This is a genomic window from Brevundimonas sp. SPF441, assembly GCF_009661015.1.
Lineage (GTDB): Bacteria > Pseudomonadota > Alphaproteobacteria > Caulobacterales > Caulobacteraceae > Brevundimonas > Brevundimonas vesicularis.
The window spans coordinates 1-110,487 of record NZ_WJWX01000008.1 but is presented as its reverse complement, the minus strand read 5'-3'; the positions used below and the strand labels follow the sequence as shown (position 1 = coordinate 110,487).

Below are 110,487 nucleotides of genomic sequence, written 5' to 3'. Positions count from 1 at the left end.
CGGGGGAGGCGGCGCGGGCCTGACCTTCGGCGGCCAAGGCGGTTCGGGCGCTTCGGGCGCGGTTCTGATCACGGTCGTCGGATGAGCCGGCGTGGACATCCGGCCGAGCCGGTCGAGGTGCTGGAGGCCGAGGCGTGGGAAGCGCCCGACAGCCTCAGCGACGGGGAATGGCGCGCCCAGTCCGGATGGGACGGCCGTTGCGCCGTCGAAACCTATGACGAGGAGGACGAACGATGATCCGACACAAACAGGGGGGGGGTCCCGTTGGCGGAGGGGCGGTGGCTGTTTCGTCGCCTCTATGCCTTTGCTGTCAGCGCGGGGCTGTGGGTGCTGTTGATGCGCACGGTCGGGCGGATGCCGGCTGAGATGCTGCCCAGGATCACGGACGGGCTGATGGGCCTGCTGGCCTTGATCCTGGTGCTCTATCTGGTGGCGCCGACCGCTCAACAGTTGATTACCCTGATCGCCACAGCCCGGCTGCGGATCAGCGGAGGTCGACCATGAGCTTTCGTCTGTCCAGCCGGTCGCGGGCACGGCTCGTCGGAGTGCATCCGGCCCTGATTGCGGTGGTCGAGGCGGCCATCACCCGCACGCCCGTGGATTTCATGATCACCGAGGGGCTACGCACGGCCGAACGTCAGGCCGCCCTGGTCAAGGCGGGCGCCAGCCGCACCGCGCGCTCGCGCCATCTGACGGGCCATGCCGTCGATGTCGCCGCACTGGTCGAAGGGCAGGCGCGATGGGACTGGCCGCTGTATGGCCGGATCGCCGAGGCGTTCAAGGCGGCGGCGCGGGATCTCAAGACGCCGCTGATCTGGGGCGGCGACTGGAAGACGTTGCGGGACGGTCCGCATTTCGAGCTGGATCGAAAGGCCTTTCCATGAGCGCGGGATCGATACTGCGGGCGCTGACGCCGCTCGGCTGGCTGGTGGTGGGTGCGACAGCGTTGGCGCTGGGGTTCGTCTTGCTGGGCGGGCTCGGCTTCCGCTGGGATCCGCTGAACCTGCAGCACAAGCGTCTGGAGGCCGCGCGCAATCAGGCGCGGGATGCGACTGCCGTGGCGGCGGCGCAGGCTAACGCCCGACGCATCGAAACCGAAGGCGCCGCGGCTCAGGCCCAGCGCGTCGATCACTATCACCACATGACGGGGGCGGCGGACCGGGCGACCACGGCCGCCGTCGCCCAGAGCAGGAGCGCCGACGATGCCGACCATCCCTTGGAGAACCGCCGCGCTGATCGCCTTCGCGACCATGACCGCGAACTGTGCCGCGTCGCCCCCGATCTCGACGGTTGCGCCGGCGCGACTGGTCTTGCCGGAGGTGGCGACACGGCCGTGCGCGCTGGCGACCCTGCCGGCTGAACCGACGGCCGGCGATCTGGACGCGGCCTATCTGCTGCGCGGCGCCCAGATCGTGACCTGCGACGGGGCGCGGCGGCTGGCGGTCGAGACCCTGTTGGCCGAACGCGCGATGCAGGACGCGCAGGTGCGACGCCGCGACTGACGCCCTGCAAAAACGACTCGGCAACTTCTGCCGCCTGGTGTGCAGGCTTGCCGGGTCGTTTCGCAAACCGCCGAGATAAGTTCAATGAAATCAGTGTCGGAGTCTGGCCGGCGTCGCATTTTGGACTGGCCCCGCCCTTGCTCTCCTGAAGACCGAGCAAAACGCTCCTGACGCTAAAATGGCGTCGGACATCACACGAAGTGAACAGGAAAGCCAAAATGGCTACGAGCATCAATACGAACTACGGCGCCGCTGTCGCGCTGCAAAACCTCAATGCGACCAACGCTATGTTGGAGCGCACGCAAAACCGTGTCTCGACGGGCCTGAAGGTGGGCTCGGCCAAGGACAACGGCGCGATCTACGCCATCGCGACGACCCAACGCGCCAACATGGGCGCCATGGATGCGGTTCGGAATTCACTTCAGCGCGGACAGTCGATCGTCGATGTGGCCCTGGCCGCCGGCGACACCATCACCGCCGCCCTGGAAGAGATGAAATCGCTGGCCGTCAGCATTCAATCGTCGGTCGCCGGCTCAGCTGCCGAAACCTCATATCTGGCCGATTTCAACGCCTTGGGTAAGGAAATCGACGCGGCGTTGAAGGGCGCGACCTTTGACGGCGTCAACCTGTGGAACACCACAACGGCCACCAACATCACCACCAACGTCAGCGGCGGAACCTATCAGATCGGTTTCGGAACGACCGACAAGGCGGCCGCCGCCCCGATCACGGCCGTCTCCGCCGGCACTGCTGCCCGCGCCGGCGCGACGACCGCCATCGTCGATGCGGCAATCACCGAGATCACCGCTGACCTGGCCACGATCGGCACGCAGTCCAAATCGGTCGGGCGTCAACTGACCTTCGTCAACAAGCTGCAGGACTCGACCGAGGCCGGCATCGGCAACCTGGTGGACGCAGACCTGGCCAAGGAAAGCGCCAAGCTGACCGCTCTGCAAACCAAGCAACAGCTGGGCGTGCAGGCGCTGTCGATCGCCAATCAGGGCAGCTCGATACTGCTGAGCCTCTTCCGGAACTAAGCCCTTGGGGCTGAATGCTTCGCCTTTCGCCGTGGGGTGACCCCACGCAGGCGCAGACCAACTCGACGCCCACTCGGCAAATCTTGCCTGGTGCGCGGACCACCCCGGCAAGAGCTGCCGGGTCGGAAGGAGGGTAAATCAAAGGTAAACCAGTAAAATCAGTTAGTTGTAGGCTTTTGTGCGGATCAGAAATGGCCCGGCAATTGCTTCTTACTCACCGAGCAAAAAGCTCCCGGCGGCAAAACGACGCTGGAAATCACTGAAGTGACAAGGAGGGCCAGAAATGCCCAGCATCAATACGAACTACGGCGCCGCAGTCGCCCTGCAGAGCCTGAACAAGACCAACGCCCAGCTGGAAACCACCCAAAACCGGATCAGCACCGGCATGAAGGTGTCTTCGGCCAAGGACAATGGCGCGATCTTCGCCATCGCCACCCAGCAGCGCGCCAACGCCGCTTCGCAAGACGCGACGCGCAACTCGCTGCAACGCAGCCAATCGATCACCGACGTGGCCCTGGCCGCCGGCGACACGATCACCTCCGCCCTGGAAGAGATGAAGTCGCTCGCTGTCAGCATCCAGTCTTCGGTCGCCGGTTCGGATGCTGAGACGGCCTATCTGAAAGACTTCAACGCCCTGGGCGCAGAAATCGCCACCGCGATCTCCGGCGCTTCGTTCGACGGCGCCAACAGCCTGACGACGCCTCTGGGCGTCGCCTCGGTGACGGGCCTGACGGGCGGCTCCGTCGCTCGTGCGGGCGCCACGACGGCTGCGGTCGACGCCGGCATCGCGACGGTCACGTCGTCGCTGGCGACGCTGGGCACCCAGTCCAAGTCGCTGGGCCGCCAGATCACCTTCGTCAACAAGCTGCAAGATGCGATGGAAGCCGGTGTCGGCAACCTGGTCGATGCAGACCTGGCCAAGGAAAGCGCCAAGCTGACCGCCCTGCAAACCAAGCAGCAGCTGGGCGTGCAGGCGCTGTCGATCGCCAACCAGGGCAGCTCGATCCTGCTGAGCCTGTTCCGCTAAGGCCCACGGCCCGATCGCTGAGGCGGTCGGGCCAAGGCCGCATCTGATCGGTCGTCGGTTCCCGGCGCCCGGACCTGAGCAAAATGCTCACCCCGGCAAAACGCCAGGGGATCTCACGAAGTGAACTAGGAGGGCCAGAAATGCCCAGCATCAATACGAACTACGGCGCCGCAGTCGCCCTGCAGAGCCTGAACAAGACCAGCGCCCAGCTGGAGACGACTCAGAACCGGATCAGCACCGGCCTGAAAGTCTCCTCGGCCAAGGACAATGGCGCGATCTTCGCCATCGCCACGCAACAGCGCGCCAACGCCGCCTCTCAAGACGCGGTTCGCAACTCGCTGCAACGCGGTCAGTCCATCGTCGACGTGGCCCTGGCGGCCGGCGACACCATCACCTCCGCCCTGGAAGAGATGAAGTCGCTTGCGGTCAACATCGCCTCGTCCACGGGTTCGGCGAAGACGGCATACGAGGCCGACTTCACTGCCCTGGGCAAGGAAATCAACGACGCGATCGCCGGCGCCAGCTTCGACGGGGTCAACCTGTTGAACACGGCTGCAGGCACGACCACCGACGTCCAGACGGGTTCGGGCACCTATCGCCTGGGCACCGCCACGGCGGTCAGCGCGAACACCCAACTGGCGATGTTCACCGCGGCGACGCCGACCGTCGCCAACTACACCACCGCGAACGTCGATCTGGCGATCGCGGGCGTGACCAGCACCCTGGCCACCCTGGGCACACAGTCCAAGTCGGTCGGGCGTCAGATCACCTTCGTCAACAAGCTTCAGGACGCGATGGAAGCTGGCGTGGGCAATCTGGTGGACGCCGATCTGGCCAAGGAAAGCGCACGACTGACCGCCCTGCAAACCAAGCAACAGCTGGGCGTGCAGGCGCTGTCGATCGCCAACCAGGGCAGCTCGATCCTGCTGAGCCTCTTCCGCTAAGGCCCGGAGACCTCGCCGTCCCGACGGCGGGGTCGTGGCCTTGAACCCCGAGCAAAACGCTCACCCCGGCAAAACGCCGGGGCTCTCACGAAGTGAAAAGGAGGGCTAGAAATGCCCAGCATCAATACGAACTACGGCGCCGCAGTCGCTCTGCAGAGCCTGAACAAGACCAGCCAACAGCTGGACACGACCCAAAACCGGATCAGCACCGGGATGAAGGTGTCGTCGGCGAAGGACAACGGTGCGATCTTCGCGATCGCCACGTCGCAACGCGCCAACGCCGCCTCGCAGGACGCCGTTCGCGCCGGCCTGCAACGCACCCAGTCGATCACCGACGTGGCTCTGGCCGCCGGCGATTCCGTCACTTCCGCTCTGGAAGAAATGAAGTCGCTCGCCGTCAACATCGCCTCGTCGACCGGCTCGGCGCAGACGGCCTATCTGGCCGACTACAACGCCTTGGGTCTGGAAGTCGCCTCGGCGATCTCCGGCGCGACCTTCGATGGTGTGAACAGCCTGACGGCTCTGGGTTCGAACGCGGCGATCACCGCGGTGAACACCGGCAGCGTCACGGCCGCCAACGCCACCGCGGCGAACGTCGACGCCGCTATCTCGGCGACGACGAGCGCCCTGGCCACCCTAGGCACCCAGTCCAAGTCGCTGGGCCGTCAGATCACCTTCGTCAACAAGCTTCAGGACGCTCTTGAAGCCGGCGTGGGCAATCTGGTGGACGCCGATCTGGCCAAGGAAAGCGCCAAGCTGACCGCCCTGCAAACCAAGCAACAGCTGGGCGTGCAGGCGTTGTCGATCGCCAACCAGGGCAGCTCGATCCTGCTGGGCCTGTTCCGCTAAGACGCGCGGCCGGAGCGGTTTCGCGACCGCTCCGGCTGATCGTTTGTTTCTCTAGAGGGCGTGGGACGACCTGCGCGTGGAGCCATGACAGACAATGTCGCGAGATCAGTAAGCGTACCTCAGATCCCTCCCGTCAGTCCGGTCGCCATCCAGCCTGCGACGCCGGCCCCGGCAGCCAGGAACGACAACCACGACGCCAGCCGCTTTCGACTGACCATCGAGGCCGTGGGCGACAACCGCTTCGTCTATAAGGTCTTGGACCGGGTGACGGGGGAGGTGATCCGCCAGTTGCCGCGCGAGGATGTCGAAAAGCTGAACAGCGACCCGACCTACCGCGGAGGTCGTCTGGTCGATACCGCCGTCTGACGACAGGCGAGGGCTCAAACTCTTTAACGCCGCCGGCTCGCCGGACGGCGCAATCATGGTTTCCGGCGCGTTAACCATGTGATTACGACTCGTGGTTAATCCTGTAGCCCACAGAACGTCCGGGGGCTTGAAGCCATGACCACCAGCATCCACACCAACACCTCGGCGATGATCGCCCTGCAGAATCTGAACCGCACCAACGACCAGTTGGCGGCGACGCAGAGCCGGGTGAACACGGGGCTCAAGGTTCAAGGTGCGCGCGACAACGCCGCGGTCTGGGCGGTGGCGCAAGGTCAACGCGCCGACCGGGGATCGCTTGAAGCCGTCACCACCAGCCTGAACCGCGCGACATCCATCGCCGACGTGTCGCTGGCGGCAGGCGAACAGATCTCGGACATCCTGCTTGAGCTGAAGCAGAAGGCGACCGCGGCGGCGGACCCGAGCGCCAGCGCCGCCACCCGCACGTCCTACAATGATGAATTCCAGGCGCTGCTGAGCTCGATCGACTCGTTCGCCAACAACGCCATCTTTGACGGCGCCAACATTCTGGACGGTTCGGCGACGACGACGCTGAACTTCCTGGCCAGCGCCGACGGCGCCGAGGTTATCGCGCTGGATCGCCAGAACCTGACGGTCGCCGGCTTGTCGCTGACCGGCACGACCCTGACCAGCCAGGCCAACGCCACGACCGCCCTGGCCGCCGTCAACGCCGCCATCACCACCAGCAGCGCACGTCTGGCCGAACTGGGCGCCCAGTCCAAGCAGATCGAGCGCCACACCACCTACGTCGGCAAGCTGTCGGACGCGCTGGAAGCCGGCATCGGCAATCTGGTGGATGCGGATCTGGCCAAGGAAAGCGCCCGCCTTCAGGCCCTGCAGGTCCAGCAGCAACTCGGCGTTCAGGCCCTGTCGATCGCCAACCAGGCGCCGCAGGTCATCCTGTCGCTGTTCAAGGGCTGATCGGACAGCTTAACGGTTCCTTATCGACGCCCGCCGCACGATAGGGTCGGAGCCGTCTGAATGATCAACAACAGCTATCTGCTGGGTCTTTTCGGAACGACGACGGGGACGTCGTCGTCAGGCGCCGCCACGACCGCCAGCCCGGCCGTCAAAACCAAGAAGACCCAACCGACGGCCCCCTGGTCGTCCACGGCGACACCGGCGAAGGCCAGCGACCTGGTCCGTGCGGCCCTGGGCGGCCGTCGCCTGATCGACGAGGGCAATGTCAGCCTGGATCTGGCCGGCGCTTCCACCGACTACCGCAAGATGTTCGCCCTGTATCAGGGCCTGAACACGCTGGGCGCCCTGGCCGACCGTGCTGGCGTCAAGGGGCTGAGCGCGTCGGAAGCCGCCCTGGTGTCCAAGCGTTTCGGCGAAGGCCTGGCCGAACTGTCGACCTATCTGAGCACCGCCAGTTTCGAAGATATGCGGCTGGTGCAGGGCGTGGCCCAGACCTCGGTCAAGAGCACCTATGCGCTGGAACGGGCGCCGACCAGTTTCGTTACCGCCCCCATCCACGACGGCGACCCCACCGCCACGGTCAAGGCGTTCGAGGGCGACGTGAAGTTCTCCGTGACCGTCAAGACGGCGGCCGGAGAGCAGGCGATCGCCATGGACCTGTCCGAGATAGGTGCGACCGATCGGTCGTTGGCCAATATCACCGCCTATATGAACGGCAAGCTGGAGGACGCGGGCGTCGCGACGCGCATCAGCGCTCAGTTGATCCCCGCCGAGCCGAAGACCGTCAAAAGCGGAACCAAGACCATCACCCTGCCGGCCGGACCGGATCAGTGGGCGTTGAAGGTCAATGGCGGGACCGGCGAAGCCATCAGCTTCCAGGCCGTCGACACCTCCGACGCCGTCTATGTGACGCAAGGGGTCGGAAAGACCGGCACGGCGGGCCAACTGCTGAAGTTCCAGGCCGACGGCGGCGCGGCGCCGGCCGCCCAGCAGGGCGTCGACGATCCGTTCTGGGTCGAGGGCAGGGTGGGGCACGCCAACCTGCCCGACGGGGTCGCCGCGGTTAAGGCCAGCGCCGTGGCCCCGGACGGTTCCGTCTGGGTCGTCGCCGAACTGACGGCAGGCGACGCCAGTCAACCGATCAAGGGTGCGCGCGATGTCGCCCTGATGAAATATGATTCCGCCGGCAATCTGATGCAGACCAAGCTGCTCGGCGCCGCCTCCAACGCCAACGGCTTCTCCATCGCCATCGACGATGACGGCCGGGTCGCCCTGGCCGGATCGGTGACCGGGGCGCTGGAACCCGGCAAGAGCGGCGACAACGCGGCCGTGGCCGACAGTTTCGTCTCGGTGTTCGACAGTTCGGGCCAGGAGTTGTGGACACAGCGGCGCGGCGCCAAGGCGGCCGATGAGGCGACCGAGGTCCGCTTCGGCGCCGACGGCATGGTCTATGTCGCCGGCCGGTCGAAATCGGCCATGCCGGGCAATGCGGCCCTGGGCGGCTGGGATTCCTATCTTCAGGCCTTCCAGGAAAAGCCGATCAAGATCAACGGCCCGGACGTGGGCGTGAACGTCGCGACCGTGCAGTTCGGCACCAGCGGCGACGATTCCGTTCAGGCCATGACGGTGTCAGGAAACGACCTCTATACGGCCGGCGTCGAGAACGGGAAGGCGGTCGTGCGCCGCTTCACCCTGGACGCCGACGGCGTGCCGAGCCTGGCTTCGACGCGTGACCTTGGCTACGCCAGCGGCGCGATCGCCGGCATATCGGTCGAGAACGGCAAGGTGGTCGTGACCGGCCATACCGAAAACACCGCCCTCGATATCGCCACGGTGACCAACGCGCATGCCGGCGGCAGCGATGTCTTCATCGCCACCTTGTCGACAGACCTTCAGGCCTCGGCCAGTGACCAACTGACCTATTTCGGCGGGGCGGGCGCGGACACCGCCGCCGACGTCGCCATCAAGGACGGCAAGGTCTGGATCACCGGCACGAACCGGGCGGAAGGCGCCGGCAAGGACGACCCCACATCCGGCTATCTCGCGCAGATCGATCTGGCCACGGGGCAGGTTCAATCGAACCGAGCCTGGCGTGCGGACGGTGATCAGGCCAAGCCAACCAGCCTGAGCATCGCAGCGGGCGGGGCCAGCGTGCTCGACCGCCTCGGCCTGCCTCAAGGCCAGATCATGCAGGCGGATTCCAAGCTGCTGACCGTCGCCACCTCGGCCCGCGTCGGCGATCAGTTTTCGATCAGCCCCGCAGCCGGCGGCCGCGCCGTCACAGTGACCATCGACGCCAAGGACACGCTGGAAAGCCTGGCCAAGAAGATCAACGCCGCCTCTGGCCGCCAGTTGGAAGCCAAGGTCATCACCGATCTGAAGGCCAAACCCATCGTCCAGCGCCTGGAAATCAAAACGGCGGCCAACAAGGACGGCGCCGTCATCTCCGCCGGGGCGATCGGCAAGGACGCCCTGGGCGCGCTGGGTCTGACGCCCGGTTTCGTCGGTCCGGTGAAACCGGACAAGGACGCGATCAAGACCTATGGGCTGAACCTGTCGAACAAGCTGAACCTGAACGATCCCGCCTCGATCAAGGCGGCCATCGAATCGCTGGCTCAGGCGATGACGGCGGTCCGGTCCTCCTATCGCGCCCTCGCGCCATCGACCGGCGGCATAACCAACACCCAGACCGGCAACGGCTCCTCGACCGCCTATCAGCAAACGCAGCTGGCCAACTATCAGGCTGCGCTGAGCCGCCTGACGGCCTGATGGCGGTCGGGACCGGTCAAGGCGGTTGACGCCCGAGGCCGGGTCGGGGTTATTGACCTCCTCATCCGCGAAAGCCCGTTCATGGCCCTTCCGAAAGACAACCGCGTCATCCTGTTGGTCGGCGCCGGCGTGGCGATCGTCATCGCCGTCGTGCTCGCCCTGATCTTTGCGGGCGGCGGCGACAAGACGACGGAAGCACCGCCGGCGTCCAAGGGCGGCTTGGTCGTCAATCTGGCCGAGGCGCCCACGCTTGAGCCGACGCGGGAACTGCGCTGCTTCGTCGATGGTCAGTTCGTCGGCATGGCGACCCTGGCGGTCTGCGCCCAGCGCAATGGTCTGGCGACGGATGCTCTGGACGTCGGGCTGGACGCGACGGGCGCCTTGGCCGCCGCGCCGACCGCCGCCTTCGCCCCGCCGCCCGAACTGCCTGCGGTCGAGATGGCCCAGACCCCGCCGCCGGCCTCCATCGAACAGACGCCTGCGCCGCGCCCCACACCCGTGGCCAGCGGCAGCCCCTGCCTGCGCCACACCGGCTCCGACTGGCGCACCCTGTCGCCGAACATGAGCCTGAACGCCTGCGTTCAAGCGCTTTACGCCGGAACCTGCGTCGGGCCGGGCGACGCCCAATACGGCCGCTGGGGCGATACGACCCTGCGTCTGGTGCCGCGCCGGGTGGAACAGTCGAATGACAACAACCGTTTCAGGACCCTGGCCGAGCAGGATCGCAACTGCCAATTCACGGGAATGAACTGATGCGTTTCGTCGCCCTCGCCGCCATCGCCGGGATCGCTCTGCTGGGCGCCTGCTCCAACGAACCCAAATATGAGTTCGCCGAGGGCGCCTGCTACTTCGTGGCGACGCCGGACAATGCGCCGCCGCGCCTGCAGAAAATTGCCGACAACCAGCCCCAGCTCGAACAATGCGCCGCGCGGCTGGAGGAGATGCGTCTTCGCTTCCTGCGCATGGGCGGTTCGAACCAGGAAATCGCCGGCGCCTACCAAGGGCGGTTCATCTTCGTGGACCGCGAGGGGGTCAAGATCGGCAAGAGCCTGAACGGCAGCCGCTTCTTCGCCATGGCCCGCACGGGCGACGGCCGTCTGGCCATCCCCGGCGCCATCCAGCGCGACGAGACGGGTCGTCCCATCGCCATCGCCGCCGACCCTGCCGCCAAGTAGGGCTTGCGCAGAAAGAACAAAGGTGGAACATTTTGTTAATGATCCACCGTTTTGGCGGGTCGGATGTCAAAAGCGGCTGGCGGTGGCGTGCTGCTACGGTCAGACATCGGACTGAATTGACGGGGCGGGCGAAGTCGTCGCCGCCTCACACGAGAAGGAAGTTTCCATGGCGGGCAGCGTCAACAAGGTCATTCTGGTCGGCAATCTGGGTCGCGATCCCGAAATCCGCTCCATGCCCAACGGCGACCGCATCGCCAACCTGTCCATCGCCACCTCGGAAACCTGGCGCGACAAGTCCTCGGGCGAGCGCAAGGAAAAGACCGAGTGGCACCGGGTCGTCATCTTCAACGACAACATCGTCAAGGTGGTCGAGAACTATGTGAAGAAGGGCTCGACCGTCTACATCGAGGGCGCGCTCCAGACCCGCAAATGGACCGACCAGCAGGGCGTCGAAAAGTATTCGACCGAGATCGTTGTCAGCCGCTTCAAGGGTGAACTGACCATGCTGGGCGGCCGTTCGGAAGGCGGCTCATCAGGCGGTGGTTACGGCGGCGGCGGTCGCGGCGATGACGACTATTCCTCGGGCTTCTCTACCGGCGGCGCCAACAAGCCGAGCGGCCCCAAGGAAAGCTACGATCTGAACGACGACATCCCGTTCTAAGACTGAGTGCCTGACTTGGCGATCGTTGCCAGCGGTCGCCAAGCCGGATTTCTGAGCGGAAACCTGAGGTCATCCAAAGTGAGCCGACGCGCCGGGCGCACCGTGCCATAGGGCGGTCATGACCGAAGTCCGTTCCGAAGTTGCGCCTGCGCCCGCGCGCCTGCCCAAGAGGCCTCACGCTCTCACCGGGCTGGAGATCGCCGCCATCGTGGCGATCATCGTGGTGTGGGGCGTCAACAACGCCGGGGCCAAGCTGGCGACGCAGGAGTTGTCGCCGCTGTTGGTCGGCGCCATCCGGTTCGGCATCGCCACGGCCTGTCTGATCGCTTTCGTGCGGCCGCCGTTTCCGGACTGGAAGAGCCTGATGCTGATAGTGATCATCGGCGGGCCGATCCAGTACGGCTTGGCCTACACGGCCTACTGGCTGGCGACGGACGTCAGCCCCGTGACCGTGGCCAACCAGTTGTGGATCCCCTTCACCACCCTGTTCGCCTTTCTGATCCTGGGCGAGCGGCTGTCCAAGGCGGCCTTGGTCGGCATGGGCGTGGCCTTCGTCGGTGTGGCGTGGATGACGCTGGACGCCCATGCGCTGCAGGACTGGAAGGCCATTCTGGTCGCCATCGCGGCCGGCGCCGCCTGGGGCGTGACCACGGTGGTCGCGCGTCGCACCACCTCCATCCCGCCGCTGAAGATGCAGGGTCTGCTGGCGCTGGGCGCCTTTCCCGTCATGGCCTTCGGCTCGGCGGTGTTCGAGCATGGCCAGTGGGAGGCGGTGAAGAGCGCCACGCCCATGGTCTGGGCCTCGTTGCTGTGGGCGGGCGTCGTGTCGTCCGTGCTGGCGACCACCCTGCTGTTCTGGCTGGTGCAGCGGCGCGAGGCGGGGCGGGTGACGCCCTATCTGCTGGTCACGCCCGTGGTGTCGATGTTCATCGGCTGGAGCTTCATGGGCGATATCCTGACGCCGCAGATTTTGACGGGATCGGCCATCACCATGGGCGGGGTGGCCCTTGTGGCCCTGGCCGAACGGGGCTTGCGTGCGGGGGCCGCCAAGGCTTGATCTGTTGCTGATCGTTTCAGGAGCCCGTCATGCATCACGCCCCCCTCGACGCCGACCACGTCTCCCGCCGCTGGCTGGGCAAGGCGAAGCACGATCTTCCGGCGAACGAAGCCGTCGTCGTTCAGAGCACCGCCGATCGTCGCCCCGTTTCCGAAGACATCAACGAGACCTTCGACGACCGCCAAACCTTCGGCGAGCGGCTGGCCGATCGGGTGGCGGCGTTCGGCGGTTCATGGCCCTTCATCATCGCGTTTGGCGTCTTCCTGGCGATCTGGACCGGGCTGAACCTGCTGCTGCGCAAGGAAGCCTTTGACCCCTATCCCTTCATCTTCCTGAACCTGGTCCTGTCGATGCTGGCGGCGATCCAGGCGCCGGTCATCATGATGAGCCAGAACCGCCAGGCGTCAAAGGATCGGCTGGATGCCGGCAATGACTATCAGGTCAATCTGAAGGCCGAGATCGAGATCATGGCCCTGCTGGAAAAGGTCGAACACCTGACCGCCCGACAGGAGGAGCAGACCGAAATGATCCGCCGTCTTCTCGCACAAAAAGAGACCCGCTGAACCCTGTCCAGCGGGCCATCTTCTGTACCGGAGAAAGGCTCAGCTTGCGCTGAGCGCCGCGCAGGCCACCCGGTCGCCGGCGCCGCCGATGGGCTGGGTCGAATGGTCGTCGGGGTTGGCGTGGATGATGATGGCCGAGCCGTCGGCGTCCCACAGCCATTGGCCGGGCCCTTCGGACGAAATCCGCGCGCGGGTCGTGAACAGTTCGGCGTTCACCTTGCCGTCCGCACCGGCCCAGACGTTGGGCAGGTCGCCGTCGTCCGGCCCGGCGGCGTTCAACAGACCGTGCGGGGCCTTGGGCTCGCCGTGGTTGATGTGGGCCCCGGACGAGGTGAAGGGCGCGGCGCATTCGCCGGTCGCATGGATGTGAATGCCGTGCCAGCCGGGCGTCAGGCCCGAAGCCTCGATCTTCATCAGAAGGCCGGTCGGCCCCTGACGCAGGTCGACGCGGCCGATATTGGCGCCGGAGGCGTTGATCAGAACGGCCTGTCCCGTCGCGCCGACGGGCGCGCGTTCGACGGCCGCCTGGGGCGCGTTTCCGGTCGCGGCGCAGGCGGTTGTCAGGGCCAAGGGGGAGGCGAGGAGAAGGGCGGCGGCGAGGCGGGTGGCGCGCATGTCGAAAGTCCTTTCAGAGACGGGCTTTCACGGCGACGTCGCTTTGCCACCGAGGCCCTGGAATGCTAGAAATCGTCACAGCGGATCACGTTCCGATTCCGGCCGCATAAAGCCACGCTTCATTGACCGACGACAGCTACGAAAACGCCGCATCTCCGATCGTTCCGGGAGGCGGCGGCTCCGACATTTCCACGATCACGATCGAGGACGAACTGAAGCGTTCGTACCTCGACTACGCCATGAGCGTGATCGTCTCGCGCGCGCTTCCTGACGCCCGTGACGGGCTGAAGCCGGTTCACCGTCGCATCCTGTATTCGATGCACGATCTGAACATGACGCCTGAGCGCAGCTATTCGAAATGCGCTCGTGTGGTCGGTGACGTGCTGGGCCGGTTCCACCCCCATGGCGACGCCTCGGTCTATATGGCCCTGGTGCGGATGGCGCAGCCGTTCTCGATGGGGCTGATGCTGGTCGACGGCCAGGGCAACTTCGGTTCGGTCGACGGCGATATGCCCGCCTCGATGCGTTACACCGAAGCCCGGATGGCCCCGGCCGCCGTCGCCCTGATGGCCGACATCGACAAGGACACGGTCGATTTCCAGCCGAACTACGACGAGAAGGAGCTGGAGCCGGTCGTTCTGCCGAGCCGGATTCCCAATCTGCTGGTCAACGGGGCGGGCGGCATCGCCGTCGGCATGGCAACCAACATCCCGCCGCACAATCTGGGCGAAGTCGTGGATGCGGCCCTGGCCCTGCTGGACGATCCCAACGTCACCGACGACGCCCTGCTGGACATCGTGCCCGGCCCGGACTTCCCGACCGGCGGCGAGATCATGGGCCGTACCGCGCCGCGCAACGCCCTGCGCGACGGTCGCGGCTCGGTCGTCGTGCGCGGCCGCGCCTCGGTGGAGGAGATCCGCAAGGACCGCGAGGCCATCGTCGTCACAGAACTGCCCTATCAGGTCAACAAACAGACCCTGATCGAGCGCATCGCCGAAATGGTGCGCGAGAAGCGGCTGGAAGGTATTTCCGACGTTCGCGACGAATCCGACCGCCAAGGGATGCGGATCGTGATCGAGCTGAAGCGCGACGCGTCCGGCGACGTGATTCTGAACCAGCTGTGGCGCTATACCGCCATGCAGAGCTCGTTCGGCGTCAACATGCTGGCGCTGAACCACGGCCGGCCCGAGCAGATGGGTCTGCGCCAGCTGCTGCAGATCTTCCTCGACTTCCGCGAGGAAGTCGTCGTTCGCCGCGTCAAGTTCGAGCTGAACAAGGCCCGCGACCGCGGTCACGTCCTGGTCGGTCTGGCCGTCGCCGTCGCCAATATCGACGAGGTGATCCACATCATCCGCTCGTCGGCCGATCCGACCGAGGCGCGCGAGCGTCTGCAGGCCAAGGCCTGGCCTGTCGGCGACATGATGGCCTTGGTCGAGCTGATCGCCGATCCGCGCACCGTCATCGTCGAGGGCGACAAGATCCGCCTGACCGACGAACAGGCCCGCGCCATCCTGGCCCTGACCCTGTCGCGTCTGACCGGCCTGGGCCGCGACGACATCTTCGGCGAGGCGCATGGCCTGGCCGACACCATCCAGGGCCACCTGACCATCCTGTCGGACCGCAAGAACGTCCTGGCCATCATCCGCGACGACCTGATCGACGTGAAGGACCGGTTCGCCGTTCCGCGTCGCACCCTGATCGGGGAAGGCGACGGCGAGATGGAGGACGAGGACCTGATCCCGCGCGAGGACATGGTCGTCACCGTCACCCATGGCGGCTACGTCAAGCGCGTGGCCCTGAACGCCTATCGGACCCAGCATCGCGGCGGCAAGGGCCGCAGCGGCATGTCGATGAAGGACGAGGACGCCATCACCGGCGTGTTCAGCGCCTCGACCCATACCCCGGTCCTGTTCTTCGCCACCAACGGCAAGGCCTACAAGCTGAAGACCTGGCGTCTGCCGCTGGGCAATCCGCAGTCGCGCGGCAAGGCCTTCGTCAATCTGCTGCCTATCGAGCCGGGCGACAGCATCATGAACGTCCTGCCTCTGCCCGAGGACGAGACGACCTGGGGCGACTACGACATCATGTTCGCCACCTCGAGCGGCGACGTGCGGCGCAACAAGCTGTCGGACTTCGCCACCGTCAACCGTGCCGGCAAGATCGCCATGAAGCTGGAAGGCTCTGACCGCATGGTCGGCGTCGGCCTGTGCACGGCGGACGACGACGTGCTGCTGACGACGGCGCTGGGCCGCGCGATCCGGTTCAAGGCCGACGACGTGCGCGTCTTCAAGGGCCGGGATTCGACCGGCGTCCGGGGCGTGCGCCTGCAGGACGGCGACGAGGTCATCTCCATGGCCATCCTGGGCCGTGTGGACGCGACTCCGGAAGAACGCGCCGCCTACGTCAAACACGCCAACGCGATGCGCAAGGCCCTGGCCGGTGCGGATGTGGAAGAGGATGCCGCGGCTCCGGTCGAGGCTGAAGACGAGGTCGCGGATGCGGCTCTGACGGTCGAGCGGATCGCCGAACTAGGCGCCGCCGAACAGTTCATCCTGACGGTCACCGAGACCGGCTTCGGCAAGCGATCCTCGGCCTACGAGTATCGTCGTACGGGGCGCGGCGGCCAAGGTTTGACGGCCCACGGCTTGGGCGGTCGCGCCGGCACGCGTCTTGCGGCGGCCTTCCCGGTTGAGGAGACGGACGACCTGCTGCTGGTCACCTCGGGCGGTCAGATGATCCGCACTCGCATCGACCAGGTCCGCATCGTCGGCCGCTCCAGCCAAGGCGTCACCATCTTCCGCACCGGCAAGGATGAAAAGGTCGTCTCGGTTGAACGTCTGCCGGAAAGCGGCGGCGCGGATGATGCCGATGTCGGCGGAGAAGACGGCGGCGAGGCCTGATCCGCCTCCGCCCAGCGGGCAAAGGGAGCGTCGTTTGAGCGCGACGATTCTGATCGACGGCCTTCCCGCCACGCCTGACGACCTGGCGCGCCAGACGTTGGTCAACTACGGCGCCTATACCTCCTTCAGCGTCGAGGATGGCGCCGCGCGCGGCCTCGACCTCCACCTCGCGCGTCTGGAGCAGGCCGCCGTCGAACTGTTCGGTGAAAGCCCCGGCGAGGCGGAGTTCCGGCGTCTGATGGCGCTGGCCGTCGCCGGCCGAGACGCCTGCTGGCTGCGCGTCAGCCTGTTCTCGCCGGAGATCGGCCATCGCAACCCGACCTATGTCGGCCGACCGAAGGTGATGACCAATGTCTCCCCTGCGCCTCCGCCGCTGGCGAACCGGGTGCGGATTACCGCCATGCCCTACGCGCGCGAGGCGCCGCATCTGAAGCATCTCGCCACCTTCGGCCTGATTCGCGCGCGCCGCGCCGCGCGCGCCGCCGGGTTTGACGACGCCCTGTTTGTGGATGGTGAAGGGCAAGTGTCAGAGGGCACGCTGTGGAACATCGGCTTCGTCCAAGGCGGCCGGATCGTCTGGCCCCAGGCCCTGATGCTGGCGGGCGTGACCCAGGCCTTGATCACGCGCGGGCTGCCCCAGATCGGGCTGACCAGTGAAACGCGGCCGATCCGTCTCGACGAGATCGGCGCCTTCGACGGCGCTTTCCTGTGCAACAGCGCCACGCCCGTCTGTCCGATCACCGCCATCGACGATGTCGCCTTCGCCAATGATACGGTCCTGCTCGCCAAGGTCGAATCGGCCTGGAGCGCCCAGGCGCCCCAGCCCATCGCGGATCGTGACGATGACGATGGCGTCAGCCGGCTAGGCCGCTGATTTCGCACCTGCTAAACGACGCTGACGCCACGCGACAGGCCGGGGAGACACGCATGCGCATCGGACTTTATCCGGGCACCTTCGACCCGGTGACGAACGGGCATACCGACATCATCAAGCGCGCGCTGAAGCTGGTGGACCGGCTGGTCATCGGCGTGGCCCAGAACGACGACAAGGGCCCTCTGTTCTCCACCGCCGAGCGGGTCGAGATGCTGAAGGCCGAGATGGCGCCCCTCGGCGGCGACATCGTGGTCCAGCCGTTCTCGACCCTGCTGATGCATTTCGCCGAAGAGCTGGACGCTAGCGTCATCATCCGGGGTCTGCGCGCCGTCGCCGACTTTGAATACGAGTTCCAGATGACGGCCATGAACCAGCGCCTCAATCAGGACATCGAGACCGTATTCCTGATGGCCGATCCGCGCCATCAGGCCATCGCCTCGCGGCTCGTCAAGGAGATCGCCCGGCTGGACGGCGCGATCGACAGTTTCGTCAGCCCCGCCATCGCCGAGCGCGTGCGGGCCAAGGTCAAGAACGGTTAGGGTAACAAGACCATGCGTAAGGCCATCATCGCAGCGACCGTCGCCGCCCTTCTCGCGGCTGGCGCGGCCCAAGCCCAGACACAGGCCCCCGCTGTGGCGCAAACGGCGCCGGCGGCGTCCGACTGGCGGACCATTACGCCGGAAAACCTGCTGGTTATCGATACGTCGAAGGGGCGGGTGCTGGTCGAACTGATCCCCGTCGCCGCGCCCAACCATGCGGAACGCATCCGCACCCTGGCCAACCAGGGCTTCTATGATGGTCTGAAGTTCCATCGCGTCATCCCTGATTTCATGGCGCAAACCGGCGATCCGAAGGGGACGGGCGAGGGGGGCAGCGAGCTGCCGGACCTGAAGGCCGAATTCAGCTTCCGTCGCGGTCGCGATGCGGGCTTCGTCGCGGTGCCCAGCGTGGGAGCGGGCGTGCGCGGCCTGGTCGGCGATCTGCCGGTCCAGACCCAGCCCGACGCCCAGATGATGGTCACCGCCGACTTCAAGGTCGACGCCCACGGCCTGTTCTGTCCCGGCGTGCTGGGCATGGCCCGCTCGGGTTCGCCCGACAGCGCCAACAGCCAGTTCTTCCTGATGATGGGCGCGCGCGAACAACTGGACGGCATCTACACCGCCTTCGGTCGCGTGGTGTCCGGCCTGGACGTGGTCGGCAAGCTGAAGAAGGGTTCGGACGCCGAGGACGGCAAGGTGACCGATCCCGACACCATGACCCGCGTCCGCATGGCCTCGGCCCTGCCCGAGGCCGAGCGTCCAACCGTGCGTGTCCTCAACGCCGGCAGCGCCGCCTTCGCAGAACGGATCGCTACGGCGCGCGCCGCGCGCGGCGCGGCCTACAGCGTCTGCGACATCCAGCCGGTCGCCGAAGTGACAGGCGGCTGAGGCTTTCGCAAACGGGGGAGGGGACGATGACGATACGAACGATGGCGATGGCGGCGGCCGTGCTGGCTGCGACGGCGGGCGCCGCCCTGGCGCAAGACGCGACCGCCGTTCCCGCGCCTCCGCCGCCGCCTGGTGAATGGAGGACCATCGCGCCCGAGAACCTGCTGGTCATCGACACCAACAAGGGGCGAGTTCTGGTCGAACTGGCGCCCCAGATCGCGCCCGCCCATGTCGAACGCATCAAGCTGCTGGCGTCGCGCGGCTTTTTCGACAACCTGGTCTGGCACCGGGTGATCGATTGGTTCATGGCCCAGACCGGCGATCCGCTGGGCACGGGCGAGGGGCAGAGCTGGTATCCCGACCTGAAGGCCGAGTTCACCTTCCGCCGTGGCGCGGACATGGCCTTCACCCCGGTGGCGGCCCCGGTCGGCGCCCTGGTCGGCTTTGTCGATTCCATCCCGGTCCAGACCCAGCCCGACGCCCTGATGTCCGGCACCAGCGACAAGAAGGTGCACGGTTGGGCCCTGTATTGCCCGGGCGTCGCGGGCATGGCGCGAGACGAGGGCAACGACACCGCCAACAGCCAGTTCTTCCTGATGCGTCAGGCCTATCCGGCCCTGGACAAGCGCTACACCGTCTGGGGTCGGGTCGTGTCCGGCCTGGACGTCGTGCGATCGCTGAAGGCCAGCGACACGCCGGATGGTTTGGTCCAGGGACCGGATCAGATGACCCGCGTCCGCGTGGCGTCAGATCTGCCCGAAGCCGAACGTCCGACGGCGGCCGTCCTGAACACCAACTCCGCCACCTTCCAGACCCTGGCGCAGCAGGCGCGTCAGGCGCGCGGCGCGGATTTCTCGGTCTGCGACATCGAACTGCCGGTGCGCGTCACGCCCGCCGCCTGATCAGGCGGCGGAGGCCGGCCGCCCCCGTCCGCGCCGACGACGCCGTCCCCTCGGCGGCTTCTTGTCTTCGCGCATTCGTTGCAGCAGCAAGCCTTCGCGCAGGCCCCGATCCGCGACCCGCACCCGTTCCGACGGCCAGGCGCGCTGCACCGCCTCCAGGATGGCGGCGCCCGCCAAAACGAGGTCCGCCCGATCGGGACCGATGCAGGCCTCGCGCGCCCGGCCGTCCGGACCCAGCGCCTTCAGCCGATCCGCCGCCGCCTCGCAGTCGGCGCGCGTCATCCACAAGCCATCGACCCGGTCGCGATTGTAGCGCGGCAGATTCAGGTGAATGCCCGCCAGGCTGGTGATCGCGCCCGAGGTGCCGACCAGATGCGCCCGGTTCTGCCGGAACAGCTCCAGCATCGGGTCGTCGATGATCCCGCCCGCTGCAATGGCCGCGCCCATGTCGGCGACCATCGCCTCGTACCAGGCCTCGCCGGAGTTCGGGGGCTCGGGATGCCGCTCGGCCAGGGTCACGACCCCCACCGGCGCCGACATCCAGGCGGTGGTCGTCCAGTCGGTCCCGCTGCGCTTCAGCCACGACATCTCGGTCGAGCCGCCGCCGACATCGATGACCAGCACGGCCTCGGCCTTGGGATCGATCAGGTTCAGGCATCCCTCGACCGCCAGCCGCGCCTCTTCGGCGGGATCGATGATCCGCAAACGCAGGCCCGTGCCCCTGCGAACACGGTCGATGAAGTCGGCGCCGTTCTCGGCCGCGCGGCAGGCCTGGGTGGCGACGGCGCTCAGTCGCGCGGAATCGACGCCCTTGCGCACGATCCGCTCGGCGCACAGGGCCAGGGCGTCGTAGGCCCGGTCCATGGCGCGCGGGTCCAGAAGGCCCGTCCGCGACAGCCCTTCGCCCAGCCGCACGATGCGGCTGAAGCTGTCGACCACGCGAAAGCCTTCGCGTGACGGCCGCGCGATCAGCAGCCGGCAATTGTTGGTCCCCAGATCGAGCGCGCCATACAGCGGCGCATCTCGACCCGACGCATCCCGCGAACGGGAAGGCTGGGACCGCTCGTCGCGCCGTCGAGGCGCGCCGTGGGTCTCCGGCATGGGCCGTCATCCGTTGTGGGCGGTCCAAAGCGGCGCCCGTCCTGGTCAGCCTAACCCGCCAGGATCGTCCGCGCCAAGCCATTCTGTCAGGAAGATGAACAGACCGGCAGGCATTGGGGTCATGCGCTGATTTGTATGAAGTGCGATGACCCGCATTCAGACCGCACGTTTCGCCATTGGCCAGATCGTCCGCCACCGCGACGACGCCTTTCGTGGCGTCGTGATGGATGTGGATCACGCCTATGAGGGACCGGCCGGTGAAAGCGGCCTGGTCAGACCGGACCAGCCCTTCTACCGCGTCTTCGCTTTGGGAGAGGATGGCGGCTTTGTCGCCTATGCGGCCGAAGGTGCACTTGAAGACGGCGATTCCGTGCTGCTGCCCGACGACGCCGAGCGGTGGTTCACCACCGACGGCATGGGCCACCACGCACCGCTGGACGAACGTCTGCACTGACGGTTGGAAGCCGTGGCGGCTCCGGGCTAGGATGGCGGCAAAAGAGGAATACGCCATGTCCGACTTCGAACACGTCTTCGAAAAGCCGCCCGAGGGCGCGGCCGCCGACTGGACCATTCCCCAGAACTGGGCCGCCTATACCGAGGTCGAGCACCAGACCTGGGACACGCTTTACGCCCGGCAGATGAAGATCCTGCCCGGTCGCGCCTGCGACGCCTTCATGCGGGGACTGGACGCGCTGGATTTGAACGCGGGCGGCATTCCCGACTTCGACGTGATCAATCCCAAGCTTCAGGCCCTGACCGGCTGGACGGTTGTCTGCGTGCCGGGCCTGGTGCCGGACGAGGTCTTTTTCGACCATCTGGCCAATCGCCGCTTCGTCTCGGGCCAGTTTATCCGCAAGCCGGACCAGCTGGATTATCTCCAAGAGCCCGACATCTTCCACGACGTCTTCGGCCACGTGCCGATGCTGACCGACCCCGATTTCGCCGCCTACATGGAGGCCTATGGCAAGGGCGGTCAGCGGGCGGCGGGCCTTGGGATGCTGCCGAACCTGGCGCGCCTGTACTGGTACACGGTCGAGTTTGGTCTGATGAAGGAGGCGGACGGCCTTCGCATCTACGGCGCCGGCATCGTCTCCTCGGCGACCGAGAGCGTCTTTGCTCTGGACGATCCGTCGCCCAACCGCCTGGGTTTCGACCTGGAGCGGGTGATGCGGACCCTGTACCGGATCGACGACTTCCAGCAGGTCTATTTCGTCATCGACAGCCTGGAAGCTCTGAAGGACGAGACTCTCAAGGACTTCGGCCCGGTCTATGCGGCGCTGAAAGGCAAGGACGACCTCGCCATCGAAACCGTCCTGCCGACCGACCACGTCTCCACCCGCGGCACCCAGGCCTACGCCCAGCGCGGCGGGCGGTTCGCGGCCTGATCGGCGTTAGGTGTGCGTGATCAGACTGTTGTGCTTGGTGTCGCGCATGCGGATGAAGGTCAGCAGCGACAGCCCGATCATCCCGGTCACGTACCAGAAGAAGACGCTCTCGACGCCCGCGCCCTTCAGCCATAGCGCCACATATTCCGCCGTGCCTCCGAACACCGCATTGGCGATGGCGTAAGGCAGAGCGACGCCGAGGGCGCGGATGTGGGCGGGAAACAGCTCGGCCTTCACCACCGCATTGATCGCGGTGTAGCCCGACACGATCACCAGACCGACCAGCGCCAAGAGGAAGGCGACGAAAGGGCTTTCGACCGTCGATAGGGTCGTCATGATGGGTACGGTGCACAACACCCCCAGCACGCCGAAAGCGATCATCACGGGGCGCCGTCCCACCCTGTCCGAAAGCGCGCCGACCCCCGGTTGAAGCAGCATGAAGACGAACAGGGCCGCCGCGCTGATTTCGGTCGCCGTGTTCTTGGAGAACCCGCTCGTATTGACCAGGAACTTCTGGAGGTAGGTCGTGTAGGTGTAGAAGGCCAAGGTGCCGCCGGCCGTCAGGCCCAGCACCATCAAGGCCTCTTTCGGGTGTTTCAGGATCAGCTGCACGGCGCTGGATTTCGGGGCGTCCTTGGCCTCGGTCGCCTTATGCGTCTCGTCCAGACGGCGACGCAGCCAGAAGACGACGACCGCCAGGCCCGCGCCGACGAAGAAGGGAATGCGCCAGCCCCACGAGGCCAGCGCCGTCTCGCTCAGCGTGTTCTGCAGCACGATCAACAGCAGCAGGGCGATCAATTGACCCGAGATCAGGGTGACGTACTGGAAGCTGGACCAGAAGCCTCGGCGATGCGGCTCGGCCATTTCGGACAGATAGGTGGCGCTGGATCCGTATTCTCCGCCGACGCTCAGCCCCTGTAACAGCCGCGCGAACAGCAGCAGCGCCGGCGCCGCCAGGCCGATCGTGGCATAGCCGGGCGTCACGCCGATGATCAGCGAACCGGTGCACATCAGGGTCACCGAAAGGGTCAACCCCGCCTTGCGACCTTTGCGGTCGGCATAGACCCCCATGATCCATGCCCCGATAGGCCGCATCAAGAAGCCCACCGCAAAGACGGCGGCGGCGCTCAGCAGTTGCGCCGTCGGGTCTTCGCTGGGGAAGAAGACGGGCGCGAAATACAGGGTGAAGGCCGCATAGGCGTACCAGTCGAACCACTCCACCAGATTGCCGGCCGATCCGCCGACGATATTTCTCAATCGGCGGGCGGGGCTCATGGGCGCTGTGGTCGTCATGGCCGTATCAGCCTCTCTGGAAGGGGTAGAAGTCGGTTCCTAGGTTCAGGATCGTCGTCAGTTCGTCCAGCGCGCCCCGGCTCTCGGTGAGCAGGTCGGGGTCGGCCAGATCGGGGGGGCGCAGTTCGTCGCGGTACCAGCGCCCGGCCCAGTCCGACAGACGCGCATGCAGTTCGTCGGTCAGGCGCATGGCCGGGTTCGTCGCCGCAAGCTCGGCCTCAGTCAGCACGACACGCAGGCGCAGGCAGGCCGGTCCGCCGCCGTTGCGCATCGACTGGCGCACGTCGACATATTGCACCCGACCGATCGGACCGTTGGAGGCGGCCAGCGCTTGCGCCACCGCATGGCTGCGTGGGTTGTCGCGGGTCTCGGTCGGGCAGATCAGGGTCAGGCGATCCTCGCCCGGGACTTGGATCAGCATGGAGTTGAACAGATAGCTCGAGATCGCGTCGGCCAGCGGCAGGTCGGCGGACGACACCTCGACGAAGATCGGCTCAAACAGGCCATCGGCCGCACGGCGAATGGCAGCCTGGGTTGCGGCCGTGTCCTCGAACGCCAACTCGTGGAAGAACAGGGTATCCAGCGCCCCGACGCAGACCACGTCGTTGTGAAAGGTGCCGCCGGCGATGGCGGCGCGGGACTGCTGGGCCAGGACCGGCCGTCCGGCCTCGTGGCGGCGCACGATGGCTTCCGACGCTTCGCGCGTCTGACGGGCGGGGAAGGGGCCGTCCCAAGGCTCGAACGCCTCGCGACCCCAGACCAGCAGATTGACGCCGCGACCGCCATGCTCGGCGCACAGGCGAACGTGGTTTGCGGCGCCTTCGTCGGCCAGATGGGCGACCGCGGGCAGGGCGTCGTGGACGGCGAACCGGCTGGCGTCGGGAAACAGAGCGTCCAGGGCGCGCTTGGTTTGCCGGTGCTCCAGGCTGCGGTGCAGATTGGTGTGCAGATTGGCCGGCGTGAAATGCACCCGGCTGTCAGCGGCGTCGGCGCTGGGCGTCACGGTCGCGGCGTTGGCGGCCCACATGGGCGAGGCCGAACAGGCGGCGGCGGCGAACGAGGGCGCGCTCCGCCAAGCCCGCTCCAGGACCTGGGCGACCGAGCCGGTGAAACCCAGGGTCCGCAGGAAGGGGATATTCGGTCGCTCATGCGGCGGCAGGACGAACTGGGGCAGGCCCAGGTCGGCCAGGGTCTTCATCTTGTCGAGGCCCTGAAGCACGGCCGCGCGGGGATTGGACGCCTCACCCTTGTTCAGGCTGGAGGCCAGATTGCCGGGCGACAGACCAGCGTAGGAATGGGTCGGCCCGATCAGACCGTCGGCGTTGGCCTCCACAGCGCTGATCATCGCAATCCCTTGATCTCGCCTTCGATGTTGGCGACGGCGTCGGCCTCGAAACTGGCGACCGGATAGGCGCAATAGTCAGCAGCGTAATAGGCGCTGGGCCGGTGGTTGCCGCTGGCCCCCAAGCCGCCGAACGGCATGTCGCCGGCGGCGCCGGTGGTCGGGCGGTTGAAGTTGACCACGCCGGCGCGGATGCGGCGGATGAAGTGGTCCCAGTTCTTCGGATCATCGCTGACCAGACCGGCGGACAGGCCGTAGCGGGTTGCGTTCGCCGCCTGGATCGCCGCCTCGAACGACCCGACGCGCGTCACTGAAAGGAAGGGAGCGAACATCTCTTCGTCCGGCACGTCGATCCCGGTCACGTCGATAATGGCCGGCTTGACGAAAGCGCCAGGCAGGTTGGCGACCGGCCCCGACGCGCGGATGACCTTGGTCCCCATGTCGATCCGGTCCTGCAACGCCTTCAGCGCCGCCTCGGCGGCACGCGCCGAGATCAGCGGGCCGGCGTACGGTTCGGGATCGCTGTCCCAGGGGCCGAAGATCAGCCGGTCGGACAGGGCGGCGATGGCTTCGATGATCGCATCGCCTTGCGGTCCTTCCGGCACGATCAGGCGACGCGCGCACGAGCAACGCTGGCCGGTGGTGATGAAGGCGGATTGAACCGCAATGCCCGCGACGGCCTCGGCATCCGCTGCGTCCCACACGACCAGTGGGTTATTGCCGCCCAGTTCCAGCGCCAGGATGACATGCGGATCGTCGGCGAACTTTCTGCGGAAATGCGCGCCCGCCGCGCCCGAGCCGGTGAACATCAGGGCGTCGATGCCGGCGTCCAGCAGGGCCGCGCCCGTCTCGCGCCCCCCCTGGACCACATTGACCACGCCGGTGGGCAGATCGGCGGCGGCGAAGGCTTCGGCCATCACCTGACCGACCAGGGGCGTTTCTTCCGACGGCTTGAAGACGACCGTGTCGCCCGCCAGCAGGGCGGGGACGATATGGCCGTTCGGCAGATGGCCGGGGAAGTTGAACGGGCCAAGCACCGCCGCCACACCGTGCGGACGGTGCCGCAGGGTCGCGCGGCCGAACGCCGTGTCGCTGGTCCGTTCGCCGGTGCGCTCGTCATAGGCGCGGATCGAGATGTCCACCTTGCCGATCATGGCGGCGGCCTCGGTCTTGGTCTCCCACAGCGGCTTGCCGGTCTCGCGCGCAATGGCCTCTGCGATCTGGGGCGCGCGGTCTTTCAGGACGGCCTGATAGCGTTTGACGCCCTCGATACGGTCGGCGCGCGGCGCATCGGCCCAGGCGGGGAAGGCGGTGCGGGCGGCGTCGACGGCGGCCTCAACCTGAGCCGGGCTGGCGGCCTCGCCCTCCCAGTTGGTCGCTTCGGTGGCGGGATCGGTGGAGGTGAAACAGGTCATGATTTTACTCGCACAGTGTCTCCGCTGCGCACCTTGAGCGCGGCGGCGGTTTCGGCGGTCAGGCGAACGGCGTCGCCATCGATGTCGGCCTTGGCGCGAACGGCGCGGAAGGCGGCGACGCTGTCGGTTGAGATCAGGGCCGGCAACTCTGCCTCGACGCCCTCGACGATCTGAACCGTCAGGCGCCGGGCGTCGCGCACGGTCCGAATATTGTCGCGGCCGCAGGCGACGGTCGGACCGGCGTCGAAGATGTCGACCAGACCATTGGGCCGGAAGCCCTCGCTTTCCAGCAGCGCCATGGCCGGCACGCCTTGCGGATGGACCTTGCCGATCACCGCGCGGGCCGGTTCGGGCAGCAACTCGGTATAGATCGGGTGGCGCGGCGCCAGGTCCAGGATGAACTGCTTATCCGTCGAGCCGGTCATCCGGTCGGCGTGGTCGAACTCCATCGGGAAGAACTTGTGCGCCACATGGTCCCAGAACGGGCAGGCGCCGTCGGGCGTGAAGACGCCGCGCAACTCCGCCAACACGTTGTCGGCGAACAGCTCGGGCTGGGCGCCGATCAGCATATATCGCGACTGGCTGAGCAGACGGCCCGCGCCGCCCTTTCTCCGATCCGCCTTCAGGAACAGGGACCCGACCTCGGTCCAACCCGTGCATTCATTGACCAGAACCAGCGTCTGATGATCCAGCTTCACCCCCAAGGAGGGCGACTGGACGGTGTTGTTGACAACGCGGAACGAGAAGAAGGGTCGCTTCAGCCCCACCGTCGCCTTGACCGAGCCGACGCCGTCGATGTCGCCCGTGTCGCCGTCCTCCAGCATCAGCGTGTACCAGGCCTCTTGCCAGGGCACGCGACCCTCGAAGCTCGCCTGGCTCAGCTCCAGCCGATCAGCCAGGGCGTCGGGGTCCTCAGGCAGGCTGGTGAAGCCGGGGCCGGACAGGATGGCCAGTTCCAGCAGATGATCGAGATCGGCGGGGCCGGCGGGACGGACGACGAGCATTCTAAAGGGTTTCCATCCGCAGGGATTTCAGTTTGGCCGCATCGATTTCTCCCGACGCGATCTTGCACAGGATCAGAGCGCTGAGTTGGGCGCGCTCGACGAAGCTGTCGGGCCAGGCGAACTCCTGATCTGAATGGATGTCGCCGCCGCGGACGCCCAGGGTGTCGATATTGGGCAGGCCGGCGGCGTGCAGATTGTTGCCCTCGCACACCCCGCCCGACGGTTTCCAGGCGATGGGCTGGCCCAACAGGGCGCCCGCCTCTTTCACCGCTTCGAACAGGGCGGTCTGGGCGGCGTCCATCGGTTTGGGCGCGCGGGTGAAGCCGCCGTGCAGATCCAGTGTCAGGCCGTCGAACGGCGGTGTCGCGGCGATGGCCCGTACGGATGCGTCGATCCAGTCGGCGGCGGCCTTGTCCGGCACCCGGACGTTGAACCGCACCACGGCGTTGTCGGCGACGACGTTCAACGCGCCCCCGCCCGAAATCTTGGCGACGTTGACGGTGACGCCCTCGTGCTGACCGTTCAGGCCGTGAATGGCGGCGGCGATGATGGCGGCGCCGGCCACCGCGTTGCGGCCTTCGTCGAAGGCGCGGCCGGCGTGGGCGGCGCGACCCGTCACGATCAGATGATAGTTGCCGCTGCCCTTGCGCGCCCCCGCCAGTGTGCCATCCGCCAGTGCCGGTTCATAGGTGAGGCCGACATGGCCACGCGCGCCTAGTTCGGCCAGCAGCGGAGCAGACGCCGGCGAGCCGATTTCTTCGTCGGGGCTCAGCAGCACGGTCCAGCCGACGCCGTGTTTGTCTGGATGGGTCTCGAACGCCTCCAGCGCGGACAGAAGCACACTGATGCCGCCCTTCATGTCGGCGACGCCCGGCCCGTTCAGGGCGCCGTCGGCGCGCGTGGTGACGGTCTGAAACCGGCTGTCGGCAGGGAAGACGGTGTCATAGTGGCCGGTCAGCACGACCTGGATCGCGGCCTCCGACCGGGCGGTGATTTTCAGCGCGTCGGCATGGGCTTCGGTCCGCACCGACCCGTCGTCGGCGACGGTGGTCGAACCCTGCGTCGGGAGGCGTTCGACACGGGCGGGAAGGGCGCCGGCCGCCGCTTCTAGAACATCCAGCACAGCATTCAGCCCGGCGGCGTTGCGGCTGCCGGAGTTGATGTTCGCCCAGTCGATGGTGCGGCCGATGATCGTCTCGCGTCGCGCGGCGACGTGGTCGAGGACGGCCTGGTCCGAGGTCAGAATCCGCATCGGCCGGACCCTAGACGCCTCGACCTCAAAGGTGAAGGTCGGGGCCTGTAAGTCGTCGCCGATCACCGCTAGGTTCCGCTCGAAACGAGGGCCCCATGACACGCAATAAGATCGACCTCTGGCTCCGCGCCATGAACCCGCTGAAGCTGCCGCGCGGCATGGCCGAGGCCCAGCGTTCGGCACGCTCGATGGTGATCGGCCTGGTCATCGCCCTGATCGTCGGCCTGATCCCGACCTGGTGGATGTTCACCTCGGGCTGGTTCGAGACGGCGATGAGCGCGGAGTACGCCAGGATGGGTCTGTCGGCGGATCAGTTGGCCATGCAGCAGGAGATGATGACGGTCATCTGGCCGTTCGCCATCGCCTCGGGCGCGATCTTCTCCGTCCTGTTCTATGGGGTCGTGGCGGTGGTTCAGTGGCGCATGATGACGCGCGCCATACCGATCATCATGCTGGCGCTGATCGCCTATAGCGTGGTGGCCAATCTCGGGATGCGGCTGCTGGGGACCTTGCCATCGCCGGACCTGCCGCTGTGGATCAACCTGACGACCTGGCCGGCCATGATCGTGTCGGGCGTGATCTATGTCGCGTCGCTGCAGGGCGCCATGCTGCTGCATCGTCTGAAGCAGGAGGCCTGATGTCGGTCGTCCTCTACCACAACCCGAAATGCAGCACGTCGCGCAACGCCCTCGCCCTGCTGCGCGAACAGGGCGTCGAGCCGACGGTCGTCGAATATCTGAAGACCGGATGGGACCGCGAGACGCTGCAGCGATTGGCGTCCAAAACAGACCTCGAACTGTCCGGCCTGCTGCGTAAAAAGGAGGCTGACGCCAAGGCGCTGCTGGACGCCGGCGCAGATGACGAAGCCATCCTGGCCGCAGCGATCGCTCAGCCGATTTTGATTGAACGTCCGATCGTCGAAACCGACAAAGGCGCCGTCATCGGCCGACCCGTGGAGCGGGTGCTGGAGGTCCTCTAGCGACAGATCCGACGCAGCGGCCTAGCGGTTGCGACCACCCCGGTTCGGACGACGGTCGCCCGCCTCGCGGCTTTCGTGACGCCAGCGGATCGACAGGCTGGTCTGGCCCTGGCCGCCGAACTGCGAGGCGATGGCGACGTTGCGCCGAGGCTGCCATTCGACCTTGACCGCCGCACCGTTCTGACCGCCGCCGATGACCTCCAGATAGACGTCGTCGGTGATGTAGCGACCGCCTGCAACCGTGACCGCTGACGCGTCGCCGCCGAAGGACAGCCGATCCAGACCCGCCAGTTCGCGCAGGTTGCCGATCACGTCGAACCCGCCGCCGCCCGCCAGGGCCGCGACCCCGGCCGCCAGCTGGGCCGCCTCGAAGGCCGACAGCTGCGACGCCGAACGTCCGAACAGCACCTGCGACAGGATTTCGTCCTGGGGCAGGGATGGGGTCGAGGTCAGGGCGATCTTGGGCTCGGCGGCCGTTCCGGTGACGTTGATCGAAGCGGTCAGGGCCGCATCTTCACGCGTCGCCGCCAGGTTCAGACGGATCTGCTTGGGATCGGTCGACAGGGTGACGCGCCCGGTGTCGTCGAATACAAACCGCTTGCCCGCGAACTCATAATCGCCGCGCACCACATTGGCCGTGCCGGTCAGTTGCGGCTGGGCGATCGTGCCGCGCACCCGGGCGTTCACGTCCAGGATCACGTTCAGGCCGCGACCGTTGACCCGCACCTTGCCGCCGCTGGAACGCAGGACGATGTCCATGCCGATCTGCGGACCGCGCGCCTTCTGCTCGGTCTCCTCTGGATCGCCGCCGGGACGATTGATCTCGACCACATCCATCGAGACGATGCCGGTGGCGCCGGGCAGTTCCGGTTCGATCTTGGCCTCGTCGATGTCGATGCGGCCGCCCAGCTGAATATTGCCGTCGGCGCCGCGAACGATGGTGATCGGGCCCGAGGCGCGCGCCTCGGCGATATCGTTGTCGATGACCCGGAACCGGTTCAGCATCAGTTGCGCGTTCGATCCGGAGCCTTGGCGCAGGCCAATGCGGCCCTGGCCGGACACCGTGCCGCCCTTGCCGTCGTTGGCCGTGAAGGTCTCGATCTGGGCGGCGGTGTCGTCGAACCGGGTCCGCAGCGTCAGGTCGCTGAGCACCAGGCCGACCGCGTTTTCGCGATAGGAGCCCTGGCTCAGATCGAACCGGCCGTTCAGACGCGGTGCGTTCAGCGTCCCGCCGATCGTCGCCTGACCCGCCACCTGACCCGCCAGGCTGCGGTCGCCGCCCAGGAACAGGTCCCAGATCGGCTGGATCTGTCCGTTGATCGACACCCGGCCCGACATTTCGCGCGTCCGGGCGATGGCCAGGCGCAGCGGCGCGGCCGAGGCCTCGACCGGCAGGACGACATCGGCGGACGCCTGAACCGCGCCTTCGTCGACCGCCGTCGCCTTGATGCTCAGCCGGTCGCCCGCCAGTGTTGCGTCAACGCGTCCGTCGACGGCCAGGCCGCGCGGCGCATCAATGCTGCGCACGTTCTGGAGCGCGATATTGGCCGTGCCCGACAGATCGCTGCCGGCGCCGCGCAGCGCGACCTGACCGGTTACGCTGCCGCGCAGTTCGGGCGAGATGGAGCCCAGATCGACCCGCGTCAGGTCGGCCTGGATCGCGGCGCCGCGCGCATCTTGACGCAGGTCGGCCAGCAGCACGCCGCCGCCCACGCCCAGATCCAGATGCGCCGTGCGCGTAGCCCCATTCAGGGTGATCGAGGCCGGGCTGCGGGTCGTGAAGGCCACCTCGCGCACCCGGCCGCCGCCGCGCAGCGTCAGACGGTGCGTCGTGTTCTGACGCGAATAGACGCCCGTGCCGTTGAACTGGGCCGGGTTAGGGCCGCCCACGTCCAGCGCCAGGGTGAAGGGCAGGTTGTTCAGCGTGCCGCGCCCGTCCAGATCCAGATTACGAATGATCCAGCTCTGACCGGCCAGCCGGACGTTGCGACCGCTGACGTCCAGAATGGCGCTGTCCGATCCGCCGCCGTCGGTCAGCCGCACCCGTCCGTTAGCTTCGCCCGAAGCCAGGAAGGCCCCTGCGCGCGCCGAGAAGGTCAGGTCCGCGCTGGAGGGAATGCTGTCGGACAGGGCGATGGCGCCCCGGGCCGTCACGCCGCCGGCGTCCACGTCCAGATCGCTGAGCCGAATGCGCTTGCCGCCCAGGAAGAAGTTGCCCGAGGCGCGCGCCGGACCATAGTTCGAGCCGCTGACCACCGAAATCCGGCCGTCCGACGCATCTGCGCCCTTGCGGAAGCTCAGCGTCAGATCGGCGTTGTTCAGCGTCAGCGCGCCGGCCGTGACCTGCTGGAAGCCGGCGGTCAGATCGACGCGCGGCTGGGCCAGAGTGCCGGTCAGGGCGCCGCGTCCGTTCATGTCGCCGCCGATCTCGACCGGCCCGGCCGCGAACGGGCCACGCGCGTTCCAGTCCAGCGCCAGCCTCAGCTTGCCGGCGGTTTCGATAATGCCCTTGGCCCCCGCGCGACCGGCCGCGCCGGTCAGTTCACCGCGCTCGACCTCGATGCGTCCGCCGTTCAGCTTGCCGGCCAGTTGCAGGCGCGGCGTCTTGCCGAGCAGGCGATCCAGTTCGTCCAGACCCACCGTCAGATTGCGGCCCCGTCCGTCGAAGTTCAGCACCCACGGCGCGCCGGCCCGCGCCGACGAAGCCCGGATCGGACCGCCGAAGGCGCCGCGCGCATCGGGCAGCACGCGCCTGGCGTCGGTCAGTTGCGCCTCGCCGCGGAAGTTCATCCCGCCCAGCAGATTGCGCGAGCCCGAGCCGTTCAGCGTCAGGCCCTGGCCCTGCAGATCGACCTTGGTCAGCAGGATGGCGCCATCCTTCATCCGCGCCGCCTTCATCTGCACGCGTGGGGCGGGACCCAAGAGGCCGCCGATGATGCCTTCGCCCGATCCGCCGTTCGCGCGAATGTCGCCGTCGAGATCAATCCGGCCGTTCTTGACCGCGACGTTCAACGGTCCGGCGATGCGCGTGGCGCGATAGCTGGCGACATTGGCGTTCAGCAGGGTGACCTGGCCATCGAGCGTCCAGGTCTGGGCGTCACCCTTGAACAGGCCGGAATAGGCCGCTGGGCCCGCCACATCGGACCCGACCAGCCGGCTCAGCGAGGCCGTCTGAATATTCAGACTGATTCCATCGGGCGAACTGCGATCGGAGTTGCGGATCAGGCCGCGCGCCTCGGACTGGACGTTGTCGGAAATCAGCTTCCACGCCACGCCCTGGCTGGCCTTGTCCGGCGTAGGAACCATGGCGAAGCCGAACCGCGCGGTGCGGCCGATCTTGGTGACGAAGGGCGCCAGCAGGTCCGAGTTGCTGAAGTCGGCGAAGCCCGCGACGCGAGAGCCCTTGTCGCCGAAATGGCCTTGGACGATCAGGGGGACGAACTGTCCCGTCTGAACCCGCGCATTGACGACATCCGCGTTCAGAACCGCGACCGCCGAGAACGGCTGATCCGGCGAATAGCCCAAGGCCCCCGCCAGCGGTCCGCCCTGAGCCTCATTGGCGCGCAGATTCAGGCGCGTGTCTTCCAGCTTGCCGCCGAAGGTCGCCGCCAGACGCAGGAAGTCGCCCGGCCGGTTCAGGCTGTCGGCGTTGACCGTCGCGCTCTTGGCCCCGGCGCGCGGCAGGCTGGCGTTCCCCGACAGGCTCCAACGGCCGTATTCCTTGGAAAAACCTTCCATCAGTTCGATGTTGGCCGCGAACTTGTCGATGCGGACCGAGATCGGCTGAGGGCTGGGCGGTTCGCCAGTGGGCGGCTCGACCACAGGACGGCGTAGGACGCGAATGGTCTCGGCCTTGATGTCGTTCGCATGGAAACTGCGGCCCAGCAGGGCCAGATACGACCAGTCCATGCTGAGGTTGTTCGCCTCCAGCCAGATGCCCTGACTGTCGGCCAGTGTGATGCGATCGATGGTGAAATCACTGAGCAGATCGCCCTTCAGCCCATAGACCTTCAGCCGGGCGTAGCGGCTGATCTTCAGGTCCTGAAGCCGTTGCAGCACCATGTCGCGACCGCCGTCCGAGGCGATGTAGTAACGCCCTCCGACCAGGGCGGCGGCGATCAGCACCAGCAGTCCGGCCAGCACGACGCCCACGCCCAGGGCGATGCGTCTGATCAGCCCGCGACGCGGCTTGGCGGGCCGCGCGGCCTTGGCCGGCATCGTCGCGTCTTCAGGCGTGGCTTCGGGCGGTGTATCGGTCAAAACGCCTGCCCGATGCTGATGTAGATCTGGAAGGCGGAATCGCCCTCACGCTTGTTCAGCGGCATGGCGACGTCCGCCCGGATTGGTCCGAACGGCAGCATGTAGCGCACGCCCACACCCGCGCCGTAACGCATGTTGGTCAGGTTCGGCGTCTCCTGAAAGCCCACGGAGCCGGCGTCGACGAAAGCGACGGCCTGGAAGCTCTGACCGATCGACTGGCGCACCTCGAACGAAGTTTCGAACAGCGACAGACCGCCCCGCGGCGTGCCGTCCGGCAGTTGCGGATTGACGTTCTGGTACGAATAGCCCCGCACCGAACCCCCGCCGCCGGAATAGAACAGACGGTCGGCCGGCACGTTCAGCTCGCTGCCGCCGACGATGGAGCCGATCTTCATGCGCCCGGCCAGGATGGTGCGATCACCCGCGACGGGGAAATAGGCGGTGCCTTGCGTTTCGGTGCGCAGGAATAGGATGTTGCTCTCGCCGGTCACCGCCGTCGGCTGAACCGCCAGATTGACCCGCCAGCCCTTGGTCGGGTTCAGCGGATCGTTGGAGCGGTCGATGTAGGCGCTGGTCCGCGCGGTGATGATGGCCAGATCACGGTCGAAGGTCACACTCTGCGGGGGCAGGGTGGTGAAGTCGTAGCGGGTTTCGCTGTAGCGCCCGGCGTCCAGCCCGATTCCGTAGTTGAAATAGGAGGTCTTGCCGATCCGCTGTTGCAGGTCGGCGTACAGAACCACGGCGGTGCGCAGATAGGCGTCGGTGTCTTCGTTGACGACTGCCGCGCCCAGCTTCAGCGTCCGGCCGGGGCGACGCCAGTGGGGCAGGGAGAGGTCGGCGCCGATCCGGCTGTCGATGTCGGCCAGCCTAGCCTCCAGCCTCAGGGTGTCGGCGCGGCCGAAGCGGTTGTAGCGGGTCTGGATCACATCCACGCCCGCACCCTCCGCCGTCGACCAGGTGGCGCCGGCCTCCAGCACGCGACGGGGGCGGTCTTGTAGGCTGACCACGACGGGGCGATGACCATCGGCGGTAATCTGGTCCAGCGGCGACAACGCGACGCTGACGCCGTCATAGACGCCGGTGTCCAGCAGCCGGCGTTCTAGCTCCGCGACCATCTCGGGATCGTAGCGATCGCCCTCGTTCCACGGCGCAAGGCCCGCGACCCAGGCGGGATTAGTGCGGCCCTGGCTTGTCAGACGCACGCCGTCCAGACGCACAAGCGCGCCGGAAGCGATGCGATACTCCGGCGCGACGGTGAAGGCCGCGTGATCCACCACGACACGGCGCGGATTGGCCTTGGCGTCGGCATAGCCGTCACGCACCAACGCCGCCACGGCCCGACCTTCGCCGGATATGACGTCTGCCGCTCTACCTGGATCGCCCGCCTTCAGCGCGATCGCAGTCTTCGCCTTGTCCGCCGCCTCGGCCTCCGGCGCTGGATCGGCCCACTGGATCGTTGGATCGGTCAGCAGGAAACGGCGCCCCGGTTCGACCGCGACCACCGCGATCGGCGTCTCCTCACCCTCGACGATGTCTTCGACGACCGGTTGATAGTAGCCTTCGGACCGCAGCAGGGCGGTCGCCGAGGTCACGGCGCTCTCGGCGCGACGACGGGCCTCGAAGCGGCTGGCCGGCGCGCCGTCAACCTCGCCCACGGCCCGCTCCAGCGCCCGCCGCAGATCGCCGTCCATGTCGCCCCGGATTTGTGCGCGGGGTTCCGCCGCCGCTGCATGGGCGCAGGCCGAAAACGCCGCGAGGGCGACCAGCAGGGTAGGCCTGAACGTCAAACTCGATCTTTCGTCAAAAGGACGCCCCCCGGCATACCTGTTCGTCAGTAGAACAGCGTCTCACTCTCGGGCTGGACCGACTGTTCCGACGTGCGTTCCTCAGGCGGAAGCGTCGTCGACGGCGGAGGCGTGGGCGTCGGATCCTGCACCTCTGGCGCAGGCGGGGGGGCTTCTTCCTTGACCGGCGGAGGCGCCGGCTGGACCGACATCTCGCGATTGTCGTCGTCCGAGCGGGAAGGACGGTCGTCGCAGGCCGACAGCGCGAGCACGCTGGCGGCGGCGGCCAAGACAAAAATCGAGCGTGTCATGAAAGTCCCCGGTCTCCGCCGACCAAACGCCTGTCGCGCTAAGCTGTTCCCTTAGCGCCGAAATCTGCGTCGGTCATCCTGCGTGATCGGACCATTTTGTGACCATTTGATCCAAGGTCAGTTCGGACTTGGGGGAGGGCGCAGCAACTACGCCGTCGAAACGGGGCGCGGGTTGCGGCAGGCCGCTGTGGTATGTTCCACGCGCCTGATTGTGCGGATGATCCGGCGCCTCGGCCAGGCTCAGCACGGGCGTGACGCAGGCTTCCGTCCCGGCGAAATGGGCGCTCCAGTCATCGCGGTCTCTGCTTGCAAACAAGGCCGCAAGCCGCGCTTGCAGGGCCGGCCAGGCGGCGATGTCGTATTGAACCGCATCAGCCGGATCGATCTCCAGGCCGGCCAGCAGCGCGGCGTAGAAACGCGGCTCCAGCGCCGCCACCGCCACGAACCCACCGTCGCGACAGGCGTAGCAGCGATAGAAGGGCGCGCCCCCGTCCAGCAGGTTGGATCCGCGCCGGTCGCTCCACAGTCCCCGACCCCGCAAGGCTTGGAACAGACCGCCCAGCAGAGCCGCCCCGTCCGTCATGGCTGCGTCGACCACGCGTCCCTGGCCCGTCGTCCTGGCCTCCACCAGCGCGGCCAGCACTCCGACCACCAGCAGCATGGCCCCGCCGCCGTAATCTCCGACCAGGTTCAACGGCGGGGAGGGCGGATGATCCGCCTCGCCCATGGCATGCAACACTCCGGACAGGCCGATGTAGTTCAGATCATGCCCGACTACATTCGCTAGCGGCCCCGTCTGGCCCCACCCCGTCACGCGTCCAAACACCAGAGCGGGCTTTCGCGCCTGGAGGGCGTCGGGACCATAGCCCAGCCGCTCCATGACGCCGGGTCGAAAACCTTCGATCACCGCGTCGGCCCCATCGATCAGCTGCAGGATGCGCTCGCGATCGGCCGCTGATTTCAGATCGACGGGAACCGCCGCTCGTCCCCGGTGCAGGACCTCGCCTCCGACCTCGTCGAAGACCGCCGGTCCGGCCGAGGCGTCGCGCGTCAGCCGCACCACCTCCGCCCCCAGGTCCGCCAGCATCATTCCGGCGAAGGTGACCGGCCCCAGGCCGTCGAATTCGATGATGCGGACGCCATTTAACGGTTTCATGCCCAATGAGTAGCAGACCGGGTCTTGACCGGAAGGCCGGATTACAACAGAAGGCGCCCTTCGACGGTTCGGGCCAGCCCGGACGTCGCGCGGTGCGTCCTTAGCTCAGTTGGTTAGAGCATCTGACTTTTAATCAGAGGGTCCTCGGTTCGAGCCCGAGAGGACGTACCATTTAAAGCCCGCTTCGGCGGGCTTTTTGCTGTCCGGGCCTTGCCTTCAGTGGGTCGCGAAACGACCCGGCGCAGTCGCATCCCGCGCGATCGGTGCGTTCGACTTGTCGAGATACTTCGACAGGGTGGCGACCAGGGCGGGCAGTTGCAGCGGCTTGGCCAGATGGTCGTCCATGCCGGCGTCGCGACACAGCTGGATCTGGTCCGGCTGAACATTGGCGGACAGGGCGATGATCGGCAGTCGGCGTCCGCTGCCCTGCTCAATCCGGCGAATCTCGCGCGTGGCTGTCAGGCCGTCCATGACCGGCATCTGCATATCCATCAGGACGAGGTCGTAGACTTCGGACTGCACCGCATGCACCGCCTCGGCTCCATCGCTGGCGGTGGCGACCTCTAGTCCCATTCCGACAAGGATGACGCTGATCAGTTCGCGGTTGGCCGGGGCGTCGTCGGCGATCAGCACGCGGCCCTCGGGCATGACGCTGAGGCGCGGCCCTTCGGCTTCCAATCCGCCCTCGGCGATGTGCAGCGGGACGGTCACCTTGAACGTCGATCCCAGGCCGGGCTGGCTCGTGACGACGATGTCGCCGTCCATCGCCCGCGCCAGCCGCCGCGAGATCGCCAGCCCCAGGCCGGTGCCGCCGTAGAGCCGGGTCGTCGACCGATCCGCCTGCGAGAAACGTTCGAACAGATGGGCCTGGGTCTGAGCGCTCATGCCGATGCCGGTATCGGTCACCTCGGCCGTCAGACGCCATGCGCCGCTATCGTCCATTGCACCGCCGACCGACAGACTGACCGAGCCCTGGCGGGTGAACTTCACGGCATTGCCCAGCAGGTTCAGCAGGACCTGTCGAAGACGGGCCTGGTCGCCCATCAGGCGATCCGGCATGTCCGGCGCCAGATCGACGTGCAGCGCCAGACCCTTGGCCAGACACTGGGCCTCCATCATCTGGACCGTCTCGTGCGCCAGGGCGGCCGGGTCGAACCGCTGGGGCTCCAGCTCGATCATGCCGGCTTCGAGCTTGGAATAGTCCAGCACGTCGTTGATGACCGACAGCAGGGCTTCACTAGCCGTGGCGATGCGCGCGACATAGCCCTTCTCGGCCTCGGGCAAGGCCTCGCTGGCCTTCAGCAGGTTGGAAAAGCCGATGACGCTGGTCAGCGGCGTGCGCAGTTCGTGGCTCATGTTCGCCAGGAATTCGCTCTTGGCCGCCGCCGCCGCCTCGGCCCGGTCGCGCGCGGTGACCAGTTCGTCGGCCAGGATCTTGCGATCCGTCATGTCACGGATGACCACCACCACCTCCGACGGCTTGCCCGCCTCGGCGGCCAGGGCGCGGAAGGTGCATTCGACCCAGACGATCGAACCGTCGCGATGAAGGGCGCGGTGCTCCAGCCGGCACGGCTCTTTGGTGTGGATGGTGCCCAGCACGGCCCGGGTCACCATTTCCCGATCGTCGGGATGGACATAGTCCATGGGTCGACCGTTCATCTCTTCGGTGGTCCAGCCGAGCAGGCTTTCGATCGCCGGCGAGATGTATTTGCTGGTGCCGTCCGGGCGAACGCGGGTGATCACGTCGCCCACGTTTTCAGCCAATAGCCGATAGCGCGCCTCGTCACGCTGAGCGCGGGCGATCTGGGCCTGCTGGTCCGTGATGTCCTGAAACACGCCGTAAAGGACCTTCACGACCCCGGCGTCGTCACGTTCGGCGCGCGCCTGGGTCAGAACCGCGCGCTCCTCGCCATCGGCGCGGATCAACCGAAGACGCATTTTGTAGCCATCGCCAGTTTCGGCCGAATGCGCGATCGCCGCCAACAATCCGGGCCTATCGTCGGGGTGATAGCGGTCGATGGCCGAATCGACCTGCGGATCGAAGGTCTTGCGATCCAGACCGTGGATGCGGAACACTTCGTCGGACCAGTGGACCTTGCCGCTGGCCAGTTCCAACCGCCAATGACCGACCCCGGCCATGTTTTCGATCAGCTCCAGCGTACCGTGGCGCTCATCGCTGACGCGACCGACTTCCAGCGACGCGATGATGTCTTCGGCCATGGCGCCCAGCGTGCGCAGCGTCGCGATCTGAGCGTCGGAAGGGTGAGGGCGAGGTTGGCGATCCATGACGCCGAACGCGCCCAGCGACCGACCGTCCGGGCCGCAGATCGTCACGCCGGCGTAGAAACGCAGATTATAGGGGGCCGCAACCAGGAAATGATTGCGCGCTGCGGGGTCCGCCAGACCGTCTTCGACCACCAGGACGGCCCCTTTGCCCTGGCGCAGCAGACGGTCGCCGAGGGTGCGTTCGCGCGGCAGGCTTCGAACAAGTTCACGATCGCTGCACCAGAGGACGGCGTTGTCGCCGCTGACCAGGGTGACGACGGCGGCGGGCGCATCGAAAACAGTGCAGGCCAGTTCCGTAAGGCGTTGGAACGGACCAGCAGGGGCGTCCAGGGCTTCCAGGCTCTTGGCGATGTAAGGCACGACCGAACTCCAACGACCGGTCAAAGTGACCTAAAATCAGAGAATTCTTCGTTACCGACCGCTTCCGCCGCTACGCTTTAATCGCCAGCCTAGGCGTGGTCTAAGCCAACCCATGAAACGCCTTCTTCTCGCAGTCAGTCTTGTTGCGCTTTCCGGTTGCAATGCCGGTCGGTCGGCGATGGGCGGCGCCGAACAGGTCGGGGCAGGCTTCGCGGCGGCGGCGACGGCGCCGCTGGAAGACTTCAACCTGCGTCGTCAGATGATCCCGACGGTGCTGCTTCAGGCCGAAGCCAATCCCTACGATCTGCGCAATCTGAATCAGTGCACGACCATCGGCGCAGAGGTCGCACGGTTGGACGAGGCGCTGGGACCCGACACGGACGAACCGCCGCGTCAGGACGGCTCCTATCTCAGCGAGCGGGCGGCGGATGCGGCGGCCAGGGCGGCGCTGAACGCCATTCGTGACACGACGACCGACTTTATTCCCGGCCGAAACTGGATTCGTCGACTGAGCGGCGCCGAACAGCACTCAAAGCACGTTCAATCGGCCATCCAGTCCGGCCGGATGCGCCGCGCCTTCCTGAAGGGGATGGGCATGCAGCGGAACTGCGCGCCGCCGGCGGCGCCCAGCTGGTTCAGACCGCATCCCTAGGCGTCAGCCGTTCGACGTGTGGCGGGCGTGGAAGTCGCGCCTGAACTGTTCGAACCGACCCTCGGAAATCGCCGCACGCATGGCCGCCGTCAACGCCTGATAAAAGGCGATGTTGTGCCAGCTCAGCAGCACCTTCCCGAGGATTTCGTCGGCGCGGATCAGGTGGTGCAGATAGGCCTTCGAATACGACGATGATGGGCCGTCGATGGTCGGGTCCAGCGCGTCCTGATCCTCGGCGAAGCGGGCGTTCTTCAGGTTGAGCGGGCCATCCCAGGTCCAGGCCTGACCGTGACGGCCGGCGCGGGTCGGCAGGACGCAGTCGAACATGTCCACGCCGCGATACACCGCCTCGACCAGGTCGACCGGCTTGCCCACGCCCATCAGATAGCGCGGACGGTCGGCCGGCAGCATTTCGGGCGCATAGTCCAGCACCTCGCACATGGCTTGGTGGCCTTCGCCGACCGCCAGGCCGCCGATGGCGTAGCCGTCGAAGCCGATTTCTTGCAGTTGCTCCGATGACTGGCGTCGCAAGTCCTCGAAGGTGGATCCCTGCTGGATGCCGAACAGGGCCTGGTTTTCACGCTCGCCGAACCGGGCCTTGGACCGCGCGCCCCAGCGGATCGACAGCTCCATCGCCTTTCTGGCCGCATCCTTCTCGGCCGGATAGGCGACGCACTGGTCCAACTGCATCGAGATGTCGGCGCCAATCCGGTCGGCCTGGATTTCGATCGACCGCTCGGGCGTCAGAACGTGTTTGGAGCCGTCGATGTGGCTGGAGAAGGTCACGGCCTCCTCCTTGACCTTGGAGATGCCGGCCAGGGACATGACCTGGAACCCGCCGCTATCGGTCAGGATCGGCTTGTCCCAGCCCATGAACTTGTGAAGCCCGCCCAGACGCTCCATCCGCTCGGGCCCAGGGCGCAGCATCAGGTGATAGGTGTTGCCCAGCAGGATGTCGGCGCCGGTCGCCTTGACCTGATCCACCGTCATCGCCTTGACCGTGGCGGCGGTGCCGACCGGCATGAAGGCGGGGGTGCGGATGTCGCCGCGCGCGGTCTTCAACACCCCGGTGCGGGCGCGGCCCTCGGTGGCGGAAATCTGGAAGGGGAAAGGCATTCAGGCGATCAGTCGTTCAAGCTGTTCCACGCGTGCCAGATCCTTGGGGCGGCCGAACAGGCGATACAGGGCAATGTGATCCCGGATGTCCGGGACGAACAGGGGCGTGTCCTCGACGAAGACGCGGCGACGCGAGCCGAAGGCGACCGGGGTCCAGTCGCCGCCGTCGCGTGTTTCCAGATCGGCCATGACCTCGACCAGTATCGGCTGATCCGGCGCGCGGCCGAAGACGGCGGAGCGGAACAGGCCTTCGCCCGGATCGGGTATCACCACGCCGCCAAGCGCGCCCAGCAGGCTGCGTGCATCACGGGGCGCGCAAAGCACGTCGATGTCGGGCACATGGATGTCGGTCAGGCCATAAAGCGCCATGGCCGCTCCGCCGAAGATCCACCACGGCTCGCGCAGGTCGCGCGCGGCCTCGCCGACGGCGATCAGGCCGTCTTGAAGATCATGCGGAAGGTCGTCGGGTGACACGGGGCGGGCTCGATTTCGTCAGGAGGCGGCATTTAGGCGTTCCAGTCGCGATTGACCACCCGATCACCATCCCAGCGACGCCTCGCCGCGCAGGATGGCCTCGGCCTGGGAGGTGTGCTTGCCGCCCTCGCGGTCGTGCAGGATCAGCGGCGGCAGCAGCCGCAGCGGCGCGCGCCCGGTCTTGATGGCGTGCACCAGCACCCGCTTGGCCGGCTCGTCCGCAAAGGGATGGATGGGCCGCACGGCGAACGACCCCGCCTTTTCGCCCAATAAAGCCAGCAGATCGGCCAGTCGGTCGGCGCGGTGAACGACCACGATGCGTCCGCCTTCCTTCACCGCCTTCAGCAGGAAATCGCTCCATGCTTTCAGCCCGTCGTCAGCCATCCAGGCGCCGCGCTTGCCCTCGGCTGGGGCGCGCAACGCCGTGGCGTCATCGAAGAAGGGGGGATTGGATATGGCCCAGTCGGCTGGCTCCACGCCGATGGCCCGAAACCCGGCCGCCACGTCGCCCTGACGAATCATAGCTGATCCAGCTGCGCCATTCAGCGTCGCATTCTCGGTCGCCAGCGCCGCCATCACCGGATCGCGCTCCACGCCCGTCAGGGTCACGCCGGGCCGTCGCGCCGCGATCTGCATCAGGACCGCACCCGCTCCGCAGCCCGCCTCGGTCACGCTCTGGCCCGCCTCGGCCGGGACCGCCGCCGCCAGCAAAGCCGCATCCATCCCGGCGCGATAGCCGCGTGCGGGTTGACGCAAGCGCACCCGGCCGTTCAACAGGCCGTTCTCGACGATCGTTGTCGGCAGGGTTTCGACCGGCTCCAAGCCTCAATCTCCTTGACCCTCAAGGGGTCGAACATCATTGTGCGCCGCAACTCGCGGGGGCAAGCCGGCCCGACCGCAAAAAGCCATTCCCGCGGCCCGCCGCGCCAGTGAAAGAGTATTCGTTTGGACGTCGCCATCGCCGCCGCTCACCGCCCGAAGGGGGACGTCAACGCCCTTGTCCGGCTGGCTGAGGTCGATATGGCGGCCGTGGACGCCCTGATCCTGGATCGGATGCAGTCGGACGTGCCGATCATTCCGAAACTGGCCGAACATCTGGTGTCGGCGGGCGGAAAGCGTCTGCGTCCCCTGATGACCGTCGCCGCCGCGCGCGCCGTGGGCGCGACGGACGACATCGTGGCACCGCGCAAGCTGGCCGCTGCGGTCGAGTTCATTCACACCGCCACTCTCCTGCACGACGACATCGTCGATGCGTCCGAACTGCGTCGGGGCAAGGTCGCGGCCCATCTGATCTGGGGCGCCCCGACCAGCGTCCTCGTTGGCGACTTCCTGTTCGCCCGCGCCTTCGAACTGATGGTCGAGACGGATTCGATGCGCGCCCTGGGCATTCTAGCCGAGGCGTCGCGGGTGATTTCCGAGGGCGAGGTGCTGCAGCTGACGCGCGCCCACGACCTGAATCTGGACCAGGCCACCTATCTGCAGATCATCTCGGCCAAGACCGCCGAACTGTTCGCCGCCGCCGCCGAGGCGGGCGCGGTGGGGGCCGGGGCCGATCCGGCCGCGATCAAGGCTTTGCGCGACTACGGCATGGCGTTGGGCATCGCCTTCCAGCTGGCCGACGACGCCCTGGATTACGGCGCGACGGCCGAGGCCTTGGGCAAGAACGCCGGCGACGATTTCAACGAGGGCAAGGCGACCCTGCCGCTGCTTCTGGCGGTCGCTCGCACGCGCGGCCGCGAGGAAGCCTTCTGGGAACGCACCGTGACCAAGGGCGAGCGGACGCCCGAAGACTTCACCCGCGCCCGCGAACTGATCATCGGCTCGGGCGCCATCGGCGCGACCCTGGACCTGGCCGGCGACTATGCTGATCAAGCCAAGGCCGCCCTATCGGTCCTGCCGTCCAGCGACTGGCGCGCCGCGCTGGAAGACCTGGCCGATTTCGCGGTGTCGCGCGCCGCTTGACCGAGCCTGCGGATACGCTCGACCAACAGGTCCGCACCGCCGACCTCGACCGCTGGCTGTCCAGTCGCCTGGTCGCGGATGAACGCGTCCGCGCTGACCTGATCACGCTGTACGCTTTCGAAGCCGAGCTGATGAGCATCCCCACGCGCGTGACCCAGCCGTTGCTGGCCGAGATGCGCTATACCTGGTGGGCGGACCAGATGGACGGCGTCTTCGCCGGCGTGCCGCGCAAGGGCCATCCGGTGCTGGAGGCGCTGACCGATCTTGTCGCGCGCCACGGCCTGGACCGCGCGCCGTTCGACGCCTTGATCGACGCCCACATCGGCCGCGTGCGCGAACAGCCGCACGACCTCGACGCCTTCTACGTCGGCCCGATGCAGGTTGCGACGCGTGTGCTGGCAGGGCAGGGGCATGACGCCGCCGTGGCCGATGCGGCCCGCGTCTGGGGGCTGTCGCAGACCGGCCGGCGCCAGGAGGCGGCGTCCCTGAAATCCGCCGCCAATGGGGCGCTGAAACGCCTTCCGCCCGAGGGATTTCCGGCCGTGGCTCACGCCGCCCTGACCGATCCGGACCGACCGGAGCCGCTGAAGCGGCTGCGCCTGCTCTGGGCCGTGCTGCGCGGCCGGATCTGACCTAGCCGTTCAGGCCGGCGATCAAGCGGGTCAGCAGGGCGTTCAGCGTTTTCTGATCTTCTCGCGACAGGCCGCTCAAGGCCTCTTTGGCCGTCTCCTGGTGGCTGGGCATGATCGTCTCGATCAGGTCGAAACCCTTGTCCGTCAGACGGACCAGGGTCGCCCGTCGGTCGCTCGGATGCGGGCGCCGCTCGACCCAGCCCGCCTTTTCCAGCCGGTCGATCCGCGCGGTCATGCCGCCGGACGACATCATCGCCGCCTCGAACAGCGCCGTCGGCGTCAGGCCTTCGCGTTCGCCCGATCGGCGCAGCGTCGCCAGCACGTCGAACTCGCCGTGCTGCAAACCATGGCGGGCGAACAGCGGCGTCTGGCGCTCGCGGATCACCAGCTGCGACGCCTCGTTCAGGCGGCCCAGCACCTCCATCGGCAGCATGTCCAGATCGGGGCGTTGGACGGCCCATTGGGCGGCGGCGCGAGAGGCTCTGTCGGGCATGGTTATCTTGACATCGAGATACTTGAGGTCGAGAGAGTAGCGCGATTTTCAGTTGGAGTCCTCATCATGACCGCACGACCTGACGCCGCGCCCATGCGTGGCGCGTCGCTGCTGTTGCTGGCGGCCATCGTCGCCCTGGCGCTGAACCTGCGTCCGGCGATGGCGGCGGTCGGACCGCTGCTGGACCTGATCGAAGGCGCGACCGGCATGGGCTCGACCGCCGCCAGCCTGCTGACCACCCTGCCGGTTCTGATGATCGGTCTTGGCGCCCTGTCGATCCGGCCGTTGCGTCGGCGGCTGGGCGAGCGGCGCGGGGTCTTGCTTGGCGCGTTGCTGATCGGCGGAGCCTGTATGGTGCGAGCGGTGCTGATCGGCACGGCGGGGCTAATCGCCAGCGCGGCGGTCGTCGGTGTCGGCGTCGCCTTGATCCAGGCCTTGGCGCCGGTCGTCATCAAACGGGCCTTTCCTGCCCAGTTCGGCACGGTCATGGCGCTCTACACCACCGGCATCATGGGCGGCGCGGCCATTGCGGCGGCGACGGCGGCGGGCCTGGCCGAAGCGGTCGGCTGGGCCGGGACGCTGGCGCTGTGGAGCGCGCCGGCCTTCGTCGCCGCGATGATCTGGTTGGCGGCGTCACGCGATCCGGCGGCCGAAGAGCCGAACCGCGCCGCCGTGGTCGAGGCGACGGACCCGGAGCTTCCCTTCTGGCGTCAGGGCCGGGCCTGGCGGCTGATCCTGATCATGGGCCTGGGGACCTCGGCCTATACCTTGATGCTGGCCTGGCTGCCGCCCTTCTACATCGACCTCGGCGAGCCGAGGGCCACGGCCGGCTATCTGCTCAGCGGCATGACGGCTGCGGAGGTGACCGCCGGCCTGCTGGTGTCGCTGACCATCGGGCGCTTCCCGGATCGGCGCGGACCGATCCTGACGGCCTTGATTCTGGCCCTGGCGGGTCTGGCCGGTCTGGTGGTCGCGCCCCTCGGCATGGCCGTGCCGATCGTGATCGTCCTTGGCCTCGGCATCGGCGCAATCTTCCCGCTCAGCCTGATCCTGGCCATGGACCAGATCGACGATCCCGCGCGCTCCGGGGATCTGCTCGCCTTCGTCCAGGGCGGCGGTTACATCATCGCCAGCCTCTCGCCGCTGGGCGCCGGCCTGCTGCGCGATCACCTGGCCGTGCTGACCCAGGCCTGGGTGCTGATGGGCGTGGGTGTCATCCTGCTGGGCGTGATGACGCTGGGGTTCCGGCCTGGGTTGCCCAAGCTGCGCTGAGCGACCTGGCCCTCAGAAATCAGTCCGCGTCGCGCCAGGCCTGTAGGCTTTCCATCGCCCGGATGCTCATCAGGCGCTTTTTGGCCCGGCCGCGTTCCTTCAGCGGGATCTTGACGCCCGCCTCATCGACCTTGGGCGCTTCCAGCGGCGGCAGTAGGCCGTAGTTGATGTTCATCGGCTGGAACTTCGATCCTGCCAGATGCCCCCCGGTGATGTGCTCGACCAGGGCGCCCATGGCGGTCTCGGGCGGCGGCGGGGCCAGGTCGCGACCCAGCGCTTGCGCGGCGGCGAGGCGGCCGGTCAGCAGGCCCATGGCGGCGCTCTCGACATAGCCTTCCACCCCCGTCACCTGTCCGGCGAAGCGCAGGCGCGGCATGGCCTTCAGCCGCAGCTGCTTGTCCAGCAGCTGGGGACTGTTCAGATAGGTGTTCCGGTGCAGACCGCCCAGGCGCGCGAACTGGGCGTTCTGAAGCCCCGGGATCATGCGGAAGACCTCGGCCTGCGCCCCGTGCTTCAGCTTGGTCTGGAAGCCGACCATGTTGAACAAAGTGCCCAGCGCATTGTCCTGGCGAAGCTGGACGATGGCGTAGGCCTTGACCAGCGGGTCGCGCGGATTGGTCAGGCCGACCGGCTTCATCGGGCCGTGCCGCAGGGTCTCGCGACCACGCTCGGCCATGACCTCGATGGGCAGGCAGCCGTCGAAATAGGGGACGTGCTCCCACTCCTTGAACTCAGCCTTCGGGCCGCTCAGCAGGGCGTCGATGAAGGCCTCGTACTGCGCCTTGTCCATCGGGCAGTTGACGTAGGCGGCGGCGTCGCCGCCCGGACCTTCCTTGTCATAGCGCGACTGACGCCAGGCGATGTCGAAGTCGATCGAGTCAGCGTGAACGATGGGGGCGATGGCGTCGAAGAAGCTCAAGGACTCCTCGCCCGTCGCCTTCAGGATCGCGTCGGCCAGGGCAGGGGAGGTCAGGGGGCCGGTGGCGACGATGACATTGTCCCACGCCTGCGGCGGCAGGCCCGCGATCTCTTCGCGCACGATAGTGACCAAGGGGTGGGCGGTCAGTTTGGCGGTCACCGCCTGGGAGAAGGCGTCGCGGTCCACGGCCAGGGCCCCGCCGGCCGGCACCTGATTGATGTCGCCGCAGGCCATGATGATCGAATCCAGCGCCCGCATCTCGGCGTGCAGCAGGCCGACCGCATTGAACTGCCAGTCGTCCGAGCGGAAGGAGTTGGAGCAGACCAGCTCGGCCAGGCCATCGGTGTGGTGGGCGTCAGTCTTGACGCCAGGCACGCCGCGCATCTCGTGCAGGACAACGGGCACGCCGGCCTGGGCGATCTGCCAGGCGGCCTCGGAGCCGGCTAGGCCGCCGCCGATGACGTGGATGGGGGAAGGAGAGGGGAAAGCGCTCATCGCGGCCTTCTAGCGGGCGGGTGGCGCGGTGTCATGGCCCCCTGCTATATCCGCCGCCGGTCATCGGGGGCATGGATTGAGCGAGCATCGGATTTTGCGACTGGGCGAGACGCTGTCGGCGGCGGCCCGCGCCCTGCCTCGCCTGTGGCGCGGGGCTTGCGGCGCAATCGTGCTGGCGGCCGTGGTCTGGAGCCTCAAGCCGCTGGCGGCGGGCCCAGCGGGCCTGATCTGGACGGCGTACGCTCTGGCCTCGACCCTGGTGCTGGCGGGCGCGCTGGCGCGGATCGCCATCACCGACGATCTAGCCGGGGCGCGGCGGCTGGGCCTTGGGCCGGTTGGGTTGCAGTTCGGACGACCGGAGGGGCGGCTGCTGGGCGCGGGCCTGCTGTGCGTAATCTTTCTCGCCATGATCCTGTCGGTCGTGGCCCTGGTCCTGTTGGCCGTGTTCGGCATGGCCGAGTTGAACGCCCAGGCCATCGAGATGCGCCAGTGGAGCGCGGTGGGGCCGGCGTGGAAGCTGATCCTGCTGGCGGTCGTCACGGCCTTCGCCCTGTTCGCCGTCATCGCCTTCGCGGTGCGCCTGTCTCTGTTCGCGCCGGCGACGATCGGGCGTGGGCAGATGGTGTCGTTGCAGAGCATGAGCATCGCGCGCGGCGGCTTCTGGTCCCTGCTGGTTGGGCTTGTCCTTACGGCGGCGCCGAAGATCGCGCTGGTGTTGCTGTGGGGTGCGGGGCTGCTGTCGGGTACGGCGGGCTGGATCGTCTTCGCCGTCGTGCTGACAGGCTTGCAGGCTCCGCTGACGATGGCTTTTGTGGGCGCCGCCTATCGCCAGCTAGAGGCTGCGCCGCCCCGGTAGACCAGAGCGGCGCAGGTTCATCAGGCGGCCTGCAAGCCCGGTGCGCAGGTGTAGGCCGCCTCGGTCTTGGCGGCGACTTCGTCGAGGGTGACGCCGTCGGCCAGTTCGATCAGCTCGAGGCCCGCGCCGTCGGGCTTGACGTCGAAGGTGGCCAGGTCGGTGATGATGCGGCTGACGACGCCGGTGCCGGTCAGCGGCAGGGTACAGGCTTCCAGCACCTTGGACTGGCCGTGCTTGTTGGCGTGCTCCATGACGACGACCACGCGCTTGACGCCCGCGACCAGGTCCATGGCGCCGCCCATGCCCTTCACCAGCTTGCCGGGGATCATCCAGTTGGCGATGTCGCCGTTCTGGGCCACTTCCATCGCACCCAGGATCGACAAGTTGATATGGCCGCCGCGGATCATGGCAAAGCTGTCGGCGCTGGAGAAGTATGACGACTCCGGGATCTCGGTGATCGTCTGCTTGCCGGCGTTGATCAGGTCGGGGTCCTCGTCGCCCTCATAGGGGAAGGGCCCCATGCCCAGCATGCCGTTCTCGGATTGCAGGGTCACGGTCATGCCGGCGGGGATGTAGTTGGCGACCAGGGTCGGGATGCCGATGCCCAAGTTCACATAGAAGCCGTCCTGCAGTTCCTGGGCGGCGCGTTCGGCGAGTTGTTCGCGGGTGCGGGGCATGATCAGACCTCCGATCCGGCGGCGGCGCCGGCGACACGTTGACGGACGGTGCGCTGTTCGATGCGCTTTTCGGACACGGTCTGGACCAGGCGGTCGACATAGACGCCGGGCGTGTGGATGTGGTCGGGATCCAGCGAGCCGACGGGGACGATCTCTTCGACCTCGACAACCGTGACCTTGCCGGCTGTGGCCATCATCGGGTTGAAGTTGCGGGCGGTCTTGCGGAACACCAGGTTGCCGCGCTCGTCGGCCTTCCACGCCTTGACGATGGACAGGTCGGCGACCAGGCCGGTCTCCATGACGTAGTCGCGGCCGTTGAAGTTGCGGACCTCCTTGCCCTCGGCGACCAGGGTGCCGACGCCGGTGGCGGTGAAGAAGGCGGGGATGCCCGCGCCGCCGGCGCGAATGCGCTCGGCCAGCGTGCCTTGCGGGTTGAACTCAAGCTCCAACTCGCCGGCCAGATACTGGCGCTCGAACTCCTTGTTCTCGCCGACGTAGGAACTGATCATCTTGGCGATCTGGCGGGTGCCTAGCAGTTGGCCCAGGCCGAAGCCATCGACGCCGGCGTTGTTGGAGATGACCGTCAGGCCCTTGACGCCGCTGTCGCGCAGGGCGGCGATCAGGTTCTCGGGGATGCCGCACAGGCCGAAGCCGCCGGACATGACAGTCATGCCATCGAAGGTCAGGCCCTCCAGCGCGGACGTGACGTCAGCGTAGATCTTTCCCATCGCTCTCCCTTTTTTCACTGCCTGATGAATATCGGCTTTTGACCACGCCTAACGCGGGGGCGGGCAGCGGGCAAGACGCGGCGTCGATCCGACGCGGCGATTTCAGACGGTGAAGGCGAAAAACAGAGTCTAATTCGTCTAATTCGTCTGAACCGACGGCGAGCCGGGTTCGAAAAAGAGAGTGCAATTGGTGCACTTTCTACGGAATCGGTCGTCGCGGAAGGCGGATGTCGGCATCGCTTCGGTTGTGTTCAAGGGGGTCAGATATCCATCAGGCATCCATCGGGGCCGAGGTGTCGTATTACCGTCAAGCCTGCAGCAAGATCCGACGATCGAGGACGCCGATGAACCTGACCAATGTCGCCATTCGCCAGCTTCAGGACGCGCCGTTCCCGGACTTCGTGACGCGCCCGGCGATCGACAGCCTGGTGACAGAGGCCAGAAAGCGTCTGGATCGCGACGGGCCGCATGACGAGGCGGCCTTTGCGCGCGAAATGGCCCAGCGCGCCATCGCCGAACATACGGATGCGGCGAACCAGCAGCATTACGAACTGCCGCCCGAGTTTTTCCAGCTGTGCCTGGGCAAGCGGCTGAAATACTCCTGCTGCCTCTATCCCACGGGCCGCGAGACTCTCGATCAGGCGGAAGAGGCGGCGCTGGCCGAGACCTGCGCCCATGCCGATCTGAAGGACGGTCAGACGATCCTGGAAATGGGCTGCGGCTGGGGCTCTTTGTCGCTGTGGATGGCCGAGACCTATCCGAATGCGAAGATCACGGCGGTGTCGAACAGCCACGGCCAACGCGGCCATATCGAAGCCCAGGCGGCGGCGCGCGGCCTGACGAACCTGACGGTGATCACGCGCGACATGAACGAGTTCCAGACCGAGCAACGGTTCGACCGCATCGTCTCGGTTGAGATGTTCGAGCATATGGCCAACTGGCGCGCCCTGCTGACCAAGGCGCGGGGCTGGTTGAAGGACGACGGACGGATGTTCATCCACGTCTTCACGCACCGCGACGCGCCCTATCGGTTCGATCACACCGACAGCGGCGACTTCATCGCCCAGCATTTCTTCACCGGCGGCGTCATGCCGAGCCACGGCCTGATCCGACAGTTTCCGGACCTGTTCGCGGTCGAGCAGGAATGGACCTGGAACGGCGGTCACTATGCGAAGACCGCCAACGATTGGCTGGCGAACATGGACCGGAACGCCGCGCGTATCGCGGTGTTGATGCGTGAGACCTATGGAAACGACGCCAAACTTTGGACCCGTCGCTGGCGACGCTTCTATCTGGCGACGGCGGGTCTGTTCGGAAACGACGAAGGCCGCACCTGGGCGGTCAGCCACTATCGACTGAAGCCGGCTTAAGGGAGACGGGGATGATCAAATATGTCGCGGCCTATCTCGGGGCCGGCCTGACCTTTGCAGCCATCGATTTCGTCTGGCTGACCACCATGACGAACCGGCTGTATAAGCCCGTCATCGGGCCGATCATGGCCGACAAGCCGGACATGAAGGCGGCGGTGGCCTTCTATCTGATCTCCATCGCCGGGACCGTGTTCCTGGCGATCGCCCCGGCCCTGAAGGAGGGGAACTGGACCCGGGCGGCGATCAACGGGGCGGTGCTGGGCTTCGTCGCCTACGCCACCTACGACCTGACCAATCAGGCGACGCTGGCGGTGTGGCAGACCAAGCTGACGATCATCGATCTGATCTGGGGCACGGTGCTGACGACGCTGTCGGCGACCGGCGGCTATTTCGCCGCGCGATGGGCCGAGGGCCGTTTCGGCTAAGCCGCCCGACTGCCCCGCGCTTGCGATTGCGACGTTGCGTGTCTAAAGCTCGCGCCAGGGTTGATCGCGGGGGCGGCAGTTGGGGGACGGCAGGCACCGATTGATGTCGGCGCGCGGCGCGGCCGATGCGGGCTGGGTCTATGGCGCGCACGTCGCCCGTTATGTCTCGCCGCTGCTGCTCTATCCGGTTCTGACACGACGACTGGGGTTGGACGGGTTCGGTGTGTTCGCCTCGGCCATCGCCCTGGCCTTGGTGGTGTCGGTGGTGGTCGATTACGGGCAGTCGCTGTCGGGGCCGCGTGACATCGCCGGAGCCGTCGAAGGGCGCGGCGTCCTGGTGGGCCAAGCCCTGGCGATGCGCGGCGTGCTGATCCTGCCCGCCGCTGCGGTCGGCGTGGGTCTGGCGGCCTTGAATCCGGTTCTGGAAGGCGCGAGCGGCGTCGTGGCCATGGCGGTCGTGCTGGGGATCGGGCAGGGGGCCAGCCTGCTGTGGTTCTTTCAGGGCATTCGCGATCCCGGTCCGGCGGCGATGCTGGAGGTTGGCTTCGCCTTGGCCGCGACGGGGGTCGTTCTGGCGATGCCCGGCCTGAGCGTGGGCGGCGTGATGGCCGTTCAGGCGGGCGGCGTCTGGGCCGGATGGGTCGCGACCGGCATCCTGTTGTTGCGACGGCAGAGGGTTCAGGCGCCGGAGCGGGGCTTTGTGCGACGCGTCCTGATCCAGGGCGGGCCGCTGTTCGCCAGTCGAGCGGTCATCGTCGCCTATACGGGGGCGGGCGTTCTGGTCGTAGCGGCGCTGGCCGGGCCGGCGCAGGCGGCGCTGTACGGGGCGGCGGACCGGCTGATCGCGGCGTCCGGATCGCTGATGCGGCCGCTGGCCGGTCTGATTGCGCCCCGGATCGCCGGACTGCTGGGACAGGATCAGGCAGCGGCGTATCGCACGGCGCGGTGGACGCTGGCGGCATCGACGGGGGCGTTCGTGCTGCTGGCGGCGGGACTGACGCTGGCGGCGCCGCTGCTGATCAGACTGTTGTTCGGGCCGGGGTTTGCGGGCGCCGTCGAGGTGCTGCGACTTCTGGCTTGGGTGTTGCCGCTGGTGGCCGTCAGCCAGGTGCTGGGGCTGCATATGATGAACCCGCTGCGGATGGATGGACGGTTCGCGCTGATCGTGGCGCTGGGCTGTGTCGCGACGCTGGGGCCGGCGGTGGTGCTGGCGCCCGGCCTTGGCGCGGTCGGCATGGCGGGCGCGCGGATCATCGGCGAGGCGGCGGTGGTCGTGGCGTGTCTAATCGGGTTGAGGGCGCATTGGGGCGCGTTGTTCCAGACCGGCGGGAGGCGCGATGTGCCGGCGATATGACTGGCTGATCGTCGGCGCCGGTTTCACCGGGGCGGTGGTCGCCGAACGACTGGCGCGCGGGCTGGATCAGAGCGTGCTGGTGATCGATCAGCGCGACCATGTCGGCGGCAATGCGCACGACCGGCGCGATGCGGGCGGGCGGCTGATCCATCCCTATGGCCCGCACGTGTTCCACACCAACAGCGCGCGCATCTTCGACTATCTGAGCCAGTTCACGGCCTGGCGACCCTATGCCCATCGGGTCCAAGGGCAGGTGGACGGGCGACAGGTGCCGCTGCCGTTCAATCTGGATTCGATCGAGACGCTGTTTCCCGCCGCGATGGCCGAGCGGATGACGCACGCCCTGGTCAAGCGGTTCGGTTTCGGGGCGCGGCCCAGCATTCATGACCTGCGACAGGCGGGCGACGATGCGGATCTGAGGCTGCTGGGCGGCTATGTCTTCGACAAGGTGTTCGCCGGATACACCGCCAAACAATGGGGGCTGCCGGTCGAGGCGCTGGACGCCTCGGTCACCGCGCGGGTGCCGATCGCGGTCAGCCGGGACGACCGCTATTTCGTCGACCGCTATCAGGCCATGCCGCGCGACGGCTATGGGCCGCTGTTTGAGCGGATGCTGGACCATCCGAACATCACAGTGTCGCTGAACACGCCGATGGATCAGGTGGGGGCGGAGTCGTGGGACCGGATGGTCTATTGCGGCGCGCTGGACGACTATTTCGGCCGGTCGGTCGGGGCCTTGCCCTATCGCAGCGTGCGGTTCGACCATCAGGTCGTGGATGTCGAGGACGGCCTGCCGGTCGGGACAGTCAACTATCCCAACGACTTCGACTTCACGCGCATCACCGATTTCCGCCACCTGACCGGCGAGCGCGGGCCGACGACGGCGACGGTGACCGAATATCCGATGGCTCATGAGGCGGGCGTGAACGACCCCTATTATCCAATCCTGACGGAGGCGTCGCGAACGTTGGCGGGGCAATATCGCGAGATGGCGGCGACGCTGGCGGGCAAGGTCTGGTTCGCCGGGCGGCTGGCCGATTTTCAGTACTACAACATGGACCAGGCGGTCGGGCGGGCGCTCAGCCTGGTCGAGAAGTCGCTGGCGCCGGCCATCGCCCGGATGGCGGCATGAGCACGTCGGTCTGGGCGGTGGTGGTGACTTGGAACCGGCGCGCCCTGCTGGAGCAATGTCTGGCGCATCTGATCGCCCAGACGCGCCATTGCGACGGTGTGGTGGTGGTCGACAACGCCAGCGACGACGGCACCGCCGAGATGCTGGCCGACGCCTGGGCGGGTCAGGCGATGGTGGTGCGGATGCCGGTGAACACGGGCGGGGCGGGCGGCTTCAATGCCGGTATCCGCGCGGCGATCGAGGCGGGGGCTGACCGGGTCTGGCTGATGGACGACGACGTGCTGGCGGCACCGGATGCGCTCGAGGCCTTGCTGGCGGCGGAAGCGGAGCTGGCGGTTGAGGGCGTCGTTCCGGCCTTCCTGTGTTCCAGCGTCAGGTCGCCTGAGGGGCATCTGACCAACACGCCCGAGATCGACCGACGCGAGAATGTGCTGGGCTATCCGGCCTGGGGCGAGCGGCTGGAGCAGGGGATGGCGCCGGTGCGGCAGGCGACCTTCGTCTCGGTTCTGGTCAGTCGGGCGGCGGTGATGCGGCACGGCCTGCCGCTGGCGCCCATGTTCATATGGGGCGACGACACGGAATATACGCTGCGGCTGTCGCGCGAGGGGCCGGGCTATCTGGTCGCGGCCAGCCGCGTCGAGCATGTGCGCGCGGCGCCGGGACGGCTGACCATCGAGACCGAGCCGGATGCGCGGCGCGAGCGGCTGCATCGCTATCTGACGCGCAACGTCATCCTGGCCAAGCGGCGGCACGAGGGACGGCGCTCGGCGCTGCGCTATGCTGCATCGCGGTTGAGGCTGGCGGGGCGGCTGGCGCTGGGCGGACGCTGGCGAAAGGCCGGGGTGCTGGTCGCCGGCGTGGTGGACGGGGCGCGGTTCGATCCCGAGGTCGAGCATTGCAGGCCGTCCTGAGCGCATCGCGGCGTGGAACGCTGCGGTGGTCGCAGGTGCGCGCGGCCTATGAGCGGGTGGCGTTGGGTCTGCTGGGCCTGGGCGTGACCTTGCCGCTGTTTCTGACGCCGGGGCAGGTCAGCGGGCCCCGGCTGGGGGATCTGGCGCTGATAGTCGCCTTGCCGCTGGTAGGTGTGACGTGGCGAAGCATGGCGCCGGTTCTGAGGGCGGCTTGCGTGGTCGCGCCTGGATTCTTGGCGATGACGCTGCTGGTGCAGGTCGCGCAGGGCGGCGATCGGCTGAACGTCGGGGATGCGGCCTTCTGGTTTCGATGGATCGCCTCGGCGCTAGCGGCGCCGGCGGCGGCGAGCCTGATCCTGATGGACGAGCGACGGCGGCGGCTGTTCCTATGGGCCTTGCTGGCGGGCGCGGCGTGTCACCTGGCGACCTACGGGCTGGTGACGCTGGTGGGATTGGAGCCTTTGCAGGCCTTGGGGCTCGCGTCGCCGCGCGCGATGCTGACCACGACGGCCGCACAGGTGCGCCTGACGACCCTGGCCGAGCATCCGAATGCGGCGATGGTGATGATCGGATTGGCGGTCCCGGTAGGCGTGATGCTGGCGGGACGGCGCTGGGCGCGGCGCGGCACCACGTGGGGCGGCGTCGGCGTGGCGGTTCTGGGGTTTGTCAGCACCCTGTCGCGGGGCGGCATGATGGCGGCGATACTGGCGGGGCTGGCGCGGATGGTCGTCGGTTGGCGTTGGCGTGAACGGGTGCGGCCGCTGGGGGTGGCGCTGACGGTCTTTGTGCTGGCGGCGGGCGCAGTGGCTTTGCAAGAGGGACGGTTCGACCTCGACGGCGGCCGGTTTGCGGGACGGTTCGACAGAGGGGCGCTGCAAGACAATCTGGCCGGACGGATGCTGACTTGGCGGCGGACGGTGGATCTGATCGTGGAGCGGCCGATGGGGACGGGCTGGTCGTCGGCGGACGAGATGGGGGCGTTCCGGGCGCTGTCGGTCAGCCACAACGGCTATCTGTTCACGGCGCGGACGGCGGGCGTGGTGAGCGCGCTGGTGCTGCTGGGGATGCATCTGGCGTCGGCGGCGCGGCTGGACGCGCTGACGCCGCTGTCGGTCTATGTGCTGGCGGCGATGTTCGGAGAGGACCTGACGCAGGGGGCGGGGACGGTCTTCCTGTGCTGTCTGGTCGGCGCCTTGGCTTGGCGAAGGCCGCTGGCGCCGTGAGGGTGCTGATCGTCAACACCCTGTATCCGCCGGCGCAGGTCGGCGGGGCGGAACGCAGCGTGGCGCAGTTGGCCCAGGGGCTGAGACGGGCGGGCGTGGAGGCGTCCGTGCTGACGCTGACGCCGGGGCGCGAGGCGGTGAACGAACGGATCGACGGCGTGCCCGTGCAGCGTCTGCCGTTGCGAAACCTGGACTGGCCCTATGAGGGCGCGCGGCGATCGGCGATTCGGCGGGCGGTCTGGCATGGGCTGGAGGCGGCCAATCCGCTGATGGATCAGGCGGTGGATCGGGCGGTCGCGCGGGTGCGGCCGGATCTGATCCATCTGCACCTGACGACGGGGTTTTCACTGTCAGTCTATCGCGCGGCGGCGCGGCGGGATCTGCCGCTGGTGCAGACGCTGAGGGACTGGTCGATGCTGTGCGCGCGGGCGTCGCTGTTTCGACGCGGACGGCGTTGCGAGCGGCGATGTGGGTCGTGTGTTTTGCTGACGGCGGGCAAGCGGGCGCGGTCGCAAGGAGTAGATCATGTCATCGGCCTGAGCGGGCCTGTGCTGGAGACGCATCGGGCGGCGGGCTATTTTCGGCGGACGCCGGGGTCGGTGATCGGCAATGCAGCGGTCGCGGCGGCGATCGCGCCAAGACCATCGCTGGCCGAGGCGCCGACGATGCGGTTCGGGTTTCTGGGGCGGATCGAACCGGAAAAGGGGATCGAGGTTCTGCTGGCGGCGACGAGAGGGTTGGTTGGCGACTGGAGGCTGATGATCGGCGGTCGGGGCGAGGCGGATTACGTGCAGGCGTTGAGGCGGGCGTATGATGATCCGCGCATCGTCTGGCTGGGGCAGGTGGAGGCGGAAGCGTTCTGGCTCAGAGTGGATGTGCTGGTTGCGCCGGCGGTGTGGGCCGAGCCGTTCGGACGCAGCGTCGTGGAGGTGGTTCAGCAGGGACGGGGCGTGATCGTATCGCGCATCGGCGGCTTGCCGGAGGCGGCGCAGGGGGCGAGCATGTCAGCCCTAGTGGAACCGGGGGATGCAGGCGCGCTGACGGCGGCGATGCAGGCGGCTGTGGACCAGCCGGGACGCTGGCGTTTCGCGGCGGTTGGAGCGTTGGCCTGGACCGAGGCGTCGATCGTCGAGGCCCACAGGGCCGTCTATCGTCAGGTGCTGAGCAGAAGGTCTTCGATGATTTCGGCCGAGCATGACCAAGCGTAACGATCGGCGCGGCGAAGGCCGGCGTCGCGACGGGCGACATCCGGTCGGCTGAACAACTCCGACATATGGGCGGCCAGGGCTGCGTCGTCGGCAGGGTCGAAGTAGAGGGCGGCGTCGGCGCAGACCTCGCGCGTGGCGGGGATGTCGGAGGCGATGACCGGACAGCCGAGTGTCATCGCCTCCAGCGGCGGGATGCCGAAGCCTTCATAGAGGCTGGGAAAGACGAGCGCCTGCGCGCCGCCGAGCAGGGCGGCGATCTCGGCGTCCGAGCGACGGCCGGCGAAGATCAGGCGCGGGTCGGCCGCAAAGGCGGAACGGTCGAAGACGGCGGGTTGGTCGCCGATGAGGACCAGCCGAACGGCAGGGTCGGCAAGACGGGAGAGGGCGCGGATTGCGACGGCGAGATTCTTGTTCGGCGTCAGATTACCCAGGGCCACGAAGTAGGGGCGCATCGTCAGATCGAGGCGCTCGATGACGGCGGGGTCGGGCGTGATGTTGCGAAGATGGTCGGCGCTGTTCGGGGCGACAGCAATGCTTTCGGGCGACAGGTTCAGGACCGAGGCCAACTCTCGCCGTGAAAACGCGGAGACGGTCGCCAGCCGCGCACGGCGCGCCAGAGTCCTGTTCAGGGTGCGGTGAAAGGCGGCGTAGCCGGTTCGGAAATGCTCAGGATGACGAAAGACGGCGGCGTCGTGGATGATGACGATCTGCCGCCGATGCCGCACCGGACCCGAACCCCCTAACGACAGCAGGCGGCCGTGGCGCGCGGTCCAGGCCAGGGCGGTCTGTTCCCAAAGATGGCCGCCAGCGCGCCCGATCGTGCGGATCGGGATATTGAGCAGGTTCAGCCTATCGGCGCCGGGGGGCATCAACAGGACGCAGCGGTCGGCGGCGCCGGGGCGCTGGTCCAGGGCGCGGACGATCTCACGCGCATAGCGCTGAACCCCGCTCATGGGCTGGGTCAGGAAGCGGCCGTTGATGAAGACAAGATCAGCCACCCAAGCGTCGGCGGGCGAAGGCGTCGCGGTAGATCTGGACGGTCTGTTCGGCCATGCGTGAGGCGGACAGCAGGCCCGGCGCAATCGGCAGGGGAACGACGCGGCTGGCCAGCGCGGTGCGCATCGCCTCGGCCAGATGATCGGGCGAGGCGTCGACGGGCAGGCGGTCGATGCGCGCGCCGGCCTGGATCAGACGCCCGATCCCGCCGATGTCGGTGCAGACGATCGGCAGGCCCAGGGCGGCCGCCTCGATCATGGCGTAGGAATCGGCCTCGTAACGGCTGGTCATGGCGAACAGATCGAAGCCCGCCATCAAAGGCCCGGCGTCGCGTGCGCCCAGCACACGTAGGGCGTCGCCGCCGGCGGTTCTGACCGACGAGGCCAGATCGCCATCGCCGATCATGACGCCGATGATGCGCGGATCGATGGCGTTCGCCCGGCGGACGGCGTTGGCGAATCGAACGGGGTCTTTCTGGGTGCAGAACCGGCCAACGAAGCCGATGACCAGAGCGTCGTTGGGAACGCCGAGGGCTTGGCGGGCTGCGAGACGCTCGTTAGCGGGCGGCGCGGCCAGGCCGTTGGGAACGATGTGCAAGCGGTTTCCGCCGAGCCGCCAGCGACGGGCGACGGCGGCTTCTTCCTCAGAGACGGCGATGGTGGCGTCGCCGGACCGGGCCAACAGCGCCTCAGCCGCGCCGGCGCTGATCGTCGCCAGGCTGGCCGGGCCCATCATCGGCAGGGCGTGCGGGGTGTAGATCTTGGCGGCGCCGGGCGCGTGGGCCAGGCGGACCAGGGCGCCGGCCTTGGCGCTGTGGCCGTGAACGATCTCGAACGGGCCGAGGCTGGCGATCAGTCGGTTCAGGGCGTGAAGGGCGGCGACGTCCCACGGTCCGACGCTGCGGCGCATCGGCAGTCGTTCATGGGCGTGGGGGGCAAGGGCGGCGACCGCGGCCGGAAACCAGGGCTCGGCTCGGCCCGGCGACCAGATCAGGGACACCTGATGGCCGCTTCCGATCAGGGCGCGGGCCAGATCGACCACGTGACGCCCCGAGCCGCCGCCGGACGGCTCGATGACCAGAAGAATGCGCAATGTCGTCCCCCGACGATGGCTCAGCGTTGCAACTGAAAGCCATCATCGAGAAACGTCAAGATTGCGCACATTCTCGTTGCGCGAAATCTAATCCGAATTGGACGAAGTCCAAATCTGCCGCTTTAGCTTTAGTTGACCGTCGCCTTTACGATCTTGCCGGGGCTGCGCGGCGGCTCGCCCTTGGGCAGGGCGTCGACGTGTTCCATGCCCGATTCGACCTGGCCCCAGACGGTGTACTGGCGATCCAGGAAGGTGGCGTCGTCGAAGACGATGAAGAACTGCGAGTTGGCGCTGTTGGGGTCCGAGGTACGGGCCATCGAGCAGACGCCGCGCACATGCGGCTCGGCCGAGAACTCGGCCTTCAGGTTCGGCTTCTTTGAGCCCGAGGTGCCAGTGCCGGTCGGATCGCCGCCCTGGGCCATGAAGCCCGGGATCACGCGGTGGAAGACCACGCCGTCGTAGAAGCCTTCCTTGGCCAGTTCGGTGATGCGTTCGACGTGGCCGGGAGCCAGGTCGGGGCGCAGCTTGATGACCACGTCGCGGGCTTCGCCGTCGCCGGTGTCCAGGGTGAAGGTCAGGGTGTCGGCCATGTCGGTCGTCCTCTTTGGGTTGATTTGAGGCGGGACATAGCCCGCAACGCCGGTCGGGGCTATGTGGGAACGATGAGCGAAGACGAAAAGCCCCAAGAGCGCCGCCGGATGGTGAAACCGCCCACCGGCGGGACCGCCGCCGGACGCGGCATGGGCACCAAGATGAAGACGGCCGACACCAAGTCGATGTCGAGCCAGCAATGGATCAAACGCCAGCTGTCGGACAAATGGTCCGAAAAAGCGCGGGCCGAGGGCTGGCGCTCGCGCGCGGCGTTCAAGCTGATCGAGATCGATGACAAGTTCCGGCTGATCAAGCGCGGGTCAAAGGTCATCGACCTGGGCGCGGCGCCGGGCGGCTGGGTTCAGGTAGCCTTGAACCGGGGTGCGGGCGCGGTGGCGGGCGTGGACCTGCTGATGATCGCGCCGATCCCGGGTGCGACCCTGCTTCAGGCCGACTTCACCCATCCGGGCGTGGACCAGCAGTTGATCGACGCCATCGGCGGGGCGCCGGACCTGGTGCTGTCGGACATGGCGCACAATACAGTCGGACATCGCCAGACGGACCATTTGAAGATCATCGCCCTGATCGAGATCGCCGCTGACTTCGCCATCCGCACGTTGCGGCCCGGCGGAAACTTCGTCTCCAAGAACTTCCAGGGCGGAGACGCCGGCGGCGTTCTGGCGCGGCTGCGCGAGGAGTTCGAGACGGTGAAATACGTCAAGCCGGCGTCGAGCCGGAAGGACAGCGCCGAGGTGTTTCTGGTCGCGCTGAACAAGCGCTGACGCGTCAGGCGGCGGCTGTGCTCGCGCGGGCTCTGCGATCTTCCAGGCGCGACCAGATGCGGTCGTGCAGGGCGAAGAAGAGCGTCTGCACCAGAGGCTCGACCATGCCGATGGTCAGCGCCGTACGGATGTCGTTGGTCAGGGCGTAGGCCACGGCGACCGCCACGGCGAAATGCATGACGCCGTAGGTGACGGTCTTCAGCGCGATCTGTTTGAACGACCGGGGCAGGGTGTGGCTGTGGCCGTGATGGGCGTCGTGCGAGCGGCGCTGTTCCTCGGGCGACATGATGTCGAGGCGGGCGGTGAAGGCCTCTGTCGCCTCCTCGATATTGGAGGCCATGCGACGCCGCTCGACCTTATGCCAGACGCGGTCGTGGACGGTGTAGGCGATGGTCTGAAAGATCGGCTCGACCATGCCGACGGCCAGGGCGGTGCGCCAGTCGCGGGTGATCGCGAAGGCGACCAGAATGGCGACGATCAGGTGCATGACGCCATAGCTGGCGATCTTCAGAGCCAGTTTGCGCGCGGTGCTGAGGATGACGCCGACCATGCGGAGAGAATGGTGAGCGGCCCTGCGGGTTGCAAAGCAATAAAATCTATCAGGCCTATAACCGCAATCGGCCTTGCCCCCGACCCCCGCATCCCGTTATACGCGGCCCGCAAAACGGAGACTCCCTATGGAGATACGCGAAGGACTGACCTTCGACGATGTTTTGCTGGAACCCGGCGCATCCGAGTTCATGCCGGCGATGGTCGATGTCTCGACCCAGCTGACGCGCGACATCAAACTGAACATCCCGCTGCTGTCGTCCGCCATGGACACGGTGACGGAGAGCCGTCTGGCCATCGCCATGGCCCAGTCCGGCGGTCTGGGCGTTCTGCACCGCAACATGACCATCGAGGAGCAGGCCGACGAGGTCCGCGCCGTCAAACGCTATGAGAGCGGGATGGTGGTCAACCCGGTGACCGTCGGCCCGAAGACGACGCTGGGCGAAGTGCGCGAGATCGTCGCGCGCAAGAAGATCACCGGCTTCCCCGTCGTGGATCCGGCGACGGGCAAGCTGGTTGGGATGCTGACCCACCGCGACATGCGCTTCGAGAGCGACCTGAACGTCACCGCCGCCTCGCTGATGACCACGGGCGACCTGATCACGGTCCGCGAAGGCGCCAGCCGCGACGAGGCGCGCGAGTTGCTGAAGACCCGCAAGATCGAACGCGTCATCGTGGTGGACGAGGATTATCGGGCTGTCGGCCTGATCACCATGAAGGACATCGAGAAGGCCCAGGCCTTCCCCAACGCCGCCAAGGACGAGCAGGGCCGCCTGCTGGTCGGCGCAGCCTCCACCGTCGGCGACGCCGGATACGAGCGCGCGATGGCGCTGGCCGAAGCGGGTTGCGACGTGGTGGTGATCGACACCGCCCACGGTCACTCGGCCTCGGTCGCCCAGGTGGTCGAGCGGATCAAGCGCGAGAACAACCGGCTGCAGATCATCGCCGGCAATGTCGCGACCTATGATGCGACGCGGGCCCTGATCGACGCAGGCGCGGATGCGGTGAAGGTGGGCATCGGTCCCGGCTCCATCTGCACCACCCGCATCGTCGCGGGCGTGGGCGTGCCGCAGCTGACGGCGGTGATGGACTCCGCGCGCGCGGCCAGGGGCACGGGCGCCTCGGTCATCGCCGACGGGGGCATCAAATATTCGGGCGACCTGGCCAAGGCCATCGCGGCCGGGGCCAACGTGGCCATGATGGGCTCGATGTTCGCCGGCACCGACGAAAGCCCCGGCGAGGTCTTCCTGTACCAGGGCCGCAGCTACAAGTCGTATCGTGGCATGGGCTCGGTCGGGGCCATGGCGCGCGGCTCGGCGGATCGATACTTCCAGAAGGAAGTCTCGTCCGAGAAGCTGGTGCCCGAGGGCATCGAGGGTCAGACGCCCTATAAGGGCCCGATCAGCCCGGTCCTGCACCAGATGGTCGGCGGGCTTCGCGCCTCCATGGGCTATGTCGGCGCCGGCACCATTCCGGAGTTCCAGGAGCGCGCCCGGTTCGTGCGCATCACCGGGGCGGGTCTGCGTGAAAGCCACGTCCACGACGTGATGATCACGCGTGAAGCGCCCAACTATCGGCAAGGGTAGGCGACCATGACGACCGAACTCACCTATCTGGCCCTGACGCTGATCCTGGCCCTGGTTCAGATCTTCCTGCCCGCCGGGGCGCGGACGGCCGAGTTCGGCTCGAAATGGAATGCGGGTCCGCGCGACGAGACGCCGGAGGCCAAGAAGCCGCTGACCGGCCGTCTCGAACGCGCCCAGGCCAATCTGTACGAAACCCTGCCGCTGTTCATCGGCGCGGTGCTGATCGCCCATGTCATCGGCGCGTCCAGCGCCCTGACGGTGTGGGGCGCGGCGCTCTATTTCTGGGCGCGGGTGGTCTATGTGCCGCTCTACGCCTTCGGCGTTCCCTATATCCGGTCGCTGGTCTGGGTGGTCTCGCTTGCGGGACTGGTCATGGTCCTGGCGTCCCTGTTCTTCGTTTGAAAGCCTGACTTGACCCCAGCCGCTCGCCTCGCCGCCGCCGCCTCCGTCCTGGACTCCATCGCCCAGGGTCGCCAACCGGCCGAGGCCGTCATGAAGGCCTGGGGCACGGCCAACCGCTACGCCGGGTCCAAGGACCGGCGCGCCATCGCCGACCGGGTCTATAAGGTGCTGCGCGCGCGCGGACGCCTGTCGTGGATCATGGGTGGGCGCGAGGACGGTCGGGCCCTGGTCATCGGTTCGCTGCACGCCATCGACGGTCTTTCGCTGGAAGAGATCGAGGCCCTGCATTCGGGCGACGGCTATGGCCCGCGCCCGCTGTCCAAACAGGAGCGCAGCCGCATCACGGCGGGGCAGGGCGAACTGCCGGGCTGGGTCGCCGCCGGCCTGCCCGAGTTCGTGGTCGAGGATTTCAAGGCCACCTTCGGCGATCGCTGGGCCGAGGAAGCTCACGCCCTGATGGCGCCGCGCGCGCCGATCGACCTGCGCGTCAACGATGCGGCCGCCACGGTCGATGAGGTCGAGGCCGAGCTGAAAGCCGCTGGTCTGGACGTTTCGCGCACGCCCTGGTCGGCCGTCGGCCTGCGCGTGCCGTCGGAACCGCCACCCAACATCCAGGCGCTGGAAGGCTTCAAGGCCGGCCGCTTCGAAATCCAGGACGAAGGCAGCCAGGTCGTCTGCTGGCTGGCGGGCGCTGCACCCGGCATGACGGTGGTGGATTACTGCGCCGGCGGCGGCGGCAAAACGCTGGGTCTAGCCCAGGCGATGAAGGCGCAAGGCAAGCTGGTCGCCTCGGACGTCGTCAACAAACGGCTGGAGAACATCCGTCCTCGCCTGCAGCGCGCGGGCGTCGAGGCGGAGCTGGTCCTGATCGGTCAGAATGGCGGCGGCCTGGAAGACCTGAACGGGCAGGCCGATCTGGTCTTCGTCGATGCGCCCTGTTCGGGGTCCGGCACCTGGCGTCGTCGGCCCGAGGATGCCTGGCGGCTGACGGCCGAGGAGGTCGAAAAGCTGCACGGCCTACAGGTGCGTATTTTGAGCCAGGCGACCAAGCTGGTGAAGCCGGGCGGCCGTCTGGTCTATGTCACCTGTTCGATGCTGGCGCGCGAGAACGAGGCCAGCGTGGACGCGTTTGAGGCCGCCAATCCCGACTTCCGCCCGGTCGCCGTCACCGATGTCCTGTCGGCGCCGCAACTGAGCCAGGCGGCGCAGGCGAAGTTCTCCGACCTGGCGTCCGGGGCGCGCCTTCGGCTGTCGCCAGCCTCGGCCGACACTGACGGCTTCTTCGCCGCCATCTACGAGCGCGCGGCATGAAGCTGGCGCGGCATGGCGGAGTTTCGCTGCTCTACGTCATGGCCGCGCCTGCTGAATTCGGCCTGCACCTTCAGGCCCGGATCGCGCCGCTGATGACCGGCGTCGGTCCGGTCGAGGCCGCCGTGAGCCTGGGCGCCGCCCTGGCGCGGCTGGAGGCGGCGGGCGATCTGCCGGATCTGATCGTATCGCTGGGCTCGTGCGGATCGCGGGTGCTGGATCATGCGGCGGTCTATCAGGCCTCGTCCGTCGCCTATCGCGACATGGACGCCAGCCCGCTCGGTTTTCCGAAGGGCGTGACGCCCCTGTTGGACCAGCCCGCCGTCCTGCCTTTGCCGTGCCCGATCCCCGGCGTGCCGACGGCGACCCTGTCGACCGGAGCGAACGTCGTGTCCGGAGCCGCCTATGACGCCATCGACGCCGAGATGGTGGACATGGAGACCTGGGCCCTGGTCCGCGCCGCCCAGACCTTCGGTGTGCCTCTGATCGCCTTACGCGGCGTGTCGGACGGTCGCGCCGAGTTGAAGGCTTTGGAGGACTGGACCTCGACCCTGCATCATGTCGACGAGAACCTGGCCGTTGCCCTGGATCGGCTGATCGCCGTGCTGGAGGTCGACGGCCCCGCCGCTCTTGAGCTTCCCGCCCTTGAAATATCGGCCCCACCCCGCCAAGACCGCGCCCATCTTCCTGCCCCGGATTCGATCACGCCATGACCACGCCGCAAGACCACCAAAAGGTCCTCATCGTCGACTTCGGAAGCCAGGTGACGCAACTGATCGCGCGGCGCCTGCGCGAGGCCAGCGTCTATTGCGAGATCCATCCGTTCCAGAAGGCGGAAGCGGCTCTGACGGCCATGAACCCGGCGGCCATCATCCTGTCGGGCGGTCCCGAGAGCGTGCATGAAGAGGGCAGTCCCCGCGCGCCGCAGGGCGTGTTCGAGGCCGGCGTGCCGGTGCTGGGCATCTGTTACGGCGAGATGACGATGTGCGAGCAGTTGGGCGGCAAGGTCGAGGGCGGCCACACGCGCGAGTTCGGCCGCGCAGAGATCACGGTTCAGAAGACGTCGCCCCTGCTGGCCGACCTGGCCCCCGTCAGCGAGAACGAAGAGGTCTGGATGAGCCACGGCGACAAGATCGTGGCCATTCCGCAAGGCTTCGACGTGGTCGCCTCGTCCGAGGGGTCGCCCTATGCGGTCATCGCTGACGAGACCCGTCGCTTCTACGGCGTGCAGTTTCACCCCGAGGTGATGCACACCCCGCGCGGCCATCAGATGCTGAAGAACTTCACCCACGGCATCGCGGGCTTGAAGGGCGACTGGACCATGGCCGCCTATCGCGACGAGAAGATCGCCCAGATCCGCGAACAGGTTGGCGACGCCAAGGTGATCTGCGGCCTGTCCGGCGGCGTGGACTCCTCCGTAGCGGCCGTCCTGATCCATGAGGCCATCGGGGATCAGCTGACCTGCGTCTTGGTCGACACCGGCCTGTTGAGGAAGGACGAGGCGACCCAGGTCACCACCCTGTTCCGGGAACACTACAACATCCCGCTGGTGCATGTTGATGCGTCAAAGGAATTTCTCGGCGAACTGGCCGGGATTTCCGACCCCGAAACCAAGCGCAAGACCATCGGCCGGCTGTTCATCGAGGTGTTCGATCGCGAATCCGCCAAGATCGAGGGCGCCGAATTCCTGGCGCAAGGCACCCTCTATCCAGACGTGATCGAGAGCGTCTCCTCGTCCAGCGGCAAGGCCCACGTCATCAAGAGCCACCACAACGTCGGCGGCCTGCCGGACTATATGAAACTCAAACTGGTCGAGCCCCTGCGCGAACTGTTCAAGGACGAGGTTCGCGCCCTGGGCCGCGAACTGGGGCTCAGCGACGCCTTCGTCGGCCGCCACCCGTTCCCCGGACCGGGCCTGGCCATCCGTATCCCCGGCGAGATCACGCCGGACGCCGTCGAGACCCTGCAACAGGCCGACGCCATCTATCTGGATGAAATCCGCAAGGCGGGTCTCTACGACAAGATCTGGCAGGCTTTCGCCGTGCTGCTGCCGGTCAAGACAGTCGGCGTCATGGGCGACGCCCGCACCTATGAAAAGGTTTTGGCCCTTCGCGCCGTCTCCTCCACCGACGGCATGACCGCCGACTTCTACCAGTTCCCCTGGGACGTCCTGGCCAAGACTGCCACCCGCATCATCAACGAGGTCCGCGGCGTCAACCGCGTCGTCTACGACGTAACGTCCAAGCCGCCGGGGACCATCGAGTGGGAATAGTCCCGACCCTTCGGCAGCATTCGGTATCGCTTCCGAAGCGGCCTCTAAAGGCCTGACAACATTGTGAATTCTGTCGAGACCCTTCGGAGCCATTCGGAGGGTCTTTTTTCGTTTTGTCGGACTGGCCGACGGTACGCCGCTGCATTGATCTGGCGGACTCGGGCTCATACCGTCCTGACATCGGGCCGCGGTCTGACGGTATTCATTTCCAGCAAGTCATTGAGATGAATGAGAAAAAGCCGTCTTGGCGGGACCGATTTCGAGGACCGACGGAGAGAGGCGATTATACCGTGCTTACCGACACTGCGCTGAAGAATTTGCGACCGAAAGCAAGGGCTTACAAGAGTACCGACAGGGACGGCATGTACGTCTATGTCTCGACGGGCGGCGCAATCTCATTCCGCTACGACTATCGGTTCAACGGCCGTCGAGAGACCTTGACGCTCGGGCGTTACGGCAGCGCCGGATTGACGCTGGCCCAAGCCCGTGAGCGGCTGATCGAGGTGAAGAAGGCGATCGCGGACGGGGTGTCGCCCGCGGTTGAAAAGCAGCGCGCCAAACGTCGCCTGAAGGAAGCTCACGATTTCGCACAGGTCGCCCAGGGCTGGATGGACCGCGCGCCGATGGCGGACAGCACCCGCGACATGCGCCGGGCGATTTTCAATCGGGACATCCTGCCGAAGTGGAAGAACCGCCTGCTGAGCGAGATCACACCCGACGATCTGCGGGCCCACTGCAAGGCGATTGTGGATCGCGGGGCGCCCGCCACGGCGATCCATGTCCGGGATATCGTCAAACAAATCTACGGCTGGGCCATCCTCCACGGCGAGAAGATCGACAATCCTGCGGATGACGTGGGTCCGGCTTCGATCGCCACCTTCCGGCCGCGCGATCGCTCACTCACCCCAGCCGAAATCCGGATCATGCTGATGCTCCTGGGTGAGGTCGCGACCCTGCCGACCATCAGGCTCGGCTTGAAGTTCATCCTCCTCAGCATGGTTCGGAAGAGCGAACTTCAGGACGGGGTGTGGACCGAGGTGGATTTCGACAATGCGGTCTGGTCGATCCCGGCTGCGCGCATGAAGCGCTCACGCCCTCACAACGTCTACCTCTCCACCCAGATGCTCGACATCCTGGTCGCTCTGAAGACCTGCGCCGGCAACTCGAAATACATCCTGCCGTCGCGCTATGACGCCGATGCGCCGATGTCGCGGGCGACTTTCAACCGCGTCACCAGTGCGATCGCTGAAAGGGCCGGAAAGGGTAACCTTCCGCTCGAGCCCTTCACCGTGCACGACCTGCGGCGGACGGCCTCGACCCTGCTGCACGAGATGGGCTTCAACTCGGACTGGATCGAGAAAGGGCTCGCTCACGAAGAGCGATCTTCGCGAGGCGTCTACAACAAGGCGGAGTTCGAGACCCAGCGCCGCCACATGGCGCAGGAATGGTCGAACGCCGTGGACGCCTGGGAAGCGGGCCGCGCCTACACGCCGGTTCTGACCGTGTCAGAGGTCAGCGCACCGCGTTTTGATCCGAAATTTTGAAATGCGTCGGGATGCCAGCAGAAAATGCAGGGACAAGGACATGATCGACGCGCGGGATAAGGCTGCCGCCACCAAGCGCACGGCCGTCCGGCCGGGACTGCGCAAGCGGTCGCCGGACCTGTTGGGACTGTAGGCCATGGCCGGGCCGTATTTTCCGCCGCTGGAAGTCGCGGGGCAGACGCTCGCGTTCGACCATCTCGAGCCCTTCGTGCTGGAGATGGCCACCCAGTCGCGTCCGAACGGCGTGAAGATCGATGTCCGGTTTAGCAACCACTGCTTCAGTGAAACCTTCGACGCCGCCCAGCACGACGAAACTGCGGTCGCGGTCTGGGATGGTCCGAGGCGGCGCGTCTTCTGTCCGATCCGCTAAGACCAACACCGCGGGCCTGCGTGTTTTCCCTGCGGCATCTTTCGGTTCGAATCGACCCGAACGAGGAGATGCATCATGGGACAGACCCATTCGCCCCTGCCACGGACGATCAAGAAACCGGAACTGCGCCAGATGGTGCCGCTCGCAGACAGCACCATCTGGGAGATGGAGCAGCGCGGGGAGTTCCCCAGACGCTTCCGGCTGACGCCGCGATGCGTGGTCTGGGATCTGTCGGAGGTGCAGACCTGGCTGGAGAAACGCCGCCGCACCCCCGTCACGCCGGCCAAGGCTCCGGATGTGCGCCTGCGCCGATCACGCCCCGTCCACGACGGGCCGGGCGCCTCCCGACCGCACCTGTAAGCCGCGCCTCGCTTTAGAAAACGGCGAGCGGATTATCGACTGCTTCAGCCGGGGATGGCGGAGGCAACGTGCCGGAGGTTCTTGATCCCGCAAGCGACGACATTCCAACGAAAGAGCCCGATGTGCTGCCCGCCGGAGGCAAACCCATCGTCCGATAAGACCGTCTCCCCGGCCTGCGGACTCCGGGGGCGGAGGGCGGTTTCAGAACCGGAAGCCGGCGCCTGCCCATGCGGCCCCCGGCGGGGCGGAAGTTCGCTGAAGGGCTGGCGGCCCTAGCCGATGTCCGCCGGCCGCGCGCCCTTCGGTGCCGCATGCCGGGAGAAGCCGACCACGAGGATAGCGATCGTCAGCAGCTGAACGGCGACGCCTTCGACCGTCGGGTAGAGGCCGAGGATCTCGATACGGGGGATCCAGGCCAGCGGATGGACGTCGAGCCAGCCCGCCTCCTGCAGCGCCGCCACCCCCTTCCCGACGAGGACAACCGACAGGATGGCCATAAGGATCGAGCTCAGGGAGAAGAACCGGCCGATCGGCAGGCGCTTGCTGTAGGCCAGCAGGGCCCAGGCAACCACGGCCAGGATGACCACCGCCGTCAGGGCGCCGGCCAGCATGCCGAGGTGGCCGCCCTGGCTCCAGATCGCCGCATAGAACAGGATGGTCTCGAACACCTCCCGGTAGACCACCACGAAGGACAGCAGGAATAGGAACCAGGCCGACCGTTTCGACAGCGCATGGGAGAGCTTGTCGCGGATATAGGTCTGCCAGGCGTCGGCGTGCGACTTACCGTGCATCCAGATGCCCACCGAGACGAGCACGACGGCGGCCAGAAGCGAACCGAACCCTTCGGTCAGTTCCCGGCTGGCGCCGCTGATGGAGATGAAGAAGGTCGCGGCCGCCCAGGTAGCCCCGCCGGCGACCAGCGCGGCGACCCAGCCGCCGTGGACGTAGCGCAGCACCTCGGGCCGTTCGGCCTTCCTGAGGAAGGCGATCATCGCCACCACGATGAGCAGGGCCTCTAGGCCTTCGCGCAGCAGGATGGTGAAGGCGCCGAGGAAGCTGGCGAGATTGTCCGCCTCCTGGGGCGCGAGGGCCCGCTCGGCCGTGTCCAGCAGGGCGTTCGCACGAGCGACCCGACCGGCGACCTCCTGGGCGGGCGCACCCCGGCTGATAGAGACGCGCAGCTCGGTCATGGCGGTCTCGACCCGGCGCAGCAGGGCGCTGTCCCGGGCGCCGAGGGCCGGCTCGATCGGCTCGACGCCGTCGAGGTAGGCGGACAGCGCCGCGTCGGTGGCGGCCTTGCGATCGCCCCGTCGATAGGCGGCCTCGCTCTCCGCCAGGCGCGTCCGCGCCAGGGTCAGCGTCGATCCGGCCGGGCGCGCCGCGGCCTCGGGATGACGTCGCAGATAGGCGGTCAGGGCCCGCGCCCGGGGTTCGCCGAGGCGGGTGGCCAGCTCGGCCGGCGTGGTCTGGGTGAGGGCGGCCAGGTCGGGAAAGGCCGCGCGGACCGCCGGATCGCCGTCCCACAGGCGCTTGCCCTCGGCGGCTTCGGCGTCGGTGAAGGCGAAGCGGCCGACATAGAAGGCCAGCGCCCAGCGGTCCTCGGCCGGCAGGTGCGAGAAGCTGGCCATCGCCGTGCCCTCCAGCCCCTGGTCGATCACCTGATACAGCCCGAAGACGCTGCGCTGGCGCGCGCGCTCCACGTCGGCGAAGGCGATCGCCGGCGGATCGAGCCCTTCGGCGCCGGGGCCGTCGGCGCGCCCGGTCACGCCGTGGCAGACCGCGCACTGCTCGGCGTAGAGGGCGGCGCCGCGGGCCAGGTCGGGCGGGAACGAGGGCGCCAGCGGGCTCGGATAGGCCGTCAGCACCGCGCCGGCCAGGGCCTTGGCCCGGGCGCCGACGACGGCCGGATCCGCCTTGTCCCGGATGGCCGCCTGCAGGCCCTCTGCGTCGCGCATCAGGGCGGCCTTGGCCGGGTTGGCCGGCAGGGCGTCCAGACGCGTCCGGATCTGGGTGCTGAACTCGATCATCTCGCCGTATTCGGCCGGATTGACGATCTCGCCGTCGGCCACTGCGCCGGCGTAGTCGACCGCCACATAATCCAGCAGCCGCCAGGCGACCTGGGCCTCCGAGGCGGACGGCGCCTGGGCGAGGGCCGGGGCGGCCAACCCTAGGGCGAACAGCAGGGTGAGCAGACGGAGCAGAGGACGCATGGGAGACCTAGTTGTGAGCGGCTCGCAATAGCATTCAAGCGACGCCGCTGTCGCGTCTAAACTGCGGACGCGCCCGGGCCCGCAGAGGCGGCCGCGATCGCGGCTGCCGTCGGGTCAGACTTCGTAACGCGCGGCCGTCAGAGGTGGATCGTGCGCTCGGCTACCGCCAGGCAGGCTTCGCGCAGGGCTTCCGGCAGGGTCGGATGGGCGTGGCTTGTCCGCGCCAGATCCTCGGCCGCCGCGCCGAACTGCATGGCGGCGACCGCTTCATGGATCAACCCGCCGGCCTCAGGGCCCAGGATGTGCACGCCGAGGATCTTGTCCGTCGCGGCGTCGGCCAGAACCTTGACCAGACCGTTCTTCTCCAGACGCGCCTTGGCCATGGCGTTGGCGGAGAAGGGGAAGCGCCCCACGCGGTAGGCCACGCCGGCCGCCTTGAGGTCGTCCTCGGTGCGGCCGACCGAAGCCAGTTCCGGCCAGGTATAGACGACCGCCGGAATCGTTCCGTAGTCCACATGGCCCGCGCCCCCCGCCAGGCGTTCGGCCAGGGCGATCCCTTCCTCCTCCGCCTTGTGGGCCAGCATGGCGCCGCCGATGACGTCGCCGATGGCGTAGACCCCGTCGGCGCTGGTCCGGAACCCTTCGTCCACCGGAATAAAGCCCCTGCGGTCGGGCGCAATGCCGACCGTTTCCAGATCGAGCCTGGCGGTTGCGGGCCGTCGGCCGATGGAGACCAGCACGACATCGGCCTTGATGGTTCCTCGCGCGCCATCGCCCATGGGCTCGACGTCGAGGACGACGTCGTCGCCCTCCATCCGCGATCCGACCACCTTATGCCCAAGGCAGAACTGGAAGCCCTGGGCCTCGAGCACCTTGTGCAGCGCCGCCGACATCTCCGAGTCGACGCCGGAGGCGATCCGGTCGAGCACCTCGATGACCGTGACCTCGCTGCCGAGCCGACGCCAGACCGACCCCAGCTCCAGTCCGACGTAGCCGCCGCCGATCACCGCCAGATGGCGCGGCGCCGCCGTCAGGCTCAGGGCGCCGGCGGAGGTGACGATTCGCCGCTCGTCGATGGGCAGGTCGGGCAAGGTCGCCGCTTCCGATCCGCTGGCGATGACCACCGCCTTGCTGGCCTGCACCTCGAAAGCGCCGTCCGCGGCGCGCACCTCCACCCGGTCGCGCGCCAGCAGCCGCCCGCGGCCCTGGAAGCGGGCGACCTTGTGCTTGCGCAGGAGGTAGGCGACCCCTTCGCCAAGCTCGGTCACCACCTTGCCCTTGTGCCGCATGACACCGTCAAGATCGGCCCGCACATTGTCTACCATGACGCCGAACGCTTCGAGATTGCGCGCCATCTCCAGCCGCTCGGTGGCCTGGAGCAGCGCCTTGGACGGAATGCACCCGATGTTCAGGCAGGTCCCCCCGAGCAGTTCGCGGTCGTCGATGACCGCCACCGACAGGCCGAGCTGGCTCGCCCGGATCGCACACGGGTATCCGCCCGGCCCGCCGCCGATGATCACCAGGTCGTAGGAGGTCGTCGAACGGCTCATGGCGTCAGCCTTTGCTGCGAGTGGATGGGAGAGAAGGGCCCCGGCCAGCCCGAGGAAGCGGCATCAGGCGCCCCCCTCATTGAGGGCCGCGTCGCGCGTCTCCATTCGGAACCCGCTTCCGGGGAGGGCCGGCAGGCGGCGGAAGTCGATCTCCAGATCCTGATCCGGCAGCCGGTAGTTCAGGTCGGCGAGCAGGCCGACGGCGCGCTCCATCAGCTCCACGACGATCCCTTCGCCAGGGCAACGGTGACCGGTCGCCGCATCCCCACCGCCCTGGGGGATGAGACCGAACGGATCTCCGGAGCCGTCGCTGAACCGCTCCGGCCGGAACGCCTCGGGATCAGTCCAGTGTGCGGGATCGTGATTGGAGCCATAGAGGTCGAGGACCACCTGACGGCCCTCCGGGAAGACCAGGTCGCGCCAGCGAAACGGCGCGCGCACACGCCCGATCACTGCCGGGAAGAACGGATAGAAGCGTCGGACTTCCTGGACGAAGGCGCGGCGACGTCCGGCGTCGGCGTCGGCCAGACGGGCCGCATCCGGGTGAGCCTGCATCGCGTGCGCCACAAACACGATGTAGACCGAGGTCGCGACAGTCGGCCGCAATACATTGGCCAGTTCGACCGCCGCCGTGTGGATCGGCAACGGTTCGCCGTCCGCGGCGCGGGTCCAGGCCCAGGCGTGGGCGGCCGTGTCCGGATCCGGCGACAGACGGCCGGCGCGAATGTCTTCAATGATCGAGCCCAGCCAGGCGTCGACGCGGCGACGCGCGTGCCTCGACCACAGATGCCGGGGGCCCCGCGATCCCGCCGCGTCGAACAGCGCCCTCAGGTGACGGACCCGTTTCGCCTCTTCGTGCGGCTCGAGCGGCACGCCGGCCCAGGCGCAGACGGCCCGCGTTAGCACCGGCTGCAAGGCGTCATACAGCACGATGTCGTCCTCGCCGGCCCATTCGACGGCCGCGCGCCGCCACTCCGCTTCGAACAGTTCGCCCAGTCGCGCGACACGGGCTGGCGACATCAGGGACATGAACACGCCCTTGCGGGCGCGGTGGGCCTCGCCGTCCAGCCCCTGGACGCCGCCCTCGCCGAGCAGCGTGCGGCGGACCGGCGCCGGCATGGCGCCCGCCCGCACGATGCGGGTCTCGTCATAGAAGATCCGCGCCGCCTCGCGGCCTCTCAGACAGGTCGTCTCCTTCAGCGCCAGGCGGGTCTCGACGACGTCGGCGCCGGCCTGCTCGAACAGGTGGGAAAGGCGCCGATAAGGGTCTGTCAGCAGGGCCAGGGTCTGGTCGCCGTGTCGCGAGGTCGGCCGATGCGTCATCGAAATCCTCCAGAAGGACGGGCGGTCCGCGACGGGAGCCGCCAATCGCCTCCAAACGTCGCGGTGGGCTAATGGCTCCGGGGTCTTTGCGCCTTCCGGATCTTCCACAGGGTCAAAGCGGCGCGGATGGATCGTGCAACGCCTCGATCACCTTGCAGGCGGAGACCCGGCCCCCGGCGCATTCCGTCGTCATCCGCGACAGTTCGCGCTGGAGGGCGCGGAGCCGGGCGATCTTCTGTTTCACATCGGCGAGATGACGTTCGGCCAGGGTGCTGGCCTCGGCGCAGGGCCGATCGGGGTGATCCGACAGATCAAGCAAGGAGCGGATCGAATCCAGATCGAAGCCCAGCTGGCGGGCATGCCGGATGAATGACAGGCGGCGCTCCGCCGCGTCGTCATACATGCGCCGGTCGCTGGCGGTGCGCGGCGGCGGCGGAAGCAAGCCGATTTCTTCATAGAAGCGGATGGTCGGAACCTTGACGCCCGTGGCGGCGGCCAGTTTGCCGATGGGGCGCAACCCGGACGAGGCGGGAGAGGGGAGGGGCATCGCGTCAGCTCGTAACGGCGGGTGAAAGGCATCTGGGGCGGGGAGGGATCATCGGCCCAGCCCCATCAGGACGACGGCGATGCCGAAGGCGGCAATCGTGGAGGCGCCGGTGAGCGCCATGCCGAAGGCCGGGGCCGCCGCGCCCTGCGCGTAACCCAGGGCGAAGAAACCCCGACCAACCAGATAAAGAGGGACCAACACCGGCAGCAGGATCATCTCCTCGCCGCGCAGCACGGTGGCGAGCACCAGGTGGGCGCTCACCGCCAGAACGGTCTGTTCAAGCGAGTTCTGTAGCACGGCGGCGGGTAGGGCGAGCCTGGCGCCGGGCGCCGCATCGGCGGACCCGGCCGGTCGGCGTCGGACCGGAACCGGATGCTGGCCACCACCCTCAAACACCCCGCGAGCCACAGGAAGACCGGGAGATTCGCCTGCAGGGCATAGGCCAGCCTATCGGCCGTCGCCATGTCGCGCGCCGCGCCGAGAAGGGGCGGGGAAAGCCGCAGCCAGGCGGAGGCCGCCGCTGAGGCGGTGATGAGAATCGCCGGCGCCGAGCGGACGGCGATCGCCCTCTGTTCGGCGGGAAGCCTCATCGCGCCGCCCGTCCCAGGGTCGAGGACGCCGCGCGGCTGTCCGAGCCCCGGACGGTGAGGAGGAGCAGCGCGACGCCGCAGACAATGGCCGCATCGGCGAGGTTGAAGGTCGGCCAGTGCGCCGCCCCCCAATGAAGATCGATAAAATCGGTGACCGCGCCAAAGCGTAGCCGGTCGACGAGGTTCCCGATCGCTCCACCGGCGATGAGGCCTGCGGCGGCCGCCGTCACGGCGCTGCGCGTGCGCCAGATCCACGCCAGCAGGGCGCCGATGATCAGGGAGGCCACGGCGCCCAGCGGCCGACGGCGCCTGAGCCGGCGAACAGGCCGAAGGTGACGCCGGGGTTGAACCCGAGACGCAGCGCGAGAAACGGCGTGAGGTTGATCGGAGCGTCCAGCTGAGCGCGCGCCGCGGCCTTGGCGGCCTGATCCACGACGGCGATCAGCGCCGCGAGCGCGAAGGCGATCGTCTGCAGGCGGCCGGGAACGCGTCGCGTCGGGTGCATGGTGATCATGAAGCCTCCAATGGATTTCAACTGATTTTGGGCCCTCTAGTTACTAGAGGATCAAGCTGGTTTTATCTGACAGGCGTTTCTTTCATGGAAGCCATGCATTCTCGGCATGATCGTCTAGCCATTGGGAGATGCATGCTTCTCGCGAAAGGGTAATCCGATGACTGAACCCCCTCTCGTCCTGTGCACTTCCTCGCCCGGCTGCAGTTGCGGCGTGGCCTCCAGGTTCGACAGCGCCACCCCGCCTACCGGCGCATCATGATCGCGGTGATCGCCGTCAACTGCGCCGCCTTTATGGCCATAGCCAGCGGCGTGTCCCTGCAAGGCTCGGCGCCCCCTGGGCGCCAATGTGCTCAACTTCCTGGCCGACGCGCCACCTACGGCATCAGCCTGGCCGTGATCGGACGTTCGGTCGCCGTGCAGTCCGGGGCGGCCAATGGCCAAGGCGCCAGCCTCGTTGCGTTGGTGCTGTTATTCCTCAGCTACGCGATCTCGCGAGCCACCTCCGGGGCGCCGTCCCGTGGCATCACCGGACTGGGCCCTCTGGGCTTCTTCGCCAACGCCCTGGCCGGCTTACTGCTGGTAAGCCACTGCGCAGGCGACGCCAACGTCCGCTCGCTCTGGCTATGCGCGCGCAACGACCTTACCCAGAGCCTGGCGTCGCGGCGACCGGCGGAGCGGTCTGGCTGACCGGTTCACGATGGCCCGACCTGATAGCGGGAGCGCTACTCAGGTGAAGATTGCGCATTCTGCAATCTCGATCCACCTGCAGACGCAGCGAAAGAATCGGACGCGATCAGCGTGCGCTCGCTTAAAGATCGCTCGACGTTGCTGAATAGGTCGAGATGGCCGACGACGCGCCACTCTCGGCCTTGCATGTCGACTTTCCCTCTCCCTCACCGCGGATTGGTGGTCACTCGAAACAGTCGCAGCCCCCGAACACTGTAACAGATTGCTTGATCGCCCGAATGAAAGTATCCACCACGCGATGGCGTGGCCAATTGCGACATGGGCAAGACTGATACTGGCGGTGACCCTGGTCTCCGCCGTGTTTTTCGTCGCCCCGATCGCTGACGCCGCGACCTGCGTCCCGGAGACGGCATCGGCTCACGCCATGGTCGTTGAAGATGCGGGCGATGGCGACCAGGTCGACCTTGGCGCTGGGCACGGAGTCTGCACCCACGGCCACTGCCACCACAACGGAACTGCCCGTGCGGATGTCGCCGACCACATCGCGATGCAGATCCACGCGCGGCCTGTTCACGCCTTCCCCTCGAGTGATTTTCCGTCGTCGATCTCTCCCGACGGCCTGAAGCGCCCTCCCAGAGTCTGACCGGACGTCTGCGCCGCCGTGCGCGCGAACTCGTGTCAAATTTCTGGAAGATGAATCATGCCTCCCTCATATCGCAGGCCGCCGCGTTTCGCGGTCGGCTGCGCGTTGGCCGCATTCGCGGCCGTGCTGGCCAGTCCCGCTTGGGCTGACCCCGCGCCGTCCTTCGCCGAGCTGCTCGCCCAGCTGGGTCAAACCCCGGCCACCCTTGAAGCCGGCGCCCTGTCGGACGCCGCCGAAGCACGTGTCCGCCAGGCCCGTGCGAGGCCTAATCCGACGATCGCTCTCGACGCCGAGAACGCTTTCGGCACGGGGCCCTTCTCGGGCTACGCCAATGCCGAAACCACCTTGTCGATCAGCCAGGACCTCGAGCTGTGGGGACGTCGGACCGCGCGGGTCAATGTCGCCCGCGCGGAAGCCGGAACCGCGGCGCTGCAGCGGGATCTCGCCATCATCGACGCCGCCGGAAGGCTCGCTCAGGTCTATGCCGATGCGGAAGCCGCCCAAAGGCGGGCTGCTCTCGCGGAGGAAAGCCTCACCCTGACCATCGCCGATGCGAGGGCCGCCCTTGTTCTTGTCGAGGAAGGCCGTGAGCCGCTGCTGCGCGGCATCCAGGGGGAAAGCGAAGCGGCTGCGGCGCGTGCCTCTCGCGATGAAGCCGTCGCGGAGCGCGACGCGGCCTTCGCGCGGCTGACCGCAGTCGCCATGCTGGCGGCTCCGGTCACGACGATCGACACCAGCCTGCTGGACCTCGCACCTGCCGCGACCTTCGCTCCCCCGGCGGAGGCGCCGGCCGTTCGCGTCGCCGAGGCTCAGCGCGCGGCCGCCGAACGCAGGATCGATGTGGAGCGGATCCGCTCGCGCCCGGACATCAACGCCAGCGTTGGTGTCCGTCGCTACGAGATGGAAGACGCGACGGCGCTGACTTTCGGCGTCAGCATGCCGCTGCCCCTGTTCGACCGCAACCGCGGGAACATCGACGCGGCGCAGGCCGACTTCCGGGCTGCGGATGCGCGGCTCCTGGGCGCCCGCCAGGAGGCCCAGGCCGATCGCGCCGCAGCGCGGGCGCGCCTCGCCGCCTCCGTGAGCCGGGTCTCCGCCGCCGATGCAGGGGTGGCGTCTGCCGAGGAGGCCTACCGTCTGTCGCGGATCGGATCCGAAGCGGGGCGCATCTCTCAACTCGAGCTGCGGGTCACCCGTGCAGCCCTGATCTCTGCCCGAACTTCGGCCGTCGATGCGCGCCTTGCACGCGTCCAGGCCGAGATTGAACTTGCGCGCCAGGACGGCCGCGCCCCCTTCCAAGGAGCCCAATGATGCGCAAGCGCACATCCAACAAGACGTTGCTGATCGGCGGCGCCGCCGCCGTCGTTCTGCTTGGCGGAGGCGGGCTGTTCCTGCTCACGCGCGGGCCGGACGCCGCTCCAGCCGCCGCCGAGGGTGAGGCGGGTCACGCTGAAGAAGAGGGCGCTCATGCCGAGGGCGAAGCCGGCCACGAAGGCGAGGCCGAAGCGCCGGAAGGCTTCGTCGCTCTGAGCGCGGCCCAGGCCCAGGCCGCCAACCTGATCGTGGTCGGCGTCGGTCGGGGAGGGGGCGCCGAAACCCGGCTCTCCGGGCGGGTCGAGCCCATGGTCGACGCGCGCGCCGCTGTGGCGGCGTCCGTCGGCGGGCGGGTCGAGCGGGTTCTCGTAGCTCCGGGCCAGTCGGTCCGGATCGGTCAGCCCCTGGCGAGCGTCGTCAGCGGTGAAGCGGCGACGTTCCGCGCGGACGCAGACGCGGCGGCCGCCGAAACTGAAGTGGCGCGCCAGGCTTATCAACGCAACCGCAATCTGGCGGACCAGGGCGTTGTCGCCCGACAGGAGGTCGAGGCGTCCCGCGCGCAACTGCTCAGCGCCGAAGCCGGCGCCCGCGCGGCTCGCGCGCGGTCCAGCGCGGCGGGCTCGCCCAACGCTTCGGGCCGCCTCAGCGTCACCAGCCCCATCACCGGAGTCGTGACCAGCGTCCAGGTCGGACCGGGCGGCTTCGTCGCCCCTGGCGGCGTTGTCGCCGAGGTCACCAACCCGGCCAGGGTTGAGCTCGTCTTCAACGCGCCGCCTGCTTTGGCCGCCAATGTAAGGGCCGGGGCGCCTCTGCGGGTCAGCAGCCCCAGCGGCGACTTCGACGCCATCGTCACCGGCGTTGCCGCAGGCGCGGGCGGCGAAAGCGGCGCCACGGTCATTCGGGCCCGGCCGACGGGCTCTGTCCTCCCGCCGGCCGGTTCCGCCGTCACGGGGGCGATCGTGACGGGCGAGACGACCGGCGGTCTCACCGTGCCGACCGAGTCCGTCCAGACCGTCGACGGCAACACCGTCGTCTTCGTTCAGGTCCCGAACGGCTTCCAGGCCCGTCCGGTGCTCGCCGGTCGTCAGGCCGGGGGGCGGACTGAAATCCTGCGTGGCCTCACCGGGGCTGAACGGGTCGCCGGCACGAACGCCTTCCTCCTCAAAGCCGAGCTCGCCAAGGGCGAGGCCGAGCACGGTCACTAGGGGCGCACCGCATGTTCAAATTCATCATCGAACTCTCGGTCAAATTCCGATGGTTCGTGGTTCTCGCCACGGCGCTTGTCGCGGCCTACGGACTCCTCGAGCTGACACGGCTTCCCATCGACGCCGTGCCGGATATCACCAATCGCCAGGTCCAGGTGACCACGGTCGCTCCGGCGCTCGCGCCTGAACAGATCGAACGACAGGTCACCTACCCGATTGAAACCGCCATGGCCGGCATTCCCGGCCTGACCACGACCCGATCCCTCAGCCGAAACGGCTTCAGCCAGGTCACGGTCATCTTTACCGACCAGACCGACATCTATTTCGCGCGCCAGCAGGTCGCCGAACGGCTCGCGGGCGCCCGGGAGGCCATGCCTGACGGGGTGGAGCCGACCATGGCCCCGATCACCACGGGCCTCGGTGAAGTGCTGATGTGGACGATCGACTACAAGCCATTCAACAGTCAGAACCTCGCCAAGCCTGGCGAGCCGGGCTGGCAGGCGGGCGGAGCCTATCTGACGCCCGAAGGCGATCTGCTTTCGACCCCGCAGCAGCGCGCCACCTATCTGCGCACCGTGCAGGACTGGATCGTCGCGCCGCAAATGCGGACCGCCCCCGGTCTCGCCGGCGTCGACACCGTCGGCGGCTATGTGAAGGAGTATGCGGTCCGTCCGGACGCGGCGCGCCTTTCCGCCTACGGCCTGGGCATGGGCGACCTTATCCAGGCCCTCGATCGCGCCAACACTCAGGCCGGCGCAGGCTATATCCAACGCGCTGGCGAAGCTCTGACGGTCCGCACCGACGCCTTGGCCTCCACCGTGGAAGATCTGGCTCAGGCGCCGGTCGTCAACCGGAACGGCCTGATCGTGCGGGTCGCCGATGTCGCCACGGTCGAGATCGGCCAGGCTCCGCGCCTGGGCGGCGCCAGCCGTGACGGCCACGAGGCCGTGCTCGGAACGGCGCTGATGATCGCGGGCGGCAACAGCCGCACCGTGGCCCAGGCGGCCGGGGAGCGACTCGATGAGGTTCGCAAGACTCTGCCCGCAGGGATCGAGGCGGTGACGGTCCTTGACCGTAGCGCCCTGGTCAACTCGACCATCTCGACCGTGGCCCGCAACCTCACCGAGGGCGCCCTTCTGGTCATCGTCGTGCTGTTCCTGCTGCTCGGAAACATTCGTGCGGCCAGCATCACGGCCTTGATGATCCCGATCAGCTTCCTGTTCGCCGTCATCGGCATGAATAGGTTTGGCATCAGTGGAAACCTGATGAGCTTGGGCGCGCTGGACTTCGGCCTTCTGGTCGATGGGGCGGTCATCGTCGTCGAAAGCACCCTGCTGATGCTATCGCAGCGGCGGATCGATCTGGGACGGGCCCTGACCCGTCGGGAACGCCTCGATGTCGCCGTGGCCGCAGCTCGCAAGATGGTCAAGCCGGCCGCCTTCGGTCAGCTGATTATCCTGCTGGTCTTCACGCCCCTGCTGATGCTTGAGGGGGTGGAGGGCAAGACCTTCGTCCCCATGGGGGCGACGGTGATGCTGGCCTTGGTCGGGGCCTTCATCTTCTCCTTCACCTTCGTTCCGGCCATGACGGCCCTGCTGGTGCGGGATCCCAAGAAGGTCGAGACCGACGAACACGGCCACGCCCACGAACACGAAACCTTCCTGCTCCGCCACGCGCGGCGTTGGATCCAGCCGGCCATCCGCGCCGCCGTCGATCGTCCGAAGATCGTCCTGATCTCGGCGCTCGGCGCGGTCGTCGTCGGTGGTCTGGCCTTTTCGTCCCTCGGGCGGGAGTTCATCCCTACCCTGGACGAAGGCGACATCGCCATGCAGGCGCTGCGTGTTCCCTCGGCGTCGCTGGAACAGTCGCTCGCCATGCAGATGGCGTTGGAACGGGTCATCACCGCCCAGCCGGAAGTCGAGACCATGTTCTCCAGGACCGGCACCGCCGAGGCGGCCGTCGACCCGATGCCGCCCAACATTTCGGACAGCGTCATCGTTCTGAAGGACCGCAAGGACTGGCCGGATTCAGGTCTCGAGAAGGAAGCCTTGCTCGAGCGGTTCGAAGAGCTCGCCAACCAACAGATCGGGAATAATTTCGAGTTCAGCCAACCCATCGAGCTCCGCTTCAACGAACTCATTTCCGGGGTCCGGACCGACCTCGCGGTCATGGTCTACGGCGATGACTTCGACACCATGCAGCGGGTCGCTGATGAGGTGGCCGGCGTACTGCGGCAGACCACCGGCTCCGCCGACGTTCGCGTCGAACAAGCGTCGGGCTTGCCGACGCTCACGGTCAGCGTCGATCGGTTCGCGGCGGCCAGCTACGGCCTGTCCGCAGCCGACGTTTCTGAAGCGGTCTCGGCCGCCATCGGCGGCGCGGAGGCCGGCCGGATTTTCGAGGGCGACCGTCGCTTCGACGTCGTCGTCCGTCTTCCGGACGATGCGCGCAACGATCCGGCGGCGCTCGCGGCCCTGCCGATCGTCTCTTCGACAGGCGTAACCGTGCCGCTGTCTTCGGTAGCCCGTATCCAAAGCGCCGAGGGGCCGAACCAGATCAGCCGCAACGACGGTAGCCGACGGATGGTGGTCCAGGCCAACGTTCGCGGCCGGGATCTGGGCGGCTTCGTCACCGACGCACAAACCAAGGTGGACCAAATCCAGCTCCCGCCGGGCGTCCGCCTGACCTGGGGCGGTCAGTTCGAGAACCTCAAACGGGCCGAACAACGGCTGGGCCTGGTTATTCCGATCGTCTTCGTCCTGATCGGTGTGCTGCTGTTTATGGCTCTGGGGTCGTTCTCCGAGGCTGGGCTGGTCTTCGCCTGCGTGCCCTTGGCCTTGATCGGCGGCGCCTTGGCGCTTCTCATGCGAGGGATGCCGTTCTCGGTGTCTGCGGCCGTTGGCTTCATCGCCGTCTCGGGTGTGGCGACCCTGAACGGACTTGTTTTGATGCAGGCCATTCGCGAGCGATTGCAGGCGGGGCTCGCGCCCCGGGACGCGGCGATCGAAGGGGCGTCCAGCCGATTGCGTGCGGTGTTGACGACAGCCTTGGTCGCCATTGTCGGCTTCATCCCGATGGCGCTCGCCCACGGCGCGGGGGCCGAGGTTCAGAAGCCTCTGGCGACGGTCGTCATCGGCGGCCTTCTGACCGCGACGGCCCTGACCCTGCTGGTCCTGCCGACCTTCGCGGCCAAGGCGGTGCGTCATCGCAAGGACGAGGGGGTTGAGGATTGATTGCTCGCACTCAGGATGACCGTCAGCAGCGACGCACGTTGCTGACGGTTCTCGCGCTCAACGCGGGCCTGGCATTAGCGCTCGGGATCGGCGGCTTGTCCGCCGATTCCAGCGCTCTGCTGGCCAATGCAGTGGACAACGCCTCGGACGCTGCTGTCTATCTGATCAGCTTTCTCGCGATCGGTCGGCCTGGTTCGTGGAAGCGGGGGGCGGCGCGCCTCTCGGGCGTCATGCTCCTTATCTTCGGCGCTGGCGTCCTTCTGGACGCGGGTCGTCGATTCCTCATCGGGACCGAACCGATCGGCCCGACCATGATGGGACTCTCGGTCGTCGCAGCGATCATCAACCTGATCTGCCTGCAGTTGATCCGCCGTCAGCACAGCGGCGACGTCAACATGAAGGCTGCCGAGACGTTCAGCTTTAACGACTTCGCCTCCAACGGGGGAATCCTCGTCGCCGGGGCCCTGGTGCTCTGGCTCGGCCAGGCGTGGCCGGACCTCGTCGTCGGCGTCCTCGTGGCCGCCATCGCGTTGAAGGGCGGCGTGGATATCCTGCGCGATGCGGCTAAGGATCGTCCGGCTGAGGGGGAGGGGCAATGATGCCGCTCGAGCCCTCCGACAGCGTCTCCAAGCCCGCAAGCCCCGCTTTGTCCGGCTCCTCGCCCCCTGATGACGCCTGTCGATCAGCGGTCGATATCCAATCCGTTCAACGATGGCGCAAGGCGGGCATTCTCGTCGGGGGCCTGCTTCTTGTCGTCTGCGCGGCGCTCGTCACATCCTGGCCCTTGCTCGAACATCCTGTCGAGCATCTGGGCCTGATCGCCATCATGGTTTGCATCATCGGTCGGGCTTGGTGTTCCCTTTACATCGGTGGCCGCAAGAAACAGGAGATCATATCCGCAGGACCGTATTCGGTCAGCCGCAATCCGCTGTACGTCTTCAGCTTCATCGGCGCGTTTGGCATCGGCGCCCAGTCCGGCAGCCTTAGCGTCGGTTTGGTCTTCGGATTAGCCTGCTGGGTGGTGTTTCGCATCGTGGTCGGCCGCGAAGAACGCTTCCTCTCCGACGCCTTTGGACACGACTACCAAGCTTACCGTGAGCGCACCCCTCGGTTCCTGCCCAAGCTCTCCCTATGGCGCGACGAGGCGGAAATCATGATCCGGCCGGTATTCTTCGTCCGCACGGTGCGCGACGGCTTCGTCTTTCTCCTAGCGCTTCCGCTTTTCGAAGCGATTGAGCAGCTCCAGCGGCTCGGGGGCTTTAATGCCGTCGTGCCCGTGCCCTGAGGTCGGGAGAACCGGGATGACCACCTGCGAGCGGATCGCGCTGGAACCCGCTGGCCCGGCGCGCCTTCGCCCGTGTCGCTATCCCGCCCCCTCGATCGCGGCGGTCGCCGCAAGCAGCCGCGATTCCCAACCCGCAACGGGATCCTATTTATGACCAGCACAACACTGCCGGACCATCTCCACACCAAGTCCGAGGAGCACGATCACGGTGGCGTTCTAGGCTCCAATACGGAGCTGATCGTCGCCCTGACAAGTGGCCTTGCTCTGGGCCTTGGATTCGCCCTCGAGAAACTCGCAACGGGCCTTCCCGCTTGGATTCCCCTCGCCCTCTTCCTGATCGCCTACATCTTCGGCGGCTTTTTTACGGTGCGAGAAGCGTTCGAGAACCTCCGCCAGAAGCGCTTCGAGATCGATACCTTGATGCTCGTCGCAGCCGCAGGTGCGGCGGCGCTCGGGGCCTGGGCCGAAGGCGCTCTCCTGCTGTTTCTGTTCAGCATCGGCCACGCGCTCGAACACTACGCCATGGGCCGCGCCAAACGCGCGATCGAGGCCCTGGCCGAGCTTGCCCCCCGGACAGCCCATGTGCGACGCGACGGGCAGGTCGTCGAATTGCCTGTCGAAGATTTGGTCGTCGGCGACACCGTGGTGGTGCGTCCAAACGAACGACTGCCCGCTGATGGCTTTGTCGTGGTCGGCACCACAAGCATCAACCAAGCCCCCGTGACCGGCGAAAGCATGCCTGTCGACAAGCAGCCCGTCGCGGACCCCGAGGCGGCGCGGGCGAGACCGGCCCAGGTCGGATCGCCGTCTCTCGTCTTCGCGGGCACCATCAATGGCTCAGGCGCCATCGAGATTGAGACGACCCGCACATCGAGCGACACCACCCTGGCCAAGGTGGTTCGGATGGTGAGTGAGGCCGAGACGCAGAAGTCGCCGACCCAGCGCTTCACGGACAGGTTCGAAAGCATCTTCGTGCCTGTGGTGCTGGCGCTCGCCTTTGTCCTGCTGTTCGCCTGGGTCGTCGTCGATGAGCCGTTCCGCGACAGCTTCTATCGCGCCATGGCCGTGCTGGTCGCCGCGAGTCCTTGCGCGCTCGCCATCGCCACCCCGAGCGCCGTCCTCTCGGGCGTCGCCCGTGCGGCGCGCGCCGGTGTCCTGATCAAGGGCGGCGCGCCGTTGGAGAACCTCGGCTCGCTCAACGCCATCGCCTTCGACAAGACCGGCACCCTGACCGAGGGACGGCCGCGGATCACCGACGTCATGACGGTGCGCGGGACGAAGGAGGGCGATCTTCTGGCGGTCGCTGTGGCGGTCGAACGGCTCAGCGACCACCCGTTGGCGGAGGCCATCGCGCGCGACGGTGGCGCACGCTTGCGCGATACGATCATCCCGGCCGCGATCGACCTCAAGAGCCTGACGGGCAAGGGCGTGACCGCCCAGCTGCACGGCGAGACGATCTGGATAGGGAAGCCGGAGATGTTCGGCGTCGACGGCGTAGCGCCGCTCGGCGACGAAACAACCTCTGTCGTCGCTCAATTGCGACTGCAGGGTCGAACCCTGATGGTGGTGCGACGCGGCACGCGCGATCTCGGTGTCATTGGGCTTCTTGATACGCCTCGCCCAGCGGCGCGGCCGACGCTGACCGCTCTTCGCGCCCTCGGCATCGGGCGAATGATCATGATCTCGGGCGATCACCAGAAGGCCGCACAGGCGATCGCCGGACAGGTCGGCCTGACAGAGGCTTGGGGCGACCTCATGCCCGAGGACAAGGTTGACGCCATCAAACGCCTTCGCGCTGACGGCAAGATCGCCATGGTCGGCGACGGGGTGAACGACGCCCCGGCCATGGCCACGGCGACCGTCGGTATCGCGATGGGCGCGGCTGGCTCCGATGTTGCGCTTGAGACCGCCGACGTCGCCCTGATGTCGGACGACCTGTCGCAGCTGCCCTTCACCGTCGGTCTCAGCCGACAGACGCGGCGCATCATTCTCCAGAATCTCTACGTCAGTCTCGGAATCGTCGCCTTCCTTGTGCCGGCGACGATCCTCGGCCTTGGCATCGGCCCTGCCGTGGCGCTCCACGAGGGGTCGACCCTGCTGGTGGTGTTCAACGCTCTGCGCCTGCTCGGCTACCACGACCGAACGGCGCCCATCCTTCCCAGTGCAATCCCGGCCGCCCCCGTGGCCCCGCCGGCTCTCTCGAGGACATCGTCATGAAGCGTTTCGGATGGATTTCCGTCATCGCCGTCTTTCTCGCCCTGTCGGCCTTCGCCTTCGGGATGATCTCGCGGCAAACCCGCGAGGTCCCTGCGGCGCCGTCGGCGGCTGACTCTCGCCCGAGCGACACCGAGGCAAGCCACGCTGGCGAGACCACGGACAGCCCATCGACTCGCGCCTATCGCGAGGCCAGCGCGAAGATGCACCAGGCCATGAGCATCAACTACACGGGCGACGCCGACATCGACTTCCTGCGCGGAATGATCGCCCACCACGAGGGTGCGCTCGCAATGGCCAAGGTCGCCGTCGAGCATGGCGAAGCCCGCGACGTGCGCAGTCTGGCCGATGAGATCATCGCGGCCCAGGAATCCGAAATTGTCCGGATGAGAATCCTTCTTGCGCGCCATGAGGACACGCCCGCGCCCAACGCAAGGCCCTGACGCATGGCCGGCAAACGCTTCACCGTGCGCGGCCGGAGCATTCGTTGGCGGGAAGGCCGCTATCGCCAACGAGGTAGGCGGCGGCTCCAGGCGCGCCCGCTGAAGCCACGGCCCGTGCTCGATACGCTCGTCGCCATCGGGGTCAGCCTGTTCGCAGGAGGCCTGGTCTTCTGCATGGCCCTTCTGCTGCTGGGCGCACACAAGGTGCCGCTGCATTTTGGGTACGGGGCCATTCTGGGCGGCGTGATCGGCTGCTCGTTTGTGTTTGGACCCCGCGATAGGCCAGGACTGATGGTCGTCGGAGGCTTGGTCGTCGTTTGGGTTTTGGGAACGGCCGTTCTCTACGCTTCGCGAGACCAGATCGTCCTGCGTCCACATGAGCACCGCAGCGCCGCCGCCAAGTCTGCGCCACGGAAGGCTGACTGAATGCCCGAAGCCGCGCTGACCGAGCCATCGCCTCGCCCCGTCCGGATCGCGCGCGGCGGCTGGCTGGACGCGCTGCGTTTTATCGTAGGGGCGCTGATCATCCTCTACCATTTCCGCGAGGCCGCGCCTGTGCCTCTCGGACAACTGCATCCAGTCTTCGAGCGCGGCTATCTGCTCACCGACTTCTTCATCATCGACTCCGGCTATGTCCTGGCCCGCATCTACGGTGATCGCCTCGCGTCCGGACAGGCCTCGCTGCGCGCCTATGCGCGCCAGCGCCTGCTGCGGGTCATTCCGGCCCACCTGGCGGTCAGCCTCGTTCTGGTGCTGCTCGTCGGCGGCGCCGCCCTGGCCGGGATCGCGCCCAGCAATCCGCGCTGGTTCGACTGGTCGCAACTGCCCGCGCAGGTGCTACTGGTCCAGGCCTATGGCGTGCCGGGCGGGCAGGGGTGGAACGCCCCGACCTGGACCCTCTCGGCCCTGATCGGCTGCTATCTCCTGCTGCCCTGGATCTGCCGCGCTCTGTGGCGCTGGCCGCCGGTCGCAGTGGTGATCGGCGCGACGCTCCTCGTCGTCGCCGCCGATATCGCCGCTTCGCTGTGGCTCGGCGATCCGATCTACCGCCTGCCGATGCGCTACGGCATCCTGCGCGCCCTGCCGCTCTTCCTGCTCGGGGTCGCGGCGGCCTTCTACGGTTCGCGGGTCTGTGTCGCGCCACACCGGGCCAGGGCGATCGGCCTCGCCGCCGCCTTCGCGCTCGTGGGGCTGCAGGCCTTCGGCGCCTTCAGCCTGCTGTCGCTGGGCCTGATGACCGTGATCATCTGGGCCGCCGGCGCCGTGCCGGTGCGCAGTCCTTCACGGATGATCGAGCATTTGGCCCTTATGTCTTTCTCGATGTTCCTCACCAATGAGGTGAGCCGCATCGTCTGGTTCGGCTTGCTCGACGCCTTGGGACAGGAGGCCTGGTCGTCCGACGTTCGCTGGGTCCTGTGGGCCATCGGCTTGGTCGGGGCGTTCGTGGCCGCCGCCGTGTTTCGCTACGGCTTCGACCGACCGGTCCAGACCTGGCTTAGTCCGTCCCGACGACCGGGGTCGACCCGAAGGTCGGCCGCCGCCACGGAACGGGCCGTGGAATTGGGCGGCCCCGGCGTCGCCGCGCCCGGGCGCCCGGGGCAGGCCGCCATCGACCCGCCCCGGGCTTGATCAGGGGCGCGGCTCAGTGCTTGTGGGCCCGGACCCCGCGGCCACCTCCGGCCCTGTCTGGGGGGCCAGATCCCGGGCCGCGCCGGGGCGCTGCGGGCGGCAGGCCGGACACAGACCCTGGCCTTCGAGCGTGATCCGTTCGATCTCGTAGCCCGCCGCTGTCGCGGCCGCGCCCAGCGACGCCATGCCGGACGAAGGGATCTGGCGACAGAAGCCGCAACAGTCGCACAGAAGAAAAACCGCAGGCGAACCGAGGCGTTCGGGATCGCAGGCCACATAGGCCTTGAGGCTGGAAAGACGATGGATCAGACCGTGAGTTTCGAGGAACTGCAGCGCCCGATAGACCGTAGCCGGCTTCGCGACGCGAGCATCCTGGTGATACGTCGCCACGAGATCATAGGCCTTGGCCGGAGCGCCCGCGACGAGCAGGAGCTCCAGCACCCTGCGCCGGGGGCGCGTCAGCTTATCCCCGGTGGCGGCGACGCTGGCGGCGGCAGCGTCCAGGGCGCGTTCCACCTGTGCGGCCGTTGGCGGCGCGGTCTCACGGTCGTGCGGACAAGGCGAGGTCATCGAGGGGCTGGGCCCGCCTCCAGGGTTCGTCGGACGGCGCTCTCCACTCCAAGGGAACGGCGGGCTCATTTTTTAGCTTGCACCTACAGTCGCTGGAGGAGGTAGCCTTGCCCTATAGAGATCACAAGGAACAGACATGACGGCGCAACCCCTCGAAAGCCGATACCGGGTCACCGGGATGGATTGCGCCAGCTGCGGCCGCAAGATCGACACGGCGATCCGCAGGCTGCCGGGCGTCGAGGACGTCTCGGTGGCGGTGCAGACCGGCGTGCTCAAGATCCGGCATGGCGGAGACCTCGCCGACGAGGCGGTCCTGCAGCAACTGCGCAACCTCGGCTACAGCGGAGAAGCGGCCGCGCCGACGTCCGGAGCCGTCGCTGCGGCGGCGGGCCCACCTCCGGCGGCCGCCCGGGCCGGGGGCGCCCCGTGGTGGTGGACCGGCAAGGCCCGCCTCACCGCGCTCTGCGGCCTGGCGCTGTTGTCCGCCTATGGACTGGGCACGCTGTTCCCCTCCCTCGAACGATACGCCTTCCTCGCCGCCCTGGCCGTGGGGCTGATTCCGATCGCGTCGCGCGCCTTTTCGGCGGCGCGCCACGGCACGCCCTTCTCCATCGAAATGCTGATGACCATCGCCGCCGTCGGCGCCGTCTTCATCGGGGCCGCGGAAGAGGCCGCCGCCGTCGTCCTGTTGTTCCTGGTCGGCGAGATGCTCGAAGGGGTGGCGGCCGGACGCGCGCGCAAGAGCATCCAGGGGCTCGCCGCCCTCGTGCCCAAGACCGCCTTCGTCGAGGCGGACGGGGTGACCACGGAGGTCGCCGCCGAGACCGTGGCGGTGGGCGCGATCATCCTGGTCCGGCCCGGAGACCGCGTTCCGGCGGACGGCGAGATCATCGAGGGCGCGGGAGACCTCGACGAGGCCCCGGTGACGGGCGAGAGCGTGCCCAGGCGCAAGGTCGTGGGCGATCCTGTGTTCGCCGGCACGATTAACGGCGGCAGCGTCCTGCGGGTGCGCGTGACGGCCTCGGCCTCGGACAACACCATCGCCCGGGTGGTGCGTCTCGTCGAGGAGGCGCAGGAATCGAAATCGCCGACCGAACGCTTCATCGACCGCTTCTCGAAAATCTACACGCCGGGCGTGCTCGTGTTCGCCGCCCTCGTCGCGGTCACGCCGCCGCTGCTGTTCGGCGGGACGTGGAGCGAATGGGTCTACAAGGGCCTCGCCGTGCTGCTGATCGGCTGCCCCTGCGCCCTCGTCATCTCCACGCCGGCCGCCATCGCCGCCGGCCTGTCGGCGGGGGCCCGGCGCGGCCTGCTCATGAAGGGCGGGGCCGTGCTGGAGACGCTGGGCAAGATCACGGCGATCGCCTTCGACAAGACGGGGACCCTGACCGCCGGCAAGCCCGTCGTCACCGACGTCGTCGCCGGAACGCGGGATGCCTCCGCCCTGCTGACCCTAGCGGCCGCGCTGGAAACGGGATCGAGCCATCCGCTCGCCCTCGCCATCCTCGCCCGAGCTGAGGCGGACAAGATCACGGCGCCGCCGGCCTCGGCCACCCAGGCCATTCCGGGGGAGGGCGTGGAAGGCGAGGTCGGCGGCGAACGCATATTCCTCGGCTCGCCGCAGGCCGCGGCCCGACGCGCCCCGATCACGCCGGCCCAGGACGCGGCCATCGCCGCCCTGAACGCCGAGGGCAAGACGGTTTCCGTCCTTGTCGTCGGGGATGGCGTCGCCGGGTTCCTCGCCATGCGCGACGAGGCGCGGCCCGACGCAGTCCAGGGTCTGGCCGACCTGAAGGCGCGGGGCATCCGGACCATCATGCTGACGGGCGACAACCGCCGCACGGCGGAGGCGGTCGCCGCCGGCCTGGGCATCGAGCCCCGGGCCGAACTGCTGCCGCAGGACAAGCTAGTCATCGTCAAGGCGCTGCAGGCCGAGGGGCTGGTGGTCGCCAAGGTCGGGGACGGCATCAACGACGCCCCGGCCCTGGCCCAGGCGGATGTCGGCATCGCCATGGGCGGCGGCACCGACGTGGCCCTGGAGACGGCGGACGCCGCCGTCCTGCACGGCCGGGTCAGGGACATTCCCGACATGATCGCCTTGTCCCGCGGAGTGATGGGCAATATCCGGCAGAACATCACCATCGCCTTAGGCTTGAAGGCGGTGTTCCTGGTCACCACCGTGATCGGGGTGACGGGCCTGTGGCCCGCCATCCTCGCTGACACCGGAGCCACGGTCCTGGTCACCGCCAACGCCATGCGCCTGCTGCGCTGGACGCCGCGTCGTCAACCGTCGTGACTGCCGGCGGTGCGCCTTCTCAGGCCCCGTTGTGGCGACCGAACACGCGGGTCGAACCGTCGTTGAGGATCAGGACGGTCGCATAGGGTTCGCGCCCGGCGGCCTCCATGCCCGGCGAGCCCGCCGGCATGCCGGGCGCGCTTAGTGCGCGGGCGGCGGGGCGTTCGCCGAGCAGCCGCTCGACATCGCTCGACGGAACATGGCCCTCGATGGCGTAGGCGCCGACCACCGCTGTGTGGCACGAGGCGAGGCGGTCCGGAATGCCATGCCGGGCCCGGATCGGGGCGAGATCCTCGCGCTCGACGACCTCGACGATCCAGCCCGCCTGGCGCATGTGGGCGATCCAGCCGCCGCAGCAGCCGCACCATGGCGTCTTGTAGGCGATCATCCGTTTCGGGGGCGCGGCGAGGGCCGGGCCGGGCACGGCGACCAGGGGCAGGCCGAACACGAGGGTCCGGCGGGACAAGCGCGGGCGAGTTTGAACCAAAGTGAGCGCTCCTTGGGAGTCCAAATCCCACCATGGCGGGCGCGGGCCGGTTTGGCGACGGGCGCAGTTGTCGCGCCCTGACCTGACGTCGCCCAGGCGTGGAGCGCCGGCTAAGCCCGCCCATATCGCAGCGGAACCTCTGGTAGAAGGCCCGCACCCGCCCGGGCAGGACACAGCCCCCTGCTCGGCCGGCGCGGCCAAGCGAATCCGTTCGCCTGAGGCGCCCGGGGTCTCGCAACCATGCCTTCGCTGACGTATCGCGACCGTACGAGGCCGGTCACGCAAGCGCTGATCCCCGCGGAATGGTCATGGGCGACGGGATTGAGGAGCCGGCGGAAGCCGGAGGCGAAGCGTCCGCTGCGGCGAACGTGGCGTCGAGAGCTAGCCCGCAGACGCTTGCGGGGCCCCGAAGGCGCCAAAAACTGCATGTGAGCGGCAACGGCCTCCGCCCGGCCGTATAAGGCGCAACACGGCGCGCGCGACCAACAGGCTGACTTTTCGCGCGGGCCCGCTCGCGAAGACGAGCCTTCGGCCCTCGAGGGCAGCGAGGACGAGGCCGGCCCGGCGCGCCCGGGCCGACGCATTACGTCCCTGGCTCAAGACCAGCGCCTCTCTGTTCCGGAGCCCGCCGACCCCACAATCTCGGTTGCGCCGCCGATTGTAGATGAACTCTCGCGGGCAAGTGCGGAGATCCAAATCGCAAGCGGTTCAGTGATCCGTGGTCGAATGCATGTGAGCTTGAGGTCGCCGGCCGGCCCCTGATGTCTGGTCCACCGCATTTCCACATGATCTCGGCTCGGCGAAGTACGGGTTTGACGAGGTCGGGAGGCGTCGCCGTTCGGAACATCTTCCCGGCGCCGGGGTTGGATCCAGATCACCCGAGAGAGCCTCCGATGCAAATCCAACCAATGATCAGCACCCACCCCGACGTACGCGGCAGCGTGAACGACAGCCTCATTCGCGCGATCGAAGCGGGCTACGGCTGCGCCGCCGTATGCCGCATCTGCGCTGACGCCTGCCTGGCCGAGGAGATGGTCAGGGACCTGACCCAGTGCATCCGGCTCGATCTCGACTGCGCCGATGTCTGTCTGGCTACGGCCGGGCTCGCCGTGCGGCGCGCCGGCAGCAACGAGGCCTTGATAAAGCGCATGCTCGAGACCTGCGCCGAGGCTTGCGCCGACTGCGCCATCGAGTGCGAGAAGCACGCCGAGATGCACGAGCATTGCCGTATCTGCGCCGAAGAATGCCGGCGTTGCGAAGATGCTTGCCGCGAGGCGGCCGCGTCGATCAGGCCTTCACGGCACTGAGGCTGACCGCTGTCATCGGCACAGGGTCGTATCTTCGACGCTAGCTCGAGCCCAGCTCATCAATCACCGGGCACCTAACCCGTCCGCCTTCACTGCAGTCGGCCACAGCCTGCCTCAGCACTTTCCGTAGCCTCTGCAGATCCTCGATCTTGGCGTCCACGCTGGCGATGTGGTCTTGGGCCATGTCGCGGACTTCGCAGCACGCCTGAACGCCCGGCTCGCTCAGCGCGATCAGGCGCCGAATGGCGTCGATGCCGAAGCCCAGTTCGCGCGACCGGCGGATGAAGCGCAGACGCTGGGCGTGTTCCGGCTCATAGCTGCGGTGGCCGCCCTCGGTCCGGGCCGGCGCGGGCATCAGCCCGATACGTTCGTAGTAGCGCACCGTTTCCAGGTTCACCCCGGCGCTGTCAGCGAGGCGCCCGATCGTCAAACTTCGTGCGGACATGGCTCTTGATCCCGTAGCGGCTACGGGTTGTAGCCTGTAGCAGAAATCGAACGGGAGGTCCCATGGCCATCGATTACGACCGGCCCCGCATGCCCGAGGTCGCCGTCAGCGCCTCGGCCGCCCTCGGCGGTGTCGCCTCGGTGTTCGCCTGGGCCGCGTGCTGTGTGTTGCCTCTGGCTCTGTCCGTGGCGGGCGTATCCTTCGCCGGCGCCGCGGTCATCGCGGGTGCGCGGAACTGGCTGACGCTTCTGGCCGCCGTCATCCTGGCCGCGGGCTGGCTGCTGCATTGGCGTCGCCTGCGGATGTGTCGGAAAGACGGGGCCTGCCGCCACCCTTCGCGGCTCGCCTTCTGGCTGCTGGTGATCGCCAGTCTGCTGATCGTCCTGTCCATGGCCTGGCAGCCGTACATCGAGCCGTGGGCCATGACGCGACTGGCGGCCATGCGATGACCCGGGCCATCGTTCTAGACTCGACGCTGACCTGCCCGGATTGCGGTCATGTCGCGACGGAGACCATGCCCACCGACGCCTGCATCTGGTTTTACGATTGTCTCGGCTGCGGCGTGAAGCTGAAGCCCCTACCCGGCGACTGCTGCGTGTTCTGCTCCTATGCCGACGTGCCGTGTCCGCCGATCCAGGTAGATGGCAAGGGGTGTTGCAGCTAGGCTACGGCGGCATTGCTGCATTCCCGGAGTTCGCCGTGACCGACCACGCCACGCCCAACCTACCGTCGCGGGATTTCGAAGTTACGTCCCAGTTCTACACTCGACTGGGCTTCGAACAGGACTGGCGCGACAAAGGCTGGATGATCCTGAAAAGGGGCGGTTTGACGCTGGAGTTCTTCCCGCATCCGGACGTGGATCCGCTGACCAGCAACTTCAGCTGCTGCCTGCGGCTGGACGACCTGGACGGGTTTTACGCAGAGTGCGTCGTTTCAGGATTGCCGAAAACCTGCTGGGGCCACCCTCGCCTGCACGCGCCGAAGCTTGAGGAGTCGGGACTGCGGATCGGCGCGCTCATCGACCCGGACGGAAACTTGATCCGCCTTATCCAGAACTGAGGCGTCCGGCGGCTCCCCCACGGGAAACCGCCGGAAACCATCGATGCGACGATCAGTTGTGGTCGGCGTGGCCCTGAGGCGCGGGCGTATCCGACGGCGCCGGGGCGGGCGGCGTCGGCTCGGGCGGGGCGGGCTCGGTCTTCATCTCGTCGCAGCAGCTCATGGCGGCGTCCGCGGCCATGTCCTTGCAGCACTCGCAACCTTCGGCGGCGAGGGCCGCGCCGGCGCTCAGGGTTAGGATCGCGCCGGCGGCGGCCAGCAGGTTGGAAACTTTCATCGTCGTTCTCCTAGTGAACCATAAAGCTGACCGAGCCGGACATCTTGTGGCCGTCCGGGCCCTCGGCGGTCCAGGCGGCAGTGTAGGTTCCTGGGGCCAGACGCGGAAGAGCCACGCCGACGGTCGCGGCGGCGGGCGCTGCGGGGACACTCACTTCGACCGGGGCCTGACCTTCGGCGGTGAGCGTGACCGTCTTGAGGACCATCGTATGCGGGAAGGTGACGCTGAAGCGTTCCGGCGAGCCCTGGGTCATCGCCCCGTTCGCGGGAGCCGTCGTGACTCCCGACTGGGTCGCGGCGGCCTGCGCCGGCATGCTGTGGCCGGCGTGCGGATCCTGGGCGGAGGCGGCGCCGGCGAAAGCCAGGGCCGCCGTGAGGGTGAGAATGCGGATCAAGGGGTGGTCTCCTTCGGTTAGAACCAGGCCTTGAGGCCGACGATGAACCGGATGTCCTCGGCCTCGCCGCCGCGGGCTTCGATGTAGCCGGCTGTGTCTCCGAGCGCGCGGCTCCACTCGACGCCGACATAGGGGGCGAACTCCTTGCGGAACTCGTAGCGCAGTCGCAGGCCCGCCTCGACCGAGGACACGCCCGAGCCAATCTCCAGTTCCGGAATGTCGCTGGCCGAAGCGTCGATTTCGAGGCGGGGCTGAAGGATCAGGCGCTGGGTGATGCGCAGGTCGTATTCGGCCTCGACGCGGGCGGTCAGGTCGCCGTCGGTCGACAGGAAGGCGGCGGCGTCGACTTCCCACCAATGGGGCGCCAGGCCCTGCAGGCCGAGGACCAGATGCGTCGTATCTTCGCCGTCGGGCCGGAAGTCCTGTCGCACGCCGGCCTGGAGGTCCCAGAAGGGCGTCACGGCGCGGCTGTAGAGAGCCTGGACTTCGGCGTCCTCGAGCGCGCCGTTGAAATCGCCTTCGCCCTCGGATTTCCACCAGAAGCGGTTGATGTCGCCGCCCGTCCAGCCCTGGACGTCCCAGAGGTAGGTCTCGCCGCCGTCGCCGAAGCCGGCTTCGAGGCGATCGAGAATGACGGCCGTGGTGCGGACGTCGCCGTTTTCGTGAATCAGGGTCCGGCGAGAGGCGGCCATGGCCTCGGCGCCGAAGACGAGATCGGCAGCGTGGACAGGGCCGGCCAGGGCGGCGGGCGGGAGCGGGTCCTCCGGAGGACGGCCGGGGTTGTCGGCGCTGGTCGCCACATTGGGCGGCCCCATGCTCATGGTCGACATGTCATGCCCGGCGTGAGGGTCGGTCTGCGCGGGTGACATGGCCGACATGTCGTGGCCCGCGTGTGGATCAGCCTGGCCGGGCGTCGCCGCCGGCATCTGGTGTCCCGCCTGCGGGTCTACGGGCGCGGGCTGCGCCGGCATCCGGTGGCCTGCATGCGGATCCGCGGCGGGCGGCGTCTGCGCGGGCGGCATGACGTGACCGGCGTGCGGATCCTGCGCCGGTCGGGCCGGCGCCGCGGTCGCCGGCATAGTGTGGCCCGTGTGAGTGTCCTGGGCCTGGGCGCTGAAGGCGCTGACGGCGAGCACCAGCGGGGCGAGGGCGACGGCGAGGCGGCTCATGACGCGGCTCCGTCCATGGGCCGCACCGTCACAACATTGAACATGCCGGCGTGCATGTGCATCAGCATGTGGCAGTGGAAGGCCCAGTCGCCGGGCGCGTCGGCGGTCAGATCGAAGGTCACCTTGCCGCCGGGCGCGACGTTGACCGTATGCTTGAGGGGCTGGTGACCGGTGGGTCCGCCGGTCACCAGTTCAAAGAAATGACCATGCAGATGGATCGGGTGGGCCATCATGGTGTCGTTGACCAGGGTCACCCGCACCCGCTCGTTGCGCTCGAAGCGGATCGGTTCGACCAGTTCGCTGAACTTTCGGCCGTCGAAGCCCCACATGAACCGCTCCATGTTGCCTGTCAGGTGGATCTCCATCGTCCGAGACGGGGGGCGCGGGTCCTTGTTCGGCTGGAGCGACACCAGGTCGGTGTAGACGAGGACGCGATGATCGACTGTAGTGAGACCGATCGGACGCTCACCCAGACGGTTGGCGGGATCCATGGCGATCGCATCGACGCCGACGCCCACCGCCATGTCGGGCGGAGCGTTCTCGGGATCGCGCATGTTCATGCCCGACATGGACATCCCGGCCATCTCGCCGGCCGCGGGCGCGTTCTGGGCCGGAGCCGCGTGGTCCATGCCGGCCATCGCGCCATGATCCATACCGGACATGTCGGCCATCGCGCCGTGATCCATTCCGCCCATGCCCATGTCGCGCATGGTGAGGTTCGGGACCTCTCGCAGGGGAGGGACCTCGGCGGTCATGCCCAGGCGCGGCGCCAGGGTCGCCCGGCCCATGCCGGACCGGTCGATGGCTTCGGAGACGATGGTGTAGGCGCGGTCCTCGGTCGGCTGGACGATGACGTCGTAGGTCTCGGCGACCGAAATCTGGAACTCGTCCGTCTCGACCGGGCGCACGTTCTCGCCGTCGGCCTGCACCACGGTCATCGGCAAGCCCGGGATGCGAACGTTGAAGATGGACATGGCCGACGCGTTGATGATGCGCAGCCGCACCCGCTCGCCGGGCCGGAACAGGCCGGTCCAGTTCTCCTGCGGTCCATGGCCGTTGATCAGATAGGTGTAGGTCGACCCGCTGACGTCGAGGATGTCGCGCGGGTCCATCCGCATCTGGCCCCACATGCGCCGTTCCTCCAGGCTCATGCGGTCGCTGCCGTCCATGAGCCCCGCCAGCGTGGTGCGCTGCTGGTTGAAGTAACCCGGGCTCTTCTTCAGCTTGGCCAGGATTTCGTGCGGATGCATGAAACTCCAGTCCGACAGGACCAGCACATGCTCGCGGTCGTAGGCGACCGGATCGGCGCCCGCCGGGTCGATCACGATTGGGCCGTAGTGACCCATCGCCTCCTGTAGGCCAGAGTGACTGTGATACCAGAAGGTGCCCGACTGCTTGATCGGGAACTCGTAGACGAAGGTCTCACGGGCCTTGATGCCGGGGAAGCTGATGCCAGGAACACCATCCATCTGGAACGGGACGAGCAGGCCGTGCCAGTGGATTGAGGTGTCCTCGTCCAGCGTATTGGTCACCGCTAGCCGGACGTTCTGGCCTTCTCTAAGGCGTAGCAGCGGCGCCGGCAGAACGCCGTTGATGGTCACCGCATGGCCGGTGCGGCCGCCCACGGTGAAGGGCGTGTGTCCGACGGTCAGGTCGATGTTCGGTCCCGTCAGCGTCGGAAGATCCGCCCGCAGTCCCGCCGATCCGGTTTGCGCCCAGGCGGGGAGCAGACCCTGCAGGCCCAGCAGCCCGCCGCCGGCGGCTGCGCCACGGAGAAGCGTTCGGCGATCGAGGCGGGGCGTGGACATAGGCGAGAAATTCCTTGGTCGGGCTATTCAGCCGTTCGTTCAGATACGCGGCCGGGCGGCGTATCCCTCGCGTCAGGATGCCGCAGACGTCGGGATTGCAGCTTGTGCATCTTCCCATCAGGGCAAGGTCAAGCGTTTCCGCCGGAAGCTTGGGCCAAAGCCGCCGTCAAGGTCTTGCGGGCGCGGGCGACGCGGGTCTCGACCGCCTTGGGCGTAATACCGAGGATCGAGGCGATCTCGGCGTGAGACCGTCCCTCGAGCGTGGCGAGCAGAAGCGGCCCCTTCAGGGCGTCGGGAAGGTCCCGCAAGGCGCGTTGCAGAGCTTCGGCCCTGCGCTGATCGTCCAGCCGTGTCTCGGGTGACGGCGCATCGTCGCCCACCGCCGCCGCCTCGGGCGCCTCCAGGCCCATGACGCCGCGCACAACCCGGCGGACCGCGCGCCGCCGGCCCCAGTCTCGACATTTGTTGAGGGCGATGGAGCGAAGCCAGACGTCGAACGGCCGCGCCGGATCATACCGCCGCAGGGCGAGCCAGGCGGACGCATAGCTTTCCTGAAGCACGTCATGCGCTTCGGACTCGTCGCCGACATAGCGGCGCACGAACCGGTAGAGATCGGCCTTTGTGGCGGCCATCAAGGCGGTGAAGGCGGCCCGGTCTCCGGTCGCCGCACGGGCCTCGATGCTCTGCTCAGCACACACGCGCGCCGCTTAGCCGGCGTCGTCGTGCAGGGCCTCGACGACCGCGGCGTCGAACACCTCGGCCTGCGCCGGGGTCAGGACGGATCGCATCTCGAACACATGGGTGATTGTCGCCTTCTGCAGATCGCCCATGGCGGCGTGGAAATGATCGACCGCGGCCTGGACCTGGGGCGTGTCGCCGTCACTGGCGGCGATGGCGGCCGCCAGTTCGCGATTGGCCGCGCGCACTTCCGCTTCGAGCGCCGGCCGCAGAGCGGCGAACCGGGCTTCGACCACGTCGAGCCGTCGATCCTGCTCAGGGCTCAGGTCGAGTTTCTCATGGACGACGCTGTGCAGGCTTGGCGGCTGCCGCTCCCGCATGACCCAGGTCGCGCTCGCCCAGGTCGCCGCGCCGCTGGCCAGCGCGGCCAGGATGGCCGTGATGACGATCGACTTCCAGGAGGCTCTCATCCCCGAACGTCCAGGCCGGAGAGAGGCGACAAGCCCGCCGAGACGGTGAAAATCCGCATCTCGGACGGCTCCGGCCGTGGAGCCATGAGCATCAGCCCTCCGTTCGCGACGCCGATCACCAGAGCGAGCGCAACGGCGGCGACCCGGACCTGACCCATGCGGGCGCGCTCCCTGCGTTCGCCGATCCGCACCCAGACCGCGTCTTCCATGCCGACCAGCCGGCCGGCGTCGCCCGGCCCGACCGCTGCGATCAGTTCATTCATGTCGTCAGTCATTGCGCACCTGCGTCACGCCCCATCTGCCATACGCGCCAGCCTTCCGGTCCCCTCACGAGGGGACGAGCCGTCGCCCGCGTAGATACCAGAGAACGACCGGGACGCGCCCTGTCGTCCGGGGAAAAGACGTGAGCGACAGATCAGGGCCCACGCGGGTTCCATTCCCCGACGTGCTCGATCAACTCACGGGCGTGAGGTTCTTTCTCGCCCTCGGCGTCGTGCTGTTTCACTTCCAGCTCTACTGGACGCTCCCGGCGGAGAGCGCGGGCTTGCTGAACCGCGCGCGCCTGGGCGTGGATGTCTTCTTCATCCTGTCGGGCTTCATCCTGACCCACGTCTACCTGCAGGGAGACCGGGCCCCGAACTACGGTCGATTCCTGGCGGCGCGCCTCGCCCGGATATATCCGGCTCACCTGTTCATCCTCCTGGCCATGCTTGGGCTGGTGCTGATCGCGCCTGTGTTCGGTGTCGGGCTGGAGCCTGGCCGGTTCAATCCCGTCGACTTCGCGGGCACCCTTCTGCTCGTCCAGGCGTGGTTCCCGCGAGAGAGCATGGCGCTCTGGAACGGACCGGCCTGGTCGCTGTCGGCGGAGTGGTTCGCCTATCTGGCCTTCCCCGCCTATGCCGCCCTCGCGCTCCGGCTGCGGGCCAGGCCGTGGGTCCTGATCGCCCTCGCCATGCTGTTGTTCGTTGCCCTTGACGCCTTCTACCGCGCCTGGTTCGGCCGGATGTTGCCTCGGGCTGAGGACAGCCTCGGGATCCTGCGCATCATTCCCGAATTCCTCTACGGCATTGGCCTCTACTATCTCGGTCAGCGCTGGACGCCTTCGCCGCGAATGTCCCTCATGGGCGCCCTGGTCGCCACGACCTTGCCGCTGGCGCTCATGCAGATCGGCGCCGACGACCGGGTCATCGTGGCGGCGGCCGGTCCCTTTATCCTGTCGCTCGCCCTGTTAGCCAAGGCTCCGGTCCGGACCATCCTGTCTCACCCCGTGCTTCTGTTCGCCGGCGAAGCCTCGTTCGCCCTTTATCTCGTCCACATCCCCATCCTGATGGTGTGGCGCAATGCGGCGCAGGCGTTCGCCGGCTGGGGTGCGGACTATCGAATGGGCCTGGTCGAACTGGCCGCCATGCTTGTGTTGACGCTCGCCGCCGCGGCGGCCATCCATGTCTTCGTCGAGCAGCCCGGCCGACGGTGGCTACGCAAACGAACGGCGCCGCAGGGCGCCGACCCCGTCGAAGCCAGACGATCCGTACACAGCGATCAGGGAGAACCCTTTTGAACCCCGCCAGCCTGAACCGCCGCCTGCTGCTCGGCGCGGCCGCCTTCATCGGCATCAGCGGAACCGCCTGCGCCCAGACGCGGCCGTCAAGAAGCCTCACGGTCTTCAAGACGCCGACCTGCGCCTGCTGCGATGCTTGGATCGCGCACATGTGCGAGGCGGGCTTCACCACAACCATCACCGTCCTTCCGAGCCTTGAATCGGTCCGGAGCAGCCGCGGCATGCCGGACGCGCTCGCTTCCTGTCATACCGGTCTGATCGATGGTTATCTGGTCGAGGGTCATGTGCCGGCCCCGGACGTCATCCGACTGCTGGCCGAGAGACCGGCGGCGGTGGGTGTCGCGGTCCCGGGCATGCCGCTCGGTTCGCCCGGCATGGAGACGCCGCAGGGGCACAAGGAGCCCTACGACACCCTGCTGGTGCTTCGCTCGGGCGCGACCCGCGTGTTCGCCCGCCACAACCCGCGGGCCTGACGCCGATCGCGCTCAGTCCGTTCAGATCACCCACAAACCGGAGTTCGCCATGTCCCGCACCTCTCTCGAACTCGTCCTGTCGCTCGCCGTGCTTTCGGCGACACCCGCCTTCGCCCAGGACCACGCCCACGGGCATGCCCGGGCCGCCGGCTCGGTCGCCGCGGAAGCTGCGGACGCGGCGGCGGCCGTCGATGCCTTTCACGTCGCTCTCAAGGCCGGCGACACGGCCGTCGCCCTGGCCCTGATGGCGCCGGATGTGATGATCTTCGAGGAGGGTGGCGCGGAGCGATCGCGCGACGAGTATGCGTCCCATCACCTGGGCTCGGACGCCGCCTTCGCCGCCGCCTCTGAAGCGACGGTGACGCGCAGATCGGGATGGGCCGATGGGGACATCGCCTGGATCGCCAGCGAAGGCCGCACCACGGGCCAATTCAACGGCCGTGCCGTGGACCGCCTGACGACCGAAACCATGGTCCTCAAACGCCATGCCGACGGCTGGCGCATCCACCACATTCACTGGTCGTCGCGCGCGCCCGGCTGACGCTCAGGCCCGCGCCAGCGGGTCGCCGGCCCTGCGACGTCGGTGAGGAACATCGAGAAGACGCCCGCCCTCGCGGGCGGGCGTCCCCGATCATACGATCAGCAGCAGGTGCAGGCTTCCGCGCAGGCTGCGATAGCGTCGCAGCAAGCGCATACGGCCTGCGCCACGGCGTCCGGCGCGGCCGCGAAGGCGGCTGAACCGGAAGCCAGCAGCACCAGGGCTGCGAGGGTGAGAGTGCGTTTCATGGTTTTGATCTCTGTTTGATTGAATGAGTTCGGTCATCTTCAACAGGATCAGCGTCGTGGGGGCGGGTCGTCCGCCTCCACGGTGAAATCGGCATGCCGCGCATCAAGGGATGGATAGAGGACAGACGCATAGACCCGTGCGGGGGTGGATTCACCGCCCTGGGGGACAAGGCCCTGGCAGATGGCCAGACACGCCTTATGGCATGAGATCCTGACGGTCTTCGGCTCGCACGGGACGCCGTCGCCGCTCATCGACATGGACGCCATATCCGGATCGACCGGAGCTTCGCAGGCGATCGAAGCGGTGGACACGAACAGCATGGCAAACGCCGCGAGCAGCGCGGTCGTCAGTCGGACGAGGTCATGACGCAGGAACGGCATTGTCTGATCATACTTCAACGGTCGGCGGAGCGACGATCTCATTTTGATCATTGCAATCGAGCCTACAGAGACGCCGGGGGCGGCAGGGTTCCCATGACCGCCACGACGCCGATCAGGGCGAGTCCCAGACCCGTTTCGATCAACAGGCTGCGCCGGAGCGCGCTCATGGCGGCGACGGAGGGTTGGCCCGTCTCCAGCGCAGAGCCCAGTGTCGGCGTCAGCCGGAACCGGTTGCTCGCCGCCAGCGCAAGCATCAAACCGAAGAGGACGAGCTTGGCGACCAGAAGCTGGCCGTAGAGGTTGCCCGCGATCGACGCCACGCGCTCGGGACCGATCAGGAACCAGCTGTTCACGAGACCGGTCAGCACCAGCAACAGGACCGCGAGCGTTCCAAGGCCGGCGAAGCCATGCAGGGCGCGATGGATTGCAAGGTCGTCCGGACCGGCTCGGCGCAGAAGCAGGGCCGTCAACGCCGCCAGGGCGCCCAGCCACAAGGCCGCTGCCACCGCGTGAATGATGTTGGCGACAAGATGGAGGGGCCCGCCAGGGCCCTCGGTGGCCGCGCCGTGACCCGTCCACGCGAAGCTGGCGGCCACCATCAGACCCAAGGCGGCCGTCACGCTCCAGAGCGCGCGACCGGGTTTCAGGGCGACCAAGGCGACGAGCCCAAGCAAGGCGGCGGCGGCCCGCACGACCATCGCCATGCCCAGGGCCGTGCCGGTGACCATGAAGGACAGGGACGCGGGTTTGACGGCTTCGCCCAGCGACCCCGCCATGACGGCCGTCTGTGCCACCAGGGCGGCGAGCGAGCCGAGCGCGACGATGATCGCGGCGAGGCGCAATGTCGGTCGCGACCATTCCAGGTTCGGCGCGTCGGCGTCTTTGAAGCTGTAGAGAAGGAACAGCGGCGCGCCGAGAAGGACGACGCCGCCGCCGTATTGAAGCCAGCGAAGCGCGATGACCGCGACTTCCAGCACGGCGTCAGCGCACCGTGAAGGCGTAGGATCCCGTCATGCGGTGGCCGTCGCTCGACGCGATACGCCAGTCGACACGGTAGGCGCCGGCGGCCAGCGGGCGAGCCAGCGCGCCCGTGAGGGTCCTGCCGTCCTCGGCCACCGAGGTGCGGATCGCGATCTTCTCCCCCGCCGCATTGACGACGTCGAAGCCGGAAAAGGCGGGAACGCTGCGTTCGCTGAAGGTCAGGGTCAGCGTCCGGGTCGCGGCCACGGTGGAGTCGGGCGCCGGGGTGGCGCTGACCAGGCGAGCGTGGGCCGCCGCCGGTCCGGCGGCGAAGGCCACGACCGCCGCGACGGCGATGAAGGGCGCGGGGTGGAAGTAACGCATACTCAGTCTCCAGACGTTTGGCCGGTCCCGGCCTTCTGCTTCTCTACGCGCCACACGACCGCGTCCCTCATGAAGAGGAAGCGGGCGGCGGCTGAGGCCTTCCCCCGCACGCCGGGGTCAGCGGCGACGCTTCTCGAGGAGCGCCTGCATCTGGGCGATCTCCGCCTGTTGACCACGCACGATGCCGTCGCACAAAGCGATGATCTCCGGATCTGTCAGGGAGGCTTGCTCGCACATCAACACGGCCCCGGAATGGTGCGGGATCATCGATCGCAGGAATTCGTCGTCGCCAACGAACGCCTGGGTGCGCATGCCGATGAAGCTGCCGACGAAGATCACGGCCGCGACCGCGCCAATGGCCAGGTTTGTTTTGCGCGACGGGTACATGGACCGCATGAAGACGAGCATGAGGACCGCCATCGGCGCGACCATCATCAGGGTCATGTAGACGTTGTTCAGGTTGAGATAGAAGTGACCGAGCGTGGCGATCATCGTGTACATGACCAGGTACATGATGACGAAGTCGAGCGCCAACTCCAGGTACAGGCTTCGGTAAGGGCCAAGTCCACGAGCGTTGCCTTGACCGCCGTGGTCCATCTGTTGATGAGACATCGTCCGTATCCTCTTCAGAAATTTCAGTTCGTCATCGCCTGCCGCTGCGAATGCTTGGAGACTGCGGTCAGCGTCTAAATCAATCCGGCCCGTCACAGCCGGTTCCTCCCTTAGGTGGGTGGGCGGACTGTTGATTGCCTATCTTGGCTAAAGCCTCACCGCGCGCAGTCTCAGCGCATTGCCGATGACGCTGACCGAGGAGAGCGCCATTGCGAGCGCCGCAAGGGCAGGCGAGAGAAGCCAGCCGAAGACGGGATAAAGCAGGCCAGCCGCCACGGGGATGCCAAGGGCGTTGTAGCCGAAGGCGAAAACGAGGTTCTGGCGGATGTTGCCCATCACCGCACGGGACAGATGCCGTGCGCGCACGATGCCTTGCAGATCACCGCCCAGCAGCGTGACGCCGGCGCTCTCGATGGCGACGTCCGAACCCGCCCCCATGGCGACGCCGACATCGGCTGCGGCGAGGGCAGGGGCATCGTTGACGCCATCCCCCGCCATGGCGACGATCCGACCCTGCGAACGAAGCTGTTGAACGACAGACGCCTTGTCCTGCGGCAGAACCTCCGCCTGGACTTCGTCGATGCCGAGGCGACGCGCGACCGCTTCGGCCGTCGTCCGGTTGTCCCCGGTCATCATCACCAGCCGCAGACCGGCCGCTTTCAGCGCGAGGATCGCAGCCGGCGTGGTGGCCTTGATGGGATCGGCGATGCCGATGACCCCGGCCGCCTTTCCGTCGATCGCCACGAATATGGCGGTGGCGCCGTCGTGGCGAAGGGCCTCCGCCTTCGGCTCCAGCGCGGAGACGTCGATCGAAAGCTCGCCGAGAAAACGGGTGTTGCCCAGGGCGACCTGGCGGCCCTCAATCGTCCCGCGAACGCCGCGACCGACCGGGCTGTCGAAGTCCACGGCCTCGGTAAGGGGGATGTCCCGGTCCTTGGCTGCCCGGACAATCGCGTCGGCCAACGGATGTTCGCTGCCCCGCTCGAGGCTGGCCGAAAGACGCAAGATGTCGGCTTCAACGAAGCCGAGGGCGGGCAGGATCGCCGTTACCGACGGACGGCCCTCCGTCAGGGTGCCGGTCTTGTCCAGAACGAGAGTGTCGACCTTCTCGAAGCGTTCGAGCGCCTCGGCGTTTTTGATCAGGACGCCGGCGTGGGCGCCACGTCCCACCCCGACCATGATCGAGATCGGCGTCGCCAGACCCAACGCACAGGGACAGGCGATGATGAGCACCGAAACGGCGGCGACCAGGGCGTAGGACAAACGGGGCTCGGGACCGACCAGGCCCCAGACGACGGCGGCGAGCAGGGCGATCGCGATCACCGTGGGAACGAACCATCCGGAGACCGTATCGGCCAGCCGCTGGATCGGGGCGCGACTGCGCTGGGCCTGGGCCACCATCTGGACGATCTGCGACAGCAGGGTGTCGGCGCCCACCTTGTCGGCGCGCATGATGAAGGATCCGGTCTTGTTGAGCGCGCCGGCCACGACGCGGTCGCCGACATCCTTGGTCACCGGCATGGACTCGCCGGTCACCATGGATTCGTCGACAGCGACCCGACCCTCCAGGAGTTCGCCATCGACCGGGATCTTCTCTCCGGGCCTTACCCGCAGGCGGTCGCCGACGGCGATCTGGTCAAGCGAGACATCTTCATCGACGCCGTCCGCCCGGATTCGGCGCGCGGTCTTGGGCGTGAGGTCCAGCAGGGCTCGGATCGCGCCCGACGTCTGTTCGCGGGCGCGCAGTTCCAGAATCTGCCCGACGAGGACCAGCACGGTGATGACCGCCGCCGCCTCGAAATACACCGGCGCGCTTCCGTCGGCCTTCAGGAAGGCGGGCGGGAACAGGGTTGGCGCGACGACGGCCACGACGCTGTAAAGCCATGCCACGCCGACCCCCATGGCGATCAGGGTGAACATATTCAGCCGCCGGGTGCGCAGCGATGTCCAGCCGCGCTCGAAGAAGGGCCAGCCGCACCAGAGAACCACGGGGGTCGCCAAAGCGAACTGGATCCAGTTCGACATCTGGCCCGGGATGAACATGTGGAGATTGGCCAGGTGTCCGCCCATTTCCAGGGCGAAGACCGGCAGGGTCAGGACCAGACCAACCCAAAAGCGTCTGGTGAAGTCGATCAGCTCGTGGTTGGGCGGGGCTTCCGCCGTGACCGTCTCCGGCTCAAGCGCCATGCCGCAGATCGGGCAGGAGCCTGGGCCTTCCTGCCGGATCTCGGGGTGCATCGGGCAGGTGTAGATGGCGCCGGGAACGGCCGGCTCGGCCTCCACGCGAGGGTTCAGGTAACGCATCGGATCGCCGATGAATTTGGTCCGGCACCCCGCCGAGCAGAAGAAATAGTCCTGACCGCCATGACTGGCTCGGTGAGCGGTAGTCGTGAGATCGACCGACTTGCCGCAGACGGGATCCTTGACCGTAGCCGCGCCATCCAAGGCCTTCGCCCCGCAGCAGGCGTGACCCGAGGCATGATTGTGAGGATGCGTGGACATGTCGCTCTCTCCGGCTGACCGAAGGGCTCACATATACCCATGGGGGGTATATCGCAAGATACCCGTCTGGGGTATATGGGGGCGCTCAGGAGGACAGGCCGCATGCAAACCGACACGAAACCCAAAGTCCTCAACAGGCTCAGCCGGATCGAAGGCCAGGTGCGGGGAATCTCCCGCATGGTTGAAGATGACCGGTATTGCGTCGACTTGCTGACCCAACTTCAGGCCGTTCGAGCCGCGCTCCATCGCGTGGAGACCGAAGTGCTACGGGATCACCTCGACCACTGCGTCATGGGCGCCATGACCGGCGACGATCCCGAGGATCGCAAGGCCAAGGCCGGCGAGCTGATCGAGCTCTTGGCGCGGGCCGGACGGTAGAGTTGGCGGAACGAATGGGCCCTCCTGGTCGCTAACGTCGGATCCCAAGGAGCCGTCATGAAACGCATCAGCCTCGTCCTCGCCGCCTGCGCCTTGGCTACGGCCTGTTCCCCGCAAGCCGAAGAGCCCGCCGTAGCCGCGCCTGAGGCCGCCGCAGCGGCGGACGCCCATGGCGGAATGGAGGGCGGCATGGCTGCGCCTGCGCCCGGCGACTCCGTCGCCACCCAAGGCTACAAGGCATCGATGAACACGATGATGGAGGCGATGCCTCCCTTCACCGGGGACGCGGACATCGACTTCATGACGCAGATGCGAGGTCACCACGTCGCAGCCGTCTCGATGGCCCGTGTGGAGCTCGCGCAAGGCAAGGACGCCCAAGCGCGGAACCTGGCCCAGGCGGTGATCTCGGCTCAGGAGCGCGAAATCACCCTGATCGACGCCTGGCTCGCCCAGAAGGGAGCGTCAGCGACTCCCGCCGCCTGATCGCGAGATCAGGGCACCGCGTCCGAGGACCAACGGATGTGCGTAATCCGCCATCTGTCGTCCTCGTGGCGAAAGACCGATCGGCCAGTCCCGCCGTCGTCGAAAATCAGGACGCCGTCGGCCGCAAAGCCAGTGCGGCGTTTGCATTCCGGTCGTCGAGCGCGGCATGACAGGCATCGACGACGCTTGTCGCTATCGCCATACGATCGAGCCGGTAAGCTCGACGACGAACATGCGCATGAGATACAGTGTACGTCCGAGTGATGGTGCAAAGTGGCAAGGCGAATCGAACTCGTTGCATTGCATCTCGGTGCTCAGAAAGTCCGATAGACCGCAAAAGATGACGAATTCACGCAAATGTTATTGCTTAGAATTTTCTGAATGTTTTCAGAATACTTCCCGTTTGTCGGTTATTCAATCGGTCCGGCGACCGATATGCGAGAAAAAACCCCAAGCCGATCAGCGGCTTGGGGTAATTTGTGTAATCGAGTGGGAGTGAGGGGCAGTCATAAGGCGCCCCCTGACGAGATGATTGCGGAGTAATGAGCGGAGCATAGCTGCTTGGTTCACATGCCGCGCCCCGTAACCTCACGGTAGTGACGAAGCGACGGGATAGGGAGGCGTCTGTGGGCCGGGCGAAAGGGGATCACGACGTCATCCGCCGGCCCAGCCAGCGGCGCACCCGGCCCACGTACACGGACCACGCCGCGCCGAAGTGGGCCGCCAGGTGTCGTTCCTCGCGCCGGATGGCGAGACGGTCGGTGGCGAAGGCGGCGACGGGGGCGGCCACGAAGAACCAGGCGTTGTCGAACAGGCCCCCGAGGCCGAGCAGAAGCAGCCCGTTCGCGAGATAGATCGGGTTGCGGCTCCAGGCGAACGGACCGGTCGTGACCAGAGCGGTCGCCGCCCGGTGCGGCAAGATGTTGGCGCGCCGCCGCCGCATCTCCAGCATGGCCCAGAGGTCCAGACCAAGGGCGAGCCCGACCAGGAGGCCGCCGGCGGCGAAGGCGCCGGGGAAGAGGGCGGGCGGAGTCCATAGACGCGCCGTGATGAGCGCGACAAGGACGGCGCCGCCCGTGATGAGCGGCGGCCAGGGCCAGCGGTTCGGCGCCTGCGGCGTCACCCGCCGGCCAGCTTGAGAACGCCGCGCAGCAGATAGGCGATCACGCCCAGGACACCCACGCCCAGCACCCAGAGGGCGACGAACCAAAGGCCCTGCCGGAGCCCGTTTCTGGAGTCGCGACGCATCAGTGGTAACCGTCGTCGCCGACCTTGCCCCGGAACACCCAGTAGGCATAGGCGGTGTAGGCCAGGATGATCGGGATCAGGATCAGGGCGCCGACCAGCATGAACAGCTGGCTGGAGGCCGGGGCGGCGGCCTGCCAGAGGGTGATCTCGTCGGGCACGGCGTAGGGGAAGACGCTGACGCCCAGACCCGCGAAGGTGACGGCGAACAGGCCCAGCGACAGCAGGAAGGGCCAGACTTCGCGCTTCTGACGCATGGTCCAGAAGAAGGCGGCCGCGACGATCAGAACGAGCAACGGCACCTGGGCCGTCAGAAGCACGCCGGGCCAGTCGAACCAGCGCCGGGCGTATTCGCCGTCGAGGAAGGGGGTGGCCAGGCTGACCGCGCCGATCATCAGCAGGGTCGCCGGACCCAGTTTCCAGGCTTGCGCGCGGGCGTGGGTCTGGAGCGCGCCTTCCGTCTTCATGTTCAGCCAGGTGGCCCCCAGAAGGGCGTAGCCGACGACGACGGCGGCGCCGGTCAGCAGGCTGAAGGGGCTGAGCCAGTCCCACCAGCCGCCGCCATAGGCGCGGCCCGACACCTCGACCCCCTGCAGGATGGCCCCCAGGGTGACGCCCTGGGAGAAGGCGGCCAGCAGGGAGCCGCCGAAGAAGGCGACGTCCCAGACGGGCTTGGCCCGCACCGTGCGCCAGCGGTATTCGAACGCCACGCCCCGGAAGACCAGGCCCAGCAACATGGCGATGATCGGCGTATAGACCGCCGGCATCAACACGGCGTAGGCGAGGGGAAAGGCGGCGAACAGGCCGCCGCCGCCCAGGATCAGCCAGGTCTCATTGCCGTCCCACACCGGGGCGATCGAGTTCATCGCCTTGTCGCGCTGGTCCCCGGCCTTCAGCGTCGGGAACAGGATGCCGACGCCCAGGTCGAACCCGTCCATGACGATATAGGCGAAGACGGCGAAGGCCAGCAGGCCGGCCCAGACCAGGGTCAGATCAACGCTCATGATCGGTCTCCTCGCCGGTCGGGATGGGGCGGTCCGGGTCGATGGCGGGGGCGGGGGTGATGCCCGC

General features: G+C 67.5%; 117 protein-coding genes and 1 tRNA gene. 68 read left to right on the top strand and 50 right to left on the bottom strand.

Features of this window, described 5'->3' with window-relative positions; translation table 11 throughout:
* Positions 1 to 81: 81 nt before the first annotated feature.
* The 17 genes from GGC30_RS07145 to GGC30_RS07065 all read left to right on the top strand — a co-directional run bounded on the left by GGC30_RS07145 (position 82) and on the right by GGC30_RS07065 (position 12,910).
* Positions 82 to 237, top strand: coding sequence for a hypothetical protein (locus GGC30_RS07145; RefSeq protein ID WP_017504138.1), 156 nt, complete (start codon positions 82 to 84; stop codon positions 235 to 237).
* A 27-nt stretch (positions 238 to 264) separates the two neighbouring features.
* A complete protein-coding gene (locus GGC30_RS07140) occupies positions 265 to 504 on the top strand; it encodes a hypothetical protein (protein WP_017504137.1) in 240 nt (79 codons plus the stop codon).
* On the top strand, positions 501 to 884 hold the full coding sequence (locus tag GGC30_RS07135; protein WP_153923251.1) for a M15 family metallopeptidase: 384 nt from the start codon (positions 501 to 503) through the stop codon (positions 882 to 884). Before GGC30_RS07140 ends, GGC30_RS07135 begins: the two co-directional genes overlap by 4 nt.
* Complete coding sequence (locus GGC30_RS07130) at positions 881 to 1,360, top strand: hypothetical protein (RefSeq protein ID WP_153923250.1); 480 nt, start codon at positions 881 to 883, stop codon at positions 1,358 to 1,360. Before GGC30_RS07135 ends, GGC30_RS07130 begins: the two co-directional genes overlap by 4 nt.
* Positions 1,320 to 1,502 carry a hypothetical protein gene (locus GGC30_RS07125; RefSeq protein ID WP_197458562.1) on the top strand — a complete coding sequence of 61 codons (183 nt, stop codon included), beginning with the start codon at positions 1,320 to 1,322 and terminating at the stop codon, positions 1,500 to 1,502. Before GGC30_RS07130 ends, GGC30_RS07125 begins: the two co-directional genes overlap by 41 nt.
* A gap of 218 nt (positions 1,503 to 1,720) precedes the next feature.
* A complete protein-coding gene (locus GGC30_RS07120) occupies positions 1,721 to 2,539 on the top strand; it encodes a flagellin (RefSeq protein WP_055808061.1) in 819 nt (272 codons plus the stop codon).
* 283 nt (positions 2,540 to 2,822) lie between these two features.
* A complete protein-coding gene (locus GGC30_RS07115) occupies positions 2,823 to 3,566 on the top strand; it encodes a flagellin (protein WP_055753191.1) in 744 nt (247 codons plus the stop codon).
* 140 nt (positions 3,567 to 3,706) lie between these two features.
* Positions 3,707 to 4,510, top strand: a complete 804-nt coding sequence (locus GGC30_RS07110; RefSeq protein WP_055753192.1) for a flagellin — start codon at positions 3,707 to 3,709, stop codon at positions 4,508 to 4,510.
* A gap of 111 nt (positions 4,511 to 4,621) precedes the next feature.
* Complete coding sequence (locus GGC30_RS07105; protein WP_055753193.1) at positions 4,622 to 5,359, top strand: flagellin; 738 nt, start codon at positions 4,622 to 4,624, stop codon at positions 5,357 to 5,359.
* A gap of 84 nt (positions 5,360 to 5,443) precedes the next feature.
* Positions 5,444 to 5,725: a hypothetical protein gene (locus tag GGC30_RS16520; RefSeq protein ID WP_153923249.1), complete on the top strand. Its 282-nt coding sequence runs from the start codon at positions 5,444 to 5,446 to the stop codon at positions 5,723 to 5,725.
* Positions 5,726 to 5,860: 135 nt separating this feature from the next.
* Complete coding sequence (locus GGC30_RS07095; RefSeq protein ID WP_153923248.1) at positions 5,861 to 6,685, top strand: flagellin; 825 nt, start codon at positions 5,861 to 5,863, stop codon at positions 6,683 to 6,685.
* A 60-nt stretch (positions 6,686 to 6,745) separates the two neighbouring features.
* Positions 6,746 to 9,454 (top strand): transcriptional regulator, encoded by a 2,709-nt coding sequence (locus GGC30_RS07090; protein WP_153923247.1) that lies wholly within the window; start codon positions 6,746 to 6,748, stop codon positions 9,452 to 9,454.
* Positions 9,455 to 9,535: 81 nt separating this feature from the next.
* On the top strand, positions 9,536 to 10,207 hold the full coding sequence (locus GGC30_RS07085) for a hypothetical protein (protein WP_153923246.1): 672 nt from the start codon (positions 9,536 to 9,538) through the stop codon (positions 10,205 to 10,207).
* On the top strand, positions 10,207 to 10,629 hold the full coding sequence (locus GGC30_RS07080; protein ID WP_153923245.1) for a hypothetical protein: 423 nt from the start codon (positions 10,207 to 10,209) through the stop codon (positions 10,627 to 10,629). Before GGC30_RS07085 ends, GGC30_RS07080 begins: the two co-directional genes overlap by 1 nt.
* A 166-nt stretch (positions 10,630 to 10,795) precedes the next feature.
* Positions 10,796 to 11,290, top strand: coding sequence for a single-stranded DNA-binding protein (gene ssb, locus GGC30_RS07075; RefSeq protein WP_153923244.1), 495 nt, complete (start codon positions 10,796 to 10,798; stop codon positions 11,288 to 11,290).
* Between the two features lie 118 nt (positions 11,291 to 11,408).
* Positions 11,409 to 12,347, top strand: a complete 939-nt coding sequence (locus tag GGC30_RS07070; protein ID WP_153923243.1) for a DMT family transporter — start codon at positions 11,409 to 11,411, stop codon at positions 12,345 to 12,347.
* A 29-nt stretch (positions 12,348 to 12,376) separates the two neighbouring features.
* Complete coding sequence (locus GGC30_RS07065) at positions 12,377 to 12,910, top strand: DUF1003 domain-containing protein (RefSeq protein ID WP_153923242.1); 534 nt, start codon at positions 12,377 to 12,379, stop codon at positions 12,908 to 12,910.
* 39 nt (positions 12,911 to 12,949) lie between these two features.
* On the opposite strand, the gene GGC30_RS07060 is transcribed toward GGC30_RS07065, so the two are convergent.
* Positions 12,950 to 13,525, bottom strand: a complete 576-nt coding sequence (locus tag GGC30_RS07060; RefSeq protein WP_045810201.1) for a superoxide dismutase family protein — start codon at positions 13,523 to 13,525, stop codon at positions 12,950 to 12,952.
* Between the two features lie 122 nt (positions 13,526 to 13,647).
* Between GGC30_RS07060 and gyrA the strand changes: the two genes are divergently transcribed.
* From gyrA to GGC30_RS07035, 5 genes are read left to right on the top strand one after another with little or no spacing between them, the layout of a single operon-like run.
* Positions 13,648 to 16,425: a DNA gyrase subunit A gene (gene gyrA / locus GGC30_RS07055; protein ID WP_153923241.1), complete on the top strand. Its 2,778-nt coding sequence runs from the start codon at positions 13,648 to 13,650 to the stop codon at positions 16,423 to 16,425.
* Between the two features lie 34 nt (positions 16,426 to 16,459).
* Entirely contained in the window at positions 16,460 to 17,299 is an 840-nt protein-coding gene (locus GGC30_RS07050; protein ID WP_153923240.1) for an aminotransferase class IV, read from the top strand.
* A 53-nt stretch (positions 17,300 to 17,352) separates the two neighbouring features.
* Entirely contained in the window at positions 17,353 to 17,838 is a 486-nt protein-coding gene (gene coaD / locus GGC30_RS07045; protein WP_017504115.1) for a pantetheine-phosphate adenylyltransferase, read from the top strand.
* A 12-nt stretch (positions 17,839 to 17,850) separates the two neighbouring features.
* Complete coding sequence (locus GGC30_RS07040) at positions 17,851 to 18,726, top strand: peptidylprolyl isomerase (RefSeq protein WP_153923239.1); 876 nt, start codon at positions 17,851 to 17,853, stop codon at positions 18,724 to 18,726.
* A 26-nt stretch (positions 18,727 to 18,752) separates the two neighbouring features.
* Positions 18,753 to 19,628, top strand: coding sequence for a peptidylprolyl isomerase (locus tag GGC30_RS07035; protein WP_228763644.1), 876 nt, complete (start codon positions 18,753 to 18,755; stop codon positions 19,626 to 19,628).
* Here GGC30_RS07035 and GGC30_RS07030 read toward each other — a convergent pair whose 3' ends face one another.
* A complete protein-coding gene (locus GGC30_RS07030) occupies positions 19,629 to 20,729 on the bottom strand; it encodes a Ppx/GppA phosphatase family protein (protein ID WP_153923238.1) in 1,101 nt (366 codons plus the stop codon).
* 145 nt (positions 20,730 to 20,874) lie between these two features.
* Between GGC30_RS07030 and hspQ the strand changes: the two genes are divergently transcribed.
* Positions 20,875 to 21,183, top strand: coding sequence for a heat shock protein HspQ (hspQ, locus tag GGC30_RS07025; protein ID WP_017504111.1), 309 nt, complete (start codon positions 20,875 to 20,877; stop codon positions 21,181 to 21,183).
* A 55-nt stretch (positions 21,184 to 21,238) separates the two neighbouring features.
* A complete protein-coding gene (gene phhA, locus GGC30_RS07020) occupies positions 21,239 to 22,114 on the top strand; it encodes a phenylalanine 4-monooxygenase (RefSeq protein ID WP_153923237.1) in 876 nt (291 codons plus the stop codon).
* 6 nt (positions 22,115 to 22,120) lie between these two features.
* On the opposite strand, the gene GGC30_RS07015 is transcribed toward phhA, so the two are convergent.
* The 5 genes from GGC30_RS07015 to GGC30_RS06995 are packed head-to-tail and all read right to left on the bottom strand — an operon-like array spanning position 22,121 to position 28,420.
* A complete protein-coding gene (locus tag GGC30_RS07015; RefSeq protein ID WP_153923236.1) occupies positions 22,121 to 23,407 on the bottom strand; it encodes an MFS transporter in 1,287 nt (428 codons plus the stop codon).
* Positions 23,408 to 23,414: 7 nt separating this feature from the next.
* Positions 23,415 to 24,752: an N-succinylarginine dihydrolase gene (gene astB, locus GGC30_RS07010; protein ID WP_153923235.1), complete on the bottom strand. Its 1,338-nt coding sequence runs from the start codon at positions 24,750 to 24,752 to the stop codon at positions 23,415 to 23,417.
* Entirely contained in the window at positions 24,749 to 26,164 is a 1,416-nt protein-coding gene (gene astD / locus GGC30_RS07005; protein ID WP_153923234.1) for a succinylglutamate-semialdehyde dehydrogenase, read from the bottom strand. Before astD ends, astB begins: the two co-directional genes overlap by 4 nt.
* Entirely contained in the window at positions 26,161 to 27,168 is a 1,008-nt protein-coding gene (locus GGC30_RS07000; protein WP_055808094.1) for an arginine N-succinyltransferase, read from the bottom strand. Before GGC30_RS07000 ends, astD begins: the two co-directional genes overlap by 4 nt.
* A 1-nt stretch (position 27,169) precedes the next feature.
* The gene (locus GGC30_RS06995; protein ID WP_153923233.1) at positions 27,170 to 28,420 is read right to left on the bottom strand and encodes a hydrolase; all 1,251 of its coding nucleotides are present in this window, start codon (positions 28,418 to 28,420) and stop codon (positions 27,170 to 27,172) included.
* Positions 28,421 to 28,515: 95 nt separating this feature from the next.
* Here GGC30_RS06995 and GGC30_RS06990 point away from each other — a divergent pair, with 95 nt between their 5' ends.
* Positions 28,516 to 29,058, top strand: a complete 543-nt coding sequence (locus tag GGC30_RS06990) for a hypothetical protein (RefSeq protein WP_153923232.1) — start codon at positions 28,516 to 28,518, stop codon at positions 29,056 to 29,058.
* Entirely contained in the window at positions 29,058 to 29,399 is a 342-nt protein-coding gene (arsC, locus tag GGC30_RS06985; RefSeq protein WP_153923231.1) for an arsenate reductase (glutaredoxin), read from the top strand. Before GGC30_RS06990 ends, arsC begins: the two co-directional genes overlap by 1 nt.
* A gap of 21 nt (positions 29,400 to 29,420) precedes the next feature.
* On the opposite strand, the gene GGC30_RS06980 is transcribed toward arsC, so the two are convergent.
* The 4 genes from GGC30_RS06980 to GGC30_RS06965 all read right to left on the bottom strand — a co-directional run bounded on the left by GGC30_RS06980 (position 29,421) and on the right by GGC30_RS06965 (position 36,910).
* Positions 29,421 to 33,659, bottom strand: a complete 4,239-nt coding sequence (locus tag GGC30_RS06980) for a translocation/assembly module TamB domain-containing protein (RefSeq protein ID WP_153923230.1) — start codon at positions 33,657 to 33,659, stop codon at positions 29,421 to 29,423.
* Positions 33,656 to 35,446: an autotransporter assembly complex family protein gene (locus GGC30_RS06975; protein ID WP_153923229.1), complete on the bottom strand. Its 1,791-nt coding sequence runs from the start codon at positions 35,444 to 35,446 to the stop codon at positions 33,656 to 33,658. Before GGC30_RS06975 ends, GGC30_RS06980 begins: the two co-directional genes overlap by 4 nt.
* 44 nt (positions 35,447 to 35,490) lie before the next feature.
* Complete coding sequence (locus tag GGC30_RS06970) at positions 35,491 to 35,754, bottom strand: hypothetical protein (protein WP_055753212.1); 264 nt, start codon at positions 35,752 to 35,754, stop codon at positions 35,491 to 35,493.
* A 73-nt stretch (positions 35,755 to 35,827) separates the two neighbouring features.
* The gene (locus GGC30_RS06965) at positions 35,828 to 36,910 is read right to left on the bottom strand and encodes a CaiB/BaiF CoA-transferase family protein (RefSeq protein ID WP_153923228.1); all 1,083 of its coding nucleotides are present in this window, start codon (positions 36,908 to 36,910) and stop codon (positions 35,828 to 35,830) included.
* A gap of 94 nt (positions 36,911 to 37,004) precedes the next feature.
* On the opposite strand from GGC30_RS06965, the gene GGC30_RS06960 reads away from it, so the two are divergent.
* Positions 37,005 to 37,081, top strand: a tRNA-Lys gene (locus GGC30_RS06960).
* A 45-nt stretch (positions 37,082 to 37,126) separates the two neighbouring features.
* Here the strand turns inward: GGC30_RS06960 and GGC30_RS06955 are convergent.
* Positions 37,127 to 39,556: a PAS domain-containing protein gene (locus GGC30_RS06955; protein ID WP_153923227.1), complete on the bottom strand. Its 2,430-nt coding sequence runs from the start codon at positions 39,554 to 39,556 to the stop codon at positions 37,127 to 37,129.
* A 112-nt stretch (positions 39,557 to 39,668) separates the two neighbouring features.
* Between GGC30_RS06955 and GGC30_RS06950 the strand changes: the two genes are divergently transcribed.
* A complete protein-coding gene (locus GGC30_RS06950) occupies positions 39,669 to 40,208 on the top strand; it encodes a hypothetical protein (protein WP_153923226.1) in 540 nt (179 codons plus the stop codon).
* Positions 40,209 to 40,211: 3 nt separating this feature from the next.
* Here GGC30_RS06950 and tgt read toward each other — a convergent pair whose 3' ends face one another.
* The 3 genes from tgt to GGC30_RS06935 form a co-directional block, all read right to left on the bottom strand.
* Positions 40,212 to 41,324 (bottom strand): tRNA guanosine(34) transglycosylase Tgt, encoded by a 1,113-nt coding sequence (gene tgt / locus GGC30_RS06945; protein ID WP_153923225.1) that lies wholly within the window; start codon positions 41,322 to 41,324, stop codon positions 40,212 to 40,214.
* Positions 41,325 to 41,798, bottom strand: coding sequence for a hypothetical protein (locus tag GGC30_RS06940; RefSeq protein ID WP_161638665.1), 474 nt, complete (start codon positions 41,796 to 41,798; stop codon positions 41,325 to 41,327).
* A 63-nt stretch (positions 41,799 to 41,861) separates the two neighbouring features.
* Positions 41,862 to 42,620, bottom strand: coding sequence for a tRNA1(Val) (adenine(37)-N6)-methyltransferase (locus GGC30_RS06935; RefSeq protein WP_153923224.1), 759 nt, complete (start codon positions 42,618 to 42,620; stop codon positions 41,862 to 41,864).
* Positions 42,621 to 42,818: 198 nt separating this feature from the next.
* Between GGC30_RS06935 and GGC30_RS06930 the strand changes: the two genes are divergently transcribed.
* Positions 42,819 to 43,760 (top strand): polyprenyl synthetase family protein, encoded by a 942-nt coding sequence (locus GGC30_RS06930; protein ID WP_055753370.1) that lies wholly within the window; start codon positions 42,819 to 42,821, stop codon positions 43,758 to 43,760.
* On the top strand, positions 43,757 to 44,392 hold the full coding sequence (locus GGC30_RS06925; RefSeq protein ID WP_153923223.1) for a squalene/phytoene synthase family protein: 636 nt from the start codon (positions 43,757 to 43,759) through the stop codon (positions 44,390 to 44,392). The genes GGC30_RS06930 and GGC30_RS06925 overlap by 4 nt, the downstream gene beginning before the upstream one ends.
* Before the next feature lies 1 nt (position 44,393).
* Here GGC30_RS06925 and GGC30_RS06920 read toward each other — a convergent pair whose 3' ends face one another.
* On the bottom strand, positions 44,394 to 44,885 hold the full coding sequence (locus GGC30_RS06920) for a MarR family winged helix-turn-helix transcriptional regulator (RefSeq protein WP_153923222.1): 492 nt from the start codon (positions 44,883 to 44,885) through the stop codon (positions 44,394 to 44,396).
* 66 nt (positions 44,886 to 44,951) lie between these two features.
* Here GGC30_RS06920 and GGC30_RS06915 point away from each other — a divergent pair, with 66 nt between their 5' ends.
* On the top strand, positions 44,952 to 46,157 hold the full coding sequence (locus tag GGC30_RS06915; protein ID WP_194943543.1) for an MFS transporter: 1,206 nt from the start codon (positions 44,952 to 44,954) through the stop codon (positions 46,155 to 46,157).
* A gap of 19 nt (positions 46,158 to 46,176) precedes the next feature.
* Here GGC30_RS06915 and trmFO read toward each other — a convergent pair whose 3' ends face one another.
* Positions 46,177 to 47,571: a methylenetetrahydrofolate--tRNA-(uracil(54)-C(5))-methyltransferase (FADH(2)-oxidizing) TrmFO gene (trmFO, locus tag GGC30_RS06910; protein WP_153923221.1), complete on the bottom strand. Its 1,395-nt coding sequence runs from the start codon at positions 47,569 to 47,571 to the stop codon at positions 46,177 to 46,179.
* Positions 47,572 to 47,647: 76 nt separating this feature from the next.
* Between trmFO and GGC30_RS06905 the strand changes: the two genes are divergently transcribed.
* Entirely contained in the window at positions 47,648 to 48,427 is a 780-nt protein-coding gene (locus GGC30_RS06905; protein WP_153923220.1) for a hypothetical protein, read from the top strand.
* 20 nt (positions 48,428 to 48,447) lie between these two features.
* Here GGC30_RS06905 and GGC30_RS06900 read toward each other — a convergent pair whose 3' ends face one another.
* The gene (locus GGC30_RS06900; RefSeq protein WP_153923219.1) at positions 48,448 to 49,104 is read right to left on the bottom strand and encodes a 3-oxoacid CoA-transferase subunit B; all 657 of its coding nucleotides are present in this window, start codon (positions 49,102 to 49,104) and stop codon (positions 48,448 to 48,450) included.
* A gap of 2 nt (positions 49,105 to 49,106) precedes the next feature.
* A complete protein-coding gene (locus GGC30_RS06895; protein WP_066626095.1) occupies positions 49,107 to 49,832 on the bottom strand; it encodes a CoA transferase subunit A in 726 nt (241 codons plus the stop codon).
* 344 nt (positions 49,833 to 50,176) lie between these two features.
* Here GGC30_RS06895 and GGC30_RS06890 point away from each other — a divergent pair, with 344 nt between their 5' ends.
* The 7 genes from GGC30_RS06890 to GGC30_RS06860 all read left to right on the top strand — a co-directional run bounded on the left by GGC30_RS06890 (position 50,177) and on the right by GGC30_RS06860 (position 57,455).
* A complete protein-coding gene (locus GGC30_RS06890; RefSeq protein WP_153923218.1) occupies positions 50,177 to 51,202 on the top strand; it encodes a cyclopropane-fatty-acyl-phospholipid synthase family protein in 1,026 nt (341 codons plus the stop codon).
* A gap of 11 nt (positions 51,203 to 51,213) precedes the next feature.
* Entirely contained in the window at positions 51,214 to 51,627 is a 414-nt protein-coding gene (locus tag GGC30_RS06885) for a DUF2177 family protein (RefSeq protein ID WP_153923217.1), read from the top strand.
* A 103-nt stretch (positions 51,628 to 51,730) separates the two neighbouring features.
* Positions 51,731 to 52,981 carry an oligosaccharide flippase family protein gene (locus GGC30_RS06880; protein ID WP_153923216.1) on the top strand — a complete coding sequence of 417 codons (1,251 nt, stop codon included), beginning with the start codon at positions 51,731 to 51,733 and terminating at the stop codon, positions 52,979 to 52,981.
* Positions 52,965 to 54,113, top strand: a complete 1,149-nt coding sequence (glf, locus tag GGC30_RS06875) for a UDP-galactopyranose mutase (protein ID WP_153923215.1) — start codon at positions 52,965 to 52,967, stop codon at positions 54,111 to 54,113. The genes GGC30_RS06880 and glf overlap by 17 nt, the downstream gene beginning before the upstream one ends.
* Positions 54,110 to 55,024 (top strand): glycosyltransferase, encoded by a 915-nt coding sequence (locus tag GGC30_RS06870; RefSeq protein WP_153923214.1) that lies wholly within the window; start codon positions 54,110 to 54,112, stop codon positions 55,022 to 55,024. Before glf ends, GGC30_RS06870 begins: the two co-directional genes overlap by 4 nt.
* Positions 55,025 to 55,059: 35 nt before the next feature.
* Positions 55,060 to 56,247: an O-antigen ligase family protein gene (locus GGC30_RS16760; protein WP_194943542.1), complete on the top strand. Its 1,188-nt coding sequence runs from the start codon at positions 55,060 to 55,062 to the stop codon at positions 56,245 to 56,247.
* Positions 56,223 to 57,455 carry a glycosyltransferase gene (locus GGC30_RS06860; protein ID WP_194943541.1) on the top strand — a complete coding sequence of 411 codons (1,233 nt, stop codon included), beginning with the start codon at positions 56,223 to 56,225 and terminating at the stop codon, positions 57,453 to 57,455. The genes GGC30_RS16760 and GGC30_RS06860 overlap by 25 nt, the downstream gene beginning before the upstream one ends.
* Here the strand turns inward: GGC30_RS06860 and GGC30_RS16755 are convergent.
* The 3 genes from GGC30_RS16755 to GGC30_RS06845 all read right to left on the bottom strand — a co-directional run bounded on the left by GGC30_RS16755 (position 57,401) and on the right by GGC30_RS06845 (position 60,133).
* Entirely contained in the window at positions 57,401 to 58,453 is a 1,053-nt protein-coding gene (locus GGC30_RS16755; RefSeq protein WP_153923211.1) for a glycosyltransferase family 1 protein, read from the bottom strand. The two genes, GGC30_RS06860 and GGC30_RS16755, sit on opposite strands and share 55 nt — an antisense overlap.
* Complete coding sequence (locus tag GGC30_RS06850) at positions 58,446 to 59,543, bottom strand: glycosyltransferase family 4 protein (protein WP_153923210.1); 1,098 nt, start codon at positions 59,541 to 59,543, stop codon at positions 58,446 to 58,448. Before GGC30_RS06850 ends, GGC30_RS16755 begins: the two co-directional genes overlap by 8 nt.
* Before the next feature lie 128 nt (positions 59,544 to 59,671).
* Positions 59,672 to 60,133 (bottom strand): peptidylprolyl isomerase, encoded by a 462-nt coding sequence (locus GGC30_RS06845; protein ID WP_017504078.1) that lies wholly within the window; start codon positions 60,131 to 60,133, stop codon positions 59,672 to 59,674.
* 72 nt (positions 60,134 to 60,205) lie between these two features.
* Between GGC30_RS06845 and GGC30_RS06840 the strand changes: the two genes are divergently transcribed.
* The gene (locus GGC30_RS06840; RefSeq protein ID WP_055753232.1) at positions 60,206 to 60,916 is read left to right on the top strand and encodes an RlmE family RNA methyltransferase; all 711 of its coding nucleotides are present in this window, start codon (positions 60,206 to 60,208) and stop codon (positions 60,914 to 60,916) included.
* Between the two features lie 4 nt (positions 60,917 to 60,920).
* Here GGC30_RS06840 and GGC30_RS06835 read toward each other — a convergent pair whose 3' ends face one another.
* Positions 60,921 to 61,466, bottom strand: a complete 546-nt coding sequence (locus GGC30_RS06835) for a DUF2061 domain-containing protein (RefSeq protein ID WP_153923209.1) — start codon at positions 61,464 to 61,466, stop codon at positions 60,921 to 60,923.
* 127 nt (positions 61,467 to 61,593) lie between these two features.
* On the opposite strand from GGC30_RS06835, the gene guaB reads away from it, so the two are divergent.
* From guaB to GGC30_RS06795, 8 genes are all read left to right on the top strand, one after another.
* On the top strand, positions 61,594 to 63,051 hold the full coding sequence (gene guaB / locus GGC30_RS06830) for an IMP dehydrogenase (RefSeq protein ID WP_153923208.1): 1,458 nt from the start codon (positions 61,594 to 61,596) through the stop codon (positions 63,049 to 63,051).
* Between the two features lie 6 nt (positions 63,052 to 63,057).
* On the top strand, positions 63,058 to 63,453 hold the full coding sequence (locus tag GGC30_RS06825) for an MAPEG family protein (RefSeq protein WP_066626054.1): 396 nt from the start codon (positions 63,058 to 63,060) through the stop codon (positions 63,451 to 63,453).
* 9 nt (positions 63,454 to 63,462) lie between these two features.
* Complete coding sequence (locus tag GGC30_RS06820) at positions 63,463 to 64,764, top strand: RsmB/NOP family class I SAM-dependent RNA methyltransferase (protein ID WP_153923207.1); 1,302 nt, start codon at positions 63,463 to 63,465, stop codon at positions 64,762 to 64,764.
* Positions 64,761 to 65,474: a 5'-methylthioadenosine/S-adenosylhomocysteine nucleosidase gene (locus GGC30_RS06815; protein ID WP_153923206.1), complete on the top strand. Its 714-nt coding sequence runs from the start codon at positions 64,761 to 64,763 to the stop codon at positions 65,472 to 65,474. The genes GGC30_RS06820 and GGC30_RS06815 overlap by 4 nt, the downstream gene beginning before the upstream one ends.
* Positions 65,471 to 67,033, top strand: coding sequence for a glutamine-hydrolyzing GMP synthase (gene guaA, locus GGC30_RS06810; protein WP_153923205.1), 1,563 nt, complete (start codon positions 65,471 to 65,473; stop codon positions 67,031 to 67,033). Before GGC30_RS06815 ends, guaA begins: the two co-directional genes overlap by 4 nt.
* A 290-nt stretch (positions 67,034 to 67,323) precedes the next feature.
* A complete protein-coding gene (locus tag GGC30_RS06805) occupies positions 67,324 to 68,577 on the top strand; it encodes a tyrosine-type recombinase/integrase (protein ID WP_040349340.1) in 1,254 nt (417 codons plus the stop codon).
* Between the two features lie 136 nt (positions 68,578 to 68,713).
* Positions 68,714 to 68,947: a hypothetical protein gene (locus GGC30_RS06800; protein WP_228763642.1), complete on the top strand. Its 234-nt coding sequence runs from the start codon at positions 68,714 to 68,716 to the stop codon at positions 68,945 to 68,947.
* 75 nt (positions 68,948 to 69,022) lie between these two features.
* Entirely contained in the window at positions 69,023 to 69,307 is a 285-nt protein-coding gene (locus GGC30_RS06795) for an AlpA family transcriptional regulator (protein ID WP_008260373.1), read from the top strand.
* A gap of 272 nt (positions 69,308 to 69,579) precedes the next feature.
* Here GGC30_RS06795 and GGC30_RS06790 read toward each other — a convergent pair whose 3' ends face one another.
* From GGC30_RS06790 to GGC30_RS16500, 7 genes are all read right to left on the bottom strand, one after another.
* Entirely contained in the window at positions 69,580 to 71,517 is a 1,938-nt protein-coding gene (locus tag GGC30_RS06790) for a cytochrome c/FTR1 family iron permease (RefSeq protein ID WP_153923204.1), read from the bottom strand.
* Between the two features lie 137 nt (positions 71,518 to 71,654).
* The gene (gene lpdA / locus GGC30_RS06785; protein ID WP_008259848.1) at positions 71,655 to 73,067 is read right to left on the bottom strand and encodes a dihydrolipoyl dehydrogenase; all 1,413 of its coding nucleotides are present in this window, start codon (positions 73,065 to 73,067) and stop codon (positions 71,655 to 71,657) included.
* A 63-nt stretch (positions 73,068 to 73,130) separates the two neighbouring features.
* Entirely contained in the window at positions 73,131 to 74,390 is a 1,260-nt protein-coding gene (locus tag GGC30_RS06780) for a cytochrome P450 (RefSeq protein ID WP_008261169.1), read from the bottom strand.
* A 112-nt stretch (positions 74,391 to 74,502) separates the two neighbouring features.
* Positions 74,503 to 74,907, bottom strand: a complete 405-nt coding sequence (locus GGC30_RS06775; protein WP_008263014.1) for a helix-turn-helix domain-containing protein — start codon at positions 74,905 to 74,907, stop codon at positions 74,503 to 74,505.
* 78 nt (positions 74,908 to 74,985) lie between these two features.
* Positions 74,986 to 75,333: an MAPEG family protein gene (locus GGC30_RS06770; RefSeq protein ID WP_153923203.1), complete on the bottom strand. Its 348-nt coding sequence runs from the start codon at positions 75,331 to 75,333 to the stop codon at positions 74,986 to 74,988.
* 190 nt (positions 75,334 to 75,523) lie between these two features.
* Positions 75,524 to 75,814, bottom strand: a complete 291-nt coding sequence (locus GGC30_RS16505) for a signal peptidase II (RefSeq protein ID WP_370451911.1) — start codon at positions 75,812 to 75,814, stop codon at positions 75,524 to 75,526.
* Positions 75,802 to 76,041, bottom strand: coding sequence for a hypothetical protein (locus GGC30_RS16500; RefSeq protein ID WP_228763641.1), 240 nt, complete (start codon positions 76,039 to 76,041; stop codon positions 75,802 to 75,804). The genes GGC30_RS16505 and GGC30_RS16500 overlap by 13 nt, the downstream gene beginning before the upstream one ends.
* A gap of 204 nt (positions 76,042 to 76,245) precedes the next feature.
* On the opposite strand from GGC30_RS16500, the gene GGC30_RS06760 reads away from it, so the two are divergent.
* Positions 76,246 to 76,728, top strand: a complete 483-nt coding sequence (locus GGC30_RS06760; RefSeq protein WP_146756750.1) for a hypothetical protein — start codon at positions 76,246 to 76,248, stop codon at positions 76,726 to 76,728.
* A 223-nt stretch (positions 76,729 to 76,951) separates the two neighbouring features.
* Here the strand turns inward: GGC30_RS06760 and GGC30_RS16260 are convergent, their stop codons facing one another.
* Complete coding sequence (locus tag GGC30_RS16260; RefSeq protein ID WP_156796407.1) at positions 76,952 to 77,287, bottom strand: hypothetical protein; 336 nt, start codon at positions 77,285 to 77,287, stop codon at positions 76,952 to 76,954.
* Positions 77,288 to 77,428: 141 nt separating this feature from the next.
* On the opposite strand from GGC30_RS16260, the gene GGC30_RS06750 reads away from it, so the two are divergent.
* From GGC30_RS06750 to GGC30_RS06710, 9 genes are all read left to right on the top strand, one after another.
* Complete coding sequence (locus GGC30_RS06750) at positions 77,429 to 78,682, top strand: TolC family protein (protein WP_040349348.1); 1,254 nt, start codon at positions 77,429 to 77,431, stop codon at positions 78,680 to 78,682.
* Positions 78,682 to 79,890 carry an efflux RND transporter periplasmic adaptor subunit gene (locus GGC30_RS06745; RefSeq protein WP_040349349.1) on the top strand — a complete coding sequence of 403 codons (1,209 nt, stop codon included), beginning with the start codon at positions 78,682 to 78,684 and terminating at the stop codon, positions 79,888 to 79,890. The genes GGC30_RS06750 and GGC30_RS06745 overlap by 1 nt, the downstream gene beginning before the upstream one ends.
* Positions 79,891 to 79,901: 11 nt before the next feature.
* On the top strand, positions 79,902 to 83,123 hold the full coding sequence (locus GGC30_RS06740; RefSeq protein WP_008263211.1) for an efflux RND transporter permease subunit: 3,222 nt from the start codon (positions 79,902 to 79,904) through the stop codon (positions 83,121 to 83,123).
* Positions 83,124 to 83,161: 38 nt separating this feature from the next.
* Positions 83,162 to 83,722, top strand: a complete 561-nt coding sequence (locus GGC30_RS06735; RefSeq protein ID WP_008261511.1) for a cation transporter — start codon at positions 83,162 to 83,164, stop codon at positions 83,720 to 83,722.
* A complete protein-coding gene (locus GGC30_RS06730) occupies positions 83,719 to 84,408 on the top strand; it encodes an isoprenylcysteine carboxylmethyltransferase family protein (RefSeq protein ID WP_008264189.1) in 690 nt (229 codons plus the stop codon). Before GGC30_RS06735 ends, GGC30_RS06730 begins: the two co-directional genes overlap by 4 nt.
* A 150-nt stretch (positions 84,409 to 84,558) precedes the next feature.
* Positions 84,559 to 86,625, top strand: coding sequence for a heavy metal translocating P-type ATPase (locus GGC30_RS06725; protein WP_228763640.1), 2,067 nt, complete (start codon positions 84,559 to 84,561; stop codon positions 86,623 to 86,625).
* Complete coding sequence (locus GGC30_RS06720; RefSeq protein ID WP_008261944.1) at positions 86,622 to 87,065, top strand: DUF305 domain-containing protein; 444 nt, start codon at positions 86,622 to 86,624, stop codon at positions 87,063 to 87,065. The genes GGC30_RS06725 and GGC30_RS06720 overlap by 4 nt, the downstream gene beginning before the upstream one ends.
* Positions 87,066 to 87,068: 3 nt before the next feature.
* On the top strand, positions 87,069 to 87,491 hold the full coding sequence (locus GGC30_RS06715; protein WP_112863181.1) for a hypothetical protein: 423 nt from the start codon (positions 87,069 to 87,071) through the stop codon (positions 87,489 to 87,491).
* Positions 87,492 to 88,694: an acyltransferase gene (locus GGC30_RS06710; RefSeq protein ID WP_008261134.1), complete on the top strand. Its 1,203-nt coding sequence runs from the start codon at positions 87,492 to 87,494 to the stop codon at positions 88,692 to 88,694. It abuts the gene before it with no gap.
* Here GGC30_RS06710 and GGC30_RS06705 read toward each other — a convergent pair whose 3' ends face one another.
* Entirely contained in the window at positions 88,695 to 89,210 is a 516-nt protein-coding gene (locus tag GGC30_RS06705; protein WP_232216216.1) for a Fur family transcriptional regulator, read from the bottom strand. It lies immediately after the preceding gene.
* A 190-nt stretch (positions 89,211 to 89,400) separates the two neighbouring features.
* Between GGC30_RS06705 and GGC30_RS06700 the strand changes: the two genes are divergently transcribed.
* Entirely contained in the window at positions 89,401 to 91,560 is a 2,160-nt protein-coding gene (locus GGC30_RS06700) for a heavy metal translocating P-type ATPase (RefSeq protein ID WP_040349352.1), read from the top strand.
* Between the two features lie 19 nt (positions 91,561 to 91,579).
* Here GGC30_RS06700 and GGC30_RS06695 read toward each other — a convergent pair whose 3' ends face one another.
* Positions 91,580 to 92,008 carry a DUF411 domain-containing protein gene (locus GGC30_RS06695; protein WP_008263799.1) on the bottom strand — a complete coding sequence of 143 codons (429 nt, stop codon included), beginning with the start codon at positions 92,006 to 92,008 and terminating at the stop codon, positions 91,580 to 91,582.
* A 947-nt stretch (positions 92,009 to 92,955) separates the two neighbouring features.
* On the opposite strand from GGC30_RS06695, the gene GGC30_RS06690 reads away from it, so the two are divergent.
* The gene (locus tag GGC30_RS06690) at positions 92,956 to 93,354 is read left to right on the top strand and encodes a four-helix bundle copper-binding protein (protein WP_008261099.1); all 399 of its coding nucleotides are present in this window, start codon (positions 92,956 to 92,958) and stop codon (positions 93,352 to 93,354) included.
* A 40-nt stretch (positions 93,355 to 93,394) separates the two neighbouring features.
* On the opposite strand, the gene GGC30_RS06685 is transcribed toward GGC30_RS06690, so the two are convergent.
* Positions 93,395 to 93,799, bottom strand: a complete 405-nt coding sequence (locus GGC30_RS06685) for a helix-turn-helix domain-containing protein (RefSeq protein ID WP_040349355.1) — start codon at positions 93,797 to 93,799, stop codon at positions 93,395 to 93,397.
* A gap of 62 nt (positions 93,800 to 93,861) precedes the next feature.
* Here GGC30_RS06685 and GGC30_RS06680 point away from each other — a divergent pair, with 62 nt between their 5' ends.
* The 3 genes from GGC30_RS06680 to GGC30_RS06670 are packed head-to-tail and all read left to right on the top strand — an operon-like array spanning position 93,862 to position 94,858.
* Positions 93,862 to 94,248 carry an MFS transporter permease gene (locus tag GGC30_RS06680; protein WP_008264030.1) on the top strand — a complete coding sequence of 129 codons (387 nt, stop codon included), beginning with the start codon at positions 93,862 to 93,864 and terminating at the stop codon, positions 94,246 to 94,248.
* The gene (locus GGC30_RS16695) at positions 94,245 to 94,463 is read left to right on the top strand and encodes a GDCCVxC domain-containing (seleno)protein (protein WP_083793340.1); all 219 of its coding nucleotides are present in this window, start codon (positions 94,245 to 94,247) and stop codon (positions 94,461 to 94,463) included. Before GGC30_RS06680 ends, GGC30_RS16695 begins: the two co-directional genes overlap by 4 nt.
* 35 nt (positions 94,464 to 94,498) lie before the next feature.
* Positions 94,499 to 94,858: a bleomycin resistance protein gene (locus GGC30_RS06670; RefSeq protein WP_040349972.1), complete on the top strand. Its 360-nt coding sequence runs from the start codon at positions 94,499 to 94,501 to the stop codon at positions 94,856 to 94,858.
* Between the two features lie 52 nt (positions 94,859 to 94,910).
* Here the strand turns inward: GGC30_RS06670 and GGC30_RS06665 are convergent, their stop codons facing one another.
* The 7 genes from GGC30_RS06665 to GGC30_RS06635 all read right to left on the bottom strand — a co-directional run bounded on the left by GGC30_RS06665 (position 94,911) and on the right by GGC30_RS06635 (position 99,917).
* Entirely contained in the window at positions 94,911 to 95,135 is a 225-nt protein-coding gene (locus GGC30_RS06665) for a hypothetical protein (protein ID WP_008262058.1), read from the bottom strand.
* Between the two features lie 10 nt (positions 95,136 to 95,145).
* Positions 95,146 to 95,529, bottom strand: a complete 384-nt coding sequence (locus GGC30_RS06660; RefSeq protein WP_008261639.1) for a copper resistance CopC family protein — start codon at positions 95,527 to 95,529, stop codon at positions 95,146 to 95,148.
* Positions 95,530 to 95,546: 17 nt separating this feature from the next.
* Complete coding sequence (locus tag GGC30_RS06655; RefSeq protein ID WP_040349356.1) at positions 95,547 to 96,698, bottom strand: copper resistance protein B; 1,152 nt, start codon at positions 96,696 to 96,698, stop codon at positions 95,547 to 95,549.
* Positions 96,695 to 98,506 (bottom strand): copper resistance system multicopper oxidase, encoded by a 1,812-nt coding sequence (locus tag GGC30_RS06650; protein WP_008264371.1) that lies wholly within the window; start codon positions 98,504 to 98,506, stop codon positions 96,695 to 96,697. Before GGC30_RS06650 ends, GGC30_RS06655 begins: the two co-directional genes overlap by 4 nt.
* A gap of 128 nt (positions 98,507 to 98,634) precedes the next feature.
* On the bottom strand, positions 98,635 to 99,204 hold the full coding sequence (locus GGC30_RS06645) for an RNA polymerase sigma factor (protein ID WP_008260971.1): 570 nt from the start codon (positions 99,202 to 99,204) through the stop codon (positions 98,635 to 98,637).
* A 9-nt stretch (positions 99,205 to 99,213) separates the two neighbouring features.
* Entirely contained in the window at positions 99,214 to 99,654 is a 441-nt protein-coding gene (locus tag GGC30_RS06640) for a Spy/CpxP family protein refolding chaperone (protein ID WP_008264166.1), read from the bottom strand.
* Entirely contained in the window at positions 99,651 to 99,917 is a 267-nt protein-coding gene (locus GGC30_RS06635) for a hypothetical protein (protein WP_205911595.1), read from the bottom strand. Before GGC30_RS06635 ends, GGC30_RS06640 begins: the two co-directional genes overlap by 4 nt.
* Positions 99,918 to 100,120: 203 nt before the next feature.
* Between GGC30_RS06635 and GGC30_RS06630 the strand changes: the two genes are divergently transcribed.
* The 3 genes from GGC30_RS06630 to GGC30_RS06620 are packed head-to-tail and all read left to right on the top strand — an operon-like array spanning position 100,121 to position 102,226.
* A complete protein-coding gene (locus GGC30_RS06630; RefSeq protein ID WP_134582481.1) occupies positions 100,121 to 101,212 on the top strand; it encodes an acyltransferase in 1,092 nt (363 codons plus the stop codon).
* On the top strand, positions 101,209 to 101,685 hold the full coding sequence (locus tag GGC30_RS06625; RefSeq protein ID WP_008259918.1) for a DUF411 domain-containing protein: 477 nt from the start codon (positions 101,209 to 101,211) through the stop codon (positions 101,683 to 101,685). Before GGC30_RS06630 ends, GGC30_RS06625 begins: the two co-directional genes overlap by 4 nt.
* A 49-nt stretch (positions 101,686 to 101,734) precedes the next feature.
* Positions 101,735 to 102,226: a nuclear transport factor 2 family protein gene (locus tag GGC30_RS06620; RefSeq protein ID WP_008260359.1), complete on the top strand. Its 492-nt coding sequence runs from the start codon at positions 101,735 to 101,737 to the stop codon at positions 102,224 to 102,226.
* Between the two features lie 98 nt (positions 102,227 to 102,324).
* Here GGC30_RS06620 and GGC30_RS16255 read toward each other — a convergent pair whose 3' ends face one another.
* From GGC30_RS16255 to GGC30_RS06595, 6 genes are all read right to left on the bottom strand, one after another.
* Positions 102,325 to 102,471, bottom strand: coding sequence for a hypothetical protein (locus GGC30_RS16255; protein WP_164952583.1), 147 nt, complete (start codon positions 102,469 to 102,471; stop codon positions 102,325 to 102,327).
* Positions 102,472 to 102,519: 48 nt separating this feature from the next.
* Positions 102,520 to 102,852, bottom strand: coding sequence for a hypothetical protein (locus GGC30_RS06615; protein WP_040349358.1), 333 nt, complete (start codon positions 102,850 to 102,852; stop codon positions 102,520 to 102,522).
* A 62-nt stretch (positions 102,853 to 102,914) separates the two neighbouring features.
* The gene (gene copD, locus GGC30_RS06610) at positions 102,915 to 103,829 is read right to left on the bottom strand and encodes a copper homeostasis membrane protein CopD (protein ID WP_008260446.1); all 915 of its coding nucleotides are present in this window, start codon (positions 103,827 to 103,829) and stop codon (positions 102,915 to 102,917) included.
* Positions 103,830 to 103,833: 4 nt separating this feature from the next.
* Complete coding sequence (copC, locus tag GGC30_RS06605) at positions 103,834 to 104,196, bottom strand: copper homeostasis periplasmic binding protein CopC (RefSeq protein ID WP_008260662.1); 363 nt, start codon at positions 104,194 to 104,196, stop codon at positions 103,834 to 103,836.
* 117 nt (positions 104,197 to 104,313) lie between these two features.
* Complete coding sequence (locus tag GGC30_RS06600) at positions 104,314 to 104,808, bottom strand: DUF305 domain-containing protein (protein ID WP_228763639.1); 495 nt, start codon at positions 104,806 to 104,808, stop codon at positions 104,314 to 104,316.
* A gap of 147 nt (positions 104,809 to 104,955) precedes the next feature.
* Positions 104,956 to 107,310: a heavy metal translocating P-type ATPase gene (locus GGC30_RS06595; RefSeq protein WP_040349359.1), complete on the bottom strand. Its 2,355-nt coding sequence runs from the start codon at positions 107,308 to 107,310 to the stop codon at positions 104,956 to 104,958.
* A gap of 102 nt (positions 107,311 to 107,412) precedes the next feature.
* Between GGC30_RS06595 and GGC30_RS06590 the strand changes: the two genes are divergently transcribed.
* Together GGC30_RS06590 and GGC30_RS06585 are read left to right on the top strand one after the other, a co-directional pair.
* Positions 107,413 to 107,688 (top strand): metal-sensitive transcriptional regulator, encoded by a 276-nt coding sequence (locus GGC30_RS06590; RefSeq protein ID WP_040349360.1) that lies wholly within the window; start codon positions 107,413 to 107,415, stop codon positions 107,686 to 107,688.
* Between the two features lie 57 nt (positions 107,689 to 107,745).
* Positions 107,746 to 108,171 carry a DUF305 domain-containing protein gene (locus tag GGC30_RS06585; protein WP_008259726.1) on the top strand — a complete coding sequence of 142 codons (426 nt, stop codon included), beginning with the start codon at positions 107,746 to 107,748 and terminating at the stop codon, positions 108,169 to 108,171.
* A gap of 646 nt (positions 108,172 to 108,817) precedes the next feature.
* Here GGC30_RS06585 and GGC30_RS06580 read toward each other — a convergent pair.
* From GGC30_RS06580 to cydB, 3 genes are read right to left on the bottom strand one after another with little or no spacing between them, the layout of a single operon-like run.
* Entirely contained in the window at positions 108,818 to 109,294 is a 477-nt protein-coding gene (locus GGC30_RS06580) for an isoprenylcysteine carboxylmethyltransferase family protein (RefSeq protein ID WP_370451910.1), read from the bottom strand.
* Positions 109,291 to 109,419, bottom strand: a complete 129-nt coding sequence (locus tag GGC30_RS16620; protein WP_194943540.1) for a DUF2474 domain-containing protein — start codon at positions 109,417 to 109,419, stop codon at positions 109,291 to 109,293. The genes GGC30_RS06580 and GGC30_RS16620 overlap by 4 nt, the downstream gene beginning before the upstream one ends.
* Positions 109,419 to 110,420, bottom strand: a complete 1,002-nt coding sequence (cydB, locus tag GGC30_RS06575) for a cytochrome d ubiquinol oxidase subunit II (RefSeq protein WP_008259839.1) — start codon at positions 110,418 to 110,420, stop codon at positions 109,419 to 109,421. Before cydB ends, GGC30_RS16620 begins: the two co-directional genes overlap by 1 nt.
* Positions 110,421 to 110,487: the final 67 nt, after the last annotated feature.

Excerpts from the sequence above, each read along its gene's own strand:
- GGC30_RS07145 (WP_017504138.1), top strand. The coding sequence starts at position 82 with ATGAGCCGGCGTGGACATCCGGCCGAGCCGGTCGAGGTGCTGGAGGCC.
- GGC30_RS07135 (WP_153923251.1), top strand. The coding sequence starts at position 501 with ATGAGCTTTCGTCTGTCCAGCCGGTCGCGGGCACGGCTCGTCGGAGTG.
- GGC30_RS07130 (WP_153923250.1), top strand. The coding sequence starts at position 881 with ATGAGCGCGGGATCGATACTGCGGGCGCTGACGCCGCTCGGCTGGCTG.
- GGC30_RS07120 (WP_055808061.1), top strand. The coding sequence starts at position 1,721 with ATGGCTACGAGCATCAATACGAACTACGGCGCCGCTGTCGCGCTGCAA.
- GGC30_RS07115 (WP_055753191.1), top strand. The coding sequence starts at position 2,823 with ATGCCCAGCATCAATACGAACTACGGCGCCGCAGTCGCCCTGCAGAGC.
- GGC30_RS07110 (WP_055753192.1), top strand. The coding sequence starts at position 3,707 with ATGCCCAGCATCAATACGAACTACGGCGCCGCAGTCGCCCTGCAGAGC.
- GGC30_RS07105 (WP_055753193.1), top strand. The coding sequence starts at position 4,622 with ATGCCCAGCATCAATACGAACTACGGCGCCGCAGTCGCTCTGCAGAGC.
- GGC30_RS16520 (WP_153923249.1), top strand. The coding sequence starts at position 5,444 with ATGACAGACAATGTCGCGAGATCAGTAAGCGTACCTCAGATCCCTCCC.
- GGC30_RS07095 (WP_153923248.1), top strand. The coding sequence starts at position 5,861 with ATGACCACCAGCATCCACACCAACACCTCGGCGATGATCGCCCTGCAG.
- GGC30_RS07090 (WP_153923247.1), top strand. The coding sequence starts at position 6,746 with ATGATCAACAACAGCTATCTGCTGGGTCTTTTCGGAACGACGACGGGG.
- GGC30_RS07085 (WP_153923246.1), top strand. The coding sequence starts at position 9,536 with ATGGCCCTTCCGAAAGACAACCGCGTCATCCTGTTGGTCGGCGCCGGC.
- GGC30_RS07080 (WP_153923245.1), top strand. The coding sequence starts at position 10,207 with ATGCGTTTCGTCGCCCTCGCCGCCATCGCCGGGATCGCTCTGCTGGGC.
- ssb (WP_153923244.1), top strand. The coding sequence starts at position 10,796 with ATGGCGGGCAGCGTCAACAAGGTCATTCTGGTCGGCAATCTGGGTCGC.
- GGC30_RS07070 (WP_153923243.1), top strand. The coding sequence starts at position 11,409 with ATGACCGAAGTCCGTTCCGAAGTTGCGCCTGCGCCCGCGCGCCTGCCC.
- GGC30_RS07065 (WP_153923242.1), top strand. The coding sequence starts at position 12,377 with ATGCATCACGCCCCCCTCGACGCCGACCACGTCTCCCGCCGCTGGCTG.
- GGC30_RS07060 (WP_045810201.1), bottom strand. The coding sequence starts at position 13,525 with ATGCGCGCCACCCGCCTCGCCGCCGCCCTTCTCCTCGCCTCCCCCTTG.
- coaD (WP_017504115.1), top strand. The coding sequence starts at position 17,353 with ATGCGCATCGGACTTTATCCGGGCACCTTCGACCCGGTGACGAACGGG.
- GGC30_RS07040 (WP_153923239.1), top strand. The coding sequence starts at position 17,851 with ATGCGTAAGGCCATCATCGCAGCGACCGTCGCCGCCCTTCTCGCGGCT.
- GGC30_RS07035 (WP_228763644.1), top strand. The coding sequence starts at position 18,753 with ATGACGATACGAACGATGGCGATGGCGGCGGCCGTGCTGGCTGCGACG.
- GGC30_RS07030 (WP_153923238.1), bottom strand. The coding sequence starts at position 20,729 with ATGCCGGAGACCCACGGCGCGCCTCGACGGCGCGACGAGCGGTCCCAG.
- hspQ (WP_017504111.1), top strand. The coding sequence starts at position 20,875 with ATGACCCGCATTCAGACCGCACGTTTCGCCATTGGCCAGATCGTCCGC.
- phhA (WP_153923237.1), top strand. The coding sequence starts at position 21,239 with ATGTCCGACTTCGAACACGTCTTCGAAAAGCCGCCCGAGGGCGCGGCC.
- GGC30_RS07015 (WP_153923236.1), bottom strand. The coding sequence starts at position 23,407 with ATGACGACCACAGCGCCCATGAGCCCCGCCCGCCGATTGAGAAATATC.
- astB (WP_153923235.1), bottom strand. The coding sequence starts at position 24,752 with ATGATCAGCGCTGTGGAGGCCAACGCCGACGGTCTGATCGGGCCGACC.
- astD (WP_153923234.1), bottom strand. The coding sequence starts at position 26,164 with ATGACCTGTTTCACCTCCACCGATCCCGCCACCGAAGCGACCAACTGG.
- GGC30_RS07000 (WP_055808094.1), bottom strand. The coding sequence starts at position 27,168 with ATGCTCGTCGTCCGTCCCGCCGGCCCCGCCGATCTCGATCATCTGCTG.
- GGC30_RS06995 (WP_153923233.1), bottom strand. The coding sequence starts at position 28,420 with ATGCGGATTCTGACCTCGGACCAGGCCGTCCTCGACCACGTCGCCGCG.
- GGC30_RS06990 (WP_153923232.1), top strand. The coding sequence starts at position 28,516 with ATGACACGCAATAAGATCGACCTCTGGCTCCGCGCCATGAACCCGCTG.
- arsC (WP_153923231.1), top strand. The coding sequence starts at position 29,058 with ATGTCGGTCGTCCTCTACCACAACCCGAAATGCAGCACGTCGCGCAAC.
- GGC30_RS06970 (WP_055753212.1), bottom strand. The coding sequence starts at position 35,754 with ATGACACGCTCGATTTTTGTCTTGGCCGCCGCCGCCAGCGTGCTCGCG.
- GGC30_RS06965 (WP_153923228.1), bottom strand. The coding sequence starts at position 36,910 with ATGAAACCGTTAAATGGCGTCCGCATCATCGAATTCGACGGCCTGGGG.
- GGC30_RS06950 (WP_153923226.1), top strand. The coding sequence starts at position 39,669 with ATGAAACGCCTTCTTCTCGCAGTCAGTCTTGTTGCGCTTTCCGGTTGC.
- tgt (WP_153923225.1), bottom strand. The coding sequence starts at position 41,324 with ATGCCTTTCCCCTTCCAGATTTCCGCCACCGAGGGCCGCGCCCGCACC.
- GGC30_RS06930 (WP_055753370.1), top strand. The coding sequence starts at position 42,819 with ATGGCGGCCGTGGACGCCCTGATCCTGGATCGGATGCAGTCGGACGTG.
- GGC30_RS06920 (WP_153923222.1), bottom strand. The coding sequence starts at position 44,885 with ATGCCCGACAGAGCCTCTCGCGCCGCCGCCCAATGGGCCGTCCAACGC.
- GGC30_RS06915 (WP_194943543.1), top strand. The coding sequence starts at position 44,952 with ATGACCGCACGACCTGACGCCGCGCCCATGCGTGGCGCGTCGCTGCTG.
- trmFO (WP_153923221.1), bottom strand. The coding sequence starts at position 47,571 with ATGAGCGCTTTCCCCTCTCCTTCCCCCATCCACGTCATCGGCGGCGGC.
- GGC30_RS06900 (WP_153923219.1), bottom strand. The coding sequence starts at position 49,104 with ATGCCCCGCACCCGCGAACAACTCGCCGAACGCGCCGCCCAGGAACTG.
- GGC30_RS06895 (WP_066626095.1), bottom strand. The coding sequence starts at position 49,832 with ATGGGAAAGATCTACGCTGACGTCACGTCCGCGCTGGAGGGCCTGACC.
- GGC30_RS06890 (WP_153923218.1), top strand. The coding sequence starts at position 50,177 with ATGAACCTGACCAATGTCGCCATTCGCCAGCTTCAGGACGCGCCGTTC.
- GGC30_RS06885 (WP_153923217.1), top strand. The coding sequence starts at position 51,214 with ATGATCAAATATGTCGCGGCCTATCTCGGGGCCGGCCTGACCTTTGCA.
- GGC30_RS06880 (WP_153923216.1), top strand. The coding sequence starts at position 51,731 with ATGTCGGCGCGCGGCGCGGCCGATGCGGGCTGGGTCTATGGCGCGCAC.
- glf (WP_153923215.1), top strand. The coding sequence starts at position 52,965 with ATGTGCCGGCGATATGACTGGCTGATCGTCGGCGCCGGTTTCACCGGG.
- GGC30_RS06870 (WP_153923214.1), top strand. The coding sequence starts at position 54,110 with ATGAGCACGTCGGTCTGGGCGGTGGTGGTGACTTGGAACCGGCGCGCC.
- GGC30_RS06845 (WP_017504078.1), bottom strand. The coding sequence starts at position 60,133 with ATGGCCGACACCCTGACCTTCACCCTGGACACCGGCGACGGCGAAGCC.
- GGC30_RS06840 (WP_055753232.1), top strand. The coding sequence starts at position 60,206 with ATGAGCGAAGACGAAAAGCCCCAAGAGCGCCGCCGGATGGTGAAACCG.
- GGC30_RS06835 (WP_153923209.1), bottom strand. The coding sequence starts at position 61,466 with ATGGTCGGCGTCATCCTCAGCACCGCGCGCAAACTGGCTCTGAAGATC.
- guaB (WP_153923208.1), top strand. The coding sequence starts at position 61,594 with ATGGAGATACGCGAAGGACTGACCTTCGACGATGTTTTGCTGGAACCC.
- GGC30_RS06825 (WP_066626054.1), top strand. The coding sequence starts at position 63,058 with ATGACGACCGAACTCACCTATCTGGCCCTGACGCTGATCCTGGCCCTG.
- GGC30_RS06815 (WP_153923206.1), top strand. The coding sequence starts at position 64,761 with ATGAAGCTGGCGCGGCATGGCGGAGTTTCGCTGCTCTACGTCATGGCC.
- guaA (WP_153923205.1), top strand. The coding sequence starts at position 65,471 with ATGACCACGCCGCAAGACCACCAAAAGGTCCTCATCGTCGACTTCGGA.
- GGC30_RS06800 (WP_228763642.1), top strand. The coding sequence starts at position 68,714 with ATGGCCGGGCCGTATTTTCCGCCGCTGGAAGTCGCGGGGCAGACGCTC.
- GGC30_RS06795 (WP_008260373.1), top strand. The coding sequence starts at position 69,023 with ATGGGACAGACCCATTCGCCCCTGCCACGGACGATCAAGAAACCGGAA.
- GGC30_RS06790 (WP_153923204.1), bottom strand. The coding sequence starts at position 71,517 with ATGCGTCCTCTGCTCCGTCTGCTCACCCTGCTGTTCGCCCTAGGGTTG.
- lpdA (WP_008259848.1), bottom strand. The coding sequence starts at position 73,067 with ATGAGCCGTTCGACGACCTCCTACGACCTGGTGATCATCGGCGGCGGG.
- GGC30_RS06780 (WP_008261169.1), bottom strand. The coding sequence starts at position 74,390 with ATGACGCATCGGCCGACCTCGCGACACGGCGACCAGACCCTGGCCCTG.
- GGC30_RS16500 (WP_228763641.1), bottom strand. The coding sequence starts at position 76,041 with ATGATCACCATGCACCCGACGCGACGCGTTCCCGGCCGCCTGCAGACG.
- GGC30_RS06750 (WP_040349348.1), top strand. The coding sequence starts at position 77,429 with ATGCCTCCCTCATATCGCAGGCCGCCGCGTTTCGCGGTCGGCTGCGCG.
- GGC30_RS06745 (WP_040349349.1), top strand. The coding sequence starts at position 78,682 with ATGCGCAAGCGCACATCCAACAAGACGTTGCTGATCGGCGGCGCCGCC.
- GGC30_RS06740 (WP_008263211.1), top strand. The coding sequence starts at position 79,902 with ATGTTCAAATTCATCATCGAACTCTCGGTCAAATTCCGATGGTTCGTG.
- GGC30_RS06730 (WP_008264189.1), top strand. The coding sequence starts at position 83,719 with ATGATGCCGCTCGAGCCCTCCGACAGCGTCTCCAAGCCCGCAAGCCCC.
- GGC30_RS06725 (WP_228763640.1), top strand. The coding sequence starts at position 84,559 with ATGACCAGCACAACACTGCCGGACCATCTCCACACCAAGTCCGAGGAG.
- GGC30_RS06720 (WP_008261944.1), top strand. The coding sequence starts at position 86,622 with ATGAAGCGTTTCGGATGGATTTCCGTCATCGCCGTCTTTCTCGCCCTG.
- GGC30_RS06715 (WP_112863181.1), top strand. The coding sequence starts at position 87,069 with ATGGCCGGCAAACGCTTCACCGTGCGCGGCCGGAGCATTCGTTGGCGG.
- GGC30_RS06710 (WP_008261134.1), top strand. The coding sequence starts at position 87,492 with ATGCCCGAAGCCGCGCTGACCGAGCCATCGCCTCGCCCCGTCCGGATC.
- GGC30_RS06700 (WP_040349352.1), top strand. The coding sequence starts at position 89,401 with ATGACGGCGCAACCCCTCGAAAGCCGATACCGGGTCACCGGGATGGAT.
- GGC30_RS06690 (WP_008261099.1), top strand. The coding sequence starts at position 92,956 with ATGATCAGCACCCACCCCGACGTACGCGGCAGCGTGAACGACAGCCTC.
- GGC30_RS06685 (WP_040349355.1), bottom strand. The coding sequence starts at position 93,799 with ATGTCCGCACGAAGTTTGACGATCGGGCGCCTCGCTGACAGCGCCGGG.
- GGC30_RS06680 (WP_008264030.1), top strand. The coding sequence starts at position 93,862 with ATGGCCATCGATTACGACCGGCCCCGCATGCCCGAGGTCGCCGTCAGC.
- GGC30_RS16695 (WP_083793340.1), top strand. The coding sequence starts at position 94,245 with ATGACCCGGGCCATCGTTCTAGACTCGACGCTGACCTGCCCGGATTGC.
- GGC30_RS06665 (WP_008262058.1), bottom strand. The coding sequence starts at position 95,135 with ATGAAAGTTTCCAACCTGCTGGCCGCCGCCGGCGCGATCCTAACCCTG.
- GGC30_RS06655 (WP_040349356.1), bottom strand. The coding sequence starts at position 96,698 with ATGAGCCGCCTCGCCGTCGCCCTCGCCCCGCTGGTGCTCGCCGTCAGC.
- GGC30_RS06650 (WP_008264371.1), bottom strand. The coding sequence starts at position 98,506 with ATGTCCACGCCCCGCCTCGATCGCCGAACGCTTCTCCGTGGCGCAGCC.
- GGC30_RS06640 (WP_008264166.1), bottom strand. The coding sequence starts at position 99,654 with ATGAGAGCCTCCTGGAAGTCGATCGTCATCACGGCCATCCTGGCCGCG.
- GGC30_RS06635 (WP_205911595.1), bottom strand. The coding sequence starts at position 99,917 with ATGAATGAACTGATCGCAGCGGTCGGGCCGGGCGACGCCGGCCGGCTG.
- GGC30_RS06620 (WP_008260359.1), top strand. The coding sequence starts at position 101,735 with ATGTCCCGCACCTCTCTCGAACTCGTCCTGTCGCTCGCCGTGCTTTCG.
- GGC30_RS16255 (WP_164952583.1), bottom strand. The coding sequence starts at position 102,471 with ATGAAACGCACTCTCACCCTCGCAGCCCTGGTGCTGCTGGCTTCCGGT.
- GGC30_RS06615 (WP_040349358.1), bottom strand. The coding sequence starts at position 102,852 with ATGCCGTTCCTGCGTCATGACCTCGTCCGACTGACGACCGCGCTGCTC.
- copC (WP_008260662.1), bottom strand. The coding sequence starts at position 104,196 with ATGCGTTACTTCCACCCCGCGCCCTTCATCGCCGTCGCGGCGGTCGTG.
- GGC30_RS06600 (WP_228763639.1), bottom strand. The coding sequence starts at position 104,808 with ATGTCTCATCAACAGATGGACCACGGCGGTCAAGGCAACGCTCGTGGA.
- GGC30_RS06595 (WP_040349359.1), bottom strand. The coding sequence starts at position 107,310 with ATGTCCACGCATCCTCACAATCATGCCTCGGGTCACGCCTGCTGCGGG.
- GGC30_RS06590 (WP_040349360.1), top strand. The coding sequence starts at position 107,413 with ATGCAAACCGACACGAAACCCAAAGTCCTCAACAGGCTCAGCCGGATC.
- GGC30_RS06585 (WP_008259726.1), top strand. The coding sequence starts at position 107,746 with ATGAAACGCATCAGCCTCGTCCTCGCCGCCTGCGCCTTGGCTACGGCC.
- GGC30_RS16620 (WP_194943540.1), bottom strand. The coding sequence starts at position 109,419 with ATGCGTCGCGACTCCAGAAACGGGCTCCGGCAGGGCCTTTGGTTCGTC.
- cydB (WP_008259839.1), bottom strand. The coding sequence starts at position 110,420 with ATGAGCGTTGATCTGACCCTGGTCTGGGCCGGCCTGCTGGCCTTCGCC.